98 protein-coding genes, 24 tRNA genes and 6 pseudogenes (1 of these 128 running past the window's edge) are annotated in these 115,343 nt (G+C 41.8%); 79 read left to right on the top strand and 49 right to left on the bottom strand.

What is annotated here, in order from left to right; all coding sequences use genetic code 11:
* Positions 1-267, top strand: partial view of an alr0857 family protein gene (locus V7K32_RS05325; RefSeq protein WP_334990965.1) — the 3' portion only. The gene continues 123 nt to the left of window position 1, outside the view; only the last 267 of its 390 coding nucleotides appear in the window; the start codon falls outside the window, past its left edge; its stop codon occupies positions 265-267.
* 61 nt (positions 268-328) lie between these two features.
* Here the strand turns inward: V7K32_RS05325 and V7K32_RS05320 are convergent, their stop codons facing one another.
* The gene (locus tag V7K32_RS05320) at positions 329-1,162 is read right to left on the bottom strand and encodes a polysaccharide deacetylase family protein (RefSeq protein ID WP_334990964.1); all 834 of its coding nucleotides are present in this window, start codon (positions 1,160-1,162) and stop codon (positions 329-331) included.
* 205 nt (positions 1,163-1,367) lie between these two features.
* On the opposite strand from V7K32_RS05320, the gene V7K32_RS05315 reads away from it, so the two are divergent.
* The 23 genes from V7K32_RS05315 (at position 1,368) to V7K32_RS05205 (ending at position 4,757) form a co-directional block, all read left to right on the top strand.
* On the top strand, positions 1,368-1,562 hold the full coding sequence (locus V7K32_RS05315) for a hypothetical protein (protein ID WP_334990962.1): 195 nt from the start codon (positions 1,368-1,370) through the stop codon (positions 1,560-1,562).
* Positions 1,563-1,679: 117 nt separating this feature from the next.
* Positions 1,680-1,753, top strand: a tRNA-Asp gene (locus V7K32_RS05310).
* A gap of 4 nt (positions 1,754-1,757) precedes the next feature.
* Positions 1,758-1,880, top strand: a tRNA-OTHER gene (locus V7K32_RS05305).
* 3 nt (positions 1,881-1,883) lie between these two features.
* A tRNA-Cys gene (locus tag V7K32_RS05300) sits at positions 1,884-1,956 on the top strand.
* 10 nt (positions 1,957-1,966) lie between these two features.
* Positions 1,967-2,041 (top strand) — tRNA-Ile (locus V7K32_RS05295).
* Positions 2,042-2,166: 125 nt separating this feature from the next.
* A tRNA-Glu gene (locus V7K32_RS05290) sits at positions 2,167-2,239 on the top strand.
* A gap of 471 nt (positions 2,240-2,710) precedes the next feature.
* Positions 2,711-2,800: transfer RNA gene (locus V7K32_RS05285), tRNA-Ser, on the top strand.
* A gap of 4 nt (positions 2,801-2,804) precedes the next feature.
* Positions 2,805-2,879, top strand: a tRNA-Arg gene (locus tag V7K32_RS05280).
* A gap of 22 nt (positions 2,880-2,901) precedes the next feature.
* Positions 2,902-2,975 (top strand) — tRNA-Phe (locus V7K32_RS05275).
* A gap of 6 nt (positions 2,976-2,981) precedes the next feature.
* Positions 2,982-3,053: transfer RNA gene (locus tag V7K32_RS05270), tRNA-Asn, on the top strand.
* Positions 3,054-3,204: 151 nt separating this feature from the next.
* Positions 3,205-3,277: transfer RNA gene (locus tag V7K32_RS05265), tRNA-Gln, on the top strand.
* A gap of 3 nt (positions 3,278-3,280) precedes the next feature.
* Positions 3,281-3,356, top strand: a tRNA-Gln gene (locus V7K32_RS05260).
* 6 nt (positions 3,357-3,362) lie between these two features.
* A tRNA-Leu gene (locus tag V7K32_RS05255) sits at positions 3,363-3,438 on the top strand.
* Positions 3,439-3,444: 6 nt separating this feature from the next.
* Positions 3,445-3,522, top strand: a tRNA-Leu gene (locus tag V7K32_RS05250).
* Between the two features lie 35 nt (positions 3,523-3,557).
* A tRNA-Pro gene (locus tag V7K32_RS05245) sits at positions 3,558-3,630 on the top strand.
* A gap of 4 nt (positions 3,631-3,634) precedes the next feature.
* A tRNA-Leu gene (locus V7K32_RS05240) sits at positions 3,635-3,707 on the top strand.
* Positions 3,708-3,717: 10 nt separating this feature from the next.
* Positions 3,718-3,794: transfer RNA gene (locus V7K32_RS05235), tRNA-Met, on the top strand.
* Between the two features lie 8 nt (positions 3,795-3,802).
* Positions 3,803-3,875 (top strand) — tRNA-Thr (locus tag V7K32_RS05230).
* An 8-nt stretch (positions 3,876-3,883) separates the two neighbouring features.
* Positions 3,884-3,949, top strand: a tRNA-Gly gene (locus V7K32_RS05225).
* A gap of 119 nt (positions 3,950-4,068) precedes the next feature.
* Positions 4,069-4,142, top strand: a tRNA-Ala gene (locus tag V7K32_RS05220).
* A gap of 6 nt (positions 4,143-4,148) precedes the next feature.
* Positions 4,149-4,222, top strand: a tRNA-His gene (locus tag V7K32_RS05215).
* A 122-nt stretch (positions 4,223-4,344) separates the two neighbouring features.
* A tRNA-Ser gene (locus V7K32_RS05210) sits at positions 4,345-4,427 on the top strand.
* Positions 4,428-4,686: 259 nt separating this feature from the next.
* A tRNA-Lys gene (locus V7K32_RS05205) sits at positions 4,687-4,757 on the top strand.
* A 104-nt stretch (positions 4,758-4,861) separates the two neighbouring features.
* Here the strand turns inward: V7K32_RS05205 and nagZ are convergent.
* The gene (gene nagZ / locus V7K32_RS05200) at positions 4,862-5,947 is read right to left on the bottom strand and encodes a beta-N-acetylhexosaminidase (RefSeq protein WP_334990960.1); all 1,086 of its coding nucleotides are present in this window, start codon (positions 5,945-5,947) and stop codon (positions 4,862-4,864) included.
* A 363-nt stretch (positions 5,948-6,310) separates the two neighbouring features.
* Here nagZ and pds point away from each other — a divergent pair, with 363 nt between their 5' ends.
* The 4 genes from pds to V7K32_RS05180 all read left to right on the top strand — a co-directional run bounded on the left by pds (position 6,311) and on the right by V7K32_RS05180 (position 10,381).
* Positions 6,311-7,750 carry a 15-cis-phytoene desaturase gene (gene pds, locus V7K32_RS05195; protein WP_334990958.1) on the top strand — a complete coding sequence of 480 codons (1,440 nt, stop codon included), beginning with the start codon at positions 6,311-6,313 and terminating at the stop codon, positions 7,748-7,750.
* Complete coding sequence (crtB, locus tag V7K32_RS05190; protein WP_334990956.1) at positions 7,734-8,666, top strand: 15-cis-phytoene synthase CrtB; 933 nt, start codon at positions 7,734-7,736, stop codon at positions 8,664-8,666. The genes pds and crtB overlap by 17 nt, the downstream gene beginning before the upstream one ends.
* Positions 8,667-8,779: 113 nt before the next feature.
* Positions 8,780-8,871 (top strand) — tRNA-Ser (locus V7K32_RS05185).
* Between the two features lie 190 nt (positions 8,872-9,061).
* Complete coding sequence (locus tag V7K32_RS05180; RefSeq protein ID WP_334990954.1) at positions 9,062-10,381, top strand: ABC transporter substrate-binding protein; 1,320 nt, start codon at positions 9,062-9,064, stop codon at positions 10,379-10,381.
* 70 nt (positions 10,382-10,451) lie between these two features.
* Here V7K32_RS05180 and V7K32_RS05175 read toward each other — a convergent pair whose 3' ends face one another.
* Entirely contained in the window at positions 10,452-11,315 is an 864-nt protein-coding gene (locus V7K32_RS05175; RefSeq protein WP_334990952.1) for a hypothetical protein, read from the bottom strand.
* Between the two features lie 866 nt (positions 11,316-12,181).
* On the opposite strand from V7K32_RS05175, the gene V7K32_RS05170 reads away from it, so the two are divergent.
* Both V7K32_RS05170 and V7K32_RS05165 read left to right on the top strand, forming a co-directional pair.
* Complete coding sequence (locus V7K32_RS05170; protein WP_334990950.1) at positions 12,182-12,499, top strand: hypothetical protein; 318 nt, start codon at positions 12,182-12,184, stop codon at positions 12,497-12,499.
* A 250-nt stretch (positions 12,500-12,749) separates the two neighbouring features.
* On the top strand, positions 12,750-14,477 hold the full coding sequence (locus V7K32_RS05165; RefSeq protein ID WP_334990948.1) for a succinate dehydrogenase/fumarate reductase flavoprotein subunit: 1,728 nt from the start codon (positions 12,750-12,752) through the stop codon (positions 14,475-14,477).
* Positions 14,478-14,559: 82 nt separating this feature from the next.
* On the opposite strand, the gene V7K32_RS05160 is transcribed toward V7K32_RS05165, so the two are convergent.
* The 4 genes from V7K32_RS05160 to V7K32_RS05145 all read right to left on the bottom strand — a co-directional run bounded on the left by V7K32_RS05160 (position 14,560) and on the right by V7K32_RS05145 (position 16,223).
* The gene (locus V7K32_RS05160) at positions 14,560-14,760 is read right to left on the bottom strand and encodes a DUF6887 family protein (RefSeq protein WP_334945600.1); all 201 of its coding nucleotides are present in this window, start codon (positions 14,758-14,760) and stop codon (positions 14,560-14,562) included.
* Between the two features lie 15 nt (positions 14,761-14,775).
* The gene (locus V7K32_RS05155; protein ID WP_334990944.1) at positions 14,776-14,967 is read right to left on the bottom strand and encodes a DUF6888 family protein; all 192 of its coding nucleotides are present in this window, start codon (positions 14,965-14,967) and stop codon (positions 14,776-14,778) included.
* 86 nt (positions 14,968-15,053) lie between these two features.
* Positions 15,054-15,599 carry a T4SS efffector SepA family protein gene (locus tag V7K32_RS05150; protein ID WP_334990942.1) on the bottom strand — a complete coding sequence of 182 codons (546 nt, stop codon included), beginning with the start codon at positions 15,597-15,599 and terminating at the stop codon, positions 15,054-15,056.
* A 225-nt stretch (positions 15,600-15,824) separates the two neighbouring features.
* Positions 15,825-16,223, bottom strand: a complete 399-nt coding sequence (locus V7K32_RS05145) for a helix-turn-helix domain-containing protein (protein ID WP_334990940.1) — start codon at positions 16,221-16,223, stop codon at positions 15,825-15,827.
* A 274-nt stretch (positions 16,224-16,497) separates the two neighbouring features.
* Between V7K32_RS05145 and V7K32_RS05140 the strand changes: the two genes are divergently transcribed.
* The 4 genes from V7K32_RS05140 (at position 16,498) to V7K32_RS05125 (ending at position 19,747) form a co-directional block, all read left to right on the top strand.
* Positions 16,498-17,460 (top strand): protochlorophyllide reductase, encoded by a 963-nt coding sequence (locus tag V7K32_RS05140; RefSeq protein WP_334990938.1) that lies wholly within the window; start codon positions 16,498-16,500, stop codon positions 17,458-17,460.
* A gap of 62 nt (positions 17,461-17,522) precedes the next feature.
* Positions 17,523-18,167, top strand: a complete 645-nt coding sequence (locus V7K32_RS05135) for a hypothetical protein (RefSeq protein ID WP_334990936.1) — start codon at positions 17,523-17,525, stop codon at positions 18,165-18,167.
* Between the two features lie 92 nt (positions 18,168-18,259).
* The gene (locus V7K32_RS05130) at positions 18,260-18,712 is read left to right on the top strand and encodes a DUF29 domain-containing protein (RefSeq protein WP_334990934.1); all 453 of its coding nucleotides are present in this window, start codon (positions 18,260-18,262) and stop codon (positions 18,710-18,712) included.
* 414 nt (positions 18,713-19,126) lie between these two features.
* Positions 19,127-19,747, top strand: a complete 621-nt coding sequence (locus V7K32_RS05125) for a TMEM165/GDT1 family protein (RefSeq protein ID WP_334990933.1) — start codon at positions 19,127-19,129, stop codon at positions 19,745-19,747.
* 139 nt (positions 19,748-19,886) lie between these two features.
* Here the strand turns inward: V7K32_RS05125 and V7K32_RS05120 are convergent, their stop codons facing one another.
* Positions 19,887-20,780 carry a tetratricopeptide repeat protein gene (locus V7K32_RS05120; RefSeq protein WP_334990932.1) on the bottom strand — a complete coding sequence of 298 codons (894 nt, stop codon included), beginning with the start codon at positions 20,778-20,780 and terminating at the stop codon, positions 19,887-19,889.
* Positions 20,781-21,159: 379 nt separating this feature from the next.
* Here V7K32_RS05120 and V7K32_RS05115 point away from each other — a divergent pair, with 379 nt between their 5' ends.
* Positions 21,160-22,188: a hypothetical protein gene (locus tag V7K32_RS05115; RefSeq protein WP_334990930.1), complete on the top strand. Its 1,029-nt coding sequence runs from the start codon at positions 21,160-21,162 to the stop codon at positions 22,186-22,188.
* Between the two features lie 66 nt (positions 22,189-22,254).
* Here the strand turns inward: V7K32_RS05115 and V7K32_RS05110 are convergent, their stop codons facing one another.
* On the bottom strand, positions 22,255-23,424 hold the full coding sequence (locus V7K32_RS05110; protein ID WP_334990928.1) for a homocysteine biosynthesis protein: 1,170 nt from the start codon (positions 23,422-23,424) through the stop codon (positions 22,255-22,257).
* A 582-nt stretch (positions 23,425-24,006) separates the two neighbouring features.
* Here V7K32_RS05110 and V7K32_RS05105 point away from each other — a divergent pair.
* The gene (locus V7K32_RS05105; RefSeq protein WP_334990926.1) at positions 24,007-24,876 is read left to right on the top strand and encodes a DUF4231 domain-containing protein; all 870 of its coding nucleotides are present in this window, start codon (positions 24,007-24,009) and stop codon (positions 24,874-24,876) included.
* A 473-nt stretch (positions 24,877-25,349) separates the two neighbouring features.
* Here the strand turns inward: V7K32_RS05105 and metK are convergent, their stop codons facing one another.
* Complete coding sequence (gene metK / locus V7K32_RS05100) at positions 25,350-26,624, bottom strand: methionine adenosyltransferase (RefSeq protein ID WP_334990924.1); 1,275 nt, start codon at positions 26,622-26,624, stop codon at positions 25,350-25,352.
* Positions 26,625-27,044: 420 nt separating this feature from the next.
* Complete coding sequence (locus V7K32_RS05095) at positions 27,045-28,049, bottom strand: phosphoribulokinase (RefSeq protein WP_334990922.1); 1,005 nt, start codon at positions 28,047-28,049, stop codon at positions 27,045-27,047.
* Positions 28,050-29,251: 1,202 nt separating this feature from the next.
* Here V7K32_RS05095 and petH point away from each other — a divergent pair.
* From petH to V7K32_RS05080, 3 genes and pseudogenes are all read left to right on the top strand, one after another.
* A complete protein-coding gene (petH, locus tag V7K32_RS05090; protein ID WP_334991189.1) occupies positions 29,252-30,565 on the top strand; it encodes a ferredoxin--NADP reductase in 1,314 nt (437 codons plus the stop codon).
* 183 nt (positions 30,566-30,748) lie between these two features.
* Positions 30,749-32,035 carry a homoserine dehydrogenase gene (locus tag V7K32_RS05085; RefSeq protein ID WP_334990920.1) on the top strand — a complete coding sequence of 429 codons (1,287 nt, stop codon included), beginning with the start codon at positions 30,749-30,751 and terminating at the stop codon, positions 32,033-32,035.
* Positions 32,036-32,164: 129 nt separating this feature from the next.
* Positions 32,165-32,625 (top strand): annotated as a pseudogene (locus V7K32_RS05080) (Uma2 family endonuclease); the annotation flags it as partial.
* A gap of 308 nt (positions 32,626-32,933) precedes the next feature.
* Here the strand turns inward: V7K32_RS05080 and V7K32_RS05075 are convergent.
* Positions 32,934-33,281 (bottom strand): hypothetical protein, encoded by a 348-nt coding sequence (locus tag V7K32_RS05075; protein ID WP_334990918.1) that lies wholly within the window; start codon positions 33,279-33,281, stop codon positions 32,934-32,936.
* Positions 33,282-33,412: 131 nt separating this feature from the next.
* On the opposite strand from V7K32_RS05075, the gene V7K32_RS05070 reads away from it, so the two are divergent.
* The 5 genes from V7K32_RS05070 (at position 33,413) to V7K32_RS05050 (ending at position 37,922) form a co-directional block, all read left to right on the top strand.
* Positions 33,413-33,667, top strand: a complete 255-nt coding sequence (locus tag V7K32_RS05070; protein WP_334990916.1) for a FitA-like ribbon-helix-helix domain-containing protein — start codon at positions 33,413-33,415, stop codon at positions 33,665-33,667.
* 91 nt (positions 33,668-33,758) lie between these two features.
* Positions 33,759-34,523 (top strand): Uma2 family endonuclease, encoded by a 765-nt coding sequence (locus V7K32_RS05065; protein ID WP_334990914.1) that lies wholly within the window; start codon positions 33,759-33,761, stop codon positions 34,521-34,523.
* A 226-nt stretch (positions 34,524-34,749) separates the two neighbouring features.
* Positions 34,750-35,868 carry a DUF262 domain-containing protein gene (locus V7K32_RS05060; protein WP_334990912.1) on the top strand — a complete coding sequence of 373 codons (1,119 nt, stop codon included), beginning with the start codon at positions 34,750-34,752 and terminating at the stop codon, positions 35,866-35,868.
* On the top strand, positions 35,865-36,980 hold the full coding sequence (locus V7K32_RS05055; RefSeq protein ID WP_334990910.1) for an AAA family ATPase: 1,116 nt from the start codon (positions 35,865-35,867) through the stop codon (positions 36,978-36,980). Before V7K32_RS05060 ends, V7K32_RS05055 begins: the two co-directional genes overlap by 4 nt.
* 3 nt (positions 36,981-36,983) lie before the next feature.
* Positions 36,984-37,922, top strand: coding sequence for a hypothetical protein (locus V7K32_RS05050; RefSeq protein WP_334990908.1), 939 nt, complete (start codon positions 36,984-36,986; stop codon positions 37,920-37,922).
* A 103-nt stretch (positions 37,923-38,025) separates the two neighbouring features.
* On the opposite strand, the gene V7K32_RS05045 is transcribed toward V7K32_RS05050, so the two are convergent.
* From V7K32_RS05045 to V7K32_RS05035, 3 genes are all read right to left on the bottom strand, one after another.
* Positions 38,026-39,156 carry a CO2 hydration protein gene (locus V7K32_RS05045; protein WP_334990906.1) on the bottom strand — a complete coding sequence of 377 codons (1,131 nt, stop codon included), beginning with the start codon at positions 39,154-39,156 and terminating at the stop codon, positions 38,026-38,028.
* A 229-nt stretch (positions 39,157-39,385) separates the two neighbouring features.
* Positions 39,386-40,888, bottom strand: a complete 1,503-nt coding sequence (locus V7K32_RS05040) for an NADH-quinone oxidoreductase subunit M (RefSeq protein ID WP_334990904.1) — start codon at positions 40,886-40,888, stop codon at positions 39,386-39,388.
* 193 nt (positions 40,889-41,081) lie between these two features.
* A complete protein-coding gene (locus V7K32_RS05035) occupies positions 41,082-42,938 on the bottom strand; it encodes an NAD(P)H-quinone oxidoreductase subunit F (RefSeq protein WP_334990902.1) in 1,857 nt (618 codons plus the stop codon).
* Positions 42,939-43,597: 659 nt separating this feature from the next.
* Between V7K32_RS05035 and V7K32_RS05030 the strand changes: the two genes are divergently transcribed.
* The 9 genes and pseudogenes from V7K32_RS05030 to V7K32_RS04990 all read left to right on the top strand — a co-directional run bounded on the left by V7K32_RS05030 (position 43,598) and on the right by V7K32_RS04990 (position 51,560).
* Positions 43,598-43,906: a carbon dioxide-concentrating mechanism protein CcmK gene (locus tag V7K32_RS05030; protein ID WP_190891121.1), complete on the top strand. Its 309-nt coding sequence runs from the start codon at positions 43,598-43,600 to the stop codon at positions 43,904-43,906.
* A gap of 92 nt (positions 43,907-43,998) precedes the next feature.
* The gene (locus tag V7K32_RS05025) at positions 43,999-44,343 is read left to right on the top strand and encodes a carbon dioxide-concentrating mechanism protein CcmK (RefSeq protein ID WP_039748664.1); all 345 of its coding nucleotides are present in this window, start codon (positions 43,999-44,001) and stop codon (positions 44,341-44,343) included.
* A 7-nt stretch (positions 44,344-44,350) separates the two neighbouring features.
* Positions 44,351-44,653 (top strand): EutN/CcmL family microcompartment protein, encoded by a 303-nt coding sequence (locus V7K32_RS05020; protein WP_109011817.1) that lies wholly within the window; start codon positions 44,351-44,353, stop codon positions 44,651-44,653.
* 178 nt (positions 44,654-44,831) lie between these two features.
* Positions 44,832-46,490: pseudogene (locus V7K32_RS05015) on the top strand (ribulose bisphosphate carboxylase small subunit); the annotation flags it as partial.
* A gap of 96 nt (positions 46,491-46,586) precedes the next feature.
* Positions 46,587-46,844: a ribulose bisphosphate carboxylase small subunit gene (locus V7K32_RS05010; protein WP_334991187.1), complete on the top strand. Its 258-nt coding sequence runs from the start codon at positions 46,587-46,589 to the stop codon at positions 46,842-46,844.
* Between the two features lie 176 nt (positions 46,845-47,020).
* Entirely contained in the window at positions 47,021-47,797 is a 777-nt protein-coding gene (locus V7K32_RS05005; RefSeq protein ID WP_334990899.1) for a transferase, read from the top strand.
* 57 nt (positions 47,798-47,854) lie between these two features.
* Positions 47,855-48,643 carry a BMC domain-containing protein gene (locus tag V7K32_RS05000; RefSeq protein WP_334990898.1) on the top strand — a complete coding sequence of 263 codons (789 nt, stop codon included), beginning with the start codon at positions 47,855-47,857 and terminating at the stop codon, positions 48,641-48,643.
* A 243-nt stretch (positions 48,644-48,886) separates the two neighbouring features.
* Positions 48,887-49,828, top strand: a complete 942-nt coding sequence (locus V7K32_RS04995; RefSeq protein ID WP_334990896.1) for a LysR family transcriptional regulator — start codon at positions 48,887-48,889, stop codon at positions 49,826-49,828.
* Between the two features lie 109 nt (positions 49,829-49,937).
* Positions 49,938-51,560 carry a mucoidy inhibitor MuiA family protein gene (locus V7K32_RS04990; RefSeq protein ID WP_334990894.1) on the top strand — a complete coding sequence of 541 codons (1,623 nt, stop codon included), beginning with the start codon at positions 49,938-49,940 and terminating at the stop codon, positions 51,558-51,560.
* Positions 51,561-51,900: 340 nt separating this feature from the next.
* On the opposite strand, the gene V7K32_RS04985 is transcribed toward V7K32_RS04990, so the two are convergent.
* Positions 51,901-52,422 (bottom strand): hypothetical protein, encoded by a 522-nt coding sequence (locus tag V7K32_RS04985; RefSeq protein WP_334990892.1) that lies wholly within the window; start codon positions 52,420-52,422, stop codon positions 51,901-51,903.
* Positions 52,423-52,543: 121 nt separating this feature from the next.
* Between V7K32_RS04985 and V7K32_RS04980 the strand changes: the two are divergent.
* Positions 52,544-52,795, top strand: a pseudogene (locus tag V7K32_RS04980) (Uma2 family endonuclease); the annotation flags it as partial.
* A gap of 41 nt (positions 52,796-52,836) precedes the next feature.
* Here the strand turns inward: V7K32_RS04980 and V7K32_RS04975 are convergent.
* On the bottom strand, positions 52,837-53,034 hold the full coding sequence (locus V7K32_RS04975; protein WP_334990890.1) for a hypothetical protein: 198 nt from the start codon (positions 53,032-53,034) through the stop codon (positions 52,837-52,839).
* Positions 53,035-53,223: 189 nt separating this feature from the next.
* Between V7K32_RS04975 and mnmE the strand changes: the two genes are divergently transcribed.
* Positions 53,224-54,642, top strand: a complete 1,419-nt coding sequence (gene mnmE / locus V7K32_RS04970) for a tRNA uridine-5-carboxymethylaminomethyl(34) synthesis GTPase MnmE (protein ID WP_334990888.1) — start codon at positions 53,224-53,226, stop codon at positions 54,640-54,642.
* Between the two features lie 133 nt (positions 54,643-54,775).
* Here the strand turns inward: mnmE and V7K32_RS04965 are convergent.
* A pseudogene (locus V7K32_RS04965) lies at positions 54,776-55,996 on the bottom strand (ISAs1 family transposase).
* A gap of 247 nt (positions 55,997-56,243) precedes the next feature.
* Here V7K32_RS04965 and V7K32_RS04960 point away from each other — a divergent pair.
* Positions 56,244-56,609 (top strand): hypothetical protein, encoded by a 366-nt coding sequence (locus V7K32_RS04960; protein ID WP_334990886.1) that lies wholly within the window; start codon positions 56,244-56,246, stop codon positions 56,607-56,609.
* Between the two features lie 178 nt (positions 56,610-56,787).
* On the opposite strand, the gene V7K32_RS04955 is transcribed toward V7K32_RS04960, so the two are convergent.
* The 6 genes from V7K32_RS04955 to miaA all read right to left on the bottom strand — a co-directional run bounded on the left by V7K32_RS04955 (position 56,788) and on the right by miaA (position 64,842).
* Positions 56,788-56,859: transfer RNA gene (locus V7K32_RS04955), tRNA-Lys, on the bottom strand.
* Between the two features lie 62 nt (positions 56,860-56,921).
* Positions 56,922-59,162, bottom strand: coding sequence for a PAS domain-containing sensor histidine kinase (locus V7K32_RS04950; protein WP_334990884.1), 2,241 nt, complete (start codon positions 59,160-59,162; stop codon positions 56,922-56,924).
* A 658-nt stretch (positions 59,163-59,820) separates the two neighbouring features.
* On the bottom strand, positions 59,821-60,384 hold the full coding sequence (locus V7K32_RS04945; protein ID WP_334990882.1) for a hypothetical protein: 564 nt from the start codon (positions 60,382-60,384) through the stop codon (positions 59,821-59,823).
* Positions 60,384-61,622, bottom strand: coding sequence for a glycoside hydrolase family 10 protein (locus tag V7K32_RS04940; RefSeq protein WP_334990880.1), 1,239 nt, complete (start codon positions 61,620-61,622; stop codon positions 60,384-60,386). The genes V7K32_RS04945 and V7K32_RS04940 overlap by 1 nt, the downstream gene beginning before the upstream one ends.
* A 245-nt stretch (positions 61,623-61,867) precedes the next feature.
* Positions 61,868-63,340 (bottom strand): glycolate oxidase subunit GlcD, encoded by a 1,473-nt coding sequence (gene glcD / locus V7K32_RS04935; protein ID WP_334990878.1) that lies wholly within the window; start codon positions 63,338-63,340, stop codon positions 61,868-61,870.
* Between the two features lie 596 nt (positions 63,341-63,936).
* On the bottom strand, positions 63,937-64,842 hold the full coding sequence (gene miaA, locus V7K32_RS04930) for a tRNA (adenosine(37)-N6)-dimethylallyltransferase MiaA (RefSeq protein WP_334990876.1): 906 nt from the start codon (positions 64,840-64,842) through the stop codon (positions 63,937-63,939).
* Positions 64,843-65,127: 285 nt separating this feature from the next.
* Here miaA and gyrB point away from each other — a divergent pair, with 285 nt between their 5' ends.
* Positions 65,128-67,065: a DNA topoisomerase (ATP-hydrolyzing) subunit B gene (gyrB, locus tag V7K32_RS04925; RefSeq protein ID WP_334990874.1), complete on the top strand. Its 1,938-nt coding sequence runs from the start codon at positions 65,128-65,130 to the stop codon at positions 67,063-67,065.
* Positions 67,066-68,821: 1,756 nt separating this feature from the next.
* Positions 68,822-69,991 carry an RNA polymerase sigma factor RpoD gene (gene rpoD / locus V7K32_RS04920; protein WP_094353188.1) on the top strand — a complete coding sequence of 390 codons (1,170 nt, stop codon included), beginning with the start codon at positions 68,822-68,824 and terminating at the stop codon, positions 69,989-69,991.
* A 119-nt stretch (positions 69,992-70,110) separates the two neighbouring features.
* Here rpoD and V7K32_RS04915 read toward each other — a convergent pair whose 3' ends face one another.
* Both V7K32_RS04915 and gyrA read right to left on the bottom strand, forming a co-directional pair.
* Positions 70,111-70,296: a chlorophyll a/b-binding protein gene (locus V7K32_RS04915; protein WP_100898540.1), complete on the bottom strand. Its 186-nt coding sequence runs from the start codon at positions 70,294-70,296 to the stop codon at positions 70,111-70,113.
* Between the two features lie 531 nt (positions 70,297-70,827).
* Entirely contained in the window at positions 70,828-73,368 is a 2,541-nt protein-coding gene (gyrA, locus tag V7K32_RS04910) for a DNA gyrase subunit A (RefSeq protein WP_334990872.1), read from the bottom strand.
* Between the two features lie 550 nt (positions 73,369-73,918).
* Here gyrA and V7K32_RS04905 point away from each other — a divergent pair.
* Positions 73,919-74,323, top strand: a complete 405-nt coding sequence (locus tag V7K32_RS04905) for a response regulator (protein WP_334990870.1) — start codon at positions 73,919-73,921, stop codon at positions 74,321-74,323.
* 319 nt (positions 74,324-74,642) lie between these two features.
* On the opposite strand, the gene V7K32_RS04900 is transcribed toward V7K32_RS04905, so the two are convergent.
* Complete coding sequence (locus V7K32_RS04900; RefSeq protein ID WP_334990868.1) at positions 74,643-75,530, bottom strand: tetratricopeptide repeat protein; 888 nt, start codon at positions 75,528-75,530, stop codon at positions 74,643-74,645.
* A gap of 416 nt (positions 75,531-75,946) precedes the next feature.
* On the opposite strand from V7K32_RS04900, the gene V7K32_RS04895 reads away from it, so the two are divergent.
* From V7K32_RS04895 to V7K32_RS04875, 5 genes are all read left to right on the top strand, one after another.
* Positions 75,947-76,555 (top strand): hypothetical protein, encoded by a 609-nt coding sequence (locus tag V7K32_RS04895; RefSeq protein WP_334990866.1) that lies wholly within the window; start codon positions 75,947-75,949, stop codon positions 76,553-76,555.
* Positions 76,556-76,651: 96 nt separating this feature from the next.
* Positions 76,652-78,220: an efflux RND transporter periplasmic adaptor subunit gene (locus V7K32_RS04890; RefSeq protein ID WP_334990864.1), complete on the top strand. Its 1,569-nt coding sequence runs from the start codon at positions 76,652-76,654 to the stop codon at positions 78,218-78,220.
* 334 nt (positions 78,221-78,554) lie between these two features.
* Complete coding sequence (locus V7K32_RS04885) at positions 78,555-79,835, top strand: ABC transporter permease (RefSeq protein ID WP_442938692.1); 1,281 nt, start codon at positions 78,555-78,557, stop codon at positions 79,833-79,835.
* A 155-nt stretch (positions 79,836-79,990) separates the two neighbouring features.
* Positions 79,991-80,662 carry an ABC transporter ATP-binding protein gene (locus V7K32_RS04880; RefSeq protein WP_334990862.1) on the top strand — a complete coding sequence of 224 codons (672 nt, stop codon included), beginning with the start codon at positions 79,991-79,993 and terminating at the stop codon, positions 80,660-80,662.
* Positions 80,663-80,891: 229 nt separating this feature from the next.
* Positions 80,892-82,304: a TolC family protein gene (locus tag V7K32_RS04875; RefSeq protein WP_334990860.1), complete on the top strand. Its 1,413-nt coding sequence runs from the start codon at positions 80,892-80,894 to the stop codon at positions 82,302-82,304.
* A 214-nt stretch (positions 82,305-82,518) separates the two neighbouring features.
* Here the strand turns inward: V7K32_RS04875 and V7K32_RS04870 are convergent, their stop codons facing one another.
* Positions 82,519-84,780 (bottom strand): cation:proton antiporter domain-containing protein, encoded by a 2,262-nt coding sequence (locus V7K32_RS04870; protein ID WP_334990858.1) that lies wholly within the window; start codon positions 84,778-84,780, stop codon positions 82,519-82,521.
* A 173-nt stretch (positions 84,781-84,953) separates the two neighbouring features.
* Entirely contained in the window at positions 84,954-85,772 is an 819-nt protein-coding gene (locus V7K32_RS04865) for a class I SAM-dependent methyltransferase (protein WP_334990856.1), read from the bottom strand.
* A 6-nt stretch (positions 85,773-85,778) separates the two neighbouring features.
* Here V7K32_RS04865 and V7K32_RS04860 point away from each other — a divergent pair, with 6 nt between their 5' ends.
* Positions 85,779-86,552: a class I SAM-dependent methyltransferase gene (locus tag V7K32_RS04860; RefSeq protein ID WP_334990854.1), complete on the top strand. Its 774-nt coding sequence runs from the start codon at positions 85,779-85,781 to the stop codon at positions 86,550-86,552.
* Between the two features lie 281 nt (positions 86,553-86,833).
* Complete coding sequence (locus V7K32_RS04855; RefSeq protein WP_334990852.1) at positions 86,834-87,523, top strand: Uma2 family endonuclease; 690 nt, start codon at positions 86,834-86,836, stop codon at positions 87,521-87,523.
* Positions 87,524-87,683: 160 nt separating this feature from the next.
* Here V7K32_RS04855 and V7K32_RS04850 read toward each other — a convergent pair whose 3' ends face one another.
* Complete coding sequence (locus V7K32_RS04850) at positions 87,684-87,983, bottom strand: hypothetical protein (RefSeq protein WP_334990850.1); 300 nt, start codon at positions 87,981-87,983, stop codon at positions 87,684-87,686.
* 53 nt (positions 87,984-88,036) lie between these two features.
* On the bottom strand, positions 88,037-88,504 hold the full coding sequence (locus V7K32_RS04845) for a VOC family protein (RefSeq protein ID WP_334990848.1): 468 nt from the start codon (positions 88,502-88,504) through the stop codon (positions 88,037-88,039).
* Between the two features lie 73 nt (positions 88,505-88,577).
* Between V7K32_RS04845 and V7K32_RS04840 the strand changes: the two genes are divergently transcribed.
* Positions 88,578-89,051, top strand: a complete 474-nt coding sequence (locus tag V7K32_RS04840) for a DUF4385 domain-containing protein (RefSeq protein ID WP_334990846.1) — start codon at positions 88,578-88,580, stop codon at positions 89,049-89,051.
* Between the two features lie 582 nt (positions 89,052-89,633).
* Here V7K32_RS04840 and V7K32_RS04835 read toward each other — a convergent pair.
* Entirely contained in the window at positions 89,634-90,032 is a 399-nt protein-coding gene (locus tag V7K32_RS04835; protein WP_334990844.1) for a type II toxin-antitoxin system VapC family toxin, read from the bottom strand.
* The gene (locus V7K32_RS04830) at positions 90,029-90,301 is read right to left on the bottom strand and encodes a hypothetical protein (RefSeq protein ID WP_334990842.1); all 273 of its coding nucleotides are present in this window, start codon (positions 90,299-90,301) and stop codon (positions 90,029-90,031) included. Before V7K32_RS04830 ends, V7K32_RS04835 begins: the two co-directional genes overlap by 4 nt.
* A 258-nt stretch (positions 90,302-90,559) precedes the next feature.
* Between V7K32_RS04830 and V7K32_RS04825 the strand changes: the two genes are divergently transcribed.
* Complete coding sequence (locus V7K32_RS04825; RefSeq protein ID WP_334991183.1) at positions 90,560-90,736, top strand: DUF433 domain-containing protein; 177 nt, start codon at positions 90,560-90,562, stop codon at positions 90,734-90,736.
* Between the two features lie 10 nt (positions 90,737-90,746).
* Here V7K32_RS04825 and V7K32_RS04820 read toward each other — a convergent pair whose 3' ends face one another.
* Together V7K32_RS04820 and V7K32_RS04815 are read right to left on the bottom strand one after the other, a co-directional pair.
* A complete protein-coding gene (locus V7K32_RS04820) occupies positions 90,747-91,067 on the bottom strand; it encodes a DUF5615 family PIN-like protein (RefSeq protein WP_334990840.1) in 321 nt (106 codons plus the stop codon).
* Entirely contained in the window at positions 91,051-91,272 is a 222-nt protein-coding gene (locus tag V7K32_RS04815; protein WP_334879128.1) for a DUF433 domain-containing protein, read from the bottom strand. Before V7K32_RS04815 ends, V7K32_RS04820 begins: the two co-directional genes overlap by 17 nt.
* Positions 91,273-91,423: 151 nt before the next feature.
* On the opposite strand from V7K32_RS04815, the gene V7K32_RS04810 reads away from it, so the two are divergent.
* Positions 91,424-91,669, top strand: a complete 246-nt coding sequence (locus V7K32_RS04810) for a DUF433 domain-containing protein (RefSeq protein ID WP_334990838.1) — start codon at positions 91,424-91,426, stop codon at positions 91,667-91,669.
* Entirely contained in the window at positions 91,669-92,025 is a 357-nt protein-coding gene (locus tag V7K32_RS04805) for a DUF5615 family PIN-like protein (RefSeq protein ID WP_334990836.1), read from the top strand. Before V7K32_RS04810 ends, V7K32_RS04805 begins: the two co-directional genes overlap by 1 nt.
* Positions 92,026-92,075: 50 nt before the next feature.
* On the opposite strand, the gene V7K32_RS04800 is transcribed toward V7K32_RS04805, so the two are convergent.
* The 6 genes from V7K32_RS04800 to V7K32_RS04775 all read right to left on the bottom strand — a co-directional run bounded on the left by V7K32_RS04800 (position 92,076) and on the right by V7K32_RS04775 (position 97,982).
* Complete coding sequence (locus tag V7K32_RS04800; protein WP_334990834.1) at positions 92,076-92,381, bottom strand: hypothetical protein; 306 nt, start codon at positions 92,379-92,381, stop codon at positions 92,076-92,078.
* Positions 92,382-92,524: 143 nt separating this feature from the next.
* Entirely contained in the window at positions 92,525-93,925 is a 1,401-nt protein-coding gene (locus V7K32_RS04795; protein WP_334990832.1) for a tetratricopeptide repeat protein, read from the bottom strand.
* Positions 93,926-93,969: 44 nt separating this feature from the next.
* Complete coding sequence (locus tag V7K32_RS04790) at positions 93,970-96,156, bottom strand: CHAT domain-containing protein (RefSeq protein WP_334990829.1); 2,187 nt, start codon at positions 96,154-96,156, stop codon at positions 93,970-93,972.
* A gap of 57 nt (positions 96,157-96,213) precedes the next feature.
* Positions 96,214-97,233 (bottom strand): aldo/keto reductase, encoded by a 1,020-nt coding sequence (locus V7K32_RS04785; protein WP_334990827.1) that lies wholly within the window; start codon positions 97,231-97,233, stop codon positions 96,214-96,216.
* Positions 97,234-97,366: 133 nt separating this feature from the next.
* The gene (gene petJ, locus V7K32_RS04780; RefSeq protein WP_334990825.1) at positions 97,367-97,702 is read right to left on the bottom strand and encodes a cytochrome c6 PetJ; all 336 of its coding nucleotides are present in this window, start codon (positions 97,700-97,702) and stop codon (positions 97,367-97,369) included.
* A gap of 55 nt (positions 97,703-97,757) precedes the next feature.
* Entirely contained in the window at positions 97,758-97,982 is a 225-nt protein-coding gene (locus tag V7K32_RS04775) for a hypothetical protein (RefSeq protein WP_334990823.1), read from the bottom strand.
* Between the two features lie 191 nt (positions 97,983-98,173).
* On the opposite strand from V7K32_RS04775, the gene V7K32_RS04770 reads away from it, so the two are divergent.
* A complete protein-coding gene (locus V7K32_RS04770; RefSeq protein ID WP_334990821.1) occupies positions 98,174-98,974 on the top strand; it encodes a histidine kinase in 801 nt (266 codons plus the stop codon).
* 352 nt (positions 98,975-99,326) lie between these two features.
* Here the strand turns inward: V7K32_RS04770 and V7K32_RS04765 are convergent, their stop codons facing one another.
* The 4 genes from V7K32_RS04765 to V7K32_RS04750 form a co-directional block, all read right to left on the bottom strand.
* Entirely contained in the window at positions 99,327-99,518 is a 192-nt protein-coding gene (locus V7K32_RS04765; RefSeq protein WP_334990819.1) for a YqaE/Pmp3 family membrane protein, read from the bottom strand.
* Between the two features lie 130 nt (positions 99,519-99,648).
* The gene (locus V7K32_RS04760; protein ID WP_334990817.1) at positions 99,649-100,047 is read right to left on the bottom strand and encodes a phage holin family protein; all 399 of its coding nucleotides are present in this window, start codon (positions 100,045-100,047) and stop codon (positions 99,649-99,651) included.
* A gap of 264 nt (positions 100,048-100,311) precedes the next feature.
* On the bottom strand, positions 100,312-100,665 hold the full coding sequence (locus V7K32_RS04755; protein WP_334990815.1) for a 2Fe-2S iron-sulfur cluster-binding protein: 354 nt from the start codon (positions 100,663-100,665) through the stop codon (positions 100,312-100,314).
* A gap of 13 nt (positions 100,666-100,678) precedes the next feature.
* Positions 100,679-102,838, bottom strand: coding sequence for a Tex family protein (locus V7K32_RS04750; protein WP_334990813.1), 2,160 nt, complete (start codon positions 102,836-102,838; stop codon positions 100,679-100,681).
* Between the two features lie 358 nt (positions 102,839-103,196).
* Between V7K32_RS04750 and V7K32_RS04745 the strand changes: the two genes are divergently transcribed.
* The 7 genes from V7K32_RS04745 (at position 103,197) to V7K32_RS04715 (ending at position 111,694) form a co-directional block, all read left to right on the top strand.
* Positions 103,197-103,451: a hypothetical protein gene (locus tag V7K32_RS04745; protein ID WP_334990811.1), complete on the top strand. Its 255-nt coding sequence runs from the start codon at positions 103,197-103,199 to the stop codon at positions 103,449-103,451.
* 1,622 nt (positions 103,452-105,073) lie between these two features.
* Positions 105,074-105,487, top strand: a complete 414-nt coding sequence (locus V7K32_RS04740) for an EamA family transporter (RefSeq protein WP_334990809.1) — start codon at positions 105,074-105,076, stop codon at positions 105,485-105,487.
* Positions 105,488-105,489: 2 nt separating this feature from the next.
* Complete coding sequence (locus tag V7K32_RS04735; protein ID WP_334990807.1) at positions 105,490-105,846, top strand: EamA family transporter; 357 nt, start codon at positions 105,490-105,492, stop codon at positions 105,844-105,846.
* A 91-nt stretch (positions 105,847-105,937) separates the two neighbouring features.
* A complete protein-coding gene (locus V7K32_RS04730; protein WP_334990805.1) occupies positions 105,938-107,242 on the top strand; it encodes an NAD(P)/FAD-dependent oxidoreductase in 1,305 nt (434 codons plus the stop codon).
* A 39-nt stretch (positions 107,243-107,281) separates the two neighbouring features.
* Positions 107,282-108,109 carry a glycosyltransferase family 2 protein gene (locus V7K32_RS04725; protein WP_334990803.1) on the top strand — a complete coding sequence of 276 codons (828 nt, stop codon included), beginning with the start codon at positions 107,282-107,284 and terminating at the stop codon, positions 108,107-108,109.
* A gap of 477 nt (positions 108,110-108,586) precedes the next feature.
* Positions 108,587-110,059, top strand: coding sequence for a TldD/PmbA family protein (locus tag V7K32_RS04720; protein WP_334990801.1), 1,473 nt, complete (start codon positions 108,587-108,589; stop codon positions 110,057-110,059).
* Positions 110,060-110,353: 294 nt separating this feature from the next.
* Entirely contained in the window at positions 110,354-111,694 is a 1,341-nt protein-coding gene (locus V7K32_RS04715; protein ID WP_334990799.1) for a TldD/PmbA family protein, read from the top strand.
* Between the two features lie 70 nt (positions 111,695-111,764).
* Here V7K32_RS04715 and V7K32_RS04710 read toward each other — a convergent pair whose 3' ends face one another.
* The 4 genes and pseudogenes from V7K32_RS04710 to V7K32_RS04695 form a co-directional block, all read right to left on the bottom strand.
* Complete coding sequence (locus V7K32_RS04710) at positions 111,765-112,205, bottom strand: pentapeptide repeat-containing protein (protein WP_334990798.1); 441 nt, start codon at positions 112,203-112,205, stop codon at positions 111,765-111,767.
* 243 nt (positions 112,206-112,448) lie between these two features.
* Positions 112,449-112,913: pseudogene (locus V7K32_RS04705) on the bottom strand (Clp protease N-terminal domain-containing protein); the annotation flags it as partial.
* A gap of 141 nt (positions 112,914-113,054) precedes the next feature.
* Positions 113,055-113,300, bottom strand: a pseudogene (locus V7K32_RS04700) (ArsR/SmtB family transcription factor); the annotation flags it as partial.
* 117 nt (positions 113,301-113,417) lie between these two features.
* Entirely contained in the window at positions 113,418-114,449 is a 1,032-nt protein-coding gene (locus tag V7K32_RS04695; protein WP_334990796.1) for an aspartate carbamoyltransferase catalytic subunit, read from the bottom strand.
* Between the two features lie 400 nt (positions 114,450-114,849).
* Here V7K32_RS04695 and V7K32_RS04690 point away from each other — a divergent pair, with 400 nt between their 5' ends.
* A complete protein-coding gene (locus V7K32_RS04690; RefSeq protein ID WP_334990794.1) occupies positions 114,850-115,296 on the top strand; it encodes an arsenate reductase ArsC in 447 nt (148 codons plus the stop codon).
* The last annotated feature ends 47 nt before the right edge of the window (positions 115,297-115,343 follow it).

Here is a 115,343-nt window from a genome sequence, read left to right as displayed (position 1 = left end):
CCCAGTACCGCTTCCTTTTTGCTTCCTGTTGATTTGCCAGGAGTAGAAGTGCTGAAGGCTGAGGTAAAAAGGGATGACAGAGAAATTATTGCCCTCTGTGCCTGCGATGCCGAATATATGGAAGTCACCCTGCGGGGTTCTTGGCTATTAGATAGTTCTAAGGATGCTGTAGGTGTATTTTTCACCACTATGAGCGATCGCGCTGAGTTCTTTTTGCACAAACTTTGGCAAGAAGCTCAAGCTTGTGCATCTGTGATGAGTGAATAAACAAATTTGGATTTTGGATTGTTCCAAAATCCAAAATCTCAAATTCCGTGAGGATAATTTCTCACTGCGCCATTTTGAGCAATTCGGGAATTGTCACAAATCGATAGCCTTGCTGTTTGAGTCCACTGATGATTTTTGGCAAGGCTTCTACAGTTCTGTAGCGATCGCCACCACCGTCATGCATCAAAACAATAGAACCTGGTTTGGCACCTTTCAATACATTATTGACAAATGCTTGCGGTTTGGCGTGAGGATCGGTATCGGCTGAAGTTAGCGACCACATAATGACAGCATCTTTTTGGCTTTTAGCATAAGTGGCTAGTCCGTTGTTTAAAAAGCCTCCAGGAGGACGAAACAGAGCAGTTTTCACTCCTGTAGTTTTGTATATCAAATCAGTTGTGCGATCAATTTCACTCTTGGCTGTGGGTTCATCCATTCGTCGATACCAATGATGCCAAGTATGGTTGCCAATGGCGTGTCCCTCAGCTACCTCACGCTTGGCTAGGTCAGGATTTGCTTGCAAAGCTTGTCCTACCCAAAAGAATGTTGCTTTAACATCATTTTGCTTCAGGATATCCAGCATTTCTAGGGTTGTCTTCGGCCAGGGGCCATCATCAATGCTTAGAGCAATAACCTTCTCGTTGTTGCCAGATTGCACCTTATAAACTGTTTTTCCCTGAAATTTAGCTGGGACTGTAAATGTATGGTTTTCTACTTTGGCTGGCGGTAGTTGGGCATTAATTTGGCCTTTTGCTGGATCTTGAACTTGTGCAGGATGGATTTTGCTTATTGGTTGGTTCAACCCCAATTGTGAGGTAATACTACAAGCTGTAATTGTAGAGGCGATCGCTACAAAACTAATTATCTGTTGTCGCTTGAGGTAGTTGTTTGTCACGTCAGGCTTTTAAAGATTCACCTAATCATAAGCTGTAGTTTGACTTTTAAGAGGTGTGAGCAAGTTCAAATCAGTTTAAATCTAAGTGCAGAAGCTTTTTTAGACAATTTAAAAAAAACTTTCTCAAAGCCCTTGACACCTTTTGTAGTATTTTGTAGTATATTTGTAGTGATGGGAAAGACAAAGCTTCTCAAGGGTCAAAATCATGTTTTCTATACAACTCAAACAGAGGTGCTGGAATCAACCAGAGCCTCCAGTGAAAAAAGGCGCTTCTGCTTGTAAACCATTTGAAGTAGAGGCAATTAACCAAAAAAGTTTTAAATTTGCACTCAGCAAAACCACAGAATACATCCGTAATATGCAACGGGTTTATTACCTAGAGTTTCGGTTGTTTTTTTAACACTTTCCCACAGGAAAAAGTAAACTTTCTGAACCTTGAAAATTGAATAAAAAATGGGCAAGTTCAACAAAATTCTGTGCCTAAAAACCTAAAAATTTAGGTACAGATTCCAAAAATCGGGGTGTAGCTCAACTGGCTAGAGCGTTCCGTTGTCTGCGGAAATGTTGCGGGTTCAAGTCCCGTCACCCTGGTTGTAGTCCTGTAGGCGAATAGTTTAAGCCGTCAGTCTACGGCAGTCGCTACAACGGAGGTTCCCTCCGCAACGCGCTTGCCTCCTCAAGCTGAAGATTGCGAGTGCGAATCTCGTTGGGACTCCCAAGTGGTCAGGTAGCCAAGTGGTTGAAGGCGTTGGTCTGCAAAACCGATATCGTGAGTTCAAATCTCACTCTGACCTTTGGTGCGATCGCAGTGTAGCTTAATGGTAAAGCCCCTGGCTCATAACCTGGTATATGCGGGTTCAAGTCCCGCCACTGCCACCAAATGCAGGGATAGTGTAACGGCAACACCTCGTGACTCCAAATCCGATGTTTTAGGTTCAAAACAAGCGTCCCTGTGTCAAACAATTTTAGATTTTAGATTAAAAAATCCAAAATTCTGCAAATTATGCCTTCGTGGACGAATGGTTAAGTCAGTGTTCTTTCAAAACACAGATACGAGTTCAATTCTCGTCGAGGGAATGATTTATGGGTCGGTGGCCGAGTCTGGCTGAAGGCAACAGTCTTTGACACTCCTCGGCATAAATGCGCGAGGATTCTTGGTTCAACGAGTCCACTTAATACAATTTCAGTTGCCTGTTTTGTACCAGAGATGGTTCTCTCATCAAGCTTTTTACTCCATTGCAGAAGCCTGTTTGGATATGCCCTACCCTACAGTTTAAAACCTAGAAAATTTGGTTTCTCTGTACTTGATGCTTAGAGTTTTTATCTGTAAAAGCATTTCTCTACAGAACCCTCTAACTCTAGTTTTCAAGGTGCGTTGCCGTTTGGCGACTGGGTTTTTATCCAGGTTGAATACCCTGTCCTGCTGAGTATGAGTCTACCACAATATAATTAATCAAAACCGCCCAAAAGTGCGGGGCATTAGACCCATTAATTCCGGTAAAACTGTTCTTTTTTGCGCCCAGGTTCAAATCCTGCTCGACCCACTACGGAGAGGTGGCTGAGTGGCTAAAAGCGTCCTCCTGCTAAGAGGAAACGGTTAGTTAATAACCGTCGCAGGTTCAAATCCTGTCCTCTCCGCTTTGAGAGTGTGGTGTAACTGGATAACATCTCAGTCTACGAAACTGAAGATTTGAGGGTTCAAATCCCTCCGCTCTCGTTACATCATTTCTTCTCTTTATCCCCCGGTAGCTCAGTTGGTAGTAGCGCCTGTTTGAAGAACAAGAGGTCGTCGGTTCGATTCCGACCTGGGGGGCTTCGTTGCCTCATAGCTCAATGGTAGAGCAAGCGGCTGTTAACCGCGCGGTTGTAGGTTCGAGTCCTACTGAGGCAGCGTCATAATTCGTAATTACTAATTCGTAATTCGTAATTAAATAAGGGGTTGATACCTGTGTTTTTATAAACGGCTTGTTTTGTATCGGGGTTTAAGTCACCCTTAGAAAACATAATTACGAATTACGAACTACGAATTACGAATTATTTAATGCCGGGTGGACGAATTGGTAAGTCGCATCGCTCTGAACGATGAGGTTGTAGGTTCAAACCCTGCCCTGGCAATAAAGCCCTGTAGTGTAATTGGCAACATAACGCCCTTTGAAGGCGAAGATTCCAGGTTCGACCCCTGGTGGGGCTGCCAAACTTTGCTCTTGTAGCCCAATGGAAGAGGCTGCCGTCTCAAAAACGGTATGTTGTGGGTTCGATTCCCACCAAGAGTACCAAAACTTGCTCCTGTAGCCCAATTGGAAGAGGTGACAGATTTAAAATCTGTTTGGTTGTGGGTTCGACTCCCACCAGGAGTACCAATTCTTAATTCGTCGTAATTAAGAAAGTCAAATATCTGGGTGTAGCACAGTTGGGAGCGCGGGAGTTTTGGGAACTCCAGGTCGCAGGTTCAATCCCTGCCACTCAGATTTTGCCCTTGTAGCCCAACGGAAGAGGCGCTTCGCTTAGAACGAAGAGGTTGCTGGTTCAAATCCAGTCAGGGGCATTGGTGAATATGCGGGGATAGAGCAATGGCGGCTCGTCAGGCTCATAACCTGAACATCAGCAGGTTCAATTCCTGCCCCCGTCACCAAAATTTAGGCTGGTGTAGCTCAATTGGCAGAGCAACTGATTTGTAATCAGTAGGTTGCAGGTTCAATTCCTGTTACCAGCTTGACTAATGCGGGTGTAACGGCAGCATAAGGCGCTTCCACCGTCTTCGTGCGAGTTCAAATCTCGCCGTCTGCTCTGAAAGTTGCGAGTGTGATGTAATCGGTAGCATCTGAGTGCGCCATACTCAGTGCGTGGGTTCAAGTCCTACCACTCCCGCTTGAAAATGTGTTTAATTTTTAATTTTCAATTGTTATGGGGTCATAGCTCAAATGGCTAGAGCGCCTGCCTTGCAAGCAGGAGGTTATGGGTTCAATTCCCATTGATTCCACTGATGGTGTCTGAAGCCAAAGTGGTCGAGGCGCTGGTTTGTGGAACCAGTCATAGCGGGTTCAAGTCCGGTCAGACACCCCTCAATATAATTACTAATTCGTAGTTCGTAATTCGTAATTAAAAATTGGGTTGGAATGCACAATTTGTATAAACGTTTGAAAGTTAATACATAACGCAATTACAAATTATGAATTGTTAATGGAAGATGCTGCTGAATGGACAGCAACCAAGCTTGAACCTTGGAGTACAGGCAACTGTAGGGGTTCGATTCCTCCATCTTCCTCTTTTCCACCTGAAGCCGAAAAGTGAGGCGCTGTGCTGATAACACAGAAATAGGAGGGGCAGTACCTCCCTGGTGGATTTATATCTAGTGGTCTGTCAAACCCATTTTGATTGACGGTTGGAGAGACGCGATAAATCGTCGTCTCTACAGAAAATTTATTCGTCAATTATTTCTTGACAGACTACTGGTGTTGGTGTTGCGAGGCTTGCAATGTAAAAAATATCTATCGCACTGACTCATTTTTTATTCAAATTAACTAGGGTGGTTGGCATACCGGCTGTGCAGCGGGCTTTTAACCCGCAGAAATAGGTTCGACCCCTATACCACCCACTAAGCAATTAAAAATTAAAAGTTAAAAATTAAAAATTAACAAATGCAATCCTAGCAAGTCTTTTGACGATCGGTAATGTGTAATTTGAAGGCACGTTAGCTGATTAATAGGAACTAGCGATCGCCAGTTCAGCATGTTGTAATAGTATATCTTTATCCAAAATTTCTACGGGATATTGCGGGGTTATCGCCAGTAATTTATCAATTCTTTCTCTGGCTGCTTCCACCACTGATTCGTCTAAACTGCCCTTTTTGAGGCAATCAGCAAAATCTTCAGCAATGTGATAAGTTCTTTCAAGTGATGAAGAATTGATATTGCGCGAGACAATAAATAGGTCGCAGCCTGCATGAATTGACTGGGCTACAGTCCCAGCTTTCATAAACATATCTGAAATCGCTTTCATATCCAAGTCGTCAGATACAACTACTCCCTCAAAGCCAAGTTCCTTTCTAAGTATGGTTTTGAGGATAGCCTCAGAAAGGGTTGCTGGCACATCGGCATCTATCCTGGGGAATAAAATATGGGCAGTCATAATTAAAGGAATCTGTACTTCAATTAAAGCTCTGAAAGGTCTAAGTTCTCGATGTTGCAGGTCTTCTAAAGTTAAATTAAGTATTGGTAGCTCAATGTGAGAATCTTTGCTCGTGTCTCCATGTCCAGGGAAGTGTTTGGCGCATCCCAAAATTCCTGATTCTCGAAGTCCAAGGTAGTAGTCACAGGCATATTTTGCGGCGATTTCGGAAGTGTTACCAAAGGCACGAGAGCCAATCACCGGGTTATGAGGATGGGAAAAAATATCGGCTACGGGTGCCCAAGATAAATTGATGCCCAATGATTTTAATTCTATAGCTGTGGCTTTTGCTACTTGATGAGCGTGCGATCGCAGCAACAATGCATGAGGAAATCGCGTCATTGGCGTTGGGGTGCGAATTACACGACCTCCTTCATGATCCAAAGTCATAAACATTGAATCCCGTTCAGTATATTGTCGGATCTGGCTGTTCAAATCTTTGAAACTTTCCAACCAAACTTGATACGGCGTACCATCCAAAAAATTTTTACCGAAAAATATCACCCCAATTGGCTTTAACTCACTGAGTGCGCGTTTATCGTCATCGCTTAATGTAGTGCTGGAAATACCTAAAATCAGGTGATGTCCAAAGCGTCTGATCTCCTGCGTTCCACTCATAATTTTTTACCTAATTGAGTTCTTAAATAGCAGTCTAAAAGCAGTACCCTAGATATTTTCTCAGATTACATACACGGATTCTCAAAGAAATCAACTACTTTCGAGATTATCTATTTTCGGTCAAAGGAATGACTTTTATTTGCCGAAATTTCCGGCATCTAAATTTAGATGAAATGCTCACCCAAACTCTATTGCCAACAATGGTATTGGGAATTTACATGGCTAGGAGTAGAGAGGTAAAATTACCTTACTGAAAAATTTTTTGGGGAAGCGATCGCAGAATAACCGCCAAATGTAACAGATTGCAACGTATAATGAGAATCGACAAAACCATTAAGAAATATTGAAGGGCATTAGGGTTAAATGCGAGTAGCGATCGCGGGTGCTGGTTTAGCAGGACTTTCCTGCGCGAAATATCTCACGGACGCAGGTCATACTCCCATTGTCTTGGAAAGCCGGGACGTACTGGGTGGTCTGGTTGCGGCGTGGAAAGACTCTGACGGCGACTGGTACGAAACCGGGTTACACGCCTTTTTTGGGGCATATCCGAATATGCTGCAATTGCTCAAGGAGTTGGGCATTGAAGACAGACTCCAGTGGAAAGAGCATACACTGATTTTCAATCAACCAGACAAGCCGGGGACACTCTCACGTTTTGATGTTCCAGATATTCCATCTCCTTTCAACGTCATTGCGTCGATTCTTCGTAACAAAGACATGTTGACTTGGGAGCAGAAAATTCGGTTTGCAATTGGCCTACTTCCCGCAGTAGTTCGCGGTCAGAAGTATGTCGAAGACATGGATAAATACAGCTTCTTAGAATGGTTGAAAAGGCAAGGTGTAGACGAGCGGGTAACAAGTGACGTTTTTATTGCCGCATGTAAAGCCCTCACCTTTATCAATCCTGACGAAGTTTCGGCCACGATTCTGTTAACTGCACTGAATCGCTTTCTGCAAGAACGATATGGTTCAAAAATTGCATTTTTGGACGGTTCTCCCACAGAACGTCTATGCAGCCCAATCGTAGATTACATTACAGAACGCGGTGGAGAAGTCCGCTTGAATGCGCCCTTGAAAGAAATTTTGCTCAACGCCGATGGTACAGTGAAGGGCTACTTGATTCGAGGGTTAAATGGGGCAGAGGATGAAGTGTTGACGGCTGATGTGTATGTATCTGCCATATCAGTTGACCCTTTGAAAGTGATGTTGCCTAAATCTTGGAAGCTAATGGAATTTTTTCAAAAGCTAGAAGGTTTAGAAGGAGTACCAGTGATTAACCTGCATCTGTGGTTTGACCGGAAACTTACAGAAATTGATCACTTACTTTTTTCGCGATCGCCCCTCCTAAGCGTTTATGCTGATATGAGCAACACCTGCCGTGAATACGCCAACCCCAATCGCTCAATGCTGGAATTAGTTCTAGCTCCGGCAAAAGATTGGATTGCCAAATCCGATGAGGAGATTGTGGCCGCAACGCTTGCTGAATTGGAAAAACTTTTCCCCGACCACTTTGGGGGAGACAATCCAGCAACATTGCTAAAATCTCATGTGGTGAAAACGCCGCGTTCAGTTTACAAAGCGACCCCTGGTCGTCAACAGTACCGTCCTGCACAAGTTACGCCCATTCCTAACTTCTATCTCGCCGGAAGTTATACCATGCAACGCTACTTAGGCAGTATGGAAGGTGCCGTACTTTCTGGTAAGCTGACAGCGCAGGCCATTTCTGAGGCTCTCCCGGTAGCAAATTCCTCAAACCTGCAAACGCTCACCCGACCGCCCGCAACGAATGCTGCAACTGCCTGATTCCCCCCCGCGCATGAAAACGCTGGTCTCTGTAGACGAGTCATACAAACTTTGCCGACATCTCACAGCAAAGTATGCCAAGACTTTTTACCTGGGTACTTTGCTGATGAGTCCGGTAAAACGTCAATCTATTTGGTCAATTTACGCTTGGTGTCGCCGTACAGATGAATTGGTAGATGGCCCAGCATCTGCTATTACCACGCCAGAAACCCTAGACCTATGGGAACAGCAGCTGGAATCAATCTTTGCGGGATGCCCATTAGAAAATTACGATGTCGCTTTAGCTGATACCCTCCAACGCTTTCCGATGGACATTCAGCCCTTTCGGGATATGATTGCCGGTCAGCGCATGGATTTATATCGCAGTCGTTATGAAACCTTTGAGGATTTATACCTCTACTGTTACCGCGTTGCTGGCACTGTCGGCTTAATGTCAACAGCAGTTATGGGTGTAGATAACACCATATACACCGCTCCGTGGCATCAGAACAAACAACCATATCTTCCTACAGAAGAAGCGATCGCTCTGGGAATTGCCAATCAACTTACCAACATCCTGCGGGATGTGGGAGAAGATGCCAAACGGGGGCGAATCTACATCCCCCTTGAGGACTTGGCAAAATTCAACTACACCGAGCAAGACTTTTTCAAAGGGGTGGTAGATGACCGGTGGCGATCGCTGATGCGTTTTCAAATTGACCGGGCCCGCCAATTCTATAGCACATCCGATCGGGGAATTACTTATTTAGCATCCGATGCCCGTTGGCCTGTGTGGGCAGCATCAATGTTATACGGACAGATTTTGGAGGTGATTGAACGCAACAATTATGATGTGTTCAGTCAACGGGCTTTCGTTCCCCAGTGGAAAAAGTTACGCACTTTGCCCCTAGCTTGGATGCGATCGCAAGTCCTTTAAAAAATTAGTCATTAGTCCTTAATGTTTTGTAAATGACCAATGACTAATGACTAATGACAAAAGACTATTGACTCTTAAGAACAAGTCTGGTAACATTAATATTCGTGAGTCATGGAGAGGTGGCTGAGTGGTCGAAAGCGGCAGATTGCTAATCTGTTGTACGGCAGGCAACTCCGTACCGAGGGTTCGAATCCCTCCCTCTCCGTTTTCCAGCCTTTAATACACAGAGTATATTCTGTGTAAAACAATAATATTAATCTAGTGGTAAATATTTTTACTCCTAAAGATGGATGATATGATTTATCCTTTGGAGTCCTGATAAGATCCAGCTAACTTAGAAATGTAGTTTGCATCTTACTTTTAGGCTCCTAAATATCTGAGGAGTAAAATTACTTATGAGAAAAATTAGCGCCGCCTTAACCTTCAGTATAGCTACCCTAGCAATTGGGTTCCTAGTTGGGGCTTGTGGTGATAATAGTACCCCCAATGGCACAGCTAATAACGGAAGTACCGCTACCCCAGCAGCAAACTCAACTACTACAAGCACTGCTCAAGGGCTAAAAATTGGTTCCTTGCTACCAACAACAGGTGACTTGGCTTCTGTCGGACAGCAGATGCTAGGTTCAGTCCCTTTACTCGTTGATACCGTCAACGCTTGCGGTGGGGTGAATGGCGAACCAGTTACCTTGGTGCAAGTAGACGATCAAACCGACCCCAGAGCGGGTGCAGCCGGGATGACCAAACTAGCAACTTTAGATAAAGTAGCAGGTGTAGTTGGTTCCTTTGCCAGTAGCGTTTCTAGTGCAGCAGTCTCCATTGCCACGCCGAATAAAGTTATGCTGGTTTCCCCTGGTAGTACTAGTCCTGTCTTTACTGAAAAAGCTCAAAAAGGCGATTATAAAGGCTTTTGGGCGCGTACTGCTCCCCCCGATACCTACCAAGCACTAGCTTTAGCCCAACTTGCTAGAAAAAAAGGTTTCAAGCGAGTTTCTACAGTTGTGATTAATAACGACTATGGCGTTGGCTTGGAAAAAGCATTTGTGCAAACTTTTGAAAAATTGGGTGGAACCATCGTTAATAAAGATAAACCTGTCCGCTACGACCCGAAAGCCCAAACATTTGATACAGAAGCGGCTGCTGCTTTTGCTGGTAAACCAGATGCAGTCCTAGCAGTACTGTATGCGGAAACTGGGAGTCTGTTCCTGAAAGCCGCCTATCAGCAAGGTGTGACAAAGGGAGTGCAAATCTTACTTACAGATGGGGTAAAATCACCTACTTTTCCTGAACAAGTTGGCAAAGATGGTGATAAATTTATTTTAACTGGAGCGATCGGTACAGTACCCGGTTCCAATGGTAAAGCACTAGAAGCTTTTAACAAGCTATGGAAGGATAAAAAAGGTGGTGCGCCAGGGGAATACGCTCCTCAAGCTTGGGATGCGGCTGCCTTATTGACGTTGGCGGCACAAGCTGCTAAACAAAATACAGGTGTTGGTATAGCTAGCAAAATCCGTGAAGTGGCTGATGGGCCTGGCACGGAAGTTACCGATGTCTGCGAGGGATTGAAGTTACTTAAAGATGGTAAAAAGATTAACTATCAAGGAGCCAGTGGCAACGTAGATGTTGATGCTAACGGTGATGTCGTCGGTGTTTACGATGTTTGGACAGTAGGAGACGATGGCAAAATCAAGGTAATTGATAAAGTTACGCCTAAGTAAAAAGTTAGGAGTTAGGAGTTAGGAGTTAAATACTATAACTCATAACTTCTAACTCCCTAACTCTTAACTTTTAAAGGCCAGTAAAGTTGTAACCAACTCCTAACAAGAAACCTACATCAGTTTGATCGAAAAATCCGGCATTCACAGCAGCCGTTGCTGTAAATTGAGGAGTTAGAGGCACATCAATGCCACCAGTTACCAAAAAGGCTAATTGCGAATCATTACCAGTTTTGTAAGCTGCACCCACTCCAACGTAAGGTGCGATCGCTAACGGTTCGCTAAAAGCATCTGCTGGCTTAAAGGTAAAATCATAGGTGAGCGGAACTAGAACTGTGGTGTTGTTCCCAAATACGGCTGAGGGTCGCACCGATATAGAATTTGTCAGTCCGATTTTGCTGACTACCGCGAAGTTACCATCGCCCAAAGACGTGTTACCACCACTCAAACCAATGTTAGCTGCAACGCCAATATAGCTGCTGCCGCCACGAGTAGTTCTACCTAAATCAATATCCGATTGCGCTACTTTGGGAGCAGATGGTTGAGAAGTCGTTTGAGAAGTCGTTTGAGAAGTCGTTTGAGAAGTCGGTTGCACAAACTCAGAGGTAAGCGTTGCTGATGAGGTTGTCACTGTGCCTGGAATGGGTGTAGGCACACTGGCGTTTTCCTGTATCGTAGCGTTTGGGGGCTGCTGTACCTTAGCTAAATTTGTTGCTGTAAATTTTTCAGTTGTTTCTGTAGAGAGATTTTGACTTACAGTGTTTAGTTGTGTACTAAACTCGTTGGGAGACGCTACGGTTGCGGAAGGGTCGGTTAATTTTTGACTGCTCACCTTGTCAACTGTTTGGGCGCTTGCAGATAAGCCGCTACTCAGAACTGTAAGAGCAGCTATACTTGGCAACCAAAAAACACCTTTACGAAAAAAAATAGTATTCACGTTCACTCCTAAAACAATATTGCCACGAAAAACAAAGGGTTTTGTTGATTAAAGTCAACAAATTCCGGCAATACTCAAAATTTAACACCAAAAAATTGGTTTTTCCATTCTGAATTTGCTGGATTTATCTAGTTAATATTTCCTATCAAAAAATTAAATACCATATCCTAAATATCTGGAATTTGGCAGATGACAAAAATTATTTTGGCTTTAGGCAAAGAGTCTATTTATTAAGGAGGTCATTAGGATTGCGAAAACTTTTAACAAAAAATTTAGCCGATATCAACACCTAGCTCCTTAGTTTTTCTGCTAACTGTTAAGCACATTGGCTTCAATCTGGTACGATACATTATTGGGATGGTGCGTTAAGCTACGGCATAACACAACGCCACTTACTAAAGAGCGGGTTCTCCAAAAAAGTACAACGCCAGAAACTCCCGCAACCCAGTACATACGTGTCAAGTTAACGAAAAAGTCCTATAGCGCAAACAACTTCAGTTCCTTGCTAATAGTAAAAGTTATCTCTTGATGACTAAGATATACCCAAAAATCTAAATTCTACTTCAGTAGACTTTAGCTAAAAGCCAAAGAACTTTAGTTTCAGGTGGGTGAGGAAGCTAACAGTTAAATTATTTCATAGTACAAGAGAAGGAGAGAATTACAGGTAGCTACAATTACAAAAGAAGGGCTTCCCGTAGCGTATCGTTAGTGTATTTTTGTCATGCTGTACTATAAATTGCGCTTTGTAACAAAAAAAGCTGATTGTGAACTTATATTACGAAGCTTGCAAAAATATTTAGAAATTCTCTACAAGGCAAACATAGTTCTAACGTAGAACCTATTAGGAGAGACTTGAGGCAAATGTGATGAGCGGAAATAATATTCAAAAGTATCGGTTTGTCTGTACCCTGACTTTCGGTGACATCTACGGTCAAATAATTGTTTGGTTGATTACAATTACCCTAAGTTTGGCATCAGCCTTGGCGCTTATGGGTGCCAAGCGTCCTGTGTACGCTTTAGCAACAGCTGGTCTTGTCGTTTTGCTATCGCTACCTTTCTTGTTGTTTGCGTTTGTGACTACCTTGTTAAATCATATTGAACTCACTCCTGTAGGGCCTGAAACCAAAATGGAACCCATGCCAGGTAATGTGTCTCAGCAACAACCTGTACAAGCTACTAGCTGAAGAGTTTGGAGTTTGGAGTTTGGAGTTTGGAGTTTGGAGTTTGGAGTTTGGAGTTTGGAGTTTGGAGTTTGGAGTTTGAAGTTATAATGAAGACCTAACTCTTCTTTTTTAACTTTTCACTCCTAATTTCAAAATTGGTAATAAAATCCCTGTCTATAGGCAGGGATTTTTTTGTAGAGATGCGATCGCACTACCTGATTAATCACCTCTCTACAATAGAACAGCAGTGGTTTGCAATCAGGGGCTAATTATGCTAGAACACGATGTGATTATTGTCGGGGGTGGATTGGCGGGATGTCGGGCTGCTGTAGAAATTGCCCGCACTGACCCTAGTTTAAATATTGCTGTGGTTGCTAAAACCCATCCAATTCGATCGCACTCAGTAGCGGCTCAAGGTGGTATGGCTGCATCGCTGAAAAATGTTGATTCAGAAGATAGTTGGGAAGCACATGCTTTTGATACTGTCAAGGGTTCTGATTATTTGGCAGACCAAGATGCTGTGGCAATTCTCGCCCAAGAAGCGCCAGATGTGGTAATTGACTTGGAACATCTAGGGGTTTTGTTCTCTCGCTTACCCGATGGGCGCATTGCTCAACGGGCTTTTGGCGGACATTCTCACAACCGCACTTGCTACGCTGCTGACAAAACCGGTCACGCGATTTTGCACGAATTGGTTAATAACTTGCGGCGTTATGGGGTGCAAGTTTATGAAGAATGGTATGTGATGCGTCTGATTTTGGAAGAAAATGAGGCCAAGGGTGTGGTAATGTTTCATCTTTTGGATGGACGTATAGAAGTGCTACGGGCTAAGGCGGTGATGTTTGCCACAGGGGGCTATGGTCGCGTTTATAATACCACCTCTAATGATTACGCTTCTTCGGGTGATGGTTTAGCAATGACTGCGATCGCAGGTTTACCCCTAGAAGATATGGAATTTGTCCAATTTCATCCCACTGGCTTATATCCGGTAGGGGTGCTGATTTCAGAAGCAGTACGGGGTGAAGGGGCGTATCTGATAAATAGTGAAGGCGATCGCTTTATGGCGAACTATGCACCCAGTCGTATGGAATTGGCTCCTCGTGATATTACCTCACGAGCGATCGCTTACGAAATTCGCGCCGGTCGTGGTGTTCATCTCGATGGAAGTGCTGGCGGCCCCTTTGTCTATCTGGATCTACGCCATCTGGGCAAAGAAAAAATTATGAGTCGCGTCCCCTTCTGTTGGGAAGAAGCCCACCGTTTGGTAGGTGTTGATGCGGTAACTCAACCTATGCCAGTCCGTCCGACAATTCACTATTGTATGGGTGGTATCCCAGTTAACATTGATGGGCAAGTCCGCAGTAGTGGTGATGGTTTAGTTGATGCTTTCTTTGCGGCGGGTGAAACATCTTGTGTTTCCGTACATGGTGCTAATCGCTTAGGGAGTAATTCTCTGCTGGAATGTGTCGTTTATGGCAAGAGAACTGGGGCTGCGATCGCGCAATTTGTCCAAAAACGTAAGTTGCCCTCTGTAGATGAGCAACGCTATGTAACACAAGCCCAGCAAGAAATTCAAGCTTTGCTAGAACAACCAGGACAGTATCGGATTAACCAAGTCCGTCAAGCTTTCCAGGATTGTATGACTGATTACTGCGGTGTTTTCCGCACTGAGGCATTAATGAGTCAAGGGTTACACAAATTAGAAGAAATACAACAGCAATATCCGCAAATTTATTTAGATGACAAAGGTAGTTGCTGGAATACGGAACTCGTAGAAGCCTTGGAATTGCGAAGTTTGATGGTAGTAGGGCAGACTATTTTGGCATCAGCCCTGAATCGTCAAGAAAGTCGTGGCGCACACTTCCGCGAAGATTATTCCCAGCGAGATGATGCTAACTTCCTCAAACACACAATGGCTTACTATTCACCAGCAGGAATTGATATTCAATATCGACCGGTGGCAATTACCATGTTTGAGCCAAAAGAGCGGAAGTATTAGTTAAAGGTAAATTTATATGGAAAATCGAGGGGACTACAAAAATTTTGTCCACCTCGATTAAGAATATGAAATGATTAAGTTATCAATTAGAACTTAATTGTTTCTGAATCACAGCTATTATCTTTTCTTCCCAAGCCGGATCATTTAATTTTATTGCAGGATCACGATGACGAGATTTTCGTCTATCCATGTAAGCATAAAAGGCTTCCTTATCATCCTTGTGGGTGAGAAAGTAACTCTTTAGCTCTTGGTCGCTCATTGCTGCATAGTTTACCTTATTCATAGTTCTATAATACATTCATGGTTCTATACTACCATCTGGCGTAATTTCTAGCTCTATTCCTTCATTTTGCCCAGCTAATATAAATATATTGAGCGATCGTTCATCTAATCGCACGATGTGAATTGGCTGAAACATCACATTTGTAAGTTGATGGCAAAGTATATATAAGGATTGTAGCTGTTCTACTCTTGGTTGTAGCTCGTCCATGAATTTTCTCTTTATAAATACATCTGTAACATATTTAATAATATAAACCCATCCAGCGATGCTCTCATAGTTGTGATTCTCACATCCTATTTAGCGTTCCAAATGAACTTCCCCTTCTCGCCGGGATATGCTGCTCCCTCTTTGTCACGCCACTCGAAGTATATTTCGATTGGCATTTTCAAATTCTTCATTAAGTGCAAAGTGTTACGCCAAGCAAGATTTGAATCTACACCTTGTATTGAAATGTTTACCTCTGGCAAGTAGTGAAAACCAGTGTTAATCTTTTCACCCTTAACAACGTGAGCAAGGGTTAGTTTGATGAGATCCTCTACAGAAAGTCCTTGCCGAATCGCAAGTTCGTGCGCTGCATCAACGATTTTGTTCCAGTTCGGTTGATGAATTTCCTGACCATCAATGACGGCTCGCAGCACTCTGGTATGGTGCAAATTGATTAGAGTATCAGGTTCAAGAACTTTATAATTTTCGGTTTCCGAAACTTGCTGAAGTTGGTAACGTGCTTCATATTCATTCAACAACTTCTCAATAACAGTGATAGGTGTATCCTCGAAAGGGACAGCCAGGGCTTGGAGCCTTTTGTAAATGGGATCAGGTATTCTGATAACCGGCATCATATATCCTTATGTATTTACTCTTTTTATATTTAGATGTAACATAAATATATTTAAAATGCCAGTTACTTTCTAATCTGTATCAGTCCATCTAGGTTTTCCGCTACGACCAGAAGTTGAAAACGCTTTATATTCAAGCTGCTTTGAAGGATGAGATTGCAGTCATAATTGATCAACATGGGAAATCGAACTGAGTGAAAAGCGATCGCCTATATTTTAAATTGAGGCTTATATAAATAGGCTAGGTGAAACCTTGAAGTAATCACCAAGCATTTTGGCTTGTGCCTTACTAATCGAACGCTTACCATTAACAACTTCAGACACCACACCACTCGATCCAATAACGCCTACCAAGTCAGCTTGACGGGTTCCACTTGCTTCCATAATGTGTTGAAGTATTTCATGAGGCACAGATAAATCTATCGGGTAGTTCTGGGCTTCATATACTTCAATCAGCTTCACCAGCAATTTATGTAGAACTCGCTGCTCTGGAGTGCGATTTTTCGCAAAGGTTAGACGCTCTACCACTGTTAACATCCGTTCATACTCCTCTTCCGTCTCAATCACCTTGGGAGCAACTTCAGCTAGCAGATTGCGATAAGCAGTTTCGTCAAAAGTAAAAGTCATTTTTCCATTTGCCTTTATCGTATTCAGTATGTGTAAGAAAGTATTTGTAGTAAACCGAATTGCAATTAGATGCATTTGTTTCTAGCTTTTTTGTCACATATTTTCAATGAAAAATCAATTACTTTTAAATTCTCTAAATACGAGAGCAAGCAGTCAACAGTAGTTATTATTTAGAGTGCGGCTTAGTTCAGGCTAATCCAGTATTGAAAAAGCTGGTGACAATGATGACTCACTGGTGTGAGATCCTAGAGATAGTCAATGGAAGCTGAACACAATGGAACAACATCACAAGCCAACGGTTATAATCACAGGTGCATCTTCGGGGGTGGGTTTGTACGCTGCCAAGGCTCTCGCTGAAAGGGGATGGTATGTAGTGATGGCTTGTCGGGATATAGCGAAGGCTCAACTTGCAGCCCAATCTGTGGGAATCGCCCACCAGGGCAGCTACACTATCATGCATATCGACCTTGGCTCAATGGATAGTGTTCGACAATTTGTGAAGAACTTCAGAGCAAGCGGCCACTCCCTAGATGCTTTGGTGTGCAATGCTGCAATTTATATGCCCTTAATAAAAGAGCCACTGCGAAGCCCAGAAGGATTTGAGTTAAGTGTTGCTACAAATCACCTCGGACATTTCCTTTTGTGCAACCTGATGCTAGAGGATTTGAAGAAGTCATCTTCAGATCCAAGGCTCGTAATTTTGGGAACTGTCACCCACAATCCAGATGAACTGGGTGGGAAGATTCCGCCGCGTCCTGACTTGGGCGATTTGCAAGGCTTTGCAGAAGGATTTAAAGAGCCAATCTCGATGATTGATGGCAAGAAGTTTGAACCAGTCAAAGCTTACAAGGACAGCAAAGTTTGCAACGTGCTGACTATGCGGGAACTGCATCGGCGCTATCACGAGTCAACCGGTATCGCCTTTAGTTCTCTCTATCCGGGATGTGTTGCAGAAACGCCGCTATTTAGAAACCACTATCCCCTGTTTCAGAAAATCTTCCCATTATTCCAGAAGTACATCACTGGGGGATATGTGTCTCAAGAGTTGGCGGGAGAAAGGGTTGCTGAGGTAGTTGCCGATCCTGAGTACAATCAATCTGGTGCTTATTGGAGTTGGGGAAATCGCCAGAAGAAAGACGGCAAGTCCTTTGTTCAAAAGGTTTCTCCTCAAGCCCGCGATGATGAAAAAGGCGATCGCATGTGGGAACTAAGCGCAAAGTTGGTTGGACTAGCATAATGGGAAAAAATGCAATAATTTCATTTTTACTTAATAAATGATGTAAAAAAGTGAGGTGAGTGATGGCAAAGGAAAAACGCTCTGGTGGAAAAGGTTTTGGCAAACCACCTAAGCCATCTGGTATTGATGATTCGTTTGACTTTGAAGAACTTGTTAACGGCAAACAAATCTTAGTAGCCAACGTAATTACAGATCCAGTCAAAGGGATTGGAGATATGTTTAGACTCCTAACCTACAATGATTTGAATGACGAATTCTCAAATTTTAGAGTCGCTATTGGCACTGCATTTGAATCATCTTTAGTGAACTTAGCAAGAAGAAGGAGGCTTGAAGAAGGTAAAGGTTTGTTAACTTTAACCCCGAAAAGCTATCGGCAAAAATGGAAACTTGCTGATAAAAGTGACGGTGATATGGTTTTCAATTGGTGGACTCTCTCTGAGTTAAAAGTTGCTCAAGAGCGTAGCTATATTTTTGGAGGAACTCGAATTATTGCTATATTAGCGGAACCTTTAATTCTGCATAGCAAAGATAGGTTTCCAGTCATTTGTCATGCTGTTCCTTTCACGAAAGCAGAGGAAGAGACAAACTATGCTCATCTATTGTTCACCGTTCCACTCAATGCTGATGAGTCAACAGAACATCGCAAAATTTACATACTAGAACGCGAGACTACACCTCTGACAAAATTAATACCTCCCAATTCTTAGAATCCGTAAGGTGCGTTACACTTTGTTAACGCACCGATGTTAATCATAAAGATATGCGAGAAATTATCTAACCATTTCCGATGGAAACTGCCATGTCTTCCCTAAAGGCGCATTCCCAAACACTATATGACACGGATTACTTGCAATGGATAGAAACCACTGTGGAAAAATTGCAAAGTGATGACTACGCGAATGTAGACTGGGGAAACCTCATCGAAGAAATTGCCGACATGGGAAGGAGTGAGCGTCGGAGTCTGAAGAGTAATCTGATTGTAATTCTGGTGCATTTGCTCAAATGGCAATTTCAGCCTGAAAAGATAAGTGGTAGCTGGGAAGGAAGCATTATTGAACATCGTAGACGTGTCAAAGAAGCTCTAGTTGATTCGCCTAGTCTCAAATCCTATCTTGAGAGCGTCTTTGCGGAGTGTTATGCACAAGCAGTTAAGCAAGCAAAAGCTGAAACTGGTTTGTTAGTGGAATCCTTTCCTCTGGTGTGTCCATATCAGCTACCAGAAGTTACAGATGATGAATTTTTACCTCAGTAAGCACTGAATTGGGCTGTATGTGTCGCTTCATTCTCTGTACAGTTATACCTGCTATATAAAACCTAGACAAGTCTAGACTTTACTTCTTACTTCAACGGGGGCATGGGAGCGGTTATCGTTTGGCTATACTTTTGTCAATTTAGGACATACTCTCCATTCCCTACTCTTGACTTATACCTATAACAAATGTATAATCTATCTTCAGAGAAGGGGAGTAGCTGCTGGCAAAAAACATAAAAGCCAGTACATCTGAATCAACATACTGGGCGATAAAGCCCTGGTTCAGATGGCAAGTAATCAATATTTGAAAGCGAGACCTTCACTAAGTTCACACCGAAAAGTGTAAACTTGGTGAGGTCTTTTGGTTCTCATCAAGCTTCACATCGGTAAACGATTCTTCAGGAGCTTGAGAGAGTGTTAACAGCTTTTACCGCAGCTTTATTACTAATTACAGTTTCAGAACTAGGCGATAAAACATTTTTTATTGCTGTAATTTTGGCAATGCACCACCCACGGCGGCTGGTATTTATCGGTGTGACAGCCGCTTTAGCTGCGATGACAACCCTTTCGGTGCTATTTGGACAAGCGATATCTTTTTTACCAAAAAGTTATATTCATTACGCCGAAATAGCTTTGTTTATTGCCTTTGGTCTCAAGCTGTTATATGACGCTAGTAAGATGTCTCCTGCTGCTTGTGATACAGAAGTTGTAGAAGAGGCCGAAGCTGCGGTGAAAAAAGCAGATTTGCAGTTACCAAAGCAAAAGACTTCCTTGGCAATTATCATAGAAGCCTTTGTGTTGACATTTATGGCAGAGTGGGGCGATCGCACCCAAATAGCCACAATTGCCCTAGCCGCAGGTAATAATCCCATTGGAGTCACAATAGGGGCAATTTTAGGACATGCCTTATGTGCTGCGATCGCAGTTATCGGCGGCAAAATGATTGCCGGACGAATTTCTGAGCGCCAACTCACCCTGATTGGCGGATGCCTATTTTTAGTCTTTGGTGTCGTTGCTGCCATTGAGGGAGCGTGAGGGGATGAAGTAGGGGAGGCAGGGGAGGCAGGGGAGGCAGGGGAGGCAGGGGAGGCAGGGGAGGCAGGGGAGGCAGGGGAGGCAGAATAATAACTTCTGATTATTGAGCCATGTCCCACTCCCCACTCCCCACTCCCCATTACTTCGGAGTACTTTCCGGTGAAGGCGCGGGAGATGCAGCACGATTAGGGATGGGCGAAACCGTTGCTGCGTTCTTAATTTCATCTTTGTACTGAGCAGGTGCTAAAGCTGCGGCGCTATCAAACAAAAGTTTTGCATCTGCGTCTTTGCCCTGTTGTTTCAATAGCATAGCTTTGGCCACAACGGGGCGAAAATCCTTGGGATCTTTTTTAATTGCTTGGTCATATGCAGAGCTAGCTTGATCGTACCGTTTCTGGGAAGCATGAACAGAACCTAACAGTACCTGCACGGCTACTGTATCTACACTTCCAGGCTGAATTGTATTTGCTTGGGCTGCCTTAGAGAGGGTTTCTTGCAGCAAACCAATGGCTGCTTCCGGGCGTTGCTGACTGATTAACAGAGCCACCATTCCTTGTAAAGCCTTCAAATCGCCTGGTTTCGTCTCCAAAATCGAGCGATAAGCTTGAGCGGCTCCTTCGCGATCGCCAATTTGCTGTTTGGCTTGAGCTAGTAGCACTGAATATTCTGACTGTTCGGGATTCAGCTTCGCTAGCTTTTCTAAAGGTTCAATGACGACTTGGATATCAGCTGGTTTTACCTGACTTTTTTCTTTTTGACTCAGTAATTGTAGCCGCGCCTGTAATAAGCCCTTAAGCGCAGTCTGATTTTCTGGTTCCCTTTGCAAAACCAGTTCATAACCCCGTACTTCGTCTTCCAGTTTTGATTTTTGGTCAGCAGATGTCAAAGTGCCTCTGGTGCTAGCGGTATTCTGGTTTGAGGGTGGCGTATTATTAAATGCTCCAATTATGGGAATCACCGAAACACCCACAAAAGCAAGAATTGCTAGCACCAAGACGACTTGAACTATCCAACGATTGCGCGGTTGAGACACAGTTTTGTCTTTCTCCTAAATTTTAATGACATTATCATTTACACAAATCGTAAAGTTAAAAATTTCCAAAACTTTGCGGAATACCGCCAATTGCCTGTGAATTTTATAACAATTAACTATTTACACTGCTAAAGTAAGTGATGACTTTAGGAGGAGCCGTCAGAATTGCAGCTATGATATGCTTCCGAAACTAGTGTAAAGGCGCTAAATTACACATTTAGTGTTTATACACTCAATTTAGCGCCTTTAGTATTGTTATAGAGTACCCTAGTGTGACTTTGTGAAAAGCAAATATACTTTCATCCGTCGCACAAATGCTCTTTCCAGCTGCCTTTGTAAAATCCCACAATGGGATGTGTCTGTGCCGCAAGGAGTTTTTATGAATTCCGACCTGATGCCGTTGCCCGAATCCTCCAATTCTTCTGCCTCTAACCAGGGACCAACTAACACAGGGGCAGCTGCTAATGTTCGCATAGCAGCCAAGTCCTCTAAAGAAGTTGAAAATTCGCCTGTTAACCCCATTGAAACTGACTCAAATGGGAACTTAATCAATCGACAGCAACCGATTCCGCCTCCTAGTGAGCCGATGCAATATCGAGCGATCGGGTTAGTTAGGGGTCGCTATCATGCTAGTAGCGAACAATTTACTCAAGGTACGCTGCTGACTACCGATGGTGTAGAACTAAATGCCGTCCTCCTAGGCCGGATTATGAGCTTAGTCAAGAATCACCTAGACTTAGAAAAAGAACACTTGTGGGTAGTATATCCACGCACAAGACAAGAGAATGATACGTTGCACATCCAAATCGTCGGAGTTTGGGAGCCAGAAAATCTGGCTAAAAACTCAACAGATGAAGACGATTCAGACTTAGAGTTGCAATTACAGACACCCGATGATGGCTTATCCGAAAACTCTGAACTAAGTACAATTCCCGTAATTCCCTCATCAGAAGTTGCAGATGGTGGTTTTTCTGTTCGTGGTGAGGTAGTATACCAGTCTTTTGACGCTAAGAGCTTAGTAGTCAAAATTAGGCAGGCTGCACGCAAACCAACTGAGAAACCCAAATATTTCAAGTTGAAATTGAGGGGTGTGCTGACCACCAAAGCAGTAGGAAAGTTCTGGGACTTTCAAGCCAAGCGAGAAGCTGACGTTTTGATAGTAGAAAAAGCTGAGGCGATCGCTGACTTGCCCAAAAAACGCAAACCACCATTCAAAGGTGGCCCTCGTGCTGGCGGTGGCGGTGGTACTGGTGGTAGAAAACCATTCCCCCCCAGACGCAGTAGTGGCGAAACCCCACGTCCTATCAAGAAAACAGGCGCAGGCGGCGACACCTCTATAGTATCAAAACCTATACCCAAAACGCCCGCTCCTAAGCCCATCAAGCGACCGAAACCAACTCAAGATTAGGAATGGGGAGCAGGGGGAGATGAGGGAGTAATGGAAGCAACATCCCCCTCATCCCTCTCATCCCTCTCAAAAATCCGTCCGCCGATCTTGGGGTAGAAAAGATCGCTCCATCGGAATTGGGGAAACTGGTTCTGTCAGGGTAAACGTACCTGCTTCGATCCACTTTTTCAACTCTAGGGCGACTTGTCTAGAAAAAAATAAACTCGCTAAGGGGGCAGAGCGTACAGCTTTGCCCTCAATGGTGATCCGCCCAGATTTTAGTTGGGCGTAACTCACTAAACCAAAGGTGGGACGGACGCGCCGGGGAATGGAAAAATCCACTATTGGGGCTACTAAATCTTGATCTTGGACGGCACAGTGTTCAACTACTTGTTCATTTAATACAGGGAGTGGTACACCAACACCTAACATCAATGAGGGTCCATAGCTTTTGAAGTAACATCCCCGCACCCAGTGAGCATCCATTTGCTTGGCATCACCAATTAAAGCTAAAGTGGCGGAAGGCCCAATCGGTGTACGATTAGCTAAACGCTTTTGTAAAGGGAAATGCTGAGTGCCTTCCCAGGCGACATAGCCAATACCACCGCCTAAAAAAATTCGAGTCCCTATACCAACGAGTTGTAAATCGGGATCGTTGAGTAAGGGGGAAATAGCACCAGGGTTAGAGTAAACAGCATTCCCTAAACGGGGTTGTAAAGGGCCCAGATAGGTGAAGAGGGGGCGATCGCCACCATTTACACCAACAATAAAATTTTGATAAAGATTGCGCGGATTGAATAAATAAAACTGATTAATCGTTTCACTGGTAATTGTAGTTTCAAAAGTTGCTCTGGGATAACAATCTGTTACTTGTCCCTGCGCTTTTACGTGTATAGATTTACCAGCGATCAAATCTTCGATTACATGACCGCCGCCACGTTCTCGAACTTCTTCCCCGTCCGTCGTCTCCACACCAGAACTCGCACCCAAATATAAATCTACTGCCCCAAAACCAGAGTATGCTGGTACACCATCTAACCAGCATCGGCGAATTTTTATCGGCGGGTCAGTGTGTCCGAGATTGATAATTGCACCACTTGATTCCATCGGCTCAAATGTGCCAGTGGTAATTACATCAACTTCTTTAGCAGCTTTAGTAACACCGATTTCTACAACTCGTGCTTTTAATTCTTCAGTTGTCAACACTACCGCACGTTGGCGGCTGATTTTCTCGTTAATTTCTGCAATTGTTCGCATTTTATCAGGGCTAGTGCTTTCTGCTGTCTTCCTTTTTGAAGGATATCTTGATAAATCAAAAACTCTTGCATAATTTCCTCTGGAAATAGTTGTCGCCAATCTCTGCGCGACAGCTTAACACCCCGAATAGAGTCTAAAATTCCTAAAAAAACAATTCAAGTATTGTAAAGTCAAAATCATATATTTTTTGGGGACTGCACGCTACCTATGTCCGAAATATTTTTTACATCTACGTAAAATTACTATCAACCAAGTCTTGCATTATCAATCAAATGTATGTATGGTTAGGATTGACTAGTGCAGCTTGGCAAAAATGATTTTACGTCAACCGAAACAAACATTTCTAGCTTTTGTAAGCATTCTAAGCTAACTAGTCAATTGCAAAGTGAGAGCTAAAAGCAGATGCTAGAAGGTTTTGGAAAGGGAGAAATTCCTTGAGAGTGGTAATAAAAAGATGTCTCAGCAAAAGTTGATGGCTACTCTCTGGCGAGCTTATCCTAACTTACCCTCTGAAAGCAATTCTACTTGTTGCGATTCATTATATTCCTAGACTCCACCCGATAACGAATTGAGTAAGATGCAATGACTACTACTTCTGAATTAACTAATCTTGAGCCAAGAAACCAAAGTAATATTTCCAATAGGGTTGAAATTTTATCCTCTCCATCAGATGAGAAAAAGTTGTTTAACTTGAAGGTAATTGAGTATTTATTACTTGCAGCTTTTGTCTCTTCTGGACTATTTATTATTTTTTTATCAGAGGATAAAACAGTTGTAATTTCTGGAGCAGTATCTCTAACTTTTGTGTTTTTTTTATTGCTCATCAATAGACAAGTATTTCAGAACTATAAAAAGGCTGCTTTTCAGTCTGAACTCACCAAAAAAGCTGAACTCTATAGTTATCTATTGACCAATCCTAATTCCTGGAATAAAGATACGCTGACTCTGACAAGAGGAAAAGCTTTACAATACAGCCAAGACTTGATTGACGATTATAAAAAAATTAGGGGTGTATCAAGGAACCTTTACTATAGTTTGCAAATTGCGACAGTGATTTTATCAGGAGTCACACCAATTTTAGTTCTGGTAGACAAATTAGAAGCAGGACAAGCTTGGCTTAAGTGGCTCCCTGTACTATGCCCAGCTATTGCTTCTATAGTTGCCAGTATAGTTACCTCTTTTCCTTTTCAGAAGAATTCGCTTGCTGCTAACACAGCCGTTGAATTGTTAGAAGCTGAACAAGAGAAATTTATATTGGGAGTTACTGCACCTTATCGTTGCTATGATGTGTCTGACGAAGCCCAACAGCAACAAAAGGCAAGTCAAGCATTAGAATACTTTATTGTTCAAGTGAACAACATTCATCTCAACCAATTGCAACAAACGAGTGAGACACAATCAGAGAAGACAGAATCAGCTTCATCTAATGAGTCAAACAAAGTAGGAGCATAAGTAAGCAAGTACAAGGATAGCTGATAAACTGATCGTGGTCATGAGTCAGTCTGACAATTCATATGTGGCAAAGTCCACGAAAAACCTAACCCCCTAACCCCCTTCCCGACACGGGAAGAGGGAAGATTCCAATGTTATGAGTTGCCATTTAATGCCTCTTTGGATAGCGGGCTAGATGAGAATGAAATAGCCCTATATATAGGTTAGGTTTGCGGATGAACCGAACCATTGCTTTAGTTGGTGCATCTTTGCTCATGGGATTAACGTAACTTTCAAGCAAGCTTCAAGGCGTTTCAAAAGACTTCCCTGCTCCCTGCTTTTCAATACTTCTCGGTTAGTGCAATTAGTCATTGCAGATCCTCCCAATCCCTTTTAATATTCTTGTGACTATTAAAAAATGAGGGCATAGGCAACTTAACAACTTGCCAATACCCTCAAATAAATATACTAAGTTTTTGCAGTAGCGTATAAGTCTAAGTTAGTGCCTGAGCAACTACTGCCGAAAGTGACTCGTTTGCTGCTTGCTTCAACAATTCGGCTTTATCGGTCTGTTCCCAAGGTAAGTCTAAATCAGCCCGCCCAAAATGACCGTAAGCCGCGACGTCCTGATAAAAACGTCCGCCTCGTTCACTTGGTAAGTTGCGTAAGTTGAAGGTATGGATAATCCCTGCTGGACGAAGTTCAAAGTGCTTGTTGATTAATTCCAGTAAGGTTTCTTCATCCACTTTACCGGTGCCAAAGGTATCTACCAGAATGCTTGTTGGTCGTGCTACACCAATCGCATAAGATAGCTGAATTTCAACTTTTTCTGCCAACCCAGCGGCGACAATATTTTTCGCTACATAACGAGCGGCATAGGCAGCAGAACGGTCTACCTTCGTGGGGTCTTTGCCAGAAAAAGCGCCGCCACCATGCCGTGAATAACCACCATAGGTGTCAACAATTATTTTCCGTCCTGTCAGACCAGAGTCTCCCTGAGGACCACCAACGACAAATTTGCCAGTGGGGTTGACTAAAAAACGTGTTTCCTGATTAGGCTTAATTTCAATGTCGCCAAAAACAGGTTCGACCACTGCTGACCAGAGGTCTTGTTTAATTTTGGCTTGTACAGCCGCCTCATCCGTGATTTCCCCAATACTGGCTGTATGCTGGGTGGAAATCAGAATAGTGTCGATACCTACTGGGCGTCCATCTTCGTAGACCACAGTTACTTGGGTTTTACCGTCAGGGCGTAGGTATGACAATTCACCTGTTTTGCGGACTGCTGCCAATCGGCGAGCAATGCGGTGGGCCAGACTGATGGGTAAGGGCATCAGTTCTGGTGTTTCGTTGCTGGCAAAACCGAACATTATACCTTGATCGCCTGCGCCAATTTTGTCAAATTGTTCGTCGCTATCTTGTTCGCGGGTTTCTTGGGCGGTGTTAACGCCTTGGGCGATATCGGGTGATTGTTCGTCTAAAGCGAGCAGAACGCTGGTGCTGTTAGCAGAAAAGCCATTATCGGCATTGGTATAGCCAATTTCGGCAATTTTTTTGCGGGCGAGATTGACGAAATTAACATTGGCTTTGGTGGTTATTTCGCCAGTGATTAGCACCAAACCAGTATTAACTACTACTTCAGCAGCGACACGGCTGCTGGGGTCTTGTGTCAGTAGGGCATCTAGAATGGTATCAGAAATCTGATCGCAGATTTTATCTGGATGGCCTTCGGTGACTGACTCGGAGGTAAATAAATATCGACGAGACAAAGGAAATTCCTCCTGACTTGAGTTTTTTGGCTGAACTAAATGTAGTTTTTAGTTCAATTACCTAATTTAACGTGAGTTAGATGAACCTCTCCCTAACTTGAACTAAAGTTCAAGCCTGCCCCTCTCTGAACCGGAGAGACACGGTCTTACGTAGCAAAACCTCTTAGAGGTCTTTTAATTCGGCTGATTAGGCGAACACCACATAAGCCGTCGAACTCACATTAATTTATGAAATCATAACAATATTTATACTTCAGTAGTTAGCATCTTCTTAATATCGATAAAAACCACTAGCTATAAGGTAAGTGTCTGTAAAGAAAATAAATTTATGCTCATTATTTTGTGGTTAAAATGTATTTAATAACACAAAAAAAGGGGACACTTAGAAGCGTCCCCACAAATGACACAAACACTACTGCTTTAAACTTGAACTGCTAACTTTGCTTCGGTAGCTGTCAACCGCTCATAAGCAGCACGCATTTTCAAACCTGTAAGCACTTGGAAGAAACCAGTACCATTATTGGAACCTGGATACTCGCGGTGCTGGAGTAACAAGTGAGTCAATTCACCCTGATATTTAGTAGATGTATTGCTGAGATGGGTTTCGATATAAATTACTTCTTCCAAGTTGTCAAATTGACCATCGACCTCTAGTACTGAGACATAGCGGCCGTAGTAAACATCCGAACCGTAGTACAGTTGCATACCAGGGTAGGAACAGGTCAGCTTGCGTCCACAGGGAGTCCAATTAATTGTTGACCCTTCATCAAATAGGTAGGTTGGATCAAATCCTTCCTTACCTTCGCGCTGGAGCATCCGTACTCGCAAGACTCTGCGCTCCGTGTCGTTTTTGATCAAGTTCGTGGGTAATACTTGCAGAACCACATCAGCAAATTCTCTTTGTGGTTCGATAAACTTATCAAAATCAGGTTTGCGGGAATTGATTTGCGCTAAGACATCTTCGTAGCGATGACCGCGTTCAGCCATATCTCGCTGGATTTTCCAGGCAATTTTGACTTCATCGCTAATGTCAAAATAAACACTGAAGTCGATTAGCGATCGCACCCGCTCATCATATAAAGGATGCAGCCCTTCAACAACTATAATGTGATTCGGCTCTATCCGCTCTGGCGGATCGATCAACCCAGTTTCGTGGTTATAAATCGGCTTATCAATCGCTTGACCACTTTTGAGCGCTTTAATTTGCTCATACATCAGGTCAAAATTGTTTGCTCTGGGGTCTAATGCCGTTATCCCAGTATCTTTACGCTGTTTGCGATCCAACGAGTGATAATCATCTAAGCAGATGACTGTCATTAAATCTTCACCAAATAAATCTATCAAACGACGCAAAAACGTAGATTTACCGCACCCAGAGTCTCCGGCTACTCCAATCAGTACCACGCGTTCCGGCTTATTTGTCATAAATCTCCTCTAAAATACTAAAATTGATTGTCTCAATATTTTTTCACACAGCAGATTTTGAAGCCAGGAGTTTACCCCTTTGGTTTATCCTGCGTTCTTGCTACCTAGCACATCTATAAGACACCAAGCAAGTAGGCAACAAAAGTAATTAAGTTGCTACTCGTCGGACTAGCCTGAATGTTGGTGCCGGTAAGTATTTAATCCTAGTGGTATATTTGATTTTAACAGAAGGGTGTATCCCATACAAGATTGCTGTCAAGAAGAATTAGCGTGGTTTATCAATCATTTTTTGTTGATTTAGTTGTTAATTTAAAAATGGGGATCAGCACCGCCCATCAGCGTTGCGCCTTTATCAGTCCGCTACTTGTGACTATAAACAAGACTTAATGGTATAATTTATTATTGCCGGGAATTTTTTAATGTTACTAAATTGTAATTCCTGCTCGACAATACTTAATATATTCAAAGCAAAAATCTATCCAACGAATGAGCAAAGAACTTGTATTAGTCAAATTCTTGACTATAAATTTATAGATATGCTCAGATAGAAGCGTTGACGTTATGTCAAAGTACTGATAGAGGCTGACAGATTTTTTGCATCAAGTGAAACTGATTACACTTGCTAAAATCATGGTTCTCTATGTCGTTATGTTTGTAGCTGGAGTTGTCAGAGTCATGTAATTATCCATAGACAGGTGATGAATATAGCTAACAATATTGCGAGATACTAGATTTAAAGAAGTAAAACCAATGGGAAGAAAACCTTCTGGGATTAGCATTTCCGATTTAAACCCCTGGACTATGCAAGCGCAACCGCAATTTTTGGAAGTCAACTGAGCGGTAGCTTGCACTAACCGAAGCAGGCTTCTTACAATATCTGCCCCTTTAAGTTGCTGGTTGGGTAATAAGGTAAAAAGCTATCTCCCTGGTGGGGGTGGTAGTTAACGAAAAAAAGATTAAATTGACTCATTATTAACATTCTCCACAAGACTTATCCTTTACCTTAGAAGGTGAACAGGTGTGTTTTTTACTATGCCTGCATGTCTTCGGTGAGTGTACTTAGCAAGGCATTAATTTAATGATGCCTTTTTTCCTTCAAGGCCAGTTTTGTGAAACGAAAATCCGCTAAACTAAAGCTGGGAAGGTGGGGAATAGTTTTTTTTTGAAAAACGGTTAAGTAAATTATCGGAGTGGTAGAACGAATGTACAATCAAGGTGCTGTTGAGGGTGCTGCCAACACAGAATTAGGTAGCCGCATCTTCCTTTATGAAGTGGTGGGTTTGCGTCAGAGCGAAGAAACTGATCAAACTAACTACCCAATTCGGAAAAGTGGCAGTGTGTTCATCAGAGTGCCTTACAACCGCATGAATCAAGAAATGCGACGTATTACTCGTCTAGGCGGCACAATTGTTAGCATCCAGCCTATAACTGCGCTAGAGCCAGTTAATGGTAAAGCCTCACTTGGGAATGCTACAAGCGAAGTCAGCGAGTTAGCTACATCTGGGGAAACTGCTAACAGTGAAGGGAATGGTAAAGCCACACCTGTAAATGCTCATAGTGCTGAAGAACAGAACAAGGACAAGAAAGGCAACACCATGACTCAAGCGAAAGCCAAAAAAGACCACGGTGACGTTCCTGTTAACACTTACCGTCCCAATGCTCCGTTTATTGGCAAGGTAATATCTAATGAGCCGCTAGTCAAAGAAGGCGGTATTGGTATTGTTCAACACCTGAAATTTGACTTATCTGGCAGTGATTTAAAGTATATAGAAGGTCAAAGTATTGGGATTATTCCACCAGGATTAGACAAGAACGGCAAGCCGGAAAAACTCAGACTATATTCCATCGCTTCAACTCGTCATGGCGATGATGTAGATGACAAGACAGTATCACTGTGCGTCCGCCAGTTGGAATACAAGCACCCAGAAACTAGCGAAACAGTTTACGGTGTTTGCTCTACACACTTGTGTTTCCTCAAGCCAGGGGAAGAGCTAAAAATTACCGGGCCTGTGGGTAAGGAAATGTTGTTACCCAATGACCCTGATGCTAATGTCATCATGATGGCAACTGGAACAGGTATTGCGCCGATGCGGGCTTATCTGTGGCGTCAATTTAAAGATGCAGAAAGAGCAGCTAACCCAGAATACCAATTTAAAGGATTCTCTTGGCTAATATTTGGCGTACCAACAACTCCAAACCTCTTATATAAGGAAGAACTGGAAGAAATTCAACAAAAATATCCTGAGAACTTCCGCCTCACTGCTGCTATTAGCCGCGAACAGAAAAATCCCCAAGGCGGTAGAATGTATATTCAAGACCGTGTAGCGGAACATGCTGATGAATTGTGGCAATTGATTAAAAATGAAAAAACCCACACATACATCTGCGGTTTGCGCGGTATGGAAGAAGGTATTGATGCAGCCTTAACTGCTGCTGCTGCTAAAGAAGACGTAACTTGGAGTGTTTACCAGAAGGAAATCAAGAAAGCCGGTCGCTGGCACGTAGAAACATACTAAATTAGTCATTAGTCATTGGTCATTAGTTTTAGACGAAGGACAAAGTACAAAGTCTGTAGACGCTTCTGAGGCTTGCGGCGCTCAGAACTTTGTAACAGAGGACAAATGACAAAGGAAGAAGGATAATCAGTAGGTAGGGCAAACGCTCTACCTACAATTGTTATTGGTAGAATTGGGTGCAAAATGGGTGTGAAACTAGGAATACTGGGATTAGGCACCGTGGGAACGGGAACAGTGCAGTTGTTGCAAGATAGCGCTGGGCGTCACCCATTGTTGCAAGAGATAGAAATCTATCGGGTGGGAGTGCGATCGCTCGATAAACCCCGTGCAGTAGAATTATCTACGGAAGTGTTGACTACAGATTTGGAAGCAATTGTCAACGATCCGGCGGTAGATATAGTTGTGGAGGTGATGGGTGGACTAGAGCCAGCGCGATCGCTCATTCTCAAAGCTTTAAGTAATGGTAAGCATGTAGTCACCGCCAATAAAGCAGCGATCGCCCGTTTTGGAGCAGAAATTTTCACAACTGCCAATCAAGCCGGGGTCTACGTCATGCTAGAAGCTGCTGTGGGTGGTGGTATTCCGGTGATTCAACCCTTGAAGCAGTCTTTAAGTGTTAACCGTATTCACACTGTAATCGGCATCGTTAACGGTACAACAAACTACATCTTGACCCGGATGCAGACAGAAGGCAGCAACTTTAACGATGTTTTGGCTGATGCCCAGCGATTGGGTTATGCTGAGGCTGATCCGACAGCTGATGTCGATGGCTTAGACGCAGCTGATAAAATTGCCATTCTCGCATCATTAGGCTTTGGTGGACGGATCAACTTAGAAGATGTTTATACTGAGGGGATTCGGCAAGTTAGCAAAACAGATATAGCCTACGCCGAAAAATTGGGATTTGTGATTAAATTGTTAGCGATCGCTAAACGTGATACTCCCTCATCCCCCCTGTCTTTACGAGTTCATCCTACCTTAGTACCTCAAGTCCACCCTTTGGCTAGCATCAACGGCGTTTACAATGCCATCCTTGTTGAGGGAGAACCAATTGGGCAAGTCATGTTTTTTGGCCCCGGTGCTGGTGCTGGTGCAACCGCCAGCGCTGTCACATCAGATATTTTGAATTTAGTAGCTGTCCTTAAAACCAATACAGCAGTTGCAAATCCCTTATTAACTTGTGGACATCAGGAATATTGCCAAATTGCGCCAATGGCAGAATTGATAACTCGATTTTACGCCCGTTTTCTTACGAACGATCAACCTGGAGTTATCGGTAAATTGGGGACTTGCTTTGGTAACTATGGCGTTAGCTTAGAGTCAATTGTCCAAACTGGCTTTCAAGGGCAACTTGCAGAAATTGTGGTTGTTACCCATGATGTACGAGAAGGCAATTTTCGGCAAGCTTTGGCTGAAATTCGGGATTTGTCAGCAATAGAAAGCATTCCTAGTTTACTGCGTGTACTTTGAGATTAATCTAAACTGCGATCGGTGTCAGGTGTTCTTATAAGCTACGATACGTAGTTTTTTAAGATTTTTCCTTGCGTCTGTGCTTGCTAAAATCAAGAACAAACCTCACTCTTGCGCGAGGGTAGCCCTATGACTGCAACTAATGCAGCTACTAGCATTACACTCCCAGACCATACTCAACTTCCAGAGTCTGACGGAAGCTTTGTGAAAAACTTCCAGGAACATCCGCAAAGTATTCTACTAACCGAGTCCATTAAACCAGTGTTGGAAAAACGCCATCCTGATGGGCAATATTGCATAGGTCAAGATAGTGGTATCTACTGGCGGATTACTGACCCACAGAACGAGGTGCAGAAGCTCCCGATTGGTTCTATGTCCCGAATGTGCCGCCGACGCTGAATGGACAAATGCGCCGCTCTTATGTGCTTTGGCAAGAACACATTGCTCCGTTGATTGTATTGGAATTTGTTTCTGGAAACGGTGCAGAAGAACGAGATAAAACACCTTGGACGCGTAAATTTTGGATTTATGAGCAGGTAATTCATCCGGCTTTTTACGGCATTTATGAATTGACACTCTCAGCCCTGAAGGGACTGAGATTCTGCGGACAAAGGAGAATTCGGAAGAATCCAAATTCTAACTCTCGCTGCGGTCGTCAAAACCCGCCTACACAGTAAGCCTAAGTCTAAGCTTAGATTGCTGGCTACTTTTCGCAAAATATTTGCGCTACCGTTCAAATCTGCATTCACGATTGAACCATTAGCTGACTGATATAAACCTCTTTTAATCCGCTTTTCAGATGCTTTCCACCCAACAGGCTTTTGACCATATACGGGTAGGGAGTCTCCATCTAAATAGCTAGCCAATGACCAAGTAGGCTTCCTCGGTTTCTTGAAACCTAATTCCGTGTAAATCGCACAGTTGACTTTTGTCGGTCTTTTAGCTTACCTAAAGGCATTTGAACAAAATTTTGATTGTTCAATCTACCCATATTGGCATTAGATTTAAAACCTTCATTCCAACCAATTACTAATGTTCCAATGTTGTATATTAGGCAGTGATCAATAATTAACTTTGCTGCTTTGTTAATCCCGTCGCGATCGCCTTTGTTATTTTTTACTAAATAAGTAATACCAAAGCGTCCCCTTCGTAATTCTTTTTCAATAGTATATTTGCCACCTTGCAATTGATCACCTGCTACCCAAGCCATCTTTGCAACTCCCAATATATTTGTATTAATTTTCACATAATAAAGCCTGAATAACCGGAGCCTAGATTTATATAAAAACTGCGATCGCTCCTGCTTATCTTTGCGTCTAAACTTGCTAAACTAATTTAAAATATCGAATAAAAGCAGCGAAAAACAACCACGAAATTATGGCTCAAATCTTAGTTGAAGATTTAGACCCCATTATTCTAGAAAAGCTAGAAACTCTCGCCAAACAACACGGTAGGTCTTTGCAAGAAGGATTAAAACACATCCTACAACAACCAGCCCAAAAAGCAACACACTATTACACAGGCGGCGACATGGGGAAAGCCAGAGATGCTGTAGCACGCGCTCAAGTTAGATATACAGAGAAAATTTTCAGTGACAGTACTGAGCTCATCCGCGAGGACAGAGAACGGTGAGGCGGTATGTTCTAGATGATACAAGCCCCTAAATTTATTTATGGGGATTATTAATTTTTAATTTTTAATTTTCAATTCGGAGCGAAGCGACGTGACCTCTGCAACCGATCCATCCACCGCCCTTACACCGTTCCCAGACCATACGCAGCTACCAGAGTCTGATGGTACTTTTGTGAAAAACTTTCAGGAACATCCCCAAAGCATTCTCCTAACGGACTCAATTAAACCGATATTGCAAAAACGTCATCCTGATGGGCAATATTGTATTGGTCAAGATAGCGGCATTTACTGGCGGATAACTGACCCCCCAGAAAAAGGCGCAGAAGCACCAAACTGGTTTTATGTAGCCAATGTACCACCTACTCTAGATGGGCAAACGCGCAGGTCTTATGTACTCTGGCGAGAATTTATTGCCCCATTGATTGTATTAGAATTTGTTTCTGGAGATGGTAGTCAGGAACGAGATAAAACTCCTTGGAAGGGGAAATTTTGGATTTATGAGCAGGTAATTCGCCCTCCATTTTATGGCATTTATGAAGTGAATAAAGCCAGCGTAGAAGTTTATGAATTAATTGGTGGACAATATCAGTTATTAACAGCAAATGAACGCGGACATTATGCTATATATCCTTTACGGGTTGAGTTAGGTATTTGGCAGGGACAATATTATAATATGGAATTACCTTGGCTACGCTGGTGGGATTTGCAAGGTAATTTGTTGTTGACTGGTGAAGAAAGAGCGGAACAGGAAAGCCAACGGGCAGAGTTAGAACGCCGAAGGGCGGAATTAGAAAGCCAAAGAGCCGATCGCTTAACTGCACAATTGCGATCGCTCGGCGTTGAACCAGAGGTTTAAGTATTTGATTTAAGAGTGCGATCGCACCAATTTTTTATTTACTCGGAGAAGGTAAACAAGTAATAGATTAGGTACATAGAGGCGCGAAATTTCGCGTCTCTGTCATTTGGGGAGATAGTAGAATTTAAGTACAGCAGTAAAAAAGCCTCATTAGTTGATGTATCAACACCAAACATCACTAATAGCTGGGTGAAGAAACAAATGTTAATACTAAGGAGTAACCACTGTGACAGATTTGAGTAACTATAATACAGAATTAGCTGATGAAGAAATTTTAGAAGAGGAATATCAAGAAGAAGAAGTTACTTTCCTGTATGATCCTGAAGAAATTAATATTATAACTAGGGAACCAACAATAGAATTATTGCTTAAAAGAATCAATGAAGAAGGTCTTGATTTAGCACCTGATTTTCAACGTCATGCGAATATATGGAAAGAAGATGCTCAGAGTAGGCTAATAGAATCTATTATTATCCGTATCCCCATACCAGCACTTTATATAGATGCCACTAATGAAGATAAATGGGTAGTAGTGGATGGATTACAGCGCCTATTTGCACTAAGGCGCTTTATTCTCGATAAAGAACTAAAACTATCTGGATTAGAATATCTTACAAATCTAGAAGGTAAAACCTACGATCAAATTGATCGCAGATACCAACGCCGCCTTGAAGAAACTCAACTAACAGTATATTTGATCGAAAAAGGGACACCTCCAGAAATTAAATATAATATTTTTAAACGTATTAATACAGGAGGACTTCCTTTATATCCTCAAGAATTACGCCATGCTCTTAATCCTGGTAAGGGAACGAAATTTTTGACTAAACTTGCAGCATCTCCAGAATTTCAGCAAGTGGTTAAACTTGGCAATAACCGCAAAATGCGTATGGATGATCGGGAATTTATACTAGGGTTTCTAGCTTTTACTTTAACTTCTTACCAAGAATATGTAGACAAACGAGATACTTTTTTATCTAAAGCATTATCTCAAGTAAATAAACTTTCGGAAATAGAGTTAAATGAAATTGAAAATAGTTTTAGAAGAACAATGATAGCTAACTGGAACATCTTTGGCAAAGATGCGTTTCGTAAAATATCTAATTCTCAGAAAAAACAGTTTCCTGTAAACAAAGCTCTATTTGAATCTTGGTCAGTACTTATGAGTAAATTGAGTAATGAGCAAATCCAAATTTTGATAAATAGAAAAGAAAAATTAATCAATTTATTCAAGACATATATAGACAATGATAAATCTTTTTTAGGATCTATATCTCAGGCGACCGAGAAAGTACAGTATAGATTCAGTACTATAGAAAAAATAATTCAGGAAGTGCTTTCATGATTACTTCTCTTCGCCTGATCAACTTCAAACGTTTTGATAATCAGTTTCTTGAATTTAGACCTTTGACACTAATTTCTGGTCTCAATAGCACTGGTAAATCTTCTGTACTTCAATCATTACTACTACTACGTCAATCTTATAAACAGGATTTATTGCCAAAAACCGGCTTGGCGCTAAATGGTGACTTAGTAAATATTGGTACAGCACAAGATGCTCTTTATGAGAGTGCTAAAGATAACCATATAAGCTTTGAGATTATTTGGGAAAAGTATAAAGGTATATGGGATTTTAATTACAACCCAGAAAAAAAAGAAGAAGATGTCTTAAATGTAATTTCAGAACCAGATGACTCTGAAATCTATAAATCAAATGTTTTTAGTAAATATTTTCACTACCTTCAAGCAGAACGTATGGGGCCACGTTCATTTAACGAAATGTCTGATTATCAAGTCACACGGCTTAGACAAATTGGTACTAGAGGAGAATATACGGCCCATTTTCTTTATATTTATGGAGATGAATCAATTCCCATCTCCAATCTCAGCTATCCACAAGCAAAATCAATGAATCTGATAGATCAAGTGGAAGCATGGATGAGAGAGGTTAGTCCTGGTATACGCATCGAAATAGAAGCTAACTCAGCGATGGGTTTGGTCACTATCAAATATTTTTATGGAGATAGTAATCGTTACCGTGCAACCAACGTTGGTTTTGGGATTACCTACACTTTATCTATTATTGTAGCTATACTTTCATCTCCTCCTGGTACACTAATCCTAGTTGAAAACCCAGAAGCTCATCTTCATCCTAAAGGACAAGCCAAAATGGGAGAATTATTAGCACTGGCAGCTAGTTGTGATATTCAGGTTGTGATAGAAACTCATAGTGATCATGTTTTAAACGGGATTCGCGTTGCTGTTCATGGTGGTATTATTCCCCCGCATTATGTCCAGTTGCATTACTTTGAGCAACAAGAAAAACAAGGACAACCGTTGACAGAGGTAATATCACCAAAAATTGATCGTAACGGCAGAATTGATTATTGGCCTGATGGTTTTTTTGATGAATGGGAAAAAAATTTAATAACTTTACTTAAGCCAAGGGATGTGTAGCTGATGGACTTGGAAATGGTATTGAATGAGTTATCTTTGCAAGTTCCTGCTAATGATATTCAGATGGCTAAACAAAGAATGTCAGAATTAATTCTGACTGCACGCGAAGCCGCAGAGCTAGGTGTTAAACCAATAATTCGCACTCATCATGAATTTTACAATACCCTATTAGCAGATAATTATTCGTTATCTAACTGGTTAGTAGATCAAACTGTAAATAGAGATAATATACGATTTCTTCTGGCAGCAGCAAAGACACCTTTTCTAGCAGATATTCAAGATTCAGATATTGAAAATAAAAATATACTCTCAGATTTTCTCTATGAAGGAGAAAAAAGCGAAGGTTTGGGAATTGCTTATCTACTTGAATCGTTAGCATTAAGTATAAACTCAGATAAAAAATGGGAATTTAATAGTATTTCACTGGAATATACTTGGCTTGAAGATGATAATTTAAATTTAGATACAGTCACAGTTACTCATGCTAGTACCATAAAGAACCTAAATGAAAATATTTTTTGGATACAGGAACGTCTGAAAACAGGGGTTCGTGATGGTTTGAATTTATGGCAACGTAAAAAAGATTTATTTCCCTCTCTCAGCTTTTGTGAAAGTGTTGGTCAACAAATACAAAGTCTTGGCAATGGTAGCCCTATGTTACGACAAATTGTCAGAAAGTTGTTTGAACTAGAAAACTGTTGTAAAACTTGGAGAGATGGAGATTTTGATTTCGACCTTGTTGCCAGTAAAGTTACTCCAGAAAGTGACTCTAGGCTTCAAAGTTTAGAGGATAAGCTAACCTTTAAGTGTCCTGATGATGTGTATCGTATATTCAGTTTGCATCTAAGAATGACTGGTGCAGGAGCTTGGCGGCTTCATTTTTCTACAGAATTAGGGGCTGGCAAAATCATCATTGGGTACATCGGCCTAAAAATACAATAGGTCAATATTTAATCACAACAAAAAATTGCTGTAAACCGAGCTTTGTAGAAAGACTGCGATCGCTAGGCATCGAACCAGAAGCATAATCTTGATCAAAAATCAACTATTTATTCACATCAAGCAACCGCGAAGTTTCTAACCGACTCATCCACTTCTCTAAATAAACTCGATTACCTTTTTCCTCATTTGGATCTTTAGTATCCAAAGGATAAGGCATCAGTCCCAAAATCGTTGCTGTCGTCACGCAAAACATCGATTTTTGGAAACTCATGCAAATTTGTACCCGCAAATCATCTTCACCCCGAAGACTGCGACGATAAATTTCGTGCAAATACTCTGGAAGATAATGACGCATATCCTGCATTAACAAAGTGGGAGGAATACCCGCGCCGCCAATGGGCAAAGGATCGGCATACAATGCGCCATATTGAAATCGCGTTTGATCTGGGGGAATTTGATATCCTTGGGCGTTGTATGAAACTGTACCGTGAAAAGGAGTTCCCCGGAAAAATACTGCTTCTACATAAGGTATTGCTGTATCTGCTAAGAAGGTCAAACCAACGCTTTTGGGAATGATTTCATAGACCTCACCTCGAATTTTCACGGCGTAGGTAATTGGGTTTGAGGCATTTGCCACTAATGCTATTTTAATGTGGTCTACGACTTGGGGAATTGATTTGATTTCGCCTTGGTCGTAGCGGTCTGATAAGCTGAGGAACATATCAGCCATAACTCGCCAGAATTGACCTAAACCGGTGTAGTAAGCAGAGACGCGCAAGTGTTCTGTTAAAAAATCTGGAAACAGTTGGTTAATACCCAAAATTAAGGGATTATTTTTAAATTTCGCAGCGATAACGGCTTGCGCTCTTTCTTGAAATTCTTCTGTATCTAAATACGTATCTAGTCCGCCGCCACCATGCCACATCATGGCTTTCATGCAATACTCGGCATATTCAAAATTAATTCGGTTATGCCACCAGTGACGGAGTAATTTCTGAAAAGAAACCTCTCCATTAAAGTATTTAAAAAACGGGAAAAATATTAAAAACTGATGCTCGGCAATATAATTAAGATTTTTTGAGTAGGCATCTAAAACTACGCCATAGCTTTTAAGAATACCAACAACTTCCAGGACATTTTCTGGATTATCGGGGAGTAATGCCTCTCCTTTTTGCAGACGTTCAATATACTCAGCTAAGGGATTATGAGTCCTTTTCTTTTTAATAGTTACCATTGCTATAGTAGTCCGCTTTGATTTTTGAAATTATTTGTGTAGGTAGGGAGTAGGGAGTAGGGAAGAACGCCTTTTCGGAGTGTACTGATTTTTGAAAAAAATCAAATCAAATACGAGTCGTATATCTCTCCAAAAATAATAAGAATTAGGGTATTGGTTATTGAGGCATTGTTTATTTCTCCCCCTGCCTCCCCTGCTCCCTCATCCTCCATCCCCCACTCCCCATCCCCTACTCCCCATTCCCCACTTTATCCAAGGACACTGCTACTACTACATTTTGGCTATTCACCATTGCTGTAATTGTTGGTTCAGTCCAGCGTGCTAACCAACCAGGTTGAATGCCGAAAATCACAATCAGCACAGCTAAAATTGCAGCTGGGGCGCGATCGCTCCAATACACTCGTGGTAAGTTGGTAACTTGTGCAGACAAGCGGCCAAAAAAGGCACGGTTCAGGAGTATTAGGAAGTAAACCGCAGTTAAGCCTGTACCAATCATTGATAGCAGCGTTTGGACTGGAAAAACTGGAAAACTGCCCCGAAAAACGATGAATTCGGAAATAAACCCCAGCATTCCCGGTATTCCAGCACTGGCCATTACTCCCACAACAATCAAGCTACCAATTACAGGCATACCTCGTTCTGGGTTCAGCAGTCCTTGGAGGACTTCTAAATCCCGGCTTCCGGCTTTTTTATACACAACCCCTACCAGCAAAAACAGCATGGCGGAAATCAAGCCGTGGCTAATCATCTGCATAACAGCACCCAAAACACTTAATGGTGTGGAAGCCGCCGCTGCTAAAAGCACGTAGCCCATGTGTCCAATGGAACTATAAGCCACCATTTTTTTCATATCGGTTTGAGCGATCGCGCAGGATGCACCATACAATACACTCACTACTGCCCAAGTCGCTAACCAAGGAGCCACATAAGCCCAAGCTTCTGGTAACAAGTTCATCCCAAACCGCAGTAAGCCATAAGTTCCTAACTTCAACAACACTCCAGCCAACAGCACAGAAATTGGTGTAGAAGCTTCAACGTGAGCATCTGGTAACCAAGTATGGAAGGGAACTAAGGGAATTTTAATCCCGAAACCTACCAAAATTCCCCCTAGCAGTAAAAGCTGTGTCGCTAGAGGTAAAGTTGTCGTGTTCAACGTTGCTAGTGCAAAGCTAGAGGAACCACTCAGCCAAACCATGCCGAGAAAACTTGCCAAAATCAAGATTCCCGAAACGGCAGTATAAATGAGAAATTTTGTTGCAGCATAACCCCGCTTTTCCCCACCCCAAATGGCTATCAACAGATATAGCGGGATTAGTTCCAATTCGTAAAACAAGAAAAATAGTAGTAAATCCTGTGCCAGAAAAGCTCCAGTCACCCCAGCGCTTAATAATAATATCAAACAGTAATAAAATTTAGGACGCTGTAGGGATTCATCGCTGCTGTAGATGGCAATGCAAGTTAACAATCCATTCAAAACCAGCAGTGGCAAAGATAAACCATCTATTCCCAGGTTATAGTTCAAGCCTAAAACATCTATCCAAGGGACAGACTCGGCAAACTGTTGAGTGATTTCCCCTGGATGGAACTGAATTGCTAGTATGATTGTCCACAAGAAAGCGATACTGGCAAAGACTAAAGCCACCCCACGGGCGAATTTCCCATTGATGCCAGAGGGCGAGAAACCAATTAAAGCTGCGCCGATCAACGGCACTAGAATTAAAACACTAAGCATAGACGGAATTCAGGTAAGGGGAGCAGGGGGAGCAGGGGGAGCAGGGGGAGCAGGGGGAGCAGGGGGAGCAGGGGAGGCAGGGGAGGCAGGGGAGGCAGGGGGAGCAGGGGAGCAGGGGAGCAGGGGAGGCAGGGGGAGAGTAAAAACTCCAAACTCCAAACTCCTAACTCCTAACTCCAAACTCCTAACTCAGTTAAAAAGGTAATTTATCTAGTAGACCCGATGACCAACTGATAAATAAACCCAGGATGCTGACGACCGCTAAGATGGTCAACATATAGCCCTGAGATTGCCCAGAAATGCTGTACTTTAAAGTTTGTCCGCCGAGAATCGTCGCAAAGCCAACCAAGTTGACTAGACCATCGACTAAATAGCGATCGCTCCAAGCAGAAACTTTAGATAGCAGTGCGACTGCACCAACCACCGTTAGGCGATAAACTCGGTCAATATAAAAATCATAACCTAACAAGTCCTGCACAAATCTCCATGCTAAGATTCTGGATCTTGACCAAGCTTTGTGTAGATGAACTGTAGAACCTACACCTATCCCCACTACGGTAGAAGTAAACAACCCTAACGCCACATACCAATTAATACTTTCCCAATCCGGTAGCAAGTACCATTCCTGTAGCATCAAAGGCACAAGCAGAGTCAAGACTGTCAGAATCACCATTGGTAAGGCCATTTGCCAACCAACTTCGGGGGTGCGACGGGTTTTCTGTTGCGGTTTCCCCCAAAATACTAATCTGAATACTCTGGTCAAGTTTAATGCTGTCAAGCCATTGACCAATAATAAAACCCCAATCACCCAAGGGCTAATATTCACAAAACCGTCAGCCCATGCTAACATTGCCCAAAAGCCTCCCAATGGCAGCACTGTTACCATTCCGGCTGAACCGACAATAAAGGCAGTGGTGGTGGCTGGCATCCTTGACCACAGACCGCCCATTTCTGTTAAGTCTTGGCTTTGGGTGGTCAAAATTACTGAACCGGAACTCATGAATAATAATGCTTTAGCGAACGCATGAGTTAACAGCAACATCAAGGCTACACCCCCTTGCTGCAATCCCACTGCCAAAAACACTAAGCCCATGTATGCACTAGTAGAATGAGATAGCGATCGCTTAATGTCAATTTGAGCTATCGATACTAATGTAGCCCCAATTGCCGTTACCGTTCCCATTACTACTAATACATTCAAGGCAACTGGCGACAGGGCTAATAATGGTTGTAGTTTATACAGTAAATAAGCACCACCAGCTACTACTAGTGAGTTTCTCATTACCGAGGCGGGGTTAGGCCCTTCCATTGCCTCATCCAACCACAGATGTAAAGGAAATTGGGCGCATTTACCAGCAGGTCCAGCAATTAACGCCAATCCCAGCAATGTTGATGTGATTGGGCTTAAATTAGCCGTTTGCGCCCACTCATATAAATCCGAAAAGTTCAAACTCCCAGCTAAGGTGGAAAGCGTCACCACACCCATCAGTAGCAACAAGTCTCCCACCCGTTTGGTTAAAAACGCATCCCGGGCTGCTGTCACTACTAGCGGTTGAGCATACCAGAATCCCACCAGCAAGTAAGTCGAAAGCGTCAGCACTTCCAAAAGACCATAGCTGAAAAACAAAGAATCACTGATTGCTAAAGCACTCAGCGCTGCTTCAAAAAATCCCAACAGCGCAAAAAAACGTGCCAACGACCAGTCTTTTTCCATATAACCCAGAGCGTAAACTTGTGCAAGTAAGCTTAATCCTGTAATTAAAACTGTTGCCCCAATACTGACTGCTGAGAGTTCCAAGGCAAAAGATAAGTCTAAATCAGCAGCTTTGAACCACGTCACTAGTAACTTTTCTGGTTCTCTATCCCAGATAATGTTAAATACAAACAGACTATGGGCAAAAGCCAAAACCGTCGTCAACAAGTTTATGTATGCCGCAGGTCTTGGCCCGGTTCGCCGAATTATTCCTATTCCCCACGGCAACGTCAAAATTGCGCCTAATAAGCTATATAAAGGCACAAACCAACTTGTTGAAAATAGAAATTGATGCATTTAAATTCACCTTGATGACTCAGCCTTAATTTTAAAAAAGCTTTTATACAATTATTTATTTTACAAAATTAATTTAGGAGAAACATCAATATTTTTTACTTTTGTTTCAACTAAATCATCATAAGTATTTTTACTTTACTTCACCCTATTAAACTTCGATAAAATATAACTTTACACAGGTTAAAGCATTTACTTGCTTTAACCTCACCTTTGTTTTTACATTTTTATTTCTATTTTCAACAAACTACTTTATGCGATATATTTGAAAAATTTATATATTTTTCACTTAGTCCTTGTACATATAGCAAAAATTGGCAGAACCTAGAGACAGCATAAGATCCAGCCCCTTGTCCTCCCTCCCCAGAGAAAATTACCTTTGGTTATGAATGTCGTTTTGTAAATGTGATAAAGAAATTATAAAGCATAAGTGGCTCCTCTAGGAATCAGCGAACTTTAATTGCTCAGGAGGACAGATAAATTTTTGTTAAGTTTTTTAAAACTTTATTATCATAAACTATTATAGTAATTTATATTGCCAGGAAGGCCAACCTTTCCTATGCTTAATTTGGAAGTGTTTTCTTAGCTATTAAGATAAAGCTCTCCCCGTCAAAAATTTCAAGCGACAGTACAGATTGGATTAATATTGTAGGAGTTCTGCGATGCCAATTGCAGTTGGGATGATTGAAACGAAGGGCTTTCCAGCAGTAGTGGAAGCTGCTGATGCGATGGTGAAAGCCGCCCGTGTGACTTTAGTAGGGTATGAAAAAATTGGTAGCGCTCGCGTCACCGTGATAGTTAGGGGAGATGTATCGGAAGTACAAGCTTCCGTAGCTGCTGGGGTTGAAGCGGCGAAAAGAGTAAATGGTGGTGAAGTGTTATCGACTCACATCATTGCTCGTCCTCACGAAAACCTAGAATACGTATTGCCGATACGTTACACAGAAGCTGTGGAACAGTTCCGTACCTAAAAGCTGTTTAAACAAAGTAATTAACGCTCAAAACCTTTTTGAGCATTGCTTTTGTCCAGGGTTAAAAACAATAAAAAAGGGATTAAAATCTAATGTCAATTGCAGTAGGAATGGTTGAAACGCTAGGCTTTCCAGCAGTAGTAGAAGCTGCTGATGCAATGGTGAAAGCTGCCCGCGTTACTCTAGTAGGCTATGAAAAAATCGGCAGTGGTCGAGTTACCGTTATTGTTCGGGGTGACGTGTCGGAAGTACAAGCTTCTGTGGGCGCTGGTGTTGAATCAGTAAAGCGAGTCAACGGCGGACAAGTGTTATCTACTCACATCATTGCTCGTCCTCACGAAAACTTGGAATACGTGCTACCAATTCGTTATACCGAAGATGTAGAGCAATTCCGGGAAAATGTGAATGCAATTCGTCCTTTCGGTAGAAGACCGTAATTAAAGAATGCAAGTCGCCAAAGTTCGCGGCACAGTAGTTAGCACCCAAAAAGATCCAAGTCTTCGAGGTGTCAAACTACTGTTGTTACAATTAGTGGATGAAGACGGCAACATCCTGCCACAATACGAGGTAGCAGCAGATATTGTGGGAGCAGGAGTAGATGAGTGGGTACTTGTCAGTCGTGGCAGTGCCGCTCGTCAAGTTATTGGCAATGAACAACGGCCATTAGATGCAGTGGTAGTAGCGATCATAGATACTATTCACGTTGAAGATCGCCTCATTTACAGCAAAAAAGATCAATATCGATAAGTCATTAGTCATTTAGTGAGCCAGCGCGGTCTTGGGGGTTTCCCCCATGAGTGACTGGCGTTAGCGCAGCGTTAGCGAGGCACGAGCGTCACCCGTAAGGGTCATTAGTCACTTGCTCTCGACAAAAAGCAAATGACAAAGGACAAATGACAAATGACAATACAGGAGGAATCTTGAAATGGCAGTCCGCAGCACGGCGGCACCTCCAACCCCGTGGTCGAGGAATTTAGCTGAAGCAAAAATCCATGAAACAGCCTTTGTGCATCCGTTCTCCAATCTGATTGGGGATGTACATATAGGTGCAAATGTAATCGTTGCTCCAGGGACTACGATTAGAGCGGATGAAGGCACACCTTTTTATATTGGTGAAAACACTAATATTCAAGATGGTGTTGTGATTCATGGCTTGGAGCAAGGTCGAGTAATTGGCGACGATCAAAATAAATACTCGGTGTGGGTAGGTAAAAACAGTTGCATTACCCACATGGCTCTAATTCACGGGCCAGCTTATGTAGGGGATAATTCCTTCATTGGCTTCCGCTCTACGGTGTTTAATGCCAGAGTGGGTGCAGGTTGCATCGTGATGATGCACACTTTGATTCAAGACGTAGAAATTCCCCCAGGTAAGTATGTACCTTCGGGAGCGATCATTACCAATCAGCAGCAAGCTGACCGCTTGCCAGATGTGCAAGATCAGGATAAAGACTTTGCTCATCATGTGGTTGGGATTAATCAGGCGCTGCGAGCTGGTTATCTTTGTGCTGCGGATAGCAAATGTATTGCACCAATTCGGGATGAGAACACTAAATCTTATAAGGGTAATGGTGTTACTGTTTTAGAGCTAGAAAGGAGTAGGGAAGTGTCGAGCAATAGCTTGGGTGCAGAAACAATAGAGCAGTTGCGCTATCTATTGGAACAAGGATATAAGATTGGTACAGAACACGTAGACCAAAGACGGTTCCGCACGGGTTCTTGGACTAGTTGCCAACCAATTGAACCGAGATCGCTCGGTGAAGCGATCGCAGCATTAGAAAGCTGTGTAACAGGCCATAGTGGCGAGTATGTCCGCCTGTTTGGTATTGACAAAGATAGACGACGTGTGTTAGAGAACATCATCCAACGCCCGGATAGTGATGTTAAAGCAGCTACCAGCTTTAAGGCTCCGGCTAGTCGGGGTAATAGCAGCAGTTATAGCAGCAGCAACGGGAATGGTAATGGGAACGCCTCTAGCAGTGGCATCAATGGTGAAACTGTAGAGCAAATCCGCCAACTTTTGGCAGGTGGTTACAAAATTGGCATGGAACACGTAGACGAGCGCCGTTTCCGCACTGGTTCCTGGACTAGCTGCAAGCCAATTGAAGCAACTTCCATAAATCAAGTAATTTCCGGCTTGGAAGAATGTATACAAAGCCATCAAGGCGAGTATGTGCGTTTAATCGGCATTGATACCAAAGCCAAACGGCGCGTATTAGAGAGCATAATCCAACGGCCAAATGGTCAAGTAACCTCTTCTGGTAGTCAGAAATCATTTACTAGCAGTGGAACCTCTGGTACGACTACTCAAACAGCTACTAGTAACCGTTTGAGTACAGAAGTGGTAGACCAACTCCGGCAATTATTGGCTGGCGGGTATAAAATTAGCATTGAACACGTAGATGAGCGACGGTTCCGTACTGGTTCTTGGACTAGTACCGGTCAAATTCAAGCCTCCTCAGAAAGAGAAGCGATCGCAGCCGTAGAAGGACACCTTGGTGAATACCAAGGGGAATATGTACGCTTAATTGGTATTGACCCCAAAGCCAAACGGCGGGTATTAGAGACCATAATTCAACGTCCAAATGGTCAAGTAGCTTCCTCTGGCAGTCAGAAATCATTTACTAGCAATGCACCCTCTGCCACTGCCACTGCTACAGCAACAGCTACCAGTACGCGCTTGAGTACTGAAGTAGTAGACCAACTCCGACAATTATTGGCTAGCGGCTCTAAAATTAGCCTTGAACACGTAGACCAACGGCGGTTCCGTACAGGTTCCTGGACTAGTACCGGTCAAATTCAAGCCTCCTCAGAAAGAGAAGCGATCGCAGCCGTAGAAGGACACCTTGGCGAATACCAAGGGGAATACGTGCGCTTAATTGGTATTGACCCCAAAGCCAAGCGTCGGGTATTAGAAACGATTATCCAACGGCCTTAAAAAGTTGGGAGTTAGGAGTTAGGAGTTAGGAGTTAGGAGTTAAGAGTTTAAAAAACTTGTTAATTCATAACTCTAAACTTAAAATTTATAACTCCTCACTTTTAATGAACTCCTCACTTTTAATGAACTTCTAACTCCTAACTCTCTATTTTCCGCCTTCCGAGGTTAAAATTTCCATGTCTGTGCTGTCACTGCGCCTCAGCAATAACTTTGATTCTTACATTAGTGGTGAGGTGACTGTTCATCCAAGTGCAGTACTTGCACCTGGGGTGATCCTGCAAGCGGCTGTAAACAGCAAGATCATCATTGGGCCAGGGGTCTGTATTGGCATGGGAGCAATTCTCCAAGTCCATGAAGGAACCCTAGAGGTAGAAGCAGGCGCAAACTTGGGAACCGGTTTTTTGATGGTTGGCAAAGGCAAAATTGGAGCAAATGCTTGCATTGGTTCAGCCACAACAGTTTTTAACTATTCAGTTGAACCTGGACAAGTAATTGCACCTGGTTCAATTTTAGGAGACACCAGTCGGCAAATTGCTCAAACACCCCAAACAAAGGAACCAGAACCATCCACGAATAACCCAGCTACAAGTGCAGCAGCGCAGAAGGAAGAGGAAAATGGCTCAGGGGGAGTTAAGGAAAAAGAAATTTCCTCAACTAAATTCTCAGCTTCGGCTTTTCTGGATTTCAAACAAAATAAGTCGATTTCTTACTTTAAATCTCCTGCCACTCCAGAAAGCCAGCCTCCTCCCGTAGAGAAACCCGCCAATGATGCTGACTCCACGTTGCAAGAAGCCGCCCAAAAGTCTACAGAAGATAACTCAGACCCCAATCAGCTAACCACAGAACCCTCTAACGCTTTCGGGACTCAAATTTATGGGCAAGGGAGCATACACAGGCTGTTGACTACATTGTTTCCCCATAGACAATCTTTGAGCGACCCAAATGACGATTAGTCTGAGTAAGTGTTAATTGTAAGTTGTCGGCTTTGTGATTATCTGGGAAAGTTCATAATGGAAACATCTAATCAACGGTCTATGAGTAGCATGCATGGAGCGAGTAGTCAAGAAACCTTTCAAGACACTGCTTTGGGTTTAGTTTCTACCCGCAGCTTTCCAGCAATAGTTGGGACGGCGGATATGATGCTGAAATCAGCAGGAGTTCACCTAGTTGGGTATGAAAAAATTGGTGGCGGGCATTGTACTGCGATCATCCGGGGTGGAATTGCTGACGTGCGTCTTGCCGTAGAATCTGGTGTCCAAACGGCTGAACAGTTTGGTCAGTTGGTTTCTAGCTTGGTGATTCCCCGACCTTATCCCAACTTAGATATAGTACTTCCCATCACAACCCGTTTTACTAAATTGATGGAAGAGGGGAATTACAGCCGTCTGAGTAACCAAGCAATTGGTTTGGTAGAAACGCGAGGATTTCCGGCGATGGTAGGAGCATGTGATGCCATGCTTAAAGCTGCTGAGGTTCATTTAGCAGCTTATGAAAAAATTGGTGGGGGTTTGTGTACAGCGATTATTCGGGGTTCCGTAGCAAATGTAGCGGTAGCAGTGGAAGCGGGAATGTTTGAGGCAGAACGCATTGGGGAATTAAATGCAGTAATGGTAATTCCCCGACCGCTAGACGAAATGGAGCTAACCTTGCCATTAGCAAGATGCTGGATAGAAGAACGCGAACCCTTAAACTTACCAGTGAATATTAAAGAACAAGTTGCCGAAATTGAGGTACTAAGATTACCAGATTTAACCAAGCTACCTACAAAAATTGCAGAAGAATTATGGAATGATGAATGATGATAAATGAATTTGGGAAAATCATCATTCATCAAGAAGTGGAAGGAATCTTACGCTTTTCTTGTTGTTCTGATAATAGCTTCTTGAATCCATAAAGAAAATACCTTTGTTTTAATAGAAGTAATAGAGTTTTGTCTATAATATATAAAACTCATAGTTTTCTATGAGCATTGCTATAGCATTTGCAAGTGTTTAGTAATCTAGTTTTATATCAATCAATAGCTATTTACAGGAGAACCACCTTTGAAGCAAGCGACGCTGCATCAGTTAAAGGTATTCGAGGCGGCGGCACGGCACAGTAGCTTTACTCGCGCTGCTGAGGAATTGTTTCTCACTCAACCTACCGTTTCGATGCAGATCAAGCAACTAACAAAATCGGTAGGGTTGCCATTATTTGAGCAAGTGGGAAAGCGGTTGTATCTCACCGAAGCAGGACGAGAATTATTTGCTACTTGTCGGCAGATTTTTGAAAATATAGCCCAGTATGAAATGAAGGTAGCAGATTTAAAAGGGCTAAAACAGGGGCAATTACGTTTAGCAGTGATTACAACAGCAAAATATTTTATCCCACGTTTGTTAGGGCCGTTTTGTGAACTTTATCCAGGGATTGATATCTCTCTGCAAGTAACAAATCACGAGCAAATATTGGAACGGATGAGTAATAATTTGGACGACTTATATATTATGAGTCAAGTTCCAGAGAATATGGATGTGACTTGTGAACCATTTTTAGAGAACCCTTTGATAGTTTTTGCACCAGTTAATCATCCGTTATCCAAGGAAAATAATATTCCGATCCAACGCCTGTCTAACGAACCTTTTATTATGCGCGAACCAGGTTCAGGAACTCGTCGCGCCGTCCAAAGTCTGTTTGAAGAACAAGGGGTGACAGTAAAAGTCAAGCTGGAATTGGGAAGTAACGAAGCAATTAAACAAGCGATCGCAGGTGGTTTAGGAATTTCTGTATTATCCCGTCATACCTTACTATTAGATGCTTCCGAGTTTAGCATTCTAGATGTACAACACTTCCCTATTCACCGAAATTGGTACATGGTTTACCCATCTGGCAAGCAGCTATCCATCGTCGCTCGTGCCTACTATGAATATCTCTTGGCTGCGGCAAAGAATTTTGTACAGCAAAACGCTGATAGTACTTATAGTACATTTGAACCAACTCACAGATAATTACGAATTACGAATTACGAATTACGAATTACCTCAAGGGGTTGACGGCTAGACCGGGAAGCATTGACAATTAACCAGCAGAACCATTAAAAATGGGGGAAAACTGGCAGTGGTTAACCCGGAAATACCGTATTGGCGCAAAACAGTACAAAGCGAGATTGTAGCTGTCACAGTGTACGCTGACAGAGCATTGGTTACACGGCGGGGTGTAGTTGATTTAATAGGAATTGAGCAGGAACTAGTAATTACCCCAGTGCCAGAGATGGAAACTGAGTCTGTCAGGGTTAGTGGTAGTGGTACCGTAGGGGTGCGAATGCTTGCAGTAAGTAGCGATCGCATCTACACCACTGAACCTGTAGCGGAACTTGCACATTTAACAAGGCAAATTCAGCAATTAGAAGCAGAAAAACGCCACCTGCAAGCCCAAGTCGATGCTTTAGCATTGCAGTCTAATTTTATCGACGGATTGCGTGAAAAAACAGAAGAACCCTTTGCACAGAGTTTGTCTCGGAAAAATCTCAGTCTTAGCGAAACTTTAGATTTTTTGAACTTTCTTGGAAGCCAGTATAGTGAGTATGCGATCGCATCTGGAGAGTGCAAAACCCAACAACAGGAATTAGACAAACAACTGCAAGCACTCCGCACCTCATTGCAAAAAATCCAAACACCCCATCCTAAAGAGAGTTTTAGCTTAGTTGTAGGAGTTGAAGTTGCAGGTGAAGGCAAGTTTGAGCTAGAAATATCATATTTGGTGAATCGCGCCAGTTGGACTCCACTATACGACTTGCGCTTTAGCAGGACCAGCGATATTGTCCATCTGAGCTACCTTGCAGAAATCACTCAAAGTAGTAGTGAAGATTGGATTGGTGCAAATCTCACCCTTTCTACCGCTAAACCAGGATTAGGTACACTCCCACCCAAACTTGAACCCTGGTATATTGATGCCCCACGTCCACAAATGTTACGACAACGACGATTTTCTGCCCAGCCACCACTACTGCCTACCATAGCAGATCCGCCTGCTTCTGCTGCCACAGATTGGCAAGGAGAAGATGAAGTTGCAGAAGATAGTCTGATTCCAGCAGAAACCGTTACAGCAGAAGTATCCAAACAAGGGAGTGTAGTTAGCTTTAAATTGAATGGTGGCGGTAACATTCCCAGTGATGGCGCACCTCATAAAACTACAATTTTCAATGATAATTATCCTTGTAGCTTCGATTATGTGGCAATGCCACGCTTAGTAAGTTTTGCTTATTTGCAAGCTAATGTAAAAAATAATCCCAACGGTGCAACTTTGTTACCAGGCAAAGCGAATATTTTCCGCGACAATGTTTTTATCGGAACCACTCAGCTAGAAAATATTGCACCAGGGCAAGAATTCAAACTGAACTTAGGGATTGATGAAGGTTTTAAAATTGAGCGCGATTTAGTTGAACGTCTGGTAGATAAAAGATTGATTAGCAACCAGCGCCGGATTACTTATAGTTATCGGTTGTTCATTACTAACTTATTAGAGAAAGAAGTAAATCTAAAACTAACTGAACAATTACCAGTTAGTCGCAACGAGCAAATTAAAGTGCGTCTAAGCCGCAGCAATCCGCAAATTCAACTTGGTGAAATGGGGATTTTAGAATGGCAGTTAACTCTTCCACCCCAAGAGCGACGAGAAATAAATTACCAGTTCATTGTTGAGCATCCGCCTGAGTTAATGGTTGTTGGGTTAGATATTTAGTGCCAAAGTAATGAATTGGATTGGAAAGCAAGCAACCGCAAAGGTTTTGTTCTATAAACAATAAATCAAAATCTTTAGCAATACGCAGTCTCATTCGATTGTTGCTAGTATTTAAAGCAATTTCTGTTATGCATGTTAGAAACTTTCCATTTCGGTCTAGAAAGCGAAAATCCATCGGTTTTGGTTTAAAGCCTTGTACCTGTGAAAGAGTTAATAAAGCTTTTATGGGAGTCTCAAATTGCCATCGAGAAATCAAATCTTGTTTTTCTGGTTCTATGTTGACTTCAAGGACATGAAATCAAACGCTTTCGAGTTGATGATTACCCTTAAATAATATAAATTAGTTTGTCAAGTCAAAATCTATTCCTAGCTTATGGCAAACTTGCATAGAGTAATCCGTTAAATCTTTTCTAGTTGATATTCTAATTATATTCATAACATTATCAACAGAGATATATCTATTCTTAGAAAGAATACCAGACTCATCCACAATTTTTTCTCCTGTTAATTTGGCATATGTTAGTGCTAGTACAATCATCATAAAGACTGATTCATAGGGCATTTGTCCTGCTACAAAATATGCCCAATATCCTCCCTCTTCGCCTAAAAATTCAGATTCACCTGCGCTAAAAATACTAATAAATACTTGTGCATATTTTGGGATTTCTACTATTATCTCAATCTTCGTATCATCTAAGATAAAATTCTCTAAATATGTATCAAATACTTCTTGACCATCAGATAGCACTTTCAATTTAGGTTGCTCTGCTAGATTAATTTCAGTTAATACAGAGGAAGTTTTTTCAATCAATGCCTTCAGATACACAGGATTATTTACTTTAACATTTAGTTCAATTGACATTCTTACCACCTATCCTTTAGGGAATACGAATCCAACCATCTGATGTTTTAACATTAATTGAAGAAATTGTACGTTAGAACTCTTGCAAAAGTGTTTTGTGGTATGATACAATCTTAAACCGTTTTTGATTAGTGATGGTGAATATCAACCGTTGGAACCAAATCCTCAAGGGTGGTTGTGGAGTCAACAGCTAGGTTTATATTTAGGTGTTTATGAAGAAAAGTTGCGCTTTTTTACTTCTGATGGTGAGGTAATTTCGACACCACAAGAAGTTGCACAACAAGAGAAACAACGCGCTGAATACGAAAAGCAACGTAGCGATCGCTTGGCAGCAAAACTGCGAGAATTAAATATAGATCCAGATACTATTTAACCTTTCCGCTCTCAAGCTTAAGCCTGTTGACGCCAATGCTATCAATCTTCAGGAAGAACCCATTTTGGCGGTTCGGTTATTTTTTTCCGCAGCCGTTCTTGTGCCAACTCCAACATTTTGTCTAAGGGAGTCTCTTCAATAAATTTTGCAGTCGCCTCTCTAAACTCGATATTGGGGCATTTATCCCCTAAAACACACCCGTTAACACAGGCTACAGCACAGTTAATTTTTTGCTCCACAGTAAATTCCTCTCTTTAAAAGTTATAAGTTAGAATTTTCAGCCCTAATTTACCATCAGGCATTACTCTCCAGGTAAATTTTACCTTGCCAGTTGCCATCCTATTAGTCTAAATACTTACCATTTAGAAAGTTATCAGTTATGAGTTATGATTTTGACTCTTAACTTCTCACTCTTATCAAGGGCGCTCATGTCAGAAGTTTTTGCTACTACTGGAACTATCGCTGCGATCGCCACTGCTGTTGTCCCCCAACAGGGTAGTGTTGGTATTGTGCGGGTGTCCGGTTCCCAAGCAATGGCTTTAGCCCAAACTCTTTTTCACGCACCAGGACGACAAGTTTGGGAAAGTCACCGGATTCTCTACGGTTACATTCGCCATCCCCAAACACAACAACTGGTAGATGAAGCCTTGTTGCTAATTATGAAAGCACCCCGTTCTTACACCCGTGAAGATGTAATAGAATTCCATTGCCACGGGGGAATTATGGCAGTGCAGCAAGTATTACAACTGTGTTTGGAAAACGGCGCTAGACTAGCCCAACCTGGAGAATTTACTCTCCGCGCCTTTTTGAATGGACGATTGGATTTAACTCAAGCTGAAGGTATTGCTGATTTAGTGGGAGCTAAATCGCCTCAAGCTGCCCAAACTGCCTTAGCTGGTTTGCAGGGAAAATTAGCTCATCCGATCCGGCAGTTACGCGCCAACTGTTTAGATATTTTGGCAGAAATCGAAGCTCGAATCGATTTTGAGGAAGATTTGCCGCCGTTGGATGATAAAGTAATAATATCAGAAATCGAGAAAATTGCCGCAGAAATAACTAGGTTATTGGCAACCAAAGACAAAGGTGAGTTGCTACGCACAGGTTTAAAAGTGGCAATTGTGGGGCGTCCGAATGTGGGTAAGTCGAGCTTATTGAACGCTTGGAGCCAGAGCGATCGCGCCATTGTCACTGACTTACCCGGTACAACCCGCGATGTAGTGGAATCGCAGTTAGTTGTTGGGGGAATTCCTGTACAAGTGCTAGATACAGCAGGGATTCGGGAAACAACAGACCAAGTGGAAAAAATTGGCGTAGAGCGATCGCGTCGTGCCGCCAATGCAGCTGATTTAGTCTTGCTTACCATCGATGCTTCAGCCGGTTGGACCAAAGGCGATCAAAAAATTTACGAACAAGTGCAACACCGTCCATTAATTCTAGTTATTAACAAAATCGATTTAGTAGAAGAAGACGAAAGCAAAACTCTTCAATCCAAAATCGTTCGACTGAGCGAAGTCGAAGTCCCAAATCTAAAATCTAAAATTGTCACAGCAGCAGCCCAAAATCAAGGCATTGATGCTTTAGAAACAGCAATTTTAGAGATAGTTAAATCGGGTAAAGTGCAAGCTGCTGATATGGATTTAGCCATTAACCAAAGGCAAGCAGCAGCCTTAACTCAAGCTAAAATCTCTTTGGAACAAGTACAAGCAACTATTGCCCAACAACTCCCTCTTGATTTTTGGACAATTGACTTACGCGGTGCGATTCAAGCACTAGGAGAAATTACTGGAGAAGAGGTTACAGAATCAGTCTTAAATAGAATTTTTAGCAAATTTTGTATTGGAAAATAGTTAAGGTCTTCCAGACTATCTCTCAGCAACGCTTTGAAGAATTAATAACCAGATTTTAAGTAGCATTCAAGTAGGAACTAAAAGTCTGGGCAGTCAGGGTTAGCGCATCTCAAACCCTATTGACAGTTGGATTCTAGGAGAGAGTTGAGTTTGAGAAAGCCGCCGTCAAGACGGAAAGCATATACTGATCATTCATAGCGGCTCGCCGAGACTTTTGGCGAATACTGCGGCGGAAAGAAGATTCTCGTTCTAAGGCATTGAGAGCAATGCGACGGAGCTTTAGCATTATTCTGTGGACTATGCAGAGAATGAATCCGACATTCATCCTCACCAAATGTCACATCCAATGTCCAATGAACAGAATTTTCAATTCCCCAATGGTGTCGAATTGCACTACCAATCTTGTGAGCATCACTCTTGAGACTAGTGATGTAAAATTGAACTTCTTGGGTAGTTTTATTCCAATGCTGAATTGAACGTACTACCATGACTACTGTTGTCAGTCCTGCCCACAAGTCTTGTTCAAAGAGTACAGGAAGTTGTGACACTGACACAGTGTACACTTGACGATTTTCTTTTTCGGTGATGCCCTTTCTCTACTCGTTGACTAATACTCACATCAACACCAAAAAATCCTTGTGCAAGACTAGCTTCAAACCAATTCTTCACTTGTTGGTGCAGTGTAGGATGATTATCTTTGAGGCTCAAAACATAATCAGCATTTGCGGCGATGATTTTTTGGGCAATCGATTTCTGCGTCCCCATTGCATCAATGGTAATGATACAGCCAGATATGTCCAGCATTTCTAAGAGTGCTGGAATAGCGGTGATTTCATTGGATTTCTCGCTAACTTTTGTTTGTCCCAAGACCAAACGGTGTTCATTTGACCAAGCACTGACAGTGTGTAAGGCTTTTAGCTTTGATTCTCGGTCATAAGAGCCTCTATGAGTTTTGCCATCTATGGCTACTACTTCTACTCCCAATTTCTCAACCAATGATTGAACCCACTGCCGAAAACATTGCTCAAATTCTTTGGGATTAATTTTCTCAAACACTCAACTAAGAAGTATCTGGACTGGGTATTCCGAATGGTAGTTCTAGAAACGTTTTCAACCACTCCTGTTTATTGAGTCCATACTCCTCAATATCTTCCCAACCTTCCGCTCCTGCTATTACTGCCAAAATCGCTATGGTGATGATATCTGTGAGTAAATGATATCTCGTCCTTTCCACTCTCGGGTCTTTTATTTCTGTGAAGTATTCCTGAAACTTACTGGTAATGTCTTTGCTATCTATGCTGGGTGCAAAATATGCTTTGGTTTTGCTTTTCTTGTTCTCAAATCCTGTTGCCATTACTCGAACCTTGCACCTAGATGGATTAAATCTTACCCTAGCTCGGATAGTGCCACTTTGTTTCCAACTTGATTGCTGATCAGGCAAGTCCGCTTGTCAATAGGGTTTGAGACGCGCTAACCCTGCCATCGGAAGTAGCAACCGATATTAATAAGCTATTGCCTTAAATTTTACGACTTAGTTATTGTAAAAGCAGAAATCCTGCTTTTACAATTATTCTTTTTAGAATAAATCCAAATCAAATAAAATGGATACTACAAAATCAGTAATACCTATTACGCCTCAAAACGAATTTATTATTACTCCTTCTGGTATCAGCTTTTTTATTGGGGAAGATTTAAGTAGCCACGCCAGTGCAGAAGGCCACGCAAAATTATTGGAGCAAGTTAAAATCTTGCAGAAAGAGTTAAAGGCTATTGATAAAAAGTTTGATATTCATTTACAGGATTACGTAAATTATAAAGACGCTAGTCTTTTAGCACTTAACGGAAATGATGAAAAAATAGATCATAAATGGGAACGGACAGAGAATCTATTTAAAGAGCAAAAAATTGAGATAAAGGATCTTCAGAAGTTCCTCCAGAAAGAGCAGAATTTTAGGATTAGGGAATAACCACTGGGGATTCACTCTAGTGATTTGTGGGGAGTGAGGAGTGGGGAGTAGGCGTTTTTATTCAAATTAGCCAAAGTTTTGGTGCTGATTATCCTTGATTTGCAAGGCTTTCAGAAGATAGCGTTTACTTAATTTAGTCAAGAATTAGTCAAGGATAAAATCTGGAGGCTGAAAGTAGTGGGTGACGAGGGATTTGAACCCGCAACCAATAGATTAAGAGTCTACTGCTCTACCGTTGAGCTAGTCACCCACACGAATAACCATCATAGCAGACTCCTGACAAATTAGCTAGTGCCGCGCCCAAAAAATGAATTAAAGCGGGAATTTGATGGTGAAGGTGGTTTGACCGGCTCCACTCTCTACATAAATTGAGCCGCCTAAATGTCTGACCATTTTCTGTACTAATGCCAATTCCAGTCCAGTGCCGCTATGTTTCCAAGGATCGTGTTTGGAAAGGTGATAGAAAGGCTCAAATATCCGTGACAGTTCATTGCTGGTAAGCTCTAGCCCCGAATTGCTAATATTAAGCTCTACTGCATCCCCTCTCAGGTGAGCAGAGACTGTGACAGACTCGCCTGCTGGGGTATATTTGCAGACATGGCTGAGTAGTTCGGTGATAATCCGCTCCAGCTCGGTGATATCTGTTTCTAAAAGCGGGAGTGCAGGATCAACACTCAGGTATAACTGCTGTCGCTGGCAGTTGGTGAGGTGTCGAAAAGACTCGACAATGGGGTGAAACCAGCTTTGTAAGTCAATGGCAATCAAAGTTGGGGGATCGGGTTCGGCTTCTAGATATGTGAGTGTGAGTAGATCGTTAATTAACTTGCTTTCTCGCGCACACTCGTTATGCAAAATCTGCAATAGTTGTGGAACTATTTCTATCTCTAATATTTCTGCTGGTGTCAAGACACTTTCGAGGGTTTGGGCTGCAAGGCTGATGCTAGTTATTGGTGTCCGCAGTTCTTGGGACAGGGTTCTGAGAAATTGGTTTTTGAGCCGATCGGATTTTTCTAATTCTTTTACCTGTGCCTGGGTTTGTTTGTAAAGCTGGGCTTGACGAATGGCGATCGCACATTCACTTGCTACCCGCTGCACTAACTCGATTTCAAATTCATCAAATGCCTCTTGTGATGGTCTTGTCAACCAAATGTTTCCTAAAATCCCTTGAGTATCGAAAATTGGACAAGCCATCTGGGACATAACCAATAGCTTTGGTTGCCATCCCGGCACAATTTCTAAAAATTGCAATGGTTGTTTTTGCAACAGGGGCTGATAAACTTCAAGACGGTCTGCAATCTTTTTAGTCAATCCTTGACACTGAGGTAGGTTAATGCTGTACTCGTAGGTAATGGTAACCAGAGTTTCACAGGTGCTATAGAGTTCGATTTGGCAACGGTCAAGGTTGAGTAACTGTGCTAATTCTTGAGTCACTGTCTGCAACACCTGAGTTTCATCCAGGCTGTCGCGGATTTGTTCTGTCATGCGTCGCACCAAGGCTTGAAAGTTTCGCACCTGCTGCAACTGATTTTTTTGTTTCTGTTTTTGCAACTCCAACTTTGCTTCGAGATCCTTGATTTGCTGACGAAGTTCTGTCTGTTCAGCAGCAATGCCGATTTGAGTTGCCAACTGTTTGAGTAAATCGGTTTCTGTTTGCTGCCATTGACGCGATTGGTGGCAGTGCTGGGTAATCAATAGCCCCCACATATCTTGCTCTTTGAAAATCGGCACGACTAGATTAGCTCTCACCTGCAAAGATACCAGAAAATCTATATGGCAAGGATGTAACCCAGCTGCATAGATATCTTCAACAACTTGAATGCAACCTCGCCCGTAGTGTTCTCGATTGCCACTAAAGCAGGGATCGGTGATGTTTTTTCCCAACAGGGGATCAGTCACAGTTGATTCGGCTATGATTACTCCACTGTTATCAGCCTCGAAGCGATAAATGAGGACGCGATCGCAATTCAAAAATTGTCGCAGTTCAATTGTTGTCTGATGCAGAATTGTCTCAAATTCTACAGATTGGTGAATTCGGACTGCGATCGCTTCTAGTAGTTGCTCCCGTTCAACCTGGAGTCCAACTGCTTGTTCTGCTTGCTTCACAGGAGTAATATTGCTACTAGTACCAATCAGTCGATAAATCCGAGAGTTAGCATCCCTTAGCGGGGTGAGAGTCGTACTCCACCAAGTCGGAACCCCCTGGAATTGCAAACATTGTTCGTAAGAAATAGTTTTGCCGAATAGCACACATTCAGCATAATGTTGACGTACCTTAGCGGCATCGATGGCGGAGAGAATATCCTCTGGTTTTTTACCCCGGAGATCATCTGAGTGAATGCCTATCCACCGCTCATGAGTGGGATTAAGTGCCACATATCGAAAATCTCCGTCCTCTAAAACATCAACTACAAATATTGATGCTTGCACAGAATCGTACATGCTCAGTAGAAATTGCTCACTACTACTTTTCTCATCTACTTCTGTGCCAAAGAGCATCTGAGGTGGTGATAATTTTGTCAACTCCATAGTTGATTCCGTTGGATTTATATTCATGCGAGAGTCCCTGTCTGGTATTACTAACTCTTCTAGGCGCTCTCTTGTCGTTATGCTTGTAGTAGATGCACTTTAGCGCCTATAGCAAAGTCTTGTCAGCTGTTGCTCATCGAAATTTGGATCTTTCTCTACTTCTTGTCAGAAATCTAGGAAAGCTAATAAAAGTCAGCTTAACAAATCCTGCTTTTTGAAGGCGAAAATACATTTGCAGATTAGGGCAAACTTACTGAAAATAAGTTTTTAACAGTTTTTTCAGATTTTTGCATATATCTAAGTGCAAGCATCAGTATACATCAATTTAATTTACAATTTTTAATAAAGGGAGTGGAGAGGGGGGAATGGGGAGTAGAAAATATGGAATTACGCTTTTCGAGTTGAGGGCGAGTTTTTTCACGCAATCAAATCATAGTCCTATATAGGAATCCGATTTGATTCCTGAAATTATTTGCGTAGGCTGGGAGTGGGGAGTAGGGAGTGGGGAGTAAGAAAGAAGACTTTTTGAGTTGAGGGCGAGTTTTTTCACGCAATCAAATATGAGTTTTATAGATATATAAGTAAGTCCGATATTATATCTATGTTGGCATGAAGAAAGGCTATTTTTTGCATCAACCTTCATGTACACAGGTTATCATATCGGCGTGAACAAGGAAGTGGGAACTTACGTTTGCAACTTATGAGCATTCATTCCGGTGAGGATACCAACTAAGAGCCAAGTAATAGCTAATCCCATAACTTCGCCTAAGAATAACTGCATCAGGCGGTGTAAGATCATCCCGATAGCAGAACCCAGGGGGACAGCAACAGCCCAACTTGTCGAAGAGACAAATATCCATCGCCACGCGTTATGCTGGGGAATTGCCAACCATTGTGCTAATCCAATCCCCAAACCGCCAAGCGCCCCATAAACCGCCCCATACAGGATTCTCACAGGGAAAATCTGAGTGCTAGGGACTATCCAACCCACCGCACCAATACCGATAGCGGTGATGATAGTCCAACCTAAAAGACTTGACAAAATCCACCTGATACAATGAGTAGGTTCTTTGAGAAGACAACCTTGAGCAAGTGCAATTATAAATCCGCCGATAGCCGCTTCTACTACTCCAATATCTGCCTTTTCGCCGACTTCAATAAATAGTAAACTTAATAAAAAACCGCCAAAAGTAGCGAAAGTCCACAGCAATATAAAGCAAAATCTAGTATTTTCGGACGCGAATGGCATCAAAGTTTCTTTGTTTGTAATAGTCTGACAGTTTTAGCATTAAACAGATCAAAAAAACCTTTGCGTCGCTGTTGGGGTGATTCCGGTACAATGTAACCCCAGAGACTCTCCCAGTAAAAAAAGGAGATACCATCAAAATTGCGATCGCGCACCACCTGAACTTGTTCTCTAATTTGTGCCATTTTCACAGGATTACGCACTGTTCCCGTTGATATCCCAATAGCTACAGGTATTAGACTTTGAGCCAATTTTATCGATGATTGTTCCAGTTGAGCGATAAAAGAGTTTTTGTCATTGCGATACACCTGCAAAATTAACTCATTAACTAAACCTTTTTTTATCCAATTTTCCCAATCTTGCAAATAGTATTTGTAGGCAAAAGCTTGATAGTTAGGAGACAGAGATATTCTAACTTTGGGTTTAACTGCCTTGACAGCTTGATAGATTTCTGCCATAAAATCAGTAATTTTGTCTGCTCGCCACCGCATCCATTCTGAGTTAAAAGGATCAGTTGGGGGACTTTTGCCTTGATGCTCTTGCTGGTAGAGTTCAATAGTGAAGCGATCGTAGCCAAACTGGACTGGCATCCCAAAATGATCGTCAAGCTGAATACCATCCACATCGTAATTTCTGACTACTTCTAAAATTAACTCTTGAATAAACTCTTGCACTTGCGGATGTAAGGGATTTAACCAAGCCACCTTACTAACCAAAACATTATCGATTTCTTCTGGTGGAGCATCTTGGGTAGATTTTATCCCTTCTTGACCAATTGTTAACCAGTCGGGATAACGCCTTGCTAATTGTGAATAATGCGGCGTCATAAACCCGTATTCAAACCAGGGAATAACTCTCAAATCTTTATTTTTGGCAAGTGTTACTATCTTTGCTAAAACATCCTGTCCACCGTGCATGAAGTTGAGCAAGGGTTGAGTTTCCGAGCCAGTAGTCATTTTAGCTACGGCACTTTTATAAAAAGTATGTCCTCGGTTCCAAACTACAGGATAAATTGTATTAAAGTTGAGAGTCGATAATTGGTTTATAGCACGGTTAATACCCCAAGGAATAAATAGTACACCACTAGCAACATTAGTGAGCCAAACGCCGCGAATTTCTGTAGTTAAAGGGCTTATATTTTGGGAATAAACTGGCAGTAAAGAGGGGGAAAAAACTGTTAAAGTGACTACTAATCCCAAACACAGTAAGCAAGAAACACAACGACGAGCAACCCGATTCATTTGTAAGCCTGACCTAGTGCGATCGGAATATATATATAACTACAAAATAAACTTGTAATCCTCCGGATGATGTAAAGAAATGATGATTCACAATTCAGGAGTCAGGAATCAGAACTCAGGATTTAGAGGTCAGAATAGTTGAAATAATACGGAGCTAATTTTGGTTATGAATATACTTAACAATACCAAAACCTGAGAACTCCTAACTCCTAACTCCTAACTCCTAACTCCTGACTTCTTTCTTCTTAAAATCTTTCCACACCTTCAAATTGCTTGATAGCTGATGCATTTGCTGCTTCACCACAAGTTCGTGGTGTGGGGAATATCTTTTCAGGATTTGCTAACCCTTTAGGATTAAAAACTTGCCGTACCCATTGCATAGTTTCTAAATCAACTTGGCTAAACATCTGTGGCATATAACACTTTTTCTCTGCACCAATGCCATGTTCGCCAGAAATACTACCACCGACTTGGACACAAAGTTTGAGAATTTTTCCACCCATTTCTTCTACTTGTTCCAATGCTCCAGCTACAGAATTATCATAAAGAATTAGCGGATGAAGATTGCCATCACCAGCATGAAATACATTAGCAACTCGATAACCGTATTGTTCGCTTAATGTCTTAATTTCGTGCAGAACATAAGGCAACTGAGTTCGAGGAATTACACCATCTTGTACATAATAGTCTGGGCTTAAATGTCCAGCCGCAGCAAAAGCGGCTTTACGTCCTTTCCATAATTTAAATCTAGTTTCTGGGTCAGTAGCAGAAGTTATATTTCGTGCGCCATTCTTTTTACAAATTTCAATAACTCGCTGCTTATTTCCTGCAACTTCTACTTCTAAACCGTCAATTTCTATTAGCAAAATTGCAGTAGCATCGCGGGGATAACAATTAGTTGCTACAACATCTTCAACAGCATTGATGCTGAAGTTATCCATCATTTCCATACCACCAGGAATAATTCCGGCGCTGATGATGTCAGAAACAGTTGCTCCGGCAGCTTCAATGCTAGTAAAATCTGCCAACAGCACACAAATTGATTCTGCACTTTTGAGAATTCGCAAAGTAATTTCTGTAGCAATTCCTAATGTGCCTTCAGAACCAACAAAAACACCTGTTAAATCATAACCAGGCATTTCTGGGATTTGTCCGCCTATATCAATAATTTCCCCTTCCGGCGTGACAATTTTTAATCCTAAAACGTGGTTAGTAGTAACACCGTATTTGAGACAATGTACGCCACCAGAATTTTCGGCAATATTGCCTCCAATAGAGCAGATAATTTGACTAGAAGGGTCAGGAGCGTAGTAAAAACCAGCACCACTGACAGCTTGTGTTACCCAACTATTAATCACCCCTGGTTGGACAACTGTCCGTTGATTTTCTAAATCAATGCTGAGGATTTGCCGCATTAAGGAAGTGACAATTAAAACAGAATCTTCTAATGGTAAAGCGCCGCCAGATAGACCAGTGCCAGAACCGCGTGCTATGAAGGGGATAGAGTATTGGTTGCATATTTTCACAATTTGGGCAACTTGTTCTGTAGTTCTGGGTAAAACCACCACAGCCGGACGTTGGCGATAGCCAGTTAAACCATCGCATTCATAGGTAATGAGTTCTTCGCGGCGTTGTACCACACCATTTTTGCCCAGGACAGCCTCAAATCCTTTGAGAATGGGTTTCCAGTTGCGTTGTTTTTTATCTTGGGTAAGCATAGTTTTTTAAAGTTGAAGGTAGATGTTGCAGGGAGGTTAGTATAGCTGTAATTACTATTGTTGCAAGAATAGCAGCTAAGAGTGAGTAAATGCGATCGCATAATTTGAGTACGGAAGGTGCGATGTCTCTTAAGGAGTGCGTTGAATAATGGTAAAATCCTATATTTAGTTAATTGTGGGGCTACAGTAACATAGAGTCAGACATTTAACAGCAGAAGGTGAAATGACTTACCAAGTTTTAGATTCCACCTCAAAATTAATTACAAAGCTGCAAACCCTAGCACCCGAACAGCAACAACAGGTGTTAGATTTTGTGGAATAGCACAAAAATATGCTCAAACTCAACAACCACCTCATAAACGGGTACTAGGTTTAAACCAAGGCAAGATTTGGATAAGTGATGATTTTAATGAACCTTTACCTTTTGACTAGGGAACAGCATAGGTTCGTGTCAAACCCAATAAAACATCCATTTCGTCCAAGAACACCAAGTTGTCTAGTTTATTTATCCCTCCAATATCCTTTTACTTCAGTTCCATCCTGACGACGATAACCTTCTACATATATTTTGGCGTCTTTGCATGAGCAAAAAAATCTCATAAACTTGTGCAACTTATAAACTCATTTATCCGATGCCAAACCTTTTCTAATAAATTAGGATCATCTGCATCAAACCATTGAATTTGGGGATAGGCTCGAAACCAAGTACGTTGTCGCTTGGCAAATTGTCGTGTATGCAAAACTGTTAACTCTTTCGCTTCATTTAAGGAAATATCGCCAGCCAAATATTGCTTGATTTCTTGATAGCCCAAAGTATTCAACAAAGACAAGTTAGCGCCATATTTTTGACAAAGATACTCCACTTCAGCGACCAAACCATTTGCTATCATTTGCTCAGTACGCTGTTGAATACGAGCAAGCAACTTTTCGACATCGCAATCTAAACCAATTTGCAAAATCGGATAATTTGGTGGATTCTCCCCTTGCTGTTCGGAAATTGGATGACCAGTGGCATAATATACCTCTAAGGCTCTTAAAGTTCGCACTGAATCATTGCCATGAATCTTTTTTGCTGCAACGGGGTCAACTTGTTGTAATATGGCGTAGAGTTGTGGTTGACCGAGAGATTCAAGCTGCGATCGCAATTCCATCTGTGGTGCAACTCTGGGAATTTTCATCCCTTGCACAATGGAACGGATATATAAACCAGTGCCACCAACTAGAAACAGTGTTGTAACACCAACAGAAGCAATTAAGGCTTGTGTTTGCTCCTGATAGTCTGCTACTGTCATCATGTCTGTCGGATCGCAGATATCTATTAAATAGTGCGGCACCAATTTTTGTTCAGCTATAGTTGGTTTTGCCGTCCCAATATCAAACTCCCGATAAACTTGACGAGAATCAGCACTGAGAATTACAGAACCCAACCGCATCGCCAAAGCCAAAGCCATACCCGATTTCCCCGTTGCCGTCGCCCCACAAATCACAATTAATTTAGTCATTAGTCATTAGTCATTAGTTATTAGTTATTAGTTATTAGTTATTAGTCATTAGTTATGGGGCATTAGGAATTGGTCAATAATCAATAGTTCTTCTTCCCCTACTCACCCTGCCTCCCCTGCCCTCCTACTCCCCCTGCCCCTCTTCCACGGTAGTGCAACCCCAGTATAAACTTCTCTAGAAAATGCCCTACAGACGCCAGCAAGGCTTTTGTGTTACAATTTTGGAGTGTTTTTACTTTTATTTGCCTTTAGGCGATTTTAAACCCACGCATCAGGAGAGTTTACATGACGAGCAGTTACAGTGCCGATCAGATTCAAGTTCTGGAAGGTCTGGAAGCCGTCCGCAAAAGACCAGGAATGTACATTGGTACCACTGGGCCGCGAGGACTTCACCATTTAGTTTACGAGGTGGTGGACAATTCAATCGATGAGGCTTTGGCGGGTCATTGCACTCATATAGAAGTGGATATCAACGCTGATGGTTCAGTGACTGTAACAGATGATGGTCGCGGTATTCCCGTCGATACTCACTCGCGCACCGGAAAATCGGCTTTGGAAACCGTGATGACGGTATTGCACGCTGGTGGTAAGTTTGGCGGCGGTGGCTACAAAGTTTCTGGAGGATTGCACGGGGTTGGTATTTCTGTTGTTAATGCCCTGTCTGAGGTTGTAGAAGTTACAGTTTGGCGAGATAAAAAGGTTCATCTCCAACGTTATGAACGCGGTATCCCAGTTAGTGAACTGCAAACCAAGCCTTATAAAGAAGCTAGAACCGGAACTTCTGTTACTTTTAAGCCAGATACCCAAATCTTTACAATTAGTATTGAGTTTGATTACATCACTTTATCAGGTCGCCTACGGGAATTAGCATATCTGAATGCAGGTGTCAAAATTACCTTTACTGACCACCGTCTGGAATTACTAAAAAGCGATACACCGAAAGTAGAAACCTACAATTACAAGGGTGGTATTAAAGAATATATCGCTTACATGAACCGTGAAAAGCAGCCACTGCATGAAGAAATTATCTATGTGCAGGGGGAACGCAACAATGTCCAAGTGGAAGTTTCATTGCAATGGTGTACTGATGCTTACACGGATAATGTTCTAGGTTTTGCTAACAATATTCGCACAGTGGATGGTGGTACGCACTTAGAAGGGTTGAAAGCAGTTCTGACTCGGACATTAAATGCGATCGCTCGCAAACGCAATAAAATTAAAGAGAATGAACCTAACCTCAGTGGCGAACACGTCCGCGAAGGTTTGACTGCGGTAATTTCCGTTAAAGTCCCCGATCCAGAATTTGAAGGACAAACCAAAACCAAACTCGGTAACACTGAAGTTCGCGGTATTGTTGATTCTTTGGTAGGAGAAGTCCTCACCGAGTACCTAGAATTTCACCCGGCGATCGCAGACTCAATTTTAGACAAAGCTATCCAAGCTTTCAAAGCCGCAGAAGCAGCCCGTCATGCACGAGAATTAGTGCGGCGCAAATCTGTGCTAGAATCTTCGCCATTACCTGGTAAATTAGCAGATTGTAGTTCTCGTGACCCCAGCGAATCGGAAATCTTCATCGTGGAAGGGGATTCAGCAGGTGGGAGTGCAAAACAAGGACGCGATCGCCGCACTCAAGCTATCTTGCCTCTCCGTGGTAAAATTCTCAACATTGAAAAAACCGACGACGCCAAAATCTATAAAAATAACGAAGTTCAAGCGTTAATTACAGCCCTCGGTTTAGGTGTCAAAGGTGATGAATTCGATTCCACTCAACTACGTTATCACCGGATAGTCATTATGACTGATGCTGACGTAGATGGAGCGCACATTCGGACTTTGTTATTAACATTCTTCTATCGATATCAACGAGCGCTGATCGAACAAGGCTTTATTTATATTGCTTGTCCCCCACTGTATAAAGTAGAACGGGGACGTAATCATGAGTACTGCTATAGCGAACGCGAAAAAATTCAAGCGATCGCCAAATTCCCTGCTAACGCCAACTATACCATCCAACGCTTCAAAGGTTTGGGTGAAATGATGCCACAACAACTCTGGGACACCACAATGAACCCAGAAACCCGTAAAATGAAGCAAGTCGAAATTGAGGACGCTGCCGAAGCTGATCGCATCTTCACAATTTTAATGGGCGATCGCGTCGCCCCCAGACGAGAATTCATCGAAACCTATGGTTCTAAACTCAACTTCACCGATTTAGATATTTAATATCAATTCCCTGACACGACTCCAATAATTTTTGACATTGGTAATGAGTGATACATTTTCACCCATTACCTTTTTCACAAGGAAGTGAAGTTCCTTCTCTTATATCTTTTATAGCGAAAGTCATCTCTTGATGACTGAATAATCTCTAAAATCTTTAGTCTACTTGAGTAGACTTTGGCTATGAACCGCTGAAATTCATTTCGGGGCGGGCGTGGAAGCCAACAGATAAGCAATTTCTAGCTTACTTAAGTTGACTCCAATGCTTTTAAACCTACCTCTAGTGAAAACTAGACGCTAATAGACGCTAACAATCAATAAAAAAATTAGCTTGCTTTACAACGTTAGCGGTAGGTTAGTACGACATAACTAGAAAAATTCTAAATTTTTCAGTTAGTTTTTAACCATATAATTTGCTTATTGTCAATATTTTACAAAAATTCAATCTTCTAGTGTTAGCTAAACTACCAACTTTATGGAAGTTTAGTTAAGATAATACTCTTTGTACTGACTGGCTGATTTATTTTGTCCACCAGCTAGAAACACATTTGTTATGCTTTAAGAAAATAACTGAATTTCATCTATCAAACACCAATTAATAAGTATTTTGAGGATTTCTCATAATAAGATGACATAAATTTACCGTAACAAAAGTATTTAAGTTTACAAAATACTTACGTAGCTCAAGTTTGTAAGCAAATCATTAAGCAATCTTCAGGATTCTCTTTGTTCGAGGTAATGCCTACTGGAAGCGGACACCATCTGCCAGTAAACTTGTTAATATCTTCATGTACGCCTTAGCGATCGCGATTGTATCGGATGTATCTAATGAACTTTTGCCTAAAATAAGACTATATTGGCAAGTTCGCAAGACAAATTGTTTTTGAATTGATTAAAATATCCTTGTATACAATAAGAAAAGTTTGTCAAGGTTCATAGGGCTGAAATCGCCACAGTGCGCTAACGTGTGAATAAGACCAAATTAGTTAAACCTAAATCGATCTGCTATCAGGTCGATCTGCCAGAGCCTCAACTCCTCAGTTAAGGTAATTAGTACGCAGAAGGTTAACTGCTTTAAGGCAAACACCATCACCCTTGTTGTATTTACCCAAAGTTAAGAACCCCTTTAGTCTAAGGAATGCGTAATTTGTGAAGGAAATGTAAAAATGGCTAGATTAAGACAAATCGTCTGAGTTAACATAAAATTCACTCTTCCTAAGTAATGAATGTTGTGTAAAGTACATGAATTCGGCAAAAGCAAACGTACTTACTTTGTTAAGAGGGTCACTGCAATTGGGAAAGGGAGAAAAAAATTTAAGGGTATAACTCCCGTTTTTAATGTCTTTTTGGTAATAGTGGCTAATAATTGCTTTAGAAGTTCATGATTAATACACAAAAAGAGTGCAATTTCTGTGAAACAGGCTACAATCGGAAGAGTCTTTCTAGGAAAATCTGCCAACAGTCTGAACTCATTAGTATAGAGTGGCAAATTTTTTGATAAAGGCGAGTCTTTTTTTTGACCAGTTAGTTGAAAGCAGTGTGTGATAGCAACACACATAACATTTACTAAGATGAGCAAGTCACTTTTAGTAATCGCTTAAACTAAAGTAAAAAACCTCCGACCGGAGGTATAAAACGTCCGAAAATATCTATGGCAAATCTGCCAAAAAGCTTATTTTCGGTTTATGAATAGCTCGTTTAAAAGAGCAGTAAACACATCTTGAGTAATTGATTCTGCAAGGAGCATGAGGAACGCGGCATGAACCAGGCTAACAACGTACTCGAAAGCATATATCAGCCTGACCTAGAAATAATGAATCAGCCTGAGCTCGAGTTAGAAGAACTCTTAATAGACGATGAAGAGGACTTGCTGATCATCGATGAAGGTGACGAGGAATTTTTAGAGCCTCAGTCTGATGAGGACGACGCAAAGTCTGGAAAAGCCGCTAAATCGCGTCGTCGGACACAAAGCAAGAAGAAGCACTACACTGAAGATTCAATTCGGCTTTACTTGCAAGAAATTGGTAGAATTCGGCTGTTGCGGGCAGACGAAGAAATTGAATTGGCGCGGAAAATCGCCGATTTGCTGGAATTAGAGAGGGTGCGGGAAAGACTGTGTGAACAGTTAGATCGCGATCCTCGTGATAGTGAATGGGCAGAAGCAGTACAACTACCTTTGCCAGCTTTTCGTTATCGCCTCCATGTTGGTCGCAGGGCAAAAGACAAGATGGTGCAATCTAACCTCCGTCTTGTAGTTTCAATTGCCAAGAAGTACATGAATCGTGGTTTGTCGTTCCAAGACTTAATTCAGGAAGGCAGTCTCGGTTTGATTCGTGCCGCTGAAAAGTTTGATCACGAAAAAGGTTATAAGTTCTCCACTTATGCTACATGGTGGATTCGTCAAGCAATTACCAGGGCGATCGCAGATCAATCCCGCACAATTCGCCTTCCAGTTCACCTTTACGAAACCATCTCTCGGATTAAGAAAACTACCAAGTTACTCTCTCAAGAAATGGGTCGCAAACCCACCGAAGAAGAAATCGCCACTCGGATGGAAATGACCATTGAGAAGTTGCGGTTTATTGCTAAATCCGCCCAGTTGCCCATTTCATTAGAAACACCCATTGGTAAAGAAGAAGATTCTCGGTTGGGTGATTTTATTGAATCCGATGGTGAAACGCCAGAAGACCAAGTTTCCAAAAATCTTTTGCGCGAAGACCTCGAAAAAGTCCTTGATAGTCTAAGTCCTCGTGAACGCGATGTTCTCAGACTACGTTATGGCTTGGATGATGGTCGGATGAAGACTCTTGAGGAAATCGGACAGATTTTCAACGTCACCCGCGAACGCATTCGTCAAATTGAGGCGAAAGCACTCCGCAAGTTACGCCACCCAAATCGTAACAGCGTTCTCAAAGAGTATATTCGGTAGTCAATTAGTCATTAGTCATTACTAAATAAACAAATGACTAATGACAAAACAATAAAAAACCTGGTAGTGAATTAGCACTCCAGGTTTTTTTATTTATAGGTTATCTTAGATATTAAAACTTATAGGATGCCCCAAAAATGTAGGAAGCCTTGACCGGAAAAAAGCTCAACCAAAACGGCTGCTGAAAAACCAATCATTGCCAAACGACCGTTCCAAATTTCGGCTTGTGGGGTAAAGCCCCAGCGCCAAGCGTTGCGATCTTCAATTACAGGGGTAGTTACTTTTGTTGTGGTTGCATTTGTCATGGTTCCGACTCCAAGCTTAATTTTTAAGGTTTATTGCCTTATGTAAACTAATATAACAAATATTTTTATTAAGGCAACATTTTTTATACTTTTGTTTCCATACCTTGACATAAATAGAAATAGCTATTTATACATATTAAAACATCTGCCTTCAGTGAGATTTGCTGAGGTAAAAGAAATGTTATGTAAATTTTTATCGTCAGAGACAATTCTAGATTTATTGATATTATTGTCAAATAATTAGTTATATTGCTTGATTTTTCATAGAGTTTGTTATTTTATAATTAAAATTTATTAATAATTAATAGCGATATTTGGAGCTAAAAATACTTAAAAATGTGGATTAAACAAAATGTAAAACTTTTGTTTCATTGGGTGGAATGCTATTTAATTAAGCAAAAGTTGCTGCCCAGATCCCCGACTTGTTCAAGAAGTCGGGGATATAAATTCAGTTAAGTAAGCGCCATTTGGGGAAGTGAGTATAATATTATGCCAACTTAATTACTTTTTACTGGAGAACCTCACCTTGATTTACGATCGCACTTCCGCAACGGTGATAATTTTTTCATCCCGGTTGAGTTGGAGGATGCTTTCACCTTTGACATCCTTACCCAAAATAGGCACTGTTTCCACAGGTATCCGCACTACCCGCTCTTTATTCGTCACTAAAGCTACCTCGCCAGATGCGTTGGCGTAGCCCGCCGTTCGCGTAGCGTCTCCAAGAGTTGGCATCGCTATCACCATACCAGCTAAGTTGTCAGTTTTGCTGGAAAATTTCAGCGCTTGCGTACCTAAATCGCCGCGATTAGCCGCTCTTAACTGACTCGCAGCCATCCGTTTCGCATATCCTTCTTGAGTAACTAGCAGCAGATAGTCATCTTTACCGACAGTGGCACAGCCAACCATTTGCTGATTTTTCAATAACCGAAATGCTTGTAAACCCATCGCTGTGCGTCCCATAACCGGTAATTGTTCATCATTGACTGCAAAGCGCAACAGTCGCCCACCAGAACTAGCTAAAATCAGATGCTCCCCTGGATTGGTGAACTGGGTAAATGACAATTCATCATCGTCTTTGAGCTTCAAAATCGTGATTCCGCGCCGAGTCAAGTTAGTAAATTCTTCCAGAGACAGCCGCTTAATTCGTCCCTGCTTTGTTAAAAGAATCATCTGCTTAGTTTCGAGATTTTCCGGCAGTAAAAAGCGGCTGACTACAGCTTCTTGAGCACCTTGAGCAGTATTACTGAGCATGGTAATCAAAGGTTTCCCCCGTGGAGAACGGCCAGTGGTTGGGGGAATTTCTCCTACCTTCACAGGATAGACTTTGCCGCCACCAGTTAGTATTAGCAAATCTTTTTCTGTGTCAGTTAAAGCAGTTTGGATAATGAAGTCATTATCATGGAGACCATTTTCACCTTTTGACTTTTTCCCAGATGGCTGGGTGCGGCGCACATAACCCCGTTGGGTAAATTCTAAAACCGCTTCCTCTGCTGGCTCAGAAGATTTAAGTTCCTCTTCTTCCTCTACTCGTCCTCTTGTCCCCTTGTCCTCTTGTATCTTTGTGTCGCTGCTGGTAGGTGCTAGCTTAGTCCGCCGGGGATCGTTGTACTTGCGCTTGAGCGATCGCAAATCTTTTTTCAATGCCTTGAGTAATTCTCGGCGATCGCTCAGTAATAGCTCCAACAATCTAATTTGTTCACTTATCTGCTCAAATTCCTGCTGCAAATTTTGCTGTTCTAAACTGGTGAGGCGACGCAACGGCATAGCTAAAATTGCATCTCCTTGTAGCTCACTCAAATCTAGCCGGCTACAAAGATTTATTTTTGCTGTACTGCCATCGGGAGCTTGCCGCAAAATTTCAATTACCCGATCCAAATTAGATAATGCTTTGAGTAAACCTTCCAGCAAATGCACACGACTTTGAGCCTTCTCCAACTCGTAATTATAGCGACGGTTCAGCGTCTCTTCTCGGAAACTCAAAAACTCCTGCAACAGTTGACGCAAACTTAACTGGCGGGGTTGTCCATTCACTATTGCTAGGAGAATCGCCCCAAAAGTCATTTGCAAAGCAGTTTGGTGATACAAATGCTGAAGAACTTCTTGGGGATTGGTATCGCGTTTGAGTTCAATTACTACCCGCATTCCTTCGCGATCGCTTTCATCCCGAAGATCAGAAATTCCTTGCAAGCGTCCTTGATTTACTAAGTCCGCTACCTTCTCAATCCAGGCAGCCTTATTCACTTGATAAGGCAATTCTGTAATAATAATTGCCGTTCGTCGCTTGCTTCCCCTAGCGGCTGGAATTTCCTCCAGAGTCGCAACTCCCCGCAGCAGAATTCCACCTTTACCTGTGGTGTATGCTTCCCGAATTCCCACCTCACCAATTATTTCCCCACCAGTGGGAAAGTCTGGCCCTGGAATTAACTCAAATAATTTTTCATCTGCCAAATCTGGATTGTCGATTAAAGCAATTAACCCATCGACAACTTCCCCCAAGTTGTGCGGTGGAACATTCGTTGCCATTCCTACGGCAATACCAGAACAGCCATTGAGCAACAGAAACGGTAACTGAGCAGGTAACACCGTCGGTTCTTGCTGCGAATTATCGAAGTTCCCGACAAATTCCACAGTTTCTTCGCCAATTTCTGTCAGCATTCCCTCATGGCTGATGGGTGCGAGGCGCGTTTCTGTGTAACGCATCGCTGCTGGCGGGTCATTATCGACGCTGCCAAAGTTACCGTGTCCTGCCAGCAAGGGATAACGGCTAGAAAAATCCTGTACCAACCTGACTAAAGCATCGTAAACTGATTGGTCGCCGTGGGGATGGTATTTACCCAACACATCACCCACTACACGGGCGCATTTTCGATAGGGTCTATCTGGTACTAAACCGAGTTCGTGCATGGCATATAGAATGCGGCGATGCACTGGTTTTAAGCCATCACGCACGTCTGGTAGCGCTCGCCCGACAATCACGCTCATGGCATATTCTAGATAAGACCGTTGCATCTCGGTATGCAGGGCTGTTGTAATTACCTGTCCCGTTGGGAGAAGGTTTAACTGTTTTGCCATGAGTTTTTTCCCTGAAATTTAACTACACTAAAGCCGTCGGAACTCAATATTGCAGCAACCACAGCATAACGGATGAAATGGGATTCCTAACAAAATATTGATAGTCAAACAATTTTGGATTTTAAATTTTGGATTTGTTCAGCCCACCCTTCGGCAAAGCTCAAGGCATTCCTTGGGGCGGGGCATGAACCGAAATAATTTTTAATCTAAAATCTAAAATTGGCATGGTCATACAAGAAAAAGCAGTAGTAAGCTGTCGGACAAATAAACTTGCATATCCTGGGCGGGCTTTTCGGCCTACCCCACAAGAGTTCTGTCTAATAAGGGTTATGCAAATTAAATGTTTTTTAGCTTATCATCCTTGATCACAGGATATACATTGACTATTAAAAAGGAAACTGATAGCAGGTAGCTGTTTTAATCGAATGATATGCTGCACACTTAATTTGTATAGACTCCATAGCCAGGATACTTGCCATAACTGCATTTTCTCATTTTAAATTTTGAATTGCCTAATGGCCTTAGCTCTACCTCTATAACTAGAAATCTCATGAAAACTGTTTTAATTGTCGAAGACGATCTAATTAATGCTCGTGTTTTTTCCAAAATTTTGTCCAAGCGTGGCGGCTTGGGTGTAAAACACACTGAAAATGTTGAAGAAGTAATAAAAATTGCCCAATCAGGAGAAGCCGACCTGATTTTGATGGATGTTTCTCTGTCTAGAAGCGTTTACCAAGGTAAATCTGTTGATGGAATCAAAATTACACAAATGTTAAAATCCGATCCAAAAACAGCAAACTTACCCGTTATTTTGGTGACGGCACATGCTATGGAAGGCGATCGCGAAAACTTTCTCAAGCAAAGCGGCGCTGATGGCTACATTTCTAAGCCAGTTGTTGACCATCAACAGTTTGTTGACCAAATCATCGCACTTCTACCCACAGACGACGACTGAGAATTGACGACTAATTTCAGGAATACTCGCCCGCAAACATTTTTGGGCGACTAATATCCTGTATTTAGTCAGCTTAGTATAGATGTACTACGAAAAGGTAGTGTTAGGCAAGTGGGGAGTTAAAAGTTAGGAGTTAGGAGTTATGAGTGAGGAGTTAAATCAGTAGCCTTCGCGGTTTGAGTCGGGGATTTGACACTTCGGCAGAGCTATGTGACCACCCCGACTGAAACACACGACTTGTTAGTTGTGGGGAACTCTGACTCCCAACGGACAAATTAACTGATAACTGTTGAAATATTTAACTCCCAACTCCCAACTCCTATTGAGTAGACTGTTGTTCCGGGGCTGATGATGAGTTTTCTCGTTGCTGTAGGGCTGCTTGAATACGGGGTAATTCTAAGAATTTTTTCGTATCAGACAGTAGGCGATCGCCCCAGAGATTTTCTTTAAGAAAATTCAAACTGGCATAGCGCTGATCGATGCGGAGTGCGGCTTCTCCGAAGTTTAATGCTTGTTGGCGATCGCCTTTAGTATACAGTGCCACTGCTAAGGCCAATAAAGGTTCTGCGGCTTGCTTATCAAGGCTTATAGCAGATTGCCATCGCTTAATCGCTTCAGTGGTATTACCCTGTTCGTAGTTGATTAAGCCAATATTGTTGATCGCCGGCCAGAATTTTTTATCGTGGGAGACGGCTTTATCGTACTGTGCGATCGCATCTGGCAATTTACCCAGCAGATAGTAAGCATTACCCAAATCAAATAACCCTTCTGGATCGTTGGGTTTTAACTTCAAACCGTCTTGGTAATTGACTACAGCTGCTTGGTAATTTTTCTGCTGAAAATTAGCTGAACCCAAAGCAAACAAAATATCACCATTTTTGGGGTTGATAGATTGCGCTTTTTTCAGGCTAGCGATCGCCCCGTCAAACTCTTTGGTTTGCAGTTGCAATCCACCTAAGAGCAACCACACTTTATCATTCTTAGGAGCCAGTTGACTCGCCAGCCGCGCTCGTGGCAAAGCTAAATCAACCTGTTGAAACTGAGCTAGTTGAGCCGCTTCCTGTGCCAAGCTCAACCCCTGCTTCTCTAACTTTGTCCCATCTAGTTGCAATGTATGGGGTATTAATGCCTGCGCGTTAGCGGCTTTTGGCATACTCCATAAACTACAGACCATTAAAAAAGAAATCAAACGAACATGTTTAGGCACATTACCGCCTTTAAGCCACTAATCAAAGAATCTTTCAGCTAGCTTAAACGATCTGCGCTGTTGACGGTAGCAAAATCTTACATCATTGACAGGATTAATTAGGGAGTGGGGATGAGGGAGCAAGGGGAGATGAGGGAGTGAGGGAGTGAGGGACAAGAATTAATAACCAATGCCCGATTCGATTCCCCATTCCCCATTAAAAAGACTTATGACTTTGGTCATACATAAGTCTGGAATTACTAATGACTTTGGTCATACATCACTTTGGATGTTTTAAGTAATAATTAATATGTATGAATTTATACGAAGAGGTAAATATTAGACATCTTGATGCCAAAACAAAAACAACTGTCTAAAGATTGCTGAATTCAAACTTGAGAAAAATATAACTTTAATACAAATAAGGAATCAATTCCATGTTAAAAGCAAACCGGATATCGATAGTTTTAGCTGCTGCTGCCCTAATCATTGTTCCTACTCTCTTGACTGCGCCTGCAAATGCCCAGACGAAGGTTTATGTTGGTGGCGATCGCAATCAAAATTGGGATCGCGATGGCAGACGCAACTATAGAGAAGACAGAAATGGAGACAGAGGTAATTGGAACCGTGACGGCAGACCTTATTCTGGAGAAGTCAGAAACTCTAGAGAGCAGGATAATTGGAACCGTGACAGCAGACCTTATTCTGGAGAAGTCAGAAACTCTAGAGAGCAGGATAATTGGAACCGTGACGGCAGATCCTATTCTGAAGAAGTCAGAAACTATAGAGAGCGGGATAATTGGAGTCGTGACAACCAGTTCAATAACAGAGTAGTCAGACTTGGTAATGGTGACATCAGATATCCCAATGGGGAACTTATTCCTGCTAGATCCATAGCGAGACTGCGTAATCAAGGTTACTTCAGACTTCCCAACGGAGATATTCTTCTTCCTAATGAGGAAATTGTTCCTGCTGGGAGATTAGTTAGAGTGCATGATGATTATTTCCGACTTCCTAGTGGATTAGTACTGCAAATAAACCTTTAAAACACTAAAAGCTCAAAATCATTGTCGGTATAGGGCTACCAGGCTATATTAGCCGTGAATAACTAGCTCGGTAGCCGTTCTTTTTAAAAAAAATATATGAAAATTGATACACCAAATACCGTAGATTCCTCAGTTTTAGTTCCAGAGGTAAAGAAAAAAAAGGGGAAACGTAATTGGTCTTGGCTAATTGCTCTTTGCCTTTTGGGTGGAATTGGTTATGCCATTTATTACCAAGTAACGATTGCTCCCGGTCAAGAAGCCAGACGTCGGGTGCTGACACAGCCTGTAGAAAGGCAGAGTTTAACAATCACAGTTTCAGCGAACGGAACGGTGAAACCTGAGCGGTCAATCAACCTCAGCCCGAAAAATTCCGGTATCCTGAAAAACCTGCTGGTGAAGGAAGGAGATAACGTCAAACAAGGACAGATTGTCGCTTACATGGATGATTCCAACCTGCGGGGGCAACTCACCTCTGCTCAAGGACAACTGGCACAAGCGGAGGCGAATTTGCAAAAGGCGATCGCAGGTAATCGCCCTCAAGATATTGCCCAATCACAGGGAGCATTAGACGAAGCCGAGGCGAATCTACAAAAGGTACAAGCAGGTAATCGCTCTCAAGATATTGCCCAATCACAGGCACAGTTACAAAACACTCAAGCGGCTCTAAGTAAAGCAGAAGATAGTTTTCTTCGCAATCAACAACTTTACAATGCAGGCGGTATTTCCCTTCAGACTCTCAACCAAAGCCGTGCCGATCGCGACAGCGCCCGAGCAACTGTCAATGCAGCACAACAAGCACTGGGGTTGCAAAAAGCTGGATCGCGTCCAGAAGATATTCAGCAAGCTCAAGCTGTGGTGAAGCAAAGACAGCAAGCTTTGGCACTTTTAAAAGCCGGAACGCGCCAAGAAGATATTGATGCAGCCCGCGCCCAGGTAACATCTGCTCGCGGTTCCCTGCAAAACATCCAAGCCGAAATCAATGACACAATTATTCGCGCACCTTTTGATGGTGTGGTCACAAAGAAGTATGCCGATCCCGGCGCTTTCGTGACACCTACAACTGCCAGTAGTGAAGTAGCTTCTTCTTCTTCTTCTTCAATCTTGTCTCTAGCTTCAACAAATGAAGTTGTCGCCAATTTAGCGGAAACAAATATTTCCAAAATCCGCCTTGGTCAAAAAGTCTCGATTGAAGCAGATGCCTACCCAGGAAAAACCTTTGAAGGTAAAGTCAGCCAAATTGCTGCCCAAGCAATAGTAGAGCAAAACGTTACCAGTTTTGAAGTGAGAGTATCACTTTTAGACCCTCAAAGGCTACTGCGATCTGGGATGAATGCGGAAGTAGATTTTCAAGTCGGTCAAGTTGAAAATGTTCTAGTAGTGCCAACGGCCTCGGTGGTGCGGCAAGAAAATGCCACGGGTGTGTTTGTGCCAGGAAAGAATAACAGACCTGTGTTTACTGCGATTGAGACTGGTGTCAGCGCGAACAATTTTACCGAAGTTAAGTCTGGATTGACAGGAAACGAAAGGGTATTGCTCAGTTTCCCACCAGGGTCACGTCCGCAATCAACACCAAGAGGAGGAGTTTTCCCTGGTTTAGGAGGAGGCACAGGAGCAGGTGGCGGTGGTCGTTCTGGTGGTGGTCGGCAAGGCGGTGGTTCTCCTTAAAGTTAGTTTTAAATCAATAGGGTTTAGTTAAAAAGAGGCAAGGGAACAGGGGAATGGAAGAGAAAGAGGAGTAAAAAGGTTCAACTGCCAAGTAAAAAAGCTCAACTACTCTCTCTGTGTTCTCTGCGTCTCTGTGGTTCGTTTATTTGGATAAATTATTTCTTGGAAATCCCTTAGGGACTTCCAAATAAAAAAATATACAACTATTTATTGTAGGGTGGGCGTCTCGCCCGCCCATAGTCAAAGGCGCTCATGTTGCCCACCCCACAAGATTGGATAATTTATTTCCTGGAAGTCCCTTAACTAAATTGTATTGAGTTTCAAATAAAACCTTATGTTTAAGATATTTAAGGGCTTTTACAAAACTAAGAATACTCGCACAGTGCCGTTGCTGGAAATCTTGATAATGGCGGCAGAGACTCTGTGGAGTAACAAATTACGTACAGGTCTAACTATGTTGGGCGTGATTATTGGGATTTCTTCAGTTATAGCCATTACTTCTGTCGGTCAAGGAGTGCAAAAGGGGGTTGAACAACAGATACAAGCATTGGGTACAGATGTCATCCAAATTTTGGCGGGTGCTGCAAGAAGTGGGAATGTCCGTCAGGGGGTAGGTTCTAGTAGCACCTTGACTTGGGAAGATGCAAAGGCGATCGCTACACAAGCACCATCAGCACAGATGGTTTCTGCTTATCTTCAACGCAGCGCTCAAGTTGTATATGCAGGACAGAACACCTCAACAACCATTTATGGCACAGATTTGAACTACCCAGAAGTCAGAAATACTCACCCCCAGCAAGGGAGATATTTTACTCAAGAAGAATTAGATACTGTCGCACAGGTAGCTATTCTTGGCCCTACTGTTCAAAAAACACTCTTTGCACAGGGTGTAAATCCGCTCGGCGAGAAAATTCGCATTCAGGGAGAGGCTTATGAAGTAATTGGGCTGATGGAAGCTAAAGGTTCTCAAGGGCCGATGGATCGAGATGACCAGGTTTTCATTCCTTTAACTACTATGTCGAAGAGACTGGTTGGAAACAATGCCTTAGTAGGCGTTTCTGTCAATGGAATTTTAGTTAAAGGCGCTAATCAGGAGCAGTTAGAAGCCGCTCAGTTTCAAGTCACTAATCTTTTACGGCTGCGTCATAACATTTATCCGCCCCAAGTTGATGATTTTCGACTAACCAATCAAGCGGATATTGTTAGTACCTTCACTAGTATTGTGGGTTTATTTACAGTAATGGTAGTAGCGATCGCAGGAATTTCGTTAGTGGTTGGTGGAATCGGTATTGCCAACATTATGCTAGTTTCCGTAGTTGAGCGGACGCGAGAAATCGGGATTCGCAAAGCCGTAGGAGCCACCAATTCGGCAATACTTAATCAATTTTTAACCGAAGCGATCGTGATTTCCATTGTTGGCGGATGTATTGGCATGGTCACTGGTATTTTATTAGCCTTTCTAGCAGCAAACACGTTCAAATTTCCCTTTGTAATTTCTTTATTGTCAATCATTGCTGGCTTTGGACTCTCATTGAGCGTTGGCTTAGTGGCTGGGGTAATTCCAGCCCGGAACGCATCTAAATTAGATCCAATTACTGCTTTACGTAGTGACTAAATAATTGGTAATACTTCGGCTTACCTCGGCAACCCTTAACACAAGTCGCTCAGTACAAGTTCCAAACTCCAAACTCCTAACTCCTAACTCCAAACTCCAAACTCCAAACTCCAAACTCCTAACTCCTAACTCCTAACTCCTAACTTTTAAATCTTATGCCCACAATGATTTGGATGGAATCTATTACCAAAACCTACTACTTGGGAGAAGTTAGTGTTCCAATACTTAAGGGAATTGAACTCTCTATTGAAGAAGGGGAATATGTCTCGATTATGGGTGCGTCAGGTTCGGGGAAATCCACACTCATGAATATTTTGGGATGTCTGGATCGTCCCACAACTGGAGACTATATTTTTGAAGGCAGAAACTTGACTACTTTTGATGATGATGAATTAGCTTATATTCGTAACCAAAGGATTGGTTTTGTTTTCCAACAATTTAACCTCTTAGCACGGGCGACAGCGCTGGAAAATGTTATGCTACCAATGGTTTACGCTAACTTGCCTAAGCCAAAACGCCGGGAAAGGGCGTTAGAAGCTTTGGTAAAGGTGGGACTAGAGGAACGCATATCTAACCGTCCCAGTCAACTATCTGGGGGGCAACAACAACGGGTAGCGATCGCTCGTGCTTTGGTGAATCGACCTGCATTAGTTTTGGCAGATGAGCCAACAGGAGCTTTAGATACTGAAACTTCTCATGAGGTGATGAGTTTATTAACAGAACTTAATGACCAAGGGATCACAATTGTGATTGTCACTCATGAACCAGATATCGCTGCTCAAACCAAAAGGATTATTCGAGTTCAGGATGGCTTGATTGTAGGCTAATTTGTTAATAAGTAAGTGGGTCAAATTAAATATAAAACCTCACCCTCAATCCGGCTTCCCTCTCCTTCTTAAGGAGAGGAATTGAGGGTGAGGTTTGATATAGATATTTAATTACGCCTATCTACTTATCAGTTTTTTGAGGGGGAGTTTAAAATTACCCTAGATCAATTAGGATGAAAAGTTGTGATTGTATCCTAAAAAACCAATTAATGACTACATCTATCTATTTATGAATTTCAGTTTATTCTTTGTGCATTTTACCTGGGTTACCGTAGCGATCGCTATTCTTTTTCCAAATGCAGCAAGTGCCGCAACTCCCGCCAAACCTGAGAATACCTCAAGCCCTGTACAGGTTCCCAATGACCTCAACCCCAGTCCCAATCCTCTGCAATTTCCTACCAAACCGCAGGAAGTAAGGATTCGGGGAACTGTGCCAATCAGTTTGGCACAAGCTTTGGAACTAGCACGACGTAACAATCGAGATTTACAGGTAGCCCTGTTACAGCTAGAACGCAGTCGTTCGGCGCTACGCGAGTCTCAAGCTGCCTTGTTTCCTACTCTGGGAATTAATAGTAGGGTGACTAATAGTGGTAATGGTTTTACTAACAATACATCTCAAGGCAGCACCACTTTTAATGGTTCAGCACAACTGAATTACAACGTTTATACCTCCGGTAATCGACAAGCGACAATCCAAGCAGCCCAAGAACAACTACGTGTGCAGCAATTGAATGTTGAAACTCAGTCTTTGACAATTAGTTTGAATACCACGACTCAATACTATAATTTGCAACAAGCAGATGAACAAGTAAGAATTAATCGAGCTGCGGTGGCAAATGCCCAGGCTAGTTTGCGGGATACTTTAGCCAGAGAACAGGCTGGAGTGGGTACGCGGTTTGATGTGTTGCAAGCTCAGGTTAATTTAGCAAACGCTCAACAAGAACTAACTAATGCTATCTCGCAGCAGCAAATTGCCCGTCGTCAGCTAGCCACGTTGTTAAGTTTGTCAGATTCAGCTGATATTAGTGCCGCAGATCCTGTAAAATTAGCGGGTCTTTGGTCACAGACGGTAGAACAAAGTATTGTCCAAGCGTTTCAAAATCGTCCAGAATTGCAACAGCAATTAGCACAAGGTAATATTGCCGAGCAACAGCGACGACAGGCACTTTCACAGCTAGGGCCGCAAATTAGTTTGGCAGCCGACTACAATGTGCTAGATCGGTATAACGATGGTGTCAGCATTACTGATGGCTATTCAGTGGGACTTAGCGGTAATCTCGCTTTGTTTGATGCCGGAGTTGCAAGAGCAAGGGCGGCTCAGTCGAGGGCTGATATTGCGATCGCACAGTCTCAATTTGGTAGCCAGCGTGACCAAATTCGCTTTGATGTAGAACAGTACTATTCTCAATTACAATCTAATCTAAATAATGTGCAGACTTCTAGTGTGGCTTTAAATCAAGCTAGGGAAGCTCTGAATTTAGCAAGGCTGAGGTTCCAAGCTGGTGTAGGTACTCAAACAGAGGTGATTTCTGCTGAAAATGACCTGACAAGAGCAGAAGGTAATAGAGTCGCAGCTATTTTGGATTACAATCGCGCTCTAGCTAATTTGCAAAGATCAGTCACTTCTAGAGGTTCGCGCTAAGGTCAAATCATGAAAGAAAAGTTTGGTTAGTACTGCTTTGCCTAAAATCGTGGCGAATTGAGAGTTGAAATTTAAACGGAGAGGGGCGCAGAGGTAAGCGCAGAGGTACGCAAAGAATTCGCTACCATACAGCGCTTTTCAAGTAATTGAACTACGCTACTCCCCACTCCCTACTCCCCATCTCAGTCGTAATCTAAGCTTTAGCTAAGAACGCCTATGGCGTAGTAATTACCGCTACTGGGCAATGGGCTTTACTTAATATTGCATCCACTCTATGACCAAAGAAAACGCGACCCGTAACCATTCGGATACTACTTCCGAGAATAATTAGGTCAACTTCCTGGGTTTGGGCAAACTTGAGGATTTCTTTTTCTGGGCTGGTTCCTTGAAGAATATAGGTTTTGACATCAGCACCTAGATTGCGACCAATTTCTGCTTGCTGTTCGAGCAGATCGTGGGCAATTTCTTTGACTGGAGTTAGCGATCGCTGCTCGTAAAGAATATACTGAGCCTGTGGCACATTAATCACGTTCACGATCATAACTAATGCCCCTGTTTGAGCAGCGATCGTACTTGCCATCTCTACAGCATTTTTGCTATATTCTGTCCCCACCGTTGGTACCAGAATCTTTGTCAGCTGTTGTTGAGCAATGTTGCATGTCTCGCCTTTGGGGTAGGGTAGGTGCGACTTCACTACCATCGTTGCACAAGGGGCTTCTTGTACTACCCGATCTACAAGCAAATTGAACAATGCTTTTTGGGGGCGGATCTTTTCAGAAGCTCCCAATACAATCAAGTCATAGCTTTTGCTCGCTTCATTCAAAATTACCTCCGCTTTATTCCGCCCCGACTCCGTTTTTGTTTGCAGGAGGGTATCAGCAGGTAGGTGCATTTCTTCAACAACAGAGGCCAAAGCCACCTCTGCGGCAGTGTCTTTTACCTCAGTTGCCGTTTGACGGGCTTTTTTTTGGGGCTGCTTATCACTCAGGGCATATAGAGATGTGACTTCTATGGAGTTTTGGTGAGCCATGTAACCGACTAATTGCGCCGCAAGTTGGATGTTGGGACCACCGCTAGTAGGGATTAAGACACGCTGGATTTGTTTGATAAAGCTGCGGCTATCCTGTTCTTCTTGTTCCAAACGTCGAGCTTCTTCATCACTCATCACCACCTTAGACAAACACCAGCGCAGAAGGGGTGGAGCCATTAGAGAAGTAGCGATCGCCACCATGACAATAATCGAGTACATCTGGGGATTCAGCACTCCCAATGATAAACCAATCGTGGCAACGACAATTTCCATCGCCCCGCGAGCATTCATCCCAGAACCCATCGCCAAACCTTCCCAATGACTCAAGCCGCCTGCGCGAGAACCAAGGTAAGCACCTGTAAATTTGCCAACACAGGCGACAGCCAGAACAATTATCGCAAATATCAACGTTTGTGGGACTAACAGAGTTTGTAAGTTAACTTTCAAGCCAGCTGAAGCAAAGAAAATTGGCGCTAGAAAGCTTGCTGTGAAAACTTCTAGCATGTGTCCAGCTTCATTGCTAAAGCGGCGAGATTGACCTGCCAAAATCCCTAGCACGAAAGCACCTAATGCTGCTTCTAGACCTAATGCGTGGGTAAGTGCTGCTGCTGAGAGCGAAAGAATCAGCACAACCGATATACTAGCGGAGATGCCGCCAACGTAGTCATCAACCCAGCGCAAAATCTGGTCTACAATGGTACGCCCAATTGTAAAAGCGATCGCTAAAAACAATATAGCCGCACTCACGGAATGGAAAATTGTCCCCAGGTCAAATTTGCCGCTACTAGCTAAACCTGAAACCACAGAAAGTAAAATCCAGCCGATAGTGTCGTCAGTCATCCCAGCAGCTAAGGTGACTTGACCAATATCACGGCGAATCAGGTTTAAGTCCATCAGCACCTTAGCAATCACTGGTACTGCCGAAATACTCATTGCTGTGGCTATGAACAGACTGAATACTAGTCGCTTTTCTGGGTCAGCTAAAAAACTATCTGGCAATAGCCAGCCCAATCCAAATCCGGTGATAAACGGGACAATAATTCCGCCCAGTGAAATCAAAAGAGCCGTTTTCCCCTTACGAAGAATCAGCTTCAGATCCGTTTCCAACCCAGTCACAATCAGCAAAAATAACACACCTAACCAAGAAATCACCGAAAGTAAATTAGACTGTTCTTGACTTTTGGGAAAGATGTCTGCCTGTAAGTCTGGAAGGAGCCAACCAAATAGAGAAGGGCCAAGCACCACACCCGCCAGTAATTCTCCAACAACAGGCGGTAGGCTAATCCGGCGCATCAATTCACCTAATCCCCGCGCTACGAAAAGCAATAATGACAGTTGCACCAACACCAACAGCAGCTCATGATGACCAAGAGGTTTAATTAAACCGTCACCTGCTACTTTCTGTGCAGCGAGTACAGGCATTAACATCAGGGACAGGTTTTGCATATTAACGTCCACAGGTTGGATTACAAGTTTTTAGAGGGGCTGCTTCAAGTAAATCTTGAAAATGTTTACTTCCACATCGGTCTAAAAGATTAAACTGTCATTGTCATTAGTAACGGTAAGATTATTATGTGCGATCGCTCTCATCTGTCAGTTCAGCAGCAAAGCTCATCAACTTATTTTCGAGCGCGAACAAAGAATTTTGTAGTGTCTTCCCAAATACCTTGCTCGGTTGCTAATTTCTCAATTTCAGCTTTGTACTCAACTTGCAACTGATTTAATTGTTCTTGTGATAATTTTGACAGCAGTGGATTACCTTTAAAATTTATCTTAATTGCTGTCATAGATAATCTGTTATCCCTAAGAGGGCGATAACGTCCTGATGGCTCAATTTTAATTTCAATATCTCTAAAACCTGTCTGATTGAGCAAATTTCGGCATTTTTCTGGAGTCCCTAGTGGTTCAAGGATATATGGTAGCGATACGTCCAAAACTCTAGCGCAGATCCTCTGCTGAAGAGATGCCATATAAGCAGTTTCGGGAGGACAGGTGAATCCCACAAATCCTCCTGATTTCAATAAGCAATACCACTTTTTTAAAATAGCAATTATATCAGGAAAAAGTACAAATGCCTCACAGCAAAAGACAACATCAAAACTATTATCGCTAAAATTTAAATGTTCTGCATCTGCCTCAATTAACTCGATATTTTTTAATTTTGCGGCTGCAATTTTAAGTCTTGCTTGATGCAACATTCCAGGGGTCATGTCAATCCCAATCACATAGCCCTCTGAACCAACTTTTTCAGCTGCGGCGATCGCAACTAAACCGGTTCCAGTCGCCACATCCAGAATTTTCTGTCCCGAATGTAGTGGAACAAATTCAAGTAAAAGCTTGGCTTCTAGAGGATGGCGAGTACCTTCCTCATGGTCATAAGTACTTCTACCACCATAAAATTCTTTTAGTTGCTGTTTATAACTATCCAAATCAGTCATAACCAAATGTCAAATTTTCTCCACTTTATAGTAACTTTTTTTGTGATATTGAGTTGCTTGCTGCTGAATCCAACCCTGACAGCACAAGCCGCGACTTCATCCAGCACTGTTTACCAACAACGGCTAATTCATAGTCCAGATGGGATCGGCAAATATTACATGGGGCGCGAAATCGCCAAAGTTATGGGATACACTGGCGCTGGCTGGTTAGAACGTCCAAGCCGAGAGCCAGAGGAACAGCCAAGTAAGGTAGTTAGTCTGCTCAACTTGAAACCTAATGATGTCGTGGCGGATATTGGCGCTGGTACAGGTTACTTCAGCTTTCGCATCGCGCCGCTATTAACAGCAGGTAAGGTATTAGCTGTAGATGTTCAGCCAGAAATGTTAGAACTCATTGAGTTGTTCAAAAAAGAGAAAAATATTACCAATATTGAGCCTATTTTAGCAACTCTTACTGACCCAAATTTACCACCGAACAGTGTCGATTTGGTCTTGATGGTAGATGCTTATCATGAATTAGAATATCCCCAAGAAGTGATGCAAGTAATTGTGAAAGGACTTAAACCAGGTGGTCGGGTAGTACTAGTTGAGTACCGGGGTGAAAATCCCTTTATCATGATTAAAGGTCTGCACAAAATGACTCAAAAGCAAGTTAGCAAAGAAATGCAAGCTGTTGGTTTAGTTTGGCGTGAAACTAAAAATTTGTTACCTCAACAGCATTTAATGGTATTTGAGAAACCTAATTCTAGCGCTTCTCGTTTACGTAAGATACACCCGTAGGGACACGGCAGTGCCGTGCACCTACACCCCGCGATATAATGTTGTACCGCATCTGAATGGGAACCCCTAAGTAAGTGGGCGCAAATAATCATTACTGGCTCGTAGTTGCGCCCTCTTGCGCTTTAGCGCAACTACGAGCCAAATACAGAGATTTTACTTTTCGTTACATAGTTTGGTTTTATCTTGTCTACCTACTTATATAGTGATTTAGTAAATCTCTAAAAAAATAAGCATCAAGCCATAATAAAGTAAGACTCCTTGCCAGAGCAGAGCAGAAAATCATGGTCAAACTATCACTCAAGCAACAAATCCCTCATTTAGAGAATGGCGATCGCCTTACTCGCTACGAATTTGAACGACGCTATCAAACAATGTCCCGTCATCAAAAAGCCGAATTAATTGAAGGAGTTGTATACTTGGCATCCCCATTACGCTTTGAAAGTCATGCTGAACCACATGGTCATACAATTACTTGGCTGGGAGTTTATGAAGCATCAACTCCTGGTGTGAGATTAGGAATTGAGCCAACAGTCCGCTTAGATCGAGACAATGAACCGCAACCAGATGGAGTGCTATTAATCACACCAACATCTCAAGGACAATCTCGTTTGAGTGCTGATGATTACATCGAAGGTGCGCCAGAACTGGTAATAGAGATAGCAGCTAGCAGTGTTGCTATTGATTTATATGACAAGAAAAAAGTCTATGGTCGGAATGGAGTAGAAGAATATATTGTTTGGCAAATATTTGAAAACAAATTAGATTGGTTTGGTCTGCAACAAGGAGAATATATATCCTTAGAAGTGGACGCAGATGGAATTATCAAAAGTCAAATATTTCCTGGTTTGTGGTTGTCAATGTCAGATTTAATTGCTGGGAATATGCCGCAAGTATTGGCTGTGTTGCAGTTGGGATTAAATTCGCCAGAACATCAAATGTTTGTGCAGCAGTTGTCTGGAAAAGCAAAATAGATGTTTGAAAAGTTATGATTTATGTATCATATCAAGTTCGGATAATTAGTTATGATTTCCACAGTCATTGCACCCCACCCCCAGCCCCTCCCCTTGCTAAGGGGAGGGGAGACGCTGACGCAAATTAGTTACTGTACACGATTAATTAGGAATTATTTGCTTACAGCAATTTTTTAGCATCAGTTTCTTTTTGGGGAATGAGGCTGGCGCTTTTGGTTGCACTATCCCAAAGAATCCAATTAATAGAATTATCTAAATCATCCGGGCTATTTGAAACTTTGAAATATAGTTTTTCTGCGCCCTTTCTTTCAATAGCAAAGTCGGCATTTTGAGCATAAACGACTATAAAACCTTTGTCTCGCAAACAATACATCGCCCAAGCTTTCAATGATTGCTTGTATGGTTCGTGGGGAATTGGTGGTTTTGTGATTGTGTCTTCGATTACTTTAAATATTTGCATCAGTTTCTGTCATATACGAATTACGAATTACGAATTACGAATTACGAATTATTTTAATGCATATCAGGATCGCAACGAATTTCAATCATAAAGCCATCTGGATCATAAAAATACACTCCTCTACCAGTAGGACGAGTGACTGGGCCATGTGCGATCGCTATTTTATTTTCTCTGATTACTGTCACGGCGCGATCGAATAACTGCGGATCGATGTCAAAGGCTAGATGGTACGCCCTGGTGAAGGTCTTTTCGGGGTCTGGATTTGGTGGTGTTAATTCGGGTTCCCCAAATAAATCTAAAATTGTCCCATCGGGGGTGATGAAGTTGGCTACTTTCCCAAATGCGACAAGTTCCACCAGGGTTGCAGGTACTTCGTCGCCTGTGAGTTCGTGCAAACCCAGGATTGTACCATAAAAGTAGCGGGAAGCTTGCATATTTTGGACGTTGAGGGCAATGTGATGCACTTTACGCAGATTTCCTGGCGCAAGGACACTCTTCACATATTGGGTGGTAGATAGCATAGAACAATATCTCAATACTTAGATAGAAGTTGAACTTTTTTCTAAAGTTTACTATTTTTATTAAACATCTATCATGGCTTTTGATTATTCTTTAGACTTTAAAACTATTGATTTTCGCCAACATCCTGAACTCTATCGTGTTGGCAAGGGTGAGCAGGGTGTACTTTTGGTTGAACCATACAAGTCAGAAATTCTTCCTTACTGGCGGTTCAAAACTCCTGATATTGCGAAAGAGTCGAGTGAGAAAATTTACGAGCTTTTTCTTGCATATTTAGAGCAAGATGATTTTGTCGGCGCAGATATGGCACGAAAGTTTATCCAAATGGGTTATACTCGCTCTCGCCGTTATGCTAATCATAAAAGTGGCAGGAAGTATAAACAAAATTCGGAAGATTCAGATTCCAAAAAAGAGATTTTACCCTATGAAGTAGACCCAGTGAAAGCGGAATCAGCAGCAATATTTAAAGCTAAGTGGATAGAAGCAAAGACAAATGAGAAATATCAAGAACTTTTAGCCAAGCATAAGCAGATGTATGAAGTAGATTAATCACCTTCGTAGGTGCGTTAGGAATTTAAAGCACCTTCCAAGATGTTTTTACTGCGATCATGTCCACAATACACCCCACCCCCAGCCCCTCCCCAAAGCATCGGGGAGGGGAGAGAAATCCCTATAATTAGTTATGCAAACCACAATACACCCCACTCCCAGCCCCTCCCCAAAGCATCGGGGAGGGGAGAGAAATCCCTGAAAATGTTGGGTTTCGTTCCTCAAACGCCACGTACTTTAAGTCGGGGAACACGCCCAACGCAGTGGCTCCCCAACCTACATTGGAATTATTTTTTAGGTTTAACCGAACAGTATTGACAGCCGATGAGTCTTTGATACTCGCCGATGAGTCTTTGATACTCGTGAATGAGTCTTTGATACTCGTGAATGAGTCTTTGATACTCATGAACGTGCTATTGTCGCCAATTAATTTAAGATTTACGCGATCGCATCTCCCCTCAGCAATCTAATAATAATCATAGTTGTCTAAGCGATCGCATAAGCTGGTTATATTGTCAGCAACTAATTTAAGATTAGCGCGATCGCATTTCTCTTCAGCAACCCAACGACAATCATAGTTGTTTATCGCCAGACCTGAACCAGCATCAAATCGAAATCATAGTCATACGTCCACACTGGTAGCTTCATTTCCTCTGACAAAATGGCAGTGAGAGCATCGCAGAGGGTAATCCGTTGATCTGGAAAACGTGCAGCTTTTTCAACTGCTGCTATATACCGCTCTTGTGAAGGATTAATGAAATGAACTGATCCTATACATTGTCTAGCAAAGCTAATCGCTTGTTCAGTTCCAAGACGATATAACAAAAGATTATATGTTTCCAGATAAACAGGAAAGGGAACTAGGATTGTTAAATTTTCTGAATTGATACGTTGTAGTTCGGCTTGCGATCGCTCATGATATTGGTCGTCTACATCTACAGCAGCATATAAAGGCCCAGTGTCAGCAATTACGGCTCTCAAGGTGTGTTTGGTGGCAATGATTGCGAAAATGCTTGTTCAGCTAGAATTTTATCGTGATTTGCTGACGTATCTTTAAATCCACTTCCCTTAGATGCAGGAGTTAGGCGTAAACCTTGCTTTTGTAGAGGTAAATAACCACGTTGGCTGAGAAATTCTTCAAGGGCATTTTCTACAATAGCGTTAGCAGCTAAGGAAACTTCTTGATCGCCGATGTAAGCACTGAGAGCATTAACGATCGCATCTGGCAGTGTAATATTCAGGGATTGCATAAGCTGGTTATCTTGTCAGCGATTAATTTAAGATTAGCGCGATCGCATCTCCCCTCAACAATCTAATAATAATCATAGTTGTCTAAGCGATCGCATCTGGCAGTGTAATATTCAGGGATTGCATAAGCTGGTTATCTTGTCAGCGATTAATTTAAGATTAGCGCGATCGCATTTCCCTTCAGCAACCCAACAAAAATCATACTTTGCAACAATAGCTGTAGCTTAGTCGGAGTACAAACTATGGACTGGCGATAGTACATTCATTCAGATCCTAAAATTCTACTAGGTAAGCCGACTGTGAAAGGAACTCGTTTATCTGTAGAGTTCTTATTGGGTTTGTTTGCTGCGGGATGGACAGAACAAGAAGTGCTAGAAAACTATCCGACTCTTAGCTCAGAAGCATTAAGGGCGGTATTTGCTTTTACAGCAGAGTAATTTTTGGAATTTACAGTGTTATAGTAACCACATCACCTGGTTGAATCGTTGCTAAAGCTTCTTGAACTTTAGGTATTAGAGGTTTCAGAACTTCTAAACGATTGCTAGGAGATGCGAGAACGATTATAGCTAAGTTGATATTATTCAAATTTTGTTGAGCTGTTAAGTTTTGATCAATGGTGATGAATACATCAAACTCAGTCTTCGCTAGTCGCAGTAACTCACCATTCTTTTTACTTGCCCATCCTTGCTCTGGTACAGTCACAACCTGATGACCTGTGATTTCTCGCTTTAATTTCTTAGGCAGGCATTCATCAAGCAGCACTTTCATAAGAAGATAATACCGTTTTCAGAGCTAGCTTGAAAAACGCTGTTGCCTGTGCGCGGCTTACAGTGGGAAAATCTTCTAGAAAATCGTCGAGGCGATCGCCTGCTTCGAGATAATCAATCAATGTTTGTACTGGTACACGAGTTCCATAGAAAACGGGTGTACCAGAAAGAATTTCAGGAGAACTCTGTATTAGTTGAGGTTCCATATCGCATCTGGGAGTGTAATATTCAAAGATTGCATAAGCTGGTTATATTGTCAGCAATTAATTATAGATTAACGCGATCGCATCTTTCCTCAGCAATCCAACAATAATCATACTGTGCAACAATAGCTGTAGCTTAGTCGGAGTACAAACTATGGACTGGCGACAGTACATTCATTCAGATCCTAAAATTCTACTAGGTAAGCCGACTGTGAAAGGAACTCGTTTATCTGTAGAGTTCTTGTTGGGTTTATTTGCTGCGGGATGGACAGAACAACAAGTTATAGATAACTATCCCACCTTAACCTCAGAAGCATTAAGGGCAGTATTTGCTTTTACAGCAGAGTGTATGCGTGAAGAATCTTTGTATACCCTTCCGCTTTTGTCTGAGGCAGGGTAATGCAGTTTCTAGCAAATGAAAATTTTCCTTTAATGAGTGTTAGATATTTGCGCTCTGCGGGTTACGATGTGGCGTATGGAAGCGAAGACGCACCAGGTGCAGAAGATTCTGAAGTTCTGACACGCGCAGTTCGTGAGGAGCGAATCATTCTGACATTTGATCGAGATTATGGTGAGTTAATTTATCGCCTGCGGATGCCATCACCAATAGGTGTTGTTTATTTTCGTTATTTTCCTGCTACACCACAGGAGCCAGCCGAAGATTTGCTGCGCCTGCTAAGTATTGAAGGTATGTCTTTAGAAGGCAGTTTTACTGTTGTAGAGCGTACACAGTTACGTCAGCGCCCACTGCCCTAATTTACCTTATTTCTCAAACAGTCTTTTCTTTTCTATCCCCGCATTTCCCCTTATTCACCCATTGAAACTTGACTGGGATCAAACAACCACGCATCGCCGACTATCTCCTCTAGGCGTTGATTGAGTCGGGGGAGGAAATATTCTGGATCGTTGAGCTGTTGCTGAGTAAACCAAGCATCAAAAGCTTCCTGTGTCTCAATTCCTTGCCTACCAGCCGCCCCTGCTATGATCTCGAAACTTACATTTTGAAGTTCCTCTAACTGCGGATGACCTTCACCTCGGCGGGCGCAAAAGAAGATTGCTGTTGCTCCTAGCCAACCTTCTAGTTCATCGTCTTGAAGTGCTGTATCCCACATTCCGCACTTCAAAATGTATTATCTATCTTTTCAATAAAAATTCCTAATAATGTTCAAATTATTAAGTATTAATATTGAATACCATTGGCGATTTATGTTGTTGATTTAACCATTTTTTTCCACCTATGGGAAATCTACGCATATTACACGATGAAGTGCGGAAAGTCGGCTGTATACAAAGCAAGGATTAACTTAACGGTCTTGGCTAAGGGGGCTTGAATTCTCAGCGTCAGCCAGACTGCTTGAGTTAGGTAAGCCAAACCGTTGCTTTTATCTGCTATCCATAAATTACCCAGGACTGTCAGCAAATCACTGTATGCACGAATCTGTATAAGTGCTGAAACAGCTTCTATATTTAACTCTAATTGCCTAGTCTTATCTCCAGTTTTACCAGCAAGAGAAGCTATGTTGCTAAGGGTAACGGCTTTACCTTTGACATCGCCAATCTGCTGAAATATTTCAAAGTTTTGCTCCCAAAGTGCGACTGCTTTTGGCATATCCCCTTGGTCGGCGATTACCTTAGCCATGTTATTGAGGGTAGTGGCTTTACCTTGGATATCGCCAATCTGCTCAGATATTTCCAAGGATTGCTCCCAAAATGCGACCGCTTTTGGAATATCCCCTTGGTCGGCGATTCGCAATGCCATGTTATTGAGGGTAGTGGCTTTACCTTTGACATCGCCAATCTGCTCAAATATTTCAAAGTTTTGCTCCCAAAGTGCGATCGCTCTTGCTATATCCCCTTGATTGGCGATTACCGTTGCCATATTGTTGAGGGTAGTGGCTTTACCTTGGATATCGCCAATCTGCGCCTTTATTTCCAAGGATTGCTCCCAGAGTGCGATCGCTTTTGGGATGTCCCCTTGTTGGGCGAATACCAGTGCCATGTTGTTGAGGGTAGTGGCTTTGCCTTTGACATCGCCAATCTGCTCACATATTTCCAAGGATTGCTCCCAAAATGCGATCGCTTTTGGAATGTCCCCTTGTTGACGGATCACCCGTGCTATGTTGTTGAGGGTAGCGGCTTTACCTTGGACATCACCAATCTGCTCAGATATTTCCAAGGATTGCTCCCAAAATGCGATCGCTTTTGGGATGTCCCCTTGTTGGGCGAGTATTAGTGCCATGTTGTTGAGGATAGCGGCTTTTTCTTGCAATTCGTCTTCAGGGCAAAGGTCTAAAGCTTGCTGATTATGGGTAACAGCATCTTGTACAAAACCCAAAACGTTTTTAGCACGGGCGACTATTCCCAAGATGCGGTAATCCTGAAAAACTGCCAGAACTTGCTTACATAACTCCAAAGTTTCTACAAACCGTGAATTATTGACCCAATGGTTTGCAATCCTATTTCCAACGCTGACAGCAATCTCCTGCTCTTTTGCCAGCAGTCCCAAACGTACAATTTCCAGTACTTCTGCTTCCGTGGCGTTGTCACTCTCCTCCCACCAAACTTTATGGATTTTTTTCACCCCTTGCTGTCGGGTTGCTTGCCACTCTTCCTCACTCAACACTGATTCCAGCAACGATTCTAAAATTGTCGTCACTCGATAATTAGCTGGCTGGGTGGGGTGAGTGGTAGCAGACTCAACTAAGCTGAGACTGACAAGCTTGGATAAGTGTGAGCTAACCCCCGCCCCCCTTCCCTATGAGGGAATGGGGGAGATTGTAGCCCCTCTCCTTGTAGGAGAGGGGTTGGGGAGAGGTTCTGCATGAGGACATTAATTATCTCCTCCGTCACGGGCAGATGAAACACACTCAACCGCGCGAGAAACTTTTGTTCTTCCAATTCCAAAGCATCCAGCAGAGTTTGTGCCAAAATATTTTCACGAAACTTCTGCTCAGTCGCCTCCAGCCGATTCAGTAATTCATCCGCCGCTATTCCTGGTTGCTGAATCACCTCTAACAGCCACTTCAGCAAGCGGGGATTACCATCGGCAATCTTAATAATCCTCTGAGTTCTTAACTGTTGCCTAACTTCCTTATCTAAGGGAAAGCAGATTTTATCAATATCACTGCTGCTCATCGCTGCCAAAGATTCCAAGTGCAGACGATGAGGTGGCAAAGTGTCTGCCTTCAAATAGCGACAGGTGACAATCAGCCGACTTTCTGCCCTGTTGTCTGCCAATGCTGCACAAATCGCCCTTAAAATCTCGTAAGCTTTCGGCGTCATCCGCAGTAAGCCATCTTCAATATTAGCTGTAGGGATATTCTGCTCAAAATCATCCAGCACCAGCAGCAAAGGTTGCTTGTGTTGCTTTTCAATTGCCTCAAAAAAGTTTTGCAACCGTCCTTTAAGAGACACCTTTGGTTCGTTCAAAAGTGCCGGAACATTTACAAACCGCTCATACTTATTAGAAAGCTTATTCAGCAAACCTATCTCATCCAAAGGCCCAATCAACACGACTCGCGCAAAATTGTCACGCTGCATCTGCACCCGCGTACATAACCGCGCCGCCAGGCTACTTTTGCCCAGTCCCCCCATCCCGGCAATAAACACGCCAATTTGGTCGCTGGTTTCCCCCAGAGCTTTGAGACAACGTTGCAAAGGTCGTCTGCGTCCGACAAATTCAAACCGACTGGCAACTTTAACTAGATTATTTTCATCGAGAAATTCTTGCTCTGGCGCTGTAAACGTCAGCCTTTCACGATCTCTTTTTCTCAGGGCTGTCACCAGTTGGTTAATAGGGCGCGTATCCCGATAGATCCGCAACAGATGCCAGTCGGTGCATTCTTCGTCAATCATCTCCTGCTGCGCCGCTTTCACCGCTTCTTCAACAGTTGCCCCCGTCGCCAAAGCTTGATAGAGTGCCTGTGCTGCTATAATACCCGTGGTGTCAAACACCGGACGCGCCCAGCCTAAAACTATACCTGCCCCCGCTTTCACCAATGCCTGGGCCATCGAGGGTACTGTCCCCTTATTAGGAACCTGTCCCGTATGACAACCAGAGAGAAAAGTTACACGCGGCCAGCGTCCGCGAAAGGCTTTAGCTAAATCATTGACGGTAGTAAGTTGCATATTCCCCACCTCATCCTCAGTGATAAAGCAAGGGGTATTGTCTGGTAATTTTGTACCTGTTGGCAGCAAACAGCCGTAACCTTGTTGGGTATAAATTATCCCGTGTCCCGTGAGGTGAAAGACATCAAAATAGTCTTCTGGGTAAGATTGCACCAAATTAGCTAACTCTGCAACCGAGCCGCTTTCCTCCACAATCAACGCCAAAGGCTGATCTTTAGTTGCTTTCAAAATGTTCGCTTCTTCCTGCTCAAACCCTAGTAGTGGAACTCTGGGATCTTCAGGAGAAGTCGCCATGAACAGCAACCGCAATGGGCGATTTTGCACGCCAATCACTGGGGTTTGACGCTGCTGCACACGACGCACTGGTAAGACGGAAATATCCTCGCGTTCTAGTAAAAACCCTCCACCATTATGTAGCAACTCCCAAGGCAAATGTGCCAATCCCAACGCTACCCGTTCTGTTTCCGGGTTTAACCCCTGCGCTTCGCTGGTTTGAATCAAATCTAGATAAATGGTTTGCTCATCCGCGTCATTCAGCGCCCTTCTCAGCCATCCCTCATTACCATCCAGCCATTGATAAAGTCGCCATCCCAACTGGATGAGATCGGGTAAGCTATCTTTCTGTTGAGAATAATAATTTTGCTCACACAGATCAATTAGTGCTACTAACTCCGTTTTATTCAGGCGACGTGAGCCATAATCACAGCGCAGTTCAAAAGTTTGCTGTTGACTGAGGGCGAAGGTGAAGTTTATGGGCATGGCTGACAGCAGTAGTTTCCACAGTAACCTTCACCGTATTATCACCTTTTCCCGAAATTATCGCCGATATTCGTCACCACAATCGCCGATGAGTTGGTACAAATCGCGTGATTGGCGAGAGACTGCATTGATGCGATCGCGATCGTCTGCATCTAAACTAAAATTAAATACTTTGGCGTTATCTTCTATATGTTCAGATACACCAAGTTTGGCACCAACTATCACACCTCCCACAGTTGGCTGATCTAAAATATAACGCACTGCTACGTTAGAAATGCTAACACTATGCTTATTAGCAATTTCCTTTAAGATAGCCAGCAACTCTTGAAATAATTGCCAACCACCCCAAGCATCAATCATATTTTTATATTTTTTCAAACTAGCAGTCCAAAGATCAAGTCCTCCCGGTTCCGGTTTCCCCAAATAGTTTTCTGATAACAAACCACCGCACAGTGTACCGTAAGTAAAAAGCTTTATGTCATGCTCTTGACAAAACTGCACCATCTTAACTTCAGGACGGCGGTCAACCAGAGAAAATTGCACTTGATTAGAAACGATTTTGATACCTGCTTCGGTAATAATCTTCAAGTTTTCCGTGTCAAAATTAGTTAAACCTAGATGCTTAATTTTACCTTCAGTTTGAAGTTCTGCCATATATTTGAGAGCATCCAGATAATTTTTATCCTGATATTCCCACCAGTGGAATTGCATCAAATCTAACGATTCCACATTCATCCTTCTCAGGGAAATATCAATATTTTCCTCAACCAATTTTTTGGTCATTTTGCCTGGACGAGGCACCCATTTTGTAAAAGCTTGCACCTGAGATAAAGCATCTTTTCCACGAGTATCAATTAGTTCACAGCGAAACTCACCAATAAAGTCTTCTGCAGGGCCATAATGGTCTGCTAAATCCCAAGTAGTAAACCCTGCATCTAAATATTTGAACATAGTCTCAATAGCAGCACTGGGATTAATACGTCCGTGTGCGCCGGAGACTTGCCACATCCCATTTAAGATGCGGCAGATGTTTAAATCGGGAGTGAATTGGAGACGGCTAGCTGCGGGTAAGTTCATATTCCGTTTAGGAGTGAGAAGAGTTAATAATTAGTGAGTTGAAAAGCGGGTTTCTACAGCCTTCTTAATTTTATTATGAATGATTTACCACTGCTAGACTTAATAACTCACTAAAGTCTTAACTCCTAACTTTCTAACGCCAGTCTTTCTCAGCTTGTTCGAGAACGTAAGCAGCAACATCTTTAATTTGCTGTTCACTGAGCCGATCTTTGTAGGCTGACATATTATTTTTACCATTGGTTACTATAGATGCAACTGCCTCTATTGAATCCATACCATACTTTTTCAGCGCTGACTTTTTGAGATTTTTACCTCGCCTGATGATGTTGCTACCATTGATATGACAACCAGCACAATTAACACTAAATATTTGTTCACCATTAACTGTATCTACTGCCCTAGCAGGGAAAGTAAAAGTACTGATTAATAACAAAAACGTGACTAATACTAATTTGAGTATTTTTTTCAATTAACTTCTCCCGATTGTGACATACTGGTTAGAGGCATAAGTGTGAGAAATAATACTATAGGGATTCAAAGTCAGTTGAAAATCCAGTAAAATTGGCACAATCTTCTTGAAAGGCTTCGGCATCGCTAACATCCTCAATTTTATAGGACATGATGCGCGTCCCATCTGGCATTTTTTTAGAACCAATTAATTCGCCTTGATATTTCTGTGCGATCGCTTTAAAATCAGTACCATACCGCTTCCAGGCATCGCCTGTACAAGTAATATTTACTTGCCACATATTTTTATCTTAATTCCTAGCAACAAATATTAATCATCTCACGAATCGGCAACATCCTACACATCACCTCCTAAAGGTTTTTAGTTTCTATCTAAAGGGAGTGTCGAGTTAGATCGGGCTACGCCATAATGGATATGTAGAAACATTTCTATAAACTTTTATCCCAATTAGTTAAATTTTACGAGTTGAAAATGCCTAACAATATCAAACAACAAATTCAAGCAGACTTACAACAAGCTAAAGAAACTGGACAATTAAGAACTGAGCGGATTCGAGAAATTGTGAAATCCGCAGTTTCTCAAGTATCTTCTGAGTTTAAACAAGGTTCAAGTGAAGTTCGCAATCTTGTTAAAGATGCTGTTTATGCTGTAATTGAAAACTTCCAAGAAAAAGGTAGCGAACTCAAAGATGAAGTGACAGCTTCCATTGAAGGAGCGCTGGAAGGGATTAATAGCAAAAGACACGAAAGCATTGCTAAAACTCAGACAGATATCAAGCGGCTACAGGATCAACTAGATGGTGAAGAAGAACAACTCCAGCAAGAGGTTGATGTAATTTTGGCAGAGATTGAAGAGACAGGTAAAGAAAAACCTGCTAGTACCAAAACTGCAATTGATTCTGCTATCAATGCCCTTAAAGATAGTGAAGAAGCAGGATTGTTAAAGAAACGTTACGCCCAACTGCAAGCGCAGCTAGCCATTGTCCGAGCTAACATAGCTGCACGCTATGGCGGACGTAATATGGAAGTTCAAGATTATCTAGACGAGGCTAAACACTGGTATGATAAAGCTCGTCCTCAAGCAGAATCTATGGCTGTGCAGGTAGAACAGAAGCGATCGCAGCTAGAAGATAAACTGGGTGAAGCTGGTACATCTCTAGCAAGAAAAGAGCGCCAAATCAAACAAACATTGAGAGAGTTACTCTTAACGGCGGCTGACTTGTTCAAAGATAAGGAACCGGCTAATAAAGAGCGGGATACTATTCATAAATAGACTAGACCGCTTTTCACAAAACTCTGATACATATAAATAAAATTTTCGTAGGGACACGGTATTGCTGTGTCCCTACTAATTAGTATAACTATGCTTTCGTTGGGTGCATTATACCAAAGACTAACGCATTGCTTGATAAGCTTAAGAATAACAAACCTTTCTAGGCGCAGAGGCCACGGAGAAATAAATGAGAGTTTGAGAGATATTTTGCGTAAGTCATTTACCCGCTAATTATGCAAGTTAAATTTTGAATAATTTCTAACTTCTAATTCATGGTATAAACTGAAATGGTGCGTTATGGCTAAACCCATAACGCACCATATTTAAGATTGCCTAAAATTCATCTTGCGTATTAGTAAATGTTTCCTTCTCTATTCAGTTGTTCATCATGCTTGGCAATAACCCAAATTGCATGAATACTACCGGGTAGCCAACCTAGAACTGTAAGCAAGATGTTAATAAACAGAGTTGGTCCAACTCCAACTGTGAGGAAAACGCCTAAAGGAGGCACTAAAAAACCTAGAACAAAACGAACTAATTTCATGATTTTACCGGATTTTTGTGAGTTTATTTAATTACATTCTGCTGAATATACCGAATTAGGAAATCCACCTTCGGATATTTTATTTGGAGTAGAGACATAATAAAATTCGCAATTCTACTCCTTTTAATACTTATCTAGAAGGTAATTCACCTTGGGTTTTTACATCACCACTGGCGCTTAAAAGGTTTCTTTCAACAAAGTAGTTGTTAATGAAGGTGTTAGCAAAAGTTAGAATCACTGGCCCAAGAAGGAAACCAATAATTCCGCTAACTGCAAACCCAGGAACTAGCACTGCTGCTAACCAGAAACATAAACCGTTGACGACGAGCGAAAATGCTCCAAATGATAGAAAGTTAAGTGGTAGAGAAAGAGCAGACAAAACTGGTTTAACTGAACCGTTAATTAGACCAATTACTAAAGCCGCAATCATAGCTGCGGGAAAATTGGCAATATTAACGCCAGGAACAACTAAATCAACAATCAACAGACTTAAAGCTGTAGCTAGGGCGGTTAATAATGGTGTTAACATTTTTCTTACCTAATCACTAAAGATTTTTTGTAACTTCTTATCTCATATTCAACTATCTGCTAGGTTTTAACCTCTCTAGCAAGATAGAATTTGCTTCTACCGTTAGGCCGATAATTGAGAAAAATATAGCGGTTACAATACTGCGTAGGTTTTACTTAAAAAAGCAATCCAAGGTAGGTTGACTTTTGTTCCTTAACCCAACCTACCTTGGAGTTTTGTCGGGTTTCACTACCTTCAACCCAACCGATAAATCTTCTTAACCGACTAATATCGCGATCGCTTAGATTTTGCCGACTCAGGCTGATAGTAAAGGGCTGATTTATACAAAACTTGTTCTTGATGGGTTTCTAAAGTGCAATTAGATAAGGGGTAAGTTACACAAGTAACAACATAACCAGCCTGTACTTCACTTGGGCGCAGAAATTTTTGCTCACTTTGATCGACTTCACCGCTAATAAGTTTGGCGACACAAGCAGAACATTCGCCTTGTTTGCACCCAGATGGTAGGCGGATACCTGCTTCTTCTGCCATATCTAAAATATATTGATCGTCTGGTACTGGAATGGTACGATTTAAGCCAAGTGTAGGATTGATGAATTGAACTTGATAAACTGCCATCTGCTGTTTGTAATTATTGTTTAACTGCTTTCATCGACAAACTAATCCGCTTGAGTTTCTCGTTGATTTCTAACACCTGCACTTTGACTACTTGTCCGACTTTGACAACTTTGTTGGGATCGTCTACAAATCTATCAGCAAGTTGGGATATATGTACCAAGCCATCTTGATGTACGCCGATATCAACAAACGCACCGAAGTTAGCGACATTTGTAATCATTCCCTCTAGTTCCATTCCCACCTTTAAGTCTCTGATTTCCTTAATTCCTTCTTTGAAGGTGGCATACTTAAATTCTGCACGGGGATCTCTACCTGGTTTTTCTAGTTCACTGAGGATGTCGCGCAATGTGGGTTCGCCGACGCTATCGGTAACATATTTTTTCAGGTTGGTCTTTTTAAGTTTTTCGGCAATTTGTGTCACCTGATTTAATGGCACATTTAGATCGGATGCGATCGCTTCTACTACAGAATAACTTTCTGGATGTACTGCTGTATTATCCAATGGGTTGTCACCGCCGCGAATCCGCAGAAAACCCGCCGCTTGTTCAAAAGCCTTCGGCCCCAGCTTCGCAACTTTCAATAGTTGTCGGCGATTTTTAAAGGCTCCATTCTGGTTACGATAGGCGACAATGTTATTGGCAACACTTGCCGTAATCCCAGAGACAGAAGTCAGAAGTTCTTTGGAGGCCATGTTCAAGTCTACGCCGACGAAGTTAACGCAGCTTTCTACAGTCTCATCCAATTTCTTTTTCAGCAACTTCTGATCGACATCGTGCTGATATTGTCCCACACCAATAGATTTAGGATCGATTTTCACCAGTTCCGCCAGAGGGTCTTGCAAACGCCGGCCGATGCTAATTGCACCGCGCACGGTAATATCTAAATCGGGAAACTCTTCTAGCGCTACAGTACTCGCAGAATATATAGATGCGCCAGACTCATTCACCATCACCTTAACTGGTTTGCGTTCCATAGTTTCTAAAACTTGCGTGACAAATTCTTCTGTCTCGCGGGACGCTGTACCGTTACCGATGGCGATTAACTCAATTTTGTACTTTTCAATCAGATTTTTGACAGTTTGTGCAGCCTTGAGTCGTTGTTCAGCCGCTTGATGGGGAAAAACCGCTTGGTATTCCAAAAATTTCCCAGTTTGGTTCAGAACAGCAACTTTACACCCAGTTCTAAATCCGGGGTCTATCGCCAAGGTTGGTTTCATCCCGGCTGGTGCAGATAGCAGCAACTCCCGCAGATTAGTTTCAAATGTCTTGATTGATTCTATATCTGCAAAAACTTTTATCTCAGAAATAACCTCCCCCATAAGAGAGATTTTCATTAAACGGTTGAATGCATCCTTCAACATCGCCTGATAAAAATCCCGAATTGTCCGAACTTTGGTTTTAATTTCTTGCGACTCAAGATAGTAAAGTACCGTATCCTCATCGAAAGCAATTTCAAAGCTTAATACTTTCTCCGTTTCACCCCGACACAACGCCAGCATATTGTGGGGTGCAATATTTTTTACCCTAATTTGATAGTTACGGTACATCTCAAATTTGGTTGTACCTTCGGGATAATCATCTTTGATGCGAGAGACAAATACCCCTTCTTCTAAAAGATAATCACGGATATATGACCGTAATTCAGCTTTTTCAGCCACTTCTTCCGCTAAAATATCAGCAGCACCTTTAAGCGCTTCTTCTGCTGTTTTTACTCCCTTGGCTTCAGAAATATACTTAGCCGCTTCTTCTTCTAGGGAAGCCGTTATAGCATTTTTGACATTTAATGACTTGATGAATTCCGCCAGTGGTTCGAGTCCTTTTTCTCTGGCGATAGTGGCGCGGGTGCGTCGTTTTGGGCGATAGGGTAAATATAAATCCTCAAGTTCGGTTTTTTGTAAGCAGGATGAGATTTTGGCTTTGAGTTCATCTGTGAGTTTACCTTGTTGAGCGATCGCACTTAAAATCACAGATTTTCGTTCTTCCAGTTCTGTTAAATAAGTATATCTATCAGCCAGTTCGCGTAGTTGCACTTCATTCATCTCATCCGTGCGCTCTTTTCGATAACGTGCAATAAAAGGAATTGTTGCACCCTCCGCCAAAAGGGAGAGCGCGTTTTGCACCTGATGGGGTAAGAGATTTATTTCTGTTGCCAATAATTGAGGAATGTTCAGCATTAGGTATCTAAAATGAAAAAATGAAAATGCTACTTCTAAAGGTAATATGCTAGATCCAGATCCTGGCACAAGGCCAAAGTTTTAAGCTAATTTACCAGATGATTGCTCGCAAAAGTGGAATTGGCAAAATAGACAAAACCCACCTACGCAAGTTTTAAACCCTTCCAATCTGCGTGGTTAAACGAGAGTTTGTATAGCATAGCGCAGCTATTCTGAGTCGGGACACTCACAGAACGAATATTTATTTCTATCGACTGTTGTAGCTAATACCTTATTGAAGCTAAGATCAACCATAATTCCAAACACAATTTCAATTTGTTTCATAGATACAACAACTTTTACTTCATAGGTTAGTAAAATGCCTTTGTTTTTCTTGATACCACTGTGTACGGCTTTAGCCACTGGCTACTTATTTAAAAAGAGTAGTGATGAAATTGCATATATTGCAGATGTATTTGCCGCTATTAGCTTGATTTTAAGCTTAGTATTAGCACCCTGGCAGATTCAGTTTGGATTGTTAATCATTGTCTTAATTATTACTAACAGACTATTGCAGGAAAATGAGTCCAAACAAACTGAAGTTATAGGAAAACAATTTAGAGAAACTAAATAAGACCAACTACTACAAACTAATTTGTTCTCAACTTTTAAGTTCTGAAAATCATAAGCCAGCTAAGAGAATTCAGAAATAAAGACTTCCGGCTTACTTAGTGTATAAGTGAACTTTTAACTAAATTAGTTTTATTTTCATGGATAAATAAAAAACGATTCAGACTATCGCCTAGCATCTATTGTTTTTGATAAAAATAGTATGTTTTTATACTTACAAAACTGGACTTTGCACTGTTGCTCTTTCAATTCTGCTTACTGAAACTCTTAACTTTGCACTTTTAAAATCTGATACTAAATCGCTATTTCTGCAAGTTTATTAGCCAGAATGTAGTAAATCAATGTAAAAATTCTTAAAAATAAATATTCATCGAGAGGAAACTGTAGATTTTATAAAGTTTTTGTTTAAGTATATTTTCCTAAAATGAATTTTTGATGAAGTATTGCGATAAAATTGCAACATTGTTTTATCGTGGTATTCTAGTAAGTAATTATATGTAAAAAGAAATTTTGAGATAAAGCTCTAGTTGAAATTACATATAGTTAAGGTCAATCAAATAATACTAAGACTAAGATAATGTAAAAATATCTCAAATCCACTTAACTCAACCTAAGTAAGCTGCAAGTTGATCGCCAAACGCTAGTTTACATTCGCCTTTACGGTCGTAAAAAACTCCATTTTGACATTCACTAAAATTCCCTAGAAACCTAACTTTCAAGCACATTACTGTAAAGTTATCTATCGATGCTTCCCGCTTTTAGGCAGATTTATCTCAACCATTGTGTTCCTATGTCCTAAACAATTACGTATATATACTAGATTTGAGTACAAATCTTTATGAATCGGCTTACTTTCCAGCCGAAGTTAAATAGATGTATGTGAGTCTGGATAAATTCTATGGCATGTCAGAAAACTAACAAACACTTGCTGGAGACAACTTAAGAACATTTATCAATCTAGCTTAGTTTTAATGGACAAGTTAATCGCTTGAGAAGTTGAGTAGTGTCTTCAACAAGATTTCTACAGCAGGATACAACTGATGAAAGTTAATCAATGGATTAATCAAAAATTCTGGAAATCCATTATTATTCGCTTAACTCCATCTATTGAACATGCGGGCTAAATCCGAGTTCAGCATAAGCGATGTCTCACTGCTAAATGTCCACAAATTTGTGGCATAACACTCAAACTGCCTTATATATGCATCCACTATGACATAGATATAGATATTGCGATCGCACTAAAACTAGTCTGGAAGCATAAGTGGCTGATACAGAAGACATCTGCAATTCACAATTGGGCAAAACCTAAATTGATTGTGCCAATTGTCAAGCAAGTAAACTGTTATGTCTCCAAGTGTAACCTAGTCTACTGCGATAATATTGGGCCATGATACAGCAACCATCCCACAAGCTGCATAGTATTTAGTTGCTAACTCTTGGACATCAGCATCGACGATAATTTTGATATCAGTCACTTCAATATAGCCTTACTAATTTTGTTGTCTATTGATTGAAGTAAAAGTTGAATTGCACAGAAGGTGTGACCCCAATCCGAAACTTTCAAAACGATGGGCTGTTTCCTGTCCCGTTCATACCTACTATCTCGATTGAGGTAAATGTACTATGAAATCTATTTCGCAAACTTCAAACGTTAAAATAATTCCTTATATTATCTTGTTTGTCAGTATTTTATTTAGTATTTCTGGACAATTGCTGATGAAGCATACCATGAGTCATACAAATGAGGGACTATTAAATTGGGTATTTATTCAACAATTAGTATTAGCTATTAGTGTTTATTGCTTGGGAGTAGTTAATTGGATATTGGCTCTACGATCTGTAAAATTAAGTATTGCTTATCCTTTGACTAGTTTAAATTATGTTGGGATACTTTTCGGGTCACACTACTTTTTTAATGAAGAGATTACCCTAACTAGAATAGCAGGAGTAATCACAATTTTTTTGGGTGTTCTTTTAGTGGTTATTCCTCTGAAAAAATCTACATCAATTTATAGTAAATCTCATCAGGAAGATTAAAAATGAACATCATTACTTCGCTAGTTTTAATGCTTGTGGTTTTATTTGGAACAACAGCTAACCTATCACTCAAGTATGGACTTCACATTTCTAGCCAAACTAAAGGAGCAAGCGCATCTATCCAAAATCTGCTATCATCTCGTTATTTTTGGATTTGGTTTATCTGCTATGCATTTATGACTATATTGTGGCTTTATGTATTGCGGACAATTCCTCTGAGCCAAGCATTTCCAGTTCTAGGATTAATGTATGCATTTGTACCAATTGCTTCTCACTATCTTTTAAAAGAGCAAGTTGTATTTAGCCAGTGGGTAGGAATTTCCATTATCATAACTGGTGTAGTTCTGGTTGTACATTAATAGCTAAAGGGGTAGACAGCAAAGCTACTAATATTACAATTATTTGAAAATAAATCTCAAAAGCATCCCTAGAAAAATATAAATTAAATTTATGAATATAGGTATCATTGGCGGAGGTATAACTGGGCTAGTATTAGCGCAACGTCTTTCAAATCAAGGACATAAAGTAACTGTATTCGACAGTAATAAGCAGCTTGGTGGACTTACCACTTATCATGATTATGGGTTGTTTACCTGGGATCGTTTTTATCACGTTATCCTCCCTTCTGATACTCATTTAATAAATTTTATCAGAGATATTGGACTTGTAGATAAACTGCGCTGGCATCGTAGTTTAACAGGTTTCTACGATAATCAAAAATTTTATTCTATCAGTAACTCTATCGAATTTCTCCGCTTTCCTTTATTTGGACTTATAGGTAAAGTCAGATTAGCTTTTACTCTATTGTATGGTTCACGCCTTAATAACTGGCGGCGCTTAGAGAAGATATTAGTTGAAGATTGGCTATTGAAACTCGGTGGTAAAAGCACATACGAAAAACTCTGGAAACCCTTACTTCTATCCAAATTAGGAGAGAACTATAAGCGAATATCGGCAGTTTTTATCTGGGCTTATATCAAACGGTTATTTTCAGCGCGGGATTCTTCATTAAATAAAGAACAACTTGGTTATGTCTCAGGCGGTTACAAAACTGTTTTTGACCATATAGAAAAACTAATTTACGCGGCTGGAGGTCATATCCACACAGGTGTTGCGGTGGAATATATCGCACCTCATGCAAAGGGTGGAATGTGGGTAGAATATCAAGGCAAAAAGGAACATTTTGATAAAGTCATTTTTACTGGGCCAGTTAATATTTTGCAACAGGTTGCTGCTAAAGAACTAGTGAAAGTTTCAGACACAACTGAAATAGTAGAATACCTGGGCGTAATCTGTATGGTACTTATTACGCGCAAGGCTTTAATTCCTTATTACGTAGTAAATATTGCCGATAGAAATGTTCCTTTTACTGGCGTCATCGGTATGAGTAACCTAGTTTCTTTGCAAGAAACAGCAGGGTATCATATCACATTTCTACCAAAATATATCCTTTCCACTGACCCGTTGTTAAAACAGCCAGATGATGAATTGCGCCAAGTATTTTTCCAGGGTATACGTTTGATGTTCCCAGAACTCAAAGCAGATGATATTGTTGCAGCACACATTAATCGAGCTATTAAAGTACAGCCGCTACAAGTTTTAAATTATTCAAGCCTTGTTCCAAAAGTGAGTACTGAAAACGATGATTTTTTCGTTGTCAATACCTCGCAGTTGGTCAATGATAGCGTCAATAACAACGCAGTCGTCCGACAGGTCGATGAATTTCTCAAGAAATCAACATTACTGAATTCTTGAAATCTGAGAATGATATTTTGAAAATCACACGAGGTACTTATGAGTATTTTTGTTCTTTTACCCGCATACAACGAGCAAGAATCAATTCGCCCTTTGTTCAAAAAGTTTCAGACATTGGAGCAAATATCTAATCTGGATATCCGGCTGATTCTTGTTGATGATGGTAGCAGGGATGCAACTTCTCAGACTGCAATAGAAGAATCTCAATCGCTGGGGATATCATTAAAATTAGTCCAACATCCCAAAAATGCTGGTTTAGGTCAAGCAATTAAAACAGGTTTCACAACTTTCTTAGAAATTTCTAAAGAAGGCGATTTTTTGGCGGCGATGGATTGCGACAACACTCAACCACCAGAACTATTAATCAAGATGTATGAGACGATGATAGCTGGTAGCTATGATATTGCGATCGCATCTAGATATCGAAAAGGCTCTAAAGTTATAGGCTTATCAACATTTAGAGAGATAATGAGTTACGGAGCAAGCTGGCTTTTTAGAATTGCAGCCCGTGTACCAGGTGTAAGAGACTACACTTGCGGCTACAGACTCTATAACCGGACTTTTGTCAATAAACTAGATATGTATTATGGCGAGAATTTATTCACTGAAAGTGGATTTGCTTGCATGATAGATTTACTGCTGAAAGCCAAACCGCTCAAACCAAAAATCGTAGAAATTCCTATGGTTTTGAGATATGACGAAAAGCCGAGTGCCAGCAAAATGAAAATTATTAAAACCATTACTCGAACTTTAAAGCTATTGTTTAAGAATTTAACATCGCCAGCGCCAACTACTGCTAATTTAAGTCAGACTTTCAATCAGCAAGAAACAGCGAGAATTCCACTGAAAATAACAAATCGTAAATAAACCTGAGAAGCAATAGGCTCTCACCAAGAATTAACTGGATGAGAAATAGTAATTTATCAATGGTATCATTCTAGGGACGAGCAAGGCAGAAATCAAAAATAAGTTTGATTAAATTGTTGCTTTTACCAATATATGTGGATATTGTTTTCTATACTTTAAAAAATTGGAAGACTGTCTAAGACTGCCTTCCAATTTTTTATGTATGAATATTTTCACTTTTTGGTTTGCTCATTCTCTGTGAAAGTCTATTATATCTCGAATCTATGTGAAGTGCGTAGTTTACCGCCGTAGGCATCGCTCTCCAAAGGGCGTTAGTTAAATATTTCACTCACGCTTAACCAGAGGGAAGTAAATTTCCAAGGTGAGGAAACCCCTACTACTTAATTGCCGACTCTGACTTTCACTGATTTGTTAGACTGAACACACCGGGATTTTATCAGTCAAATCTCTGAACTACGCCAGCAGACGAGGCTACCCATGCTTACAAGTACGCTACTTCTCTCGAATCAACTTCCCACCCTGCAATATTCCTCCACACCAGAGCGTTTCGATGAAACCTGGGAAGCCCCCCTGGCTACCCTCCTGGGACTAGGACGCGCCGCAGGTGCTGACTTCATCGAATTATTTTTAGAGCGTCGTAACTATATTAGTTGTCTTGCAGAAGACGACTCCATCACCAGTATTTCACCCAGTCTGTCTACAGGCGCGGGAGTCAGAGTATTTCGCGGCAAAGCTGATTGCTACGTCAGCACCAATGACCTTTCGTTTTCCGGTTTGAAAGCAGCTTTAGAAAAAGGTCTTTCTATCCTGGGATTGCAACTACCCACTCCTAAAGCTTTCATCCCAGAAATCAACCTAGAATTATTGAGAGATTACGCCACCAAAAGAGGTAAAGATGCTTGGCTACCAGTGTGTAGCTCAATCCGAGAAATGGGAGAAGTCCTCCTTGATAGTACTGCCCACCTGAAGCAAAAAGCTAGCCACGTCCAATCGCGCCGTGCTACCTATTTCCGGGATTGGCAAGAAGTTTTAATCGCCGCCAGTGACGGCACTTTTGCCCGTGACATTCGCCTCACCCAGTCAGTAGGATTTAACCTGTTGTGTGCTGATGGTGCTAATCGTGCTTCCATTGGTGAACGCGCTGGTAACACCAGCGATGCCAACTTCTTGAGGACTTGGGATTCTCAACAAGCCGCCGAAAAAATAGCAGAATCTGCTGGCAAAATGCTCTACGCCGATTACGTAGAATCTGGTACTTACCCGATTATTATGGCCAATCACTTTGGCGGCGTAATTTTCCACGAAGCTTGCGGACACCTGTTAGAAACCACTCAAATTGAACGCAATACCACACCCTTTGCTGACAAAAAAGGCGAAAAAATTGCCCACGAAAGTTTGACAGCCTGGGATGAAGGGCGGTCTGAAAATGCCTTCGGGACAATTGACATGGATGACGAAGGTATGCCCGCTCAAAGAACCCTATTAATTGAAAAAGGCGTTCTCAAAAACTTCTTAGCAGATAGAACAGGTTCTGCACGCACCGGACACCCCAGAACTGGAAGTGGACGCCGCCAAAATTATACCTTTGCTGCTGCTAGCCGGATGCGTAATACTTATATTGATTCTGGCGAATATAGCATTGATGATTTATTTACCTCTGTTGATAAAGGTATTTACTGTAAAAAGATGGGTGGCGGAAGCGTTGGTGCTACAGGCCAATTTAACTTTAGTGTTGATGAAGCTTATTTGATTGAAAATGGCAAAATCACCAAACCGCTAAAGGGAGCAATTCTAATTGGTGAAGCTAAGGAAATTATGAATAAAATTTCTATGTGTTCCCAAGATTTGGAAATTGCACCAGGTTTTTGTGGTTCTGTCAGTGGCAGTATTTACACCACAGTAGGACAACCCCATATCAAGGTTGATTCTATTACTGTTGGTGGACGATAAAAATTTTAGATTTTAGATTTTGGATTTTGGATTGTGAATTAGTAGGAGTTTAACGCTAGAACAAAGTAAGTCAAACGCTTTACTGATTAGAGCTTCTTATTGAATCTGGATTAATGACAGCAGAAAAAGTAAAAAGCCTAATGCAAGAAGCTACCGAAATTCTAGCTATATCTGTTGCGTCAATAAAACCTCTACGAGAAAAATATAAGTCATAACATCCAAGATTCAAAATCTAATATCAAAAATAAAATCGTTCCCAATCCAAAATCTAAAATTCAAAATCTAAAATTGACTATGCCAAATATTAATGAGATTGCAAATTCTGCCAAGGACAATGCTGGTAAGCTTGGTATTAAGAAATTCGACATTTATGGCTCAACAGTAGATGATACTAGCGTCCAAGTAGACCAAGGTGAGCCAAAACAAGTCAAAGCTTCAAATCGCTCTGGTGTTACTGTTCGTGTCTGGAATGAAGATAATACAATGGGTGTCACCAGCACCACAGATGTAGACCCTAAAGGACTGGAATTAGCTTTGAAAACTGCCTACGAAGCCAGTTTTTTTGGTGTTAAAGAAAATGTTCCTGATTTTAGTCCAGAAGCTACTGCTCCGATTGCAAATAAACCCCAAGATAAGACACCCCAAGCACCTGTTGCTGAACTCATAGAAAGATTGTTGGTAGCTGAAAAAGAATTACTAGCAGCTCATCCAGCAATTAAAGGTGTCCCTTATAATGGGTTATCGCAAAGAGATATTGACAGATTTTATCTCAATAGCGACGGTGCAGTGAGAACTGAATCTCATTCCTTAGCATCAGTTTATCTTTACAGCAAAACTGAAGAAGAAGGAAAAAAACCTCGCAGTGCAGGTGCTTTTAGAATCAACCATAGTTTAGATAATCTAGACATCAATGGTTGCATCAAAGAAACCGCAGATAAAACTATCAGTCACTTGAATTATGAAAAAATCAAAACTGGTAAATATCGGGTTGTTTTTTCACCGGAAGCTTTTTTAAGTCTGTTGGGTGGTTTTTCTAACTTATTCAACGCTCAAAGTATTTTGGATAATCAAAGCTTATCTACTGCTGATGATTTAGGTAAGGAAATTGCTTCTCCTTTACTTTCAGTTTTTGATGATGCACTTCACCCAGCTAACGTAGGCGCAGAAAGTTTTGATGGTGAAGGAACTCCTACTCGTCAAGTTTCACTGATTGAAAATGGTGTTTTAAAAAGCTTTCTCCACAGTGCAGGTACTGCAAAAAGGTTCAATACCCAGCCAACAGGTAATGCCAATATTGGTGCCAAAGTCAGCGTTAGCCCCAATTTTTATCACGTTTTTTCAACAGGAACTCATGAAGAAGAGTTGAGTTTAGAAACTGCTGAAAATGTGATTTTTATTGATGATTTACAAGCTCTCCATGCTGGAGTTAAAGCTTTGCAAGGTTCGTTTTCTTTGCCCTTTGATGGTTGGCTAGTTAATAAGGGTGTCAAGACGAGTATTGAGTCAGCAACTGTTGCTGGCGATTTCTTGGAAGTGCTGAAGTCAATTATTTATGTAGAAAAAGAGCCAGAGTTAACACCAGGGGGAGTTTGCCCAAAAATCTGGGTTAATGAACTGTCGATTACTGGTGAGTAAAAGTTAAAAAGCAGAGAGTTAGGAGTTGAATATAACTCTTAACTCATCAATTTGAAATCATTATTCACCATTAGTATTCACCACCAATGCTAATGGCAGTATTAAATACATCAGCACCGCTTAAATCAATATTAGCCATAACAGCGCCATTTACGTCACTATTATATAAACGGGAATTACTCAAATTAACGTTGGTGAGATTAGCGTTATTTAAGATAGTATCGCTGACAAATGCTTTTGTGAGATTAGCAGACTTCAAATTTGCACCAGTTAAATCAGCACCTTCTAAATTAGCACCTTCTAAGTTAGCCCCTTTTAAATTTGCATTTCTGAGGTCAACACCTATTAGGTGAGCGCCTTTGAGGTTAGCTCCTGTTAAATTACATCCAGAACATTCTCTAGTTTCGAGCAAGCGCCGGACAGGGGCGGAGTTTTCTGCTTTGACGGAAAGGGGAGCAGCTAGAGATAGCGTGCTGAGTAAGGCTGCTGCCGTCAAAAAAATTCGTTTCATATTTACCTCCGACACTTCTAGAAGTCATTAAATTTTTGAACTTCTAAGATACCAGTGTGCCAAGATTACAGAATTCTGTACTCATGCGATCGGAGGAATATATAATTTCTAGGAGACTAGGTATTTTTCTGGCACCTAGTCCGATAGGACTAAAGTTAAAAGATTGTTAGTAATAATTTTAGGTATATAGAGACGCAATATTTTGCCTCTCTACTCAGGTGAAAACCTCTGATTATCTGAATTCAAAGCTTTTCGCAGTCGTTGTTCTAAAGAAACCACGTCTACCCCAAGATTTTGCAGAATCTTAATTGCTACTCCCTCTCCTCTACCTGTTGCACTTTCGCAGAGAATACCTAACAGTAGATGCTCTGTGTCAACGTAGTTAACACCAAGTTGTCGAGATTGTTCTACCGATAATTCTAATACCTGCTTGGCTCTGGGCGTGAAGGGTATATCTAAAGGTGTATTGCCCTTACCTCTGCCGATAATTTTTTCTACTTCTATCTGTGCATTTTCTAAATTTACCCCCACAGAGGTAAGAAACTGCGATTCCAAGCTGCTACCTTCACCAAGCAATCCCAGTAAAATCTGTTCTGTACCAATATATTGGTGTCCTAAGCGGCGAGATTCACCTTGAGCTATAGAGATGGCTGTAACAGCTTTTTGAGTGAATCTCTCAAAACCTCTAAGGTGAAATCTGGGAGACATAAACCCAAAAAGTTGATCAAAAATAGACTCAAAAAATCTTTCAAACATAAACCCTTCCTGTGTTGATGTATTGTTAATTGGCTCTATAATGCGATCGTATTTATTTTTACCTGTAGTTAAAAAAGACAGCAAATTCTCCATTGTCTCAGCATTCGCTGAGTACCACAGAAATTGCTTTTCTCTTTGGCTATTAACTAACTCCTCAATCCGTAGCTTTTCCAAGTGGTGTGATAGCGTTGAGTTCGGAATGTTTAGCTTTTCTTGAATTTCTCCCACTGTCATCCCGTCTGGATAAGCCGCAAACAGCAGCCGCATGATTTCCAGACGAGGCTCTGAACCCAGTGCTGCAAAAATATCTGCATACCTGGCTGTTTCTTTATTAACCATATTTCTAGAATAATCGAAATAAATAATTTGTCAACAAAAGCATCACAGCTTAGAGACTTGCTTTGCCTGAGTTACTCTTGTTTTATTTTGGCTTTTGTACTCACCCAAGGATAGCAATTAAGCCTTGCCGCTACCTAATAAGTACAGCAGAGCCATACGAACGGCGATACCGCTAGTAACTTGCGATTGAATAAGACTAAATTCTGGGTCATCCATTAATTCAGAACTAATTTCAACACCCCGATTAACTGGGCCTGGATGCAGAACTTTTACATTAGGTTTACAAAGTTGCAACTTTGTGCGTGTAATGCCAAACAGTTGATGATATTCTCGCAAACTTGGCAGCAAATGAGCCGTCATGCGTTCCTTTTGGAGGCGTAGAGTCATTACAAAATCGGCATTTTGTAATGCTGGTTCTAGCTGCCAGTGGAGAAATAGTTGGGGAGTGGGGAGTGGGGAGATAATAAACTGCTGATTCTTGACTGCTGCCTCTTCCAAGATATACCCGGCAAATAATTTGGGTAATAGGGTGGGTGGGGCTGCTAGATGCACTTCGGCACCACTGGCGATTAAACTCCAGATATTCGATCGCGCCACGCGAGAATGGAGAATATCCCCAACAATGGCAATCTTTTTACCCTTTAAAAGCTCTAGTCGAGGACTGGCTGGGTCAATTAGAGTGCAAATGGTAAATAAATCTAGCAGTGCTTGGGAAGGATGCTCATGTTGACCATCACCAGCATTGAGGACGCTAACTCGTACACCTAAACGATCCATCTCAGATGCGATCGCATTCGGTACTCCTGCCTCTCGATGGCGGACTACCATAATATCAGTTCCCATTGCCAAATAGGTTTTCGCCGTGTCAAGAATTGTTTCTCCCTTTGTCATAGAAGATGTGGCTGCGGCGAAGTTCAGCGTATCTGCACTTAAGCGTTTCGCCGCGAGTTCAAAACTGCTGCGGGTGCGGGTAGACGATTCAAAAAATAAATTCGCCACCACCTGTCCCTGCAAAGTTGGTACTTTCTTCGTCCGCCGCGATAGCACCTCTTGAAAACTGGCAGCAGTTTGCAAAACTGTATTATATTCAGCCGCCGTGAAGTCAGCTAGGGAAAGAATGTGATGACGATTCCAGGTAGTAGTAGGCATAAATAGCAATCAGTTTCCTGCATAGAGATATGAGCGTAGACGCATTCGCAAAGCGTCTCGTAGAGAAGCGGCTTGTCGTCAGACATTGCGCCTCTACAGTTTTTTAATTTACATATGCAGAAAAAATGATACCACCTGTCTTTTATTAAATTAGCTACCTGTTCTGATACATTTACGCGACACGGTTTGATTTTGCTTGTTTTATAAATCCATTAGTGTGCTGCTCGGTCTTCTAAGTTGAAAAAGAAAAATAATTAGTATATTTTAAGGATTAAAAAAAATATTTTCAGGTTAATAAAATTTAATTAAAGACTTATTGTAGTATTTTCCCTGAAGCCTGCTTATTTTTTTTAAGCTAAAGTTTTGGGAAATATTATGTTTTTGTATGGAAAATCTAAGTATGGAAAAACCACTGCTTTTAATTCTTTGTACAGGTAATTCTTGCCGGAGTCAAATGGCAGAGGGGTTTTTAAAAGAGTTAGCTGATGATTTATTAACAACACAGAGTGCAGGAATGAACCCAGCTGCAAAAGTTCATCCTTTGGCAGTTAAAGTCATGGAAGAAATCGGTATAGATATTTCCCAAACCTCTTGTAAGCATCTCAACCTGTTTTTAGACAAAAAAATTGATACTGTAATTACAGTATGTGATCATGCGGATCAAAGTTGTCCTTCCTTACCTTCTGCTATTAAGCGCCATCACTTCAGCTTTCCTGACCCAGCAGAAGCAACAGGTACTGAAGCAGAAAAGCTACAAATATTCCGAAAAATTCGTGATGATATAAGCAAGCTACTGTTGGCATATAGAACCCATTTGACATCTAAGAAGGTGCAGCAAGCCTCTTAACCATCAACCGAATAAAACAAAGATTAACCTTGGCAGTCGCATTAGCT

It is taken from the genome of Nostoc sp. (assembly GCF_036917635.1).
Lineage (GTDB): Bacteria > Cyanobacteriota > Cyanobacteriia > Cyanobacteriales > Nostocaceae > Nostoc.
The sequence above is the reverse complement of the archived record's forward strand: the minus strand, read 5'-3'. Positions and strand labels throughout refer to the sequence as shown.

Bases quoted from the DNA above. Each gene is read 5' to 3' on its own strand.
- V7K32_RS04790 (WP_334990829.1), bottom strand. From the start codon at position 96,156: ATGCCCATAAACTTCACCTTCGCCCTCAGTCAACAGCAAACTTTTGAA.
- V7K32_RS04850 (WP_334990850.1), bottom strand. From the start codon at position 87,983: ATGCAAATATTTAAAGTAATCGAAGACACAATCACAAAACCACCAATT.
- crtB (WP_334990956.1), top strand. From the start codon at position 7,734: ATGCTGCAACTGCCTGATTCCCCCCCGCGCATGAAAACGCTGGTCTCT.
- V7K32_RS04890 (WP_334990864.1), top strand. From the start codon at position 76,652: ATGAAAATTGATACACCAAATACCGTAGATTCCTCAGTTTTAGTTCCA.
- V7K32_RS05170 (WP_334990950.1), top strand. From the start codon at position 12,182: ATGAGCGGAAATAATATTCAAAAGTATCGGTTTGTCTGTACCCTGACT.
- V7K32_RS04880 (WP_334990862.1), top strand. From the start codon at position 79,991: ATGCCCACAATGATTTGGATGGAATCTATTACCAAAACCTACTACTTG.
- V7K32_RS04915 (WP_100898540.1), bottom strand. From the start codon at position 70,296: ATGACAAATGCAACCACAACAAAAGTAACTACCCCTGTAATTGAAGAT.
- V7K32_RS04755 (WP_334990815.1), bottom strand. From the start codon at position 100,665: ATGGCAGTTTATCAAGTTCAATTCATCAATCCTACACTTGGCTTAAAT.
- V7K32_RS04785 (WP_334990827.1), bottom strand. From the start codon at position 97,233: ATGAACTTACCCGCAGCTAGCCGTCTCCAATTCACTCCCGATTTAAAC.
- V7K32_RS05105 (WP_334990926.1), top strand. From the start codon at position 24,007: ATGACTACTACTTCTGAATTAACTAATCTTGAGCCAAGAAACCAAAGT.
- V7K32_RS04740 (WP_334990809.1), top strand. From the start codon at position 105,074: ATGAAATCTATTTCGCAAACTTCAAACGTTAAAATAATTCCTTATATT.
- V7K32_RS05030 (WP_190891121.1), top strand. From the start codon at position 43,598: ATGCCAATTGCAGTTGGGATGATTGAAACGAAGGGCTTTCCAGCAGTA.
- V7K32_RS04750 (WP_334990813.1), bottom strand. From the start codon at position 102,838: ATGCTGAACATTCCTCAATTATTGGCAACAGAAATAAATCTCTTACCC.
- V7K32_RS05050 (WP_334990908.1), top strand. From the start codon at position 36,984: ATGGACTTGGAAATGGTATTGAATGAGTTATCTTTGCAAGTTCCTGCT.
- miaA (WP_334990876.1), bottom strand. From the start codon at position 64,842: ATGACTAAATTAATTGTGATTTGTGGGGCGACGGCAACGGGGAAATCG.
- V7K32_RS05095 (WP_334990922.1), bottom strand. From the start codon at position 28,049: ATGACAAATAAGCCGGAACGCGTGGTACTGATTGGAGTAGCCGGAGAC.
- V7K32_RS04770 (WP_334990821.1), top strand. From the start codon at position 98,174: ATGCCTAACAATATCAAACAACAAATTCAAGCAGACTTACAACAAGCT.
- V7K32_RS05070 (WP_334990916.1), top strand. From the start codon at position 33,413: ATGGCTCAAATCTTAGTTGAAGATTTAGACCCCATTATTCTAGAAAAG.
- V7K32_RS04775 (WP_334990823.1), bottom strand. From the start codon at position 97,982: ATGTGGCAAGTAAATATTACTTGTACAGGCGATGCCTGGAAGCGGTAT.
- nagZ (WP_334990960.1), bottom strand. From the start codon at position 5,947: ATGAGTGGAACGCAGGAGATCAGACGCTTTGGACATCACCTGATTTTA.
- V7K32_RS05020 (WP_109011817.1), top strand. From the start codon at position 44,351: ATGCAAGTCGCCAAAGTTCGCGGCACAGTAGTTAGCACCCAAAAAGAT.
- V7K32_RS04945 (WP_334990882.1), bottom strand. From the start codon at position 60,384: ATGCCATTCGCGTCCGAAAATACTAGATTTTGCTTTATATTGCTGTGG.
- V7K32_RS05160 (WP_334945600.1), bottom strand. From the start codon at position 14,760: ATGAATAAGGTAAACTATGCAGCAATGAGCGACCAAGAGCTAAAGAGT.
- V7K32_RS05055 (WP_334990910.1), top strand. From the start codon at position 35,865: ATGATTACTTCTCTTCGCCTGATCAACTTCAAACGTTTTGATAATCAG.
- V7K32_RS05155 (WP_334990944.1), bottom strand. From the start codon at position 14,967: ATGGACGAGCTACAACCAAGAGTAGAACAGCTACAATCCTTATATATA.
- V7K32_RS05150 (WP_334990942.1), bottom strand. From the start codon at position 15,599: ATGATGCCGGTTATCAGAATACCTGATCCCATTTACAAAAGGCTCCAA.
- V7K32_RS05135 (WP_334990936.1), top strand. From the start codon at position 17,523: ATGGCAAAGGAAAAACGCTCTGGTGGAAAAGGTTTTGGCAAACCACCT.
- V7K32_RS05140 (WP_334990938.1), top strand. From the start codon at position 16,498: ATGGAACAACATCACAAGCCAACGGTTATAATCACAGGTGCATCTTCG.
- V7K32_RS04695 (WP_334990796.1), bottom strand. From the start codon at position 114,449: ATGCCTACTACTACCTGGAATCGTCATCACATTCTTTCCCTAGCTGAC.
- V7K32_RS04885 (WP_442938692.1), top strand. From the start codon at position 78,555: ATGTTTAAGATATTTAAGGGCTTTTACAAAACTAAGAATACTCGCACA.
- petH (WP_334991189.1), top strand. From the start codon at position 29,252: ATGTACAATCAAGGTGCTGTTGAGGGTGCTGCCAACACAGAATTAGGT.
- V7K32_RS04690 (WP_334990794.1), top strand. From the start codon at position 114,850: ATGGAAAAACCACTGCTTTTAATTCTTTGTACAGGTAATTCTTGCCGG.
- V7K32_RS04810 (WP_334990838.1), top strand. From the start codon at position 91,424: ATGGACTGGCGACAGTACATTCATTCAGATCCTAAAATTCTACTAGGT.
- V7K32_RS04950 (WP_334990884.1), bottom strand. From the start codon at position 59,162: ATGAATATAAATCCAACGGAATCAACTATGGAGTTGACAAAATTATCA.
- V7K32_RS04760 (WP_334990817.1), bottom strand. From the start codon at position 100,047: ATGTTAACACCATTATTAACCGCCCTAGCTACAGCTTTAAGTCTGTTG.
- V7K32_RS05115 (WP_334990930.1), top strand. From the start codon at position 21,160: ATGAATTCCGACCTGATGCCGTTGCCCGAATCCTCCAATTCTTCTGCC.
- V7K32_RS05130 (WP_334990934.1), top strand. From the start codon at position 18,260: ATGTCTTCCCTAAAGGCGCATTCCCAAACACTATATGACACGGATTAC.
- V7K32_RS04985 (WP_334990892.1), bottom strand. From the start codon at position 52,422: ATGTCAATTGAACTAAATGTTAAAGTAAATAATCCTGTGTATCTGAAG.
- V7K32_RS04960 (WP_334990886.1), top strand. From the start codon at position 56,244: ATGGATACTACAAAATCAGTAATACCTATTACGCCTCAAAACGAATTT.
- V7K32_RS04720 (WP_334990801.1), top strand. From the start codon at position 108,587: ATGCTTACAAGTACGCTACTTCTCTCGAATCAACTTCCCACCCTGCAA.
- V7K32_RS05040 (WP_334990904.1), bottom strand. From the start codon at position 40,888: ATGCTTAGTGTTTTAATTCTAGTGCCGTTGATCGGCGCAGCTTTAATT.
- V7K32_RS04905 (WP_334990870.1), top strand. From the start codon at position 73,919: ATGAAAACTGTTTTAATTGTCGAAGACGATCTAATTAATGCTCGTGTT.
- pds (WP_334990958.1), top strand. From the start codon at position 6,311: ATGCGAGTAGCGATCGCGGGTGCTGGTTTAGCAGGACTTTCCTGCGCG.
- V7K32_RS05180 (WP_334990954.1), top strand. From the start codon at position 9,062: ATGAGAAAAATTAGCGCCGCCTTAACCTTCAGTATAGCTACCCTAGCA.
- V7K32_RS04855 (WP_334990852.1), top strand. From the start codon at position 86,834: ATGGTCAAACTATCACTCAAGCAACAAATCCCTCATTTAGAGAATGGC.
- V7K32_RS04870 (WP_334990858.1), bottom strand. From the start codon at position 84,780: ATGCAAAACCTGTCCCTGATGTTAATGCCTGTACTCGCTGCACAGAAA.
- gyrA (WP_334990872.1), bottom strand. From the start codon at position 73,368: ATGGCAAAACAGTTAAACCTTCTCCCAACGGGACAGGTAATTACAACA.
- V7K32_RS05165 (WP_334990948.1), top strand. From the start codon at position 12,750: ATGCTAGAACACGATGTGATTATTGTCGGGGGTGGATTGGCGGGATGT.
- V7K32_RS04865 (WP_334990856.1), bottom strand. From the start codon at position 85,772: ATGACTGATTTGGATAGTTATAAACAGCAACTAAAAGAATTTTATGGT.
- V7K32_RS04875 (WP_334990860.1), top strand. From the start codon at position 80,892: ATGAATTTCAGTTTATTCTTTGTGCATTTTACCTGGGTTACCGTAGCG.
- V7K32_RS05035 (WP_334990902.1), bottom strand. From the start codon at position 42,938: ATGCATCAATTTCTATTTTCAACAAGTTGGTTTGTGCCTTTATATAGC.
- gyrB (WP_334990874.1), top strand. From the start codon at position 65,128: ATGACGAGCAGTTACAGTGCCGATCAGATTCAAGTTCTGGAAGGTCTG.
- V7K32_RS04730 (WP_334990805.1), top strand. From the start codon at position 105,938: ATGAATATAGGTATCATTGGCGGAGGTATAACTGGGCTAGTATTAGCG.
- V7K32_RS04745 (WP_334990811.1), top strand. From the start codon at position 103,197: ATGCCTTTGTTTTTCTTGATACCACTGTGTACGGCTTTAGCCACTGGC.
- V7K32_RS04830 (WP_334990842.1), bottom strand. From the start codon at position 90,301: ATGCAATCCCTGAATATTACACTGCCAGATGCGATCGTTAATGCTCTC.
- V7K32_RS05025 (WP_039748664.1), top strand. From the start codon at position 43,999: ATGTCAATTGCAGTAGGAATGGTTGAAACGCTAGGCTTTCCAGCAGTA.
- V7K32_RS04940 (WP_334990880.1), bottom strand. From the start codon at position 61,622: ATGAATCGGGTTGCTCGTCGTTGTGTTTCTTGCTTACTGTGTTTGGGA.
- V7K32_RS05085 (WP_334990920.1), top strand. From the start codon at position 30,749: ATGGGTGTGAAACTAGGAATACTGGGATTAGGCACCGTGGGAACGGGA.
- V7K32_RS05110 (WP_334990928.1), bottom strand. From the start codon at position 23,424: ATGCGAACAATTGCAGAAATTAACGAGAAAATCAGCCGCCAACGTGCG.
- V7K32_RS04735 (WP_334990807.1), top strand. From the start codon at position 105,490: ATGAACATCATTACTTCGCTAGTTTTAATGCTTGTGGTTTTATTTGGA.
- rpoD (WP_094353188.1), top strand. From the start codon at position 68,822: ATGAACCAGGCTAACAACGTACTCGAAAGCATATATCAGCCTGACCTA.
- V7K32_RS04710 (WP_334990798.1), bottom strand. From the start codon at position 112,205: ATGAAACGAATTTTTTTGACGGCAGCAGCCTTACTCAGCACGCTATCT.
- V7K32_RS05000 (WP_334990898.1), top strand. From the start codon at position 47,855: ATGGAAACATCTAATCAACGGTCTATGAGTAGCATGCATGGAGCGAGT.
- V7K32_RS05145 (WP_334990940.1), bottom strand. From the start codon at position 16,223: ATGACTTTTACTTTTGACGAAACTGCTTATCGCAATCTGCTAGCTGAA.
- V7K32_RS04715 (WP_334990799.1), top strand. From the start codon at position 110,354: ATGCCAAATATTAATGAGATTGCAAATTCTGCCAAGGACAATGCTGGT.
- V7K32_RS04840 (WP_334990846.1), top strand. From the start codon at position 88,578: ATGGCTTTTGATTATTCTTTAGACTTTAAAACTATTGATTTTCGCCAA.
- V7K32_RS05005 (WP_334990899.1), top strand. From the start codon at position 47,021: ATGTCTGTGCTGTCACTGCGCCTCAGCAATAACTTTGATTCTTACATT.
- V7K32_RS04800 (WP_334990834.1), bottom strand. From the start codon at position 92,381: ATGTGGGATACAGCACTTCAAGACGATGAACTAGAAGGTTGGCTAGGA.
- V7K32_RS04725 (WP_334990803.1), top strand. From the start codon at position 107,282: ATGAGTATTTTTGTTCTTTTACCCGCATACAACGAGCAAGAATCAATT.
- V7K32_RS05045 (WP_334990906.1), bottom strand. From the start codon at position 39,156: ATGGTAACTATTAAAAAGAAAAGGACTCATAATCCCTTAGCTGAGTAT.
- V7K32_RS04895 (WP_334990866.1), top strand. From the start codon at position 75,947: ATGTTAAAAGCAAACCGGATATCGATAGTTTTAGCTGCTGCTGCCCTA.
- V7K32_RS04765 (WP_334990819.1), bottom strand. From the start codon at position 99,518: ATGAAATTAGTTCGTTTTGTTCTAGGTTTTTTAGTGCCTCCTTTAGGC.
- V7K32_RS04805 (WP_334990836.1), top strand. From the start codon at position 91,669: ATGCAGTTTCTAGCAAATGAAAATTTTCCTTTAATGAGTGTTAGATAT.
- V7K32_RS04815 (WP_334879128.1), bottom strand. From the start codon at position 91,272: ATGGAACCTCAACTAATACAGAGTTCTCCTGAAATTCTTTCTGGTACA.
- V7K32_RS04820 (WP_334990840.1), bottom strand. From the start codon at position 91,067: ATGAAAGTGCTGCTTGATGAATGCCTGCCTAAGAAATTAAAGCGAGAA.
- V7K32_RS05315 (WP_334990962.1), top strand. From the start codon at position 1,368: ATGTTTTCTATACAACTCAAACAGAGGTGCTGGAATCAACCAGAGCCT.
- glcD (WP_334990878.1), bottom strand. From the start codon at position 63,340: ATGCTTACCCAAGATAAAAAACAACGCAACTGGAAACCCATTCTCAAA.
- mnmE (WP_334990888.1), top strand. From the start codon at position 53,224: ATGTCAGAAGTTTTTGCTACTACTGGAACTATCGCTGCGATCGCCACT.
- V7K32_RS04860 (WP_334990854.1), top strand. From the start codon at position 85,779: ATGTCAAATTTTCTCCACTTTATAGTAACTTTTTTTGTGATATTGAGT.
- V7K32_RS04845 (WP_334990848.1), bottom strand. From the start codon at position 88,504: ATGCTATCTACCACCCAATATGTGAAGAGTGTCCTTGCGCCAGGAAAT.